This is a genomic window from Streptomyces sp. NPDC042364, assembly GCF_056437585.1.
The window spans coordinates 113,496-228,838 of the sequence record NZ_JBWKAJ010000008.1 but is presented as its reverse complement, the minus strand read 5'-3'; the positions used below and the strand labels follow the sequence as shown (position 1 = coordinate 228,838).

Here is a 115,343-nt window from a genome sequence, read left to right as displayed (position 1 = left end):
CAGCGTCGATGAGCTTCTGATCGCCGTCACCGAGGCGGACGGTCATCGCGCGCTGACCGGGAACCAGGGCGGCGGATCGGGAGCCCGTCCGCCGCCCTGCTCATCGGGGAGACTCGCCCTGTCAGCGGCCCTTGAAGACGGGCGCCCGCTTCTCCGTGAACGCGCTCATGCCCTCCCGCTGGTCCTCTGTCGCGAAGAGTGCGTGGAACACGCGCCGTTCGAAGAGGAGTCCGTCGCGCAGGCCGGTCTCCAGGGCCCGGTCGACCGACTCGCGGGCGGCCGTGACGGCCGGGCGGCCGTAGGAGGCGACGGTCGCGGCGGCTTCCGTGGCCTCGGTGAGGACACGGTCGTCCGGGACCACCCGCGAGACGAGGCCCGAGGCCTCCGCCTCGCGGGCGTTCATCGTGCGGCCGGTGAGGATCAGGTCCATGGCCTTGGCACGGCCGACCAGGCGGGTGAGCCGCTGGGTGCCGCCGATGCCGGGGATCACACCGAGCTTGATCTCCGGCTGGCCGAAGACCGCCGACTCGCCCGCGATGATCAGGTCGCACATCATCGCGAGTTCGCAACCGCCGCCCAGCGCATAGCCGTTGACGGCCGCGATCTTCGGCGTGCGGAATCCGGCGAACTCCTCCCAGCCCGCGAAGTAGTCCTCCGCGGCCATGTCCACGGCCGACCTCCCGGCCATCTCCTTGATGTCCGCGCCGGCCGCGAAGACCTTCTCCGAACCGGTGACCACGAAGCAGCCGACGTCCGGATCGCGGTCCAACGGGCGGAGCGCGTCCAGGAGTTCGGCCAGCAGCTCGCTGCTGAGGGCGTTCAGTACGTGCGGCCTGTGGAGTCGTACCGTGACGACGCGGTCATGACGTTCGATCTTGAGGGTGTTCATCGACTCTGCCTCTGTCCCTCTCTCCTGACGGTCCGCTACGAGTCCCAGATCGCGCCGTACGCGGGGATCCCGCGCCGTTCGAGACCGTGAACGACCTGCCAGGTCAGCTTCTTGTTGGAGATGCAGATGACGGCTTCGGCCCCGAAGTCGCGGTACGCGGTGTAGGCGAGCCGCACCATGTCCGGTTTGCCGTGCTGAGAGGTGTCCCAGACCAGCGCGTTCGGCTGGACGGCGAGGATCTCGTCGACCAGGTCGTCCCCGTAGGTCCTGCGGGGGGCACGCGTCGCCCACACCAGCCGTGAGGGCACCTCGGCGGCCAGCAGATGCGGCAGACAGGGGCCGATCCCGCTCCCGGTGGCCACATAGATCACCTTGCTGAACAGCGTCTCGATATTGGCGACCCCGGCCGTGGTGATGCCCTTGACCCAGACCTTCGAGGGCAGGTCGTCGATGAACGAGCCCGTCCAGTCGCCCGCACGGGAGATGGTCAGCCGGAAGCCGGGTTCGCCGGGTGAGGGCACGTTGGCGAAGGAGTGCCACTCGGTGAGCGGGCTGCGGCTGATGGCGGTGGAGGACCCCGCGAAAGGGGTCACGCCGTGGTCGAAACGGGCCAGCACGACGTGCGCGGACGGCTTCTCGATCCGTACGTCCACCCTGCGCAGCCGCAGCCAGGGCAGGGCGACACTGAAGGTGACCACGGCCAGCACCCCGAGGGCGGCCGGCCCCTGCCCGCCCAGCAGCGTATGCGTCCAGAACAGTGCGAGGGCGCTCCAGCCGCCGAAGCGGTGGATCTTCTCGAAGTGGTCGTGGAAGCGGGAGCGGAAGGGTGGCAGGGCGGTGGCGACGATGACGACGAGCAGGGCGACGAGGACCCAACTCACGGTGATGAGCGGCAGGTTGGCGCCCTCGGTGGTCGCCATGACCGTCCCGGCGAGGAACCACACCGCCCCGGCCAGTGCCCCGCCCACGTGCAGTCCACCGAAGTGGTACACCTTTCCGAGCGTCCACCGCGCCTTCAGCGGCCAGCTCGTCGGAGCCCGGGTCGCCAGCCGGAAGAAGAGGTTGATGACGTACTGCTGCCGTACGACCACGGCGAGCGCGAGGTTCCCGAGGGCCGCGTAGCCGATGGTTTCGGCGTCCGGTATCCCACCCACCGCCAATCCGATGTTGGCCAGTATCACCAGGGCCGCCAGGCGGTTGTAGTGCATCAGGCGCGGGTGCTTGAGGAGGCGACGGGGCGCGGACGTGAGCGGGGGGAGTTCGGCGAGAGCGGCGGGAGGCGCGGGGGGTGCGGTGTCCGCCGACGTGGTCTCGATGGACGACGTCATCGGGCCGCCCCCTCTCGCACCGCCGCCACCGGCAGCAGGGGTGCTCCCTCATCGGGGACGGTCGCCGCCCGCGCGGCCTCCTCCCGCTCCGCCGCCAGCCGCAGCAGTGCGCCCCGGTCGACCTTGCCCCGGTCCGTCTCCGGCAGCGCGGCCACCGGGAGGACCGTGGCCGGCACGCAGTAGTACGGCAGTGCGTCGGCCACCGCGCGCCGGGCCGTTTCCGGGTCGACGTCGGCCGGGCAGACGAAGGAGATCAGGCTGCGGGCGTCCCGCTTGAGTGTGACGGCGCGGGAGCAGCCCGCCACCGACTCCAGCACCGAGGAGACGGAGTCGAGTTCCACGCGGAAACCTCGGACCTTGACCTGGTCGTCGGTACGGCCCAGATGCTCCAGTTCGCCGTCCGGTGTCCAGCGGCCGAGGTCGCGGGTGCGGAACATACGGCGTCCGCCGCCGAGGAAGGGGTCGGGGGCGTACCGCTCTGCGTTCAGGGCCTCGTTGTTCAGGTAGCCCGCCGATACGCAGTCGCCGCCGGCCCACATCTCGCCGACCTCCCCGATGGGCAGCGCACGCCGGTGCTCGTCGAGGACGTACACCGTGTTGTTGGGGGTGGGGCGGCCGATCGTGAGCAGTGCGTCGTCCACGCGGTGGCGGCGCATCGTGTTGACGATCGTCGTCTCCGTGGGCCCGCAGGAGTTGTGGAAGGCGGACCGCCGGGCCCAGGCGTCGGCGAGCGGGCGGGGGCACGGTTCGCCCGCGACGGCCACCGTCCGCACGCGGGGGCAGTCCGCCGGGTCGATCCCGGACAGTACCGTCGGTGTCGCGATCAGCACGTCCGCCGTACGGGCCGCAGCCGCGACGTCCTTGCCTCGGACGACGAGTGTGCCGCCGTGGGCGAGGCAGCCGAGGATCTCCCAGGCGGCCATGTCGAAGGCGATGTTGAGGAGCTGGGCGACCCGGTCACCGGAGCGGATGCCCAGGTCACCGGGGGCGGTGAGGAGGATGTTCGCGACGTTGCGGTGGGTGACCTTCACCCCGTTGGGCTTGCCGGTCGTGCCGGAGGTGAACAGGACGTAGCACCCGTCGTCGGGGCGTACGGGCCGTTCGAGGCGGACCGGCCCTTCCGGACGGACCCGCCCTTCCGTACGGACCCGCCCTTCCGTGGAGCGGCCGGTGAGATCGTCGTCGAGCGTGATCAGGCGCTGTCCCGCGCCGGCCGGAGGCACCCGCAGCGTGTGCTCCGACTGAGTGAGGACGACCCGGATCCCGGCGGTGCGGATGACGTGCCGCAGCTGGGCGGCGGGGGTGAGGCCGATGTCCTGCGGGACGTACGCGGCGCCGGCCTTCAGCGTGCCGAGCAGTCCGACGAGCATCGGGATGGAGCGGCGTACGAAGAGGCCGACGTGATCGCCGGGCCGTACGCCCTCCCGTACGAGTCTGGCCGCGAGCCGGTCGGCACGACGGTTCAGCTCGCCGTACGTGATCGTCGTGCCCTGGTGCTCGGCGGCGACCGCGTGCGGTGCGGCGGTGGCCCACCGTTCGACGGCCTGGTGGACGAGGGGGTCGGGGACGAGGACTTCAGGGCCTTGGCCGAACTGCCGGAACAGGACCCTGTCTCGGGGGGACAGATGGCTCAGGGGCATGCTTCACAGACCTCCTGGCTGTGTGGGGAGAAGATGCCTCGGGCTACTGAACGCTGACGTGCCTCGATCATGTGGAAATGTCGAGCATCGTGCGGAGGTGCAGAGCGGCAACACCGGAATGCGGTGGCGGCTCCAGTATCTTCAACGTTCAACGTGGTCTGCGTCACTGACAAAACAAGTCACATGGCTGGACTGGCGGCACATGGACAGCTTCCGTTACAGGCAGGCGACAGCAGCCTCACATACCGCGCGTGCAACGCCACGCACAGACGGGGATGCCGGCGCCTCGAGGAGAGCGCCGGCATCCCTGTCGAGGTCGGGTCAGTTCGTCACGCGGAAGGTGGCGTCTGCGCGTCCTGTCGCGGTGGTGATCGGGTCGAGCTTCAGGTAGTAGGCGTAGTGGCGGATGTAGCGGTCGGGGTGGTTGTAGGACTGGAAGGAGGACCAGGTGGGGTCGGCGAGGCCGGCGACCTGGCGGAAGGTGGCGTCCGCGGCGAACTGGGCGGTGCCGTCGTTGCGGACGAGCTGGAAGTCGTTGTTGGCGTGCCGCAGGAAGTATCCGCGGTAGTTCACCGACTCGAACGAGACGGTGCCGGAACCCGCCAGGCCGGGCCGGATCCGGAACTGGGCGTCAGGGCCGGTGATGTTCTGGTCGATGCGCACGTCGAAGTTGCTGTGCCGGACGTAGCGGTCCTGGAAGTTGAACGACTGGAGCCGCTTGGCCGGGATGTCGGACCAGCGGGCGAGGACGCGGGTTTCCTCGGCGGCGGTGAGGTTCAGGATCGAGCCGTGCCGCTTCTTGTTGACGCCCATGTTGTAGCTGCCTGATGCCGGGAGCCGGTAGGTGCCGGGGGCAGAGGGGTTGGTCGAGGTGACCGGCATGTAACCGCGACCGGAGGAGTACTGGTCGAGGTAGAGCGCCCACTCGTTGCGGTCGCGGAACTTCATCCACATCGGGCCCTCGACCTGGGCGCCGGTCAGGCCGATGCCGGAGAGGTTGCCGAGGTTGGTCCAGGTGCCGAGGATCGAGTTGCTGCCTTCGAGGGTGATCTGGCCGTCACCTGAGGCGCGTACGTAGCGGTAGTCGCCGACGCCGGCCGGCATCTCGACGATCTGGGTGTCGATGAGTTCCTGGGTGCCGGGGCGGTCGATGTAGATCTGCGGGGTGGTGATGGTGCGGAAGTCGCTGGTGCGGGCGTAGTAGATGCGGTGCTTCGCCTTGCCGCTGAGGGGCACGTTCGTCGCCCAGTACAGGACGTAGTCGTTGGTCTGGGGGTCCCAGATCGCCTCGGGCGCCCAGGCGTTGCGTCCGTCGGGGATCGTGGCTGCGACGTTCAGCAGCCACGGCTCCGACCAGTTGATCAGGTCCGTCGACTCCCACACGACGAGGCTGCGGCTGCCGTTGAACACGGCGGCCTCCCAGTTCTGCCCGCAGCTGATGCACAGGTCGGTCGCGATGATCCAGTACTTGCTGCCGTCGGGGGATCTGACCAGTGCGGGGTCACGCACCCCCTTGGTGCCGATCGTGGACCGCAGGATCGGCGCTCCTCCGTTGAGGTCGTTCCAGTGCAGGCCGTCCGCGCTGTGCGAGAGGTACATCTGCTGACCGTTCGACCCCTCCCCGGTGAAGTGCAGCATGAGGTAGCCCGGGTCGGCGGCGGCCGCCCGCTCGGGTGCGGCCAGGGATTGGGAGGTGAAGAGCAGGCAGGCGGCGACCAGTATCGCCGCCAGCCGCGAGAGAAGCATGCGCATGTATGTTTCCTGTCCCTCTGCGGGTGCATGGATTTGCTGTGGTGCTGTGGTGCTGTGGTGCTGTGGTGCTGTGGTGCTGTGGTGCTGTGGTGCTGTGGTGCTGTGGTGCTGTGGTGCTGTGGTGCTGTGGTGCTGTGGCCGGGCTGGGCCCGGATCGTCGGCCCAGACCGGCCCAGACCTGCCCAGACCGGCAGAGCCCCGCCTGGTGGTCTGCGGCGGCCGTGGGCGAGGGCTCACCCTGGCCGTCGCTACCGACTCGGACTGCGCCGGGGCGATGCCGTGCCGCGGGACGCGGGCATCCCTGCCGGTGGCGTGTCAGTTCGTCACGCGGAAGGTGGCGTCGGCGCGTCCTGTCGCGGTGGTGATGGGGTCGAGGCGGAGTTGGTAGGCGTAGTGGCGGATGTAGCGGTCGGGGTGGTTGTAGGACTGGAAGGAGGACCAGGTGGGGTCGGCGAGGCCGGCGACCTGGCGGAAGGTGGCGTCCGCGGCGAACTGGGCGGTGCCGTCGTTGCGCACCAGTTGGAAGTCGTAGTTGGCGTGGCGCAGGAAGTAGCCGGGGTTGTTCACCGACTCGATGGAGACGGTGCCGGTGCCGGCCAGGCCGGGCCGGATCCGGAACTGGGCGTCAGGGCCGGTGATGTTCTGGTCGATGCGCACGTCGAAGTTGCTGTGCCGGACGTAGCGGTCCTGGAAGTTGAACGACTGGAGCCGCTTGGCGGGGGTGTTGGGCCAGCGGGCGAGGACGCGGGTTTCCTCGGCGGCGGTGAGGTTCAGGATCGAGCCGTGCCGCTTCTTGTTGACGCCCATGTTGTAGCTGCCTGATGCCGGGAGCCGGTAGGTGCCGGGGGCGGAGGGGTTGGTCGAGGTGACCGGCATGTAACCGCGACCGGAGGAGTACTGGTCGAGGTACAGGGTCCACTCGTTGCGGTCGCGGAACTTCATCCACATCGGGCCCTCGACCTGGGCGCCGGTCAGGCCGATGCCGGAGAGGTTGCCGAGGTTGGTCCAGGTGCCGAGGATCGAGTTGCTGCCTTCGAGGGTGATCTGGCCGTCACCTGAGGCGCGTACGTAGCGGTAGTCGCCGACGCCGGCCGGGACCTCGACGATCTGGGTGTCGATGAGTTCCTGGGTGCCGGGGCGGTCGATGTAGATCTGCGGGGCGGTGATGGTGCGGAAGTCGCTGGTGCGGGCGTAGAAGATGCGGTGCTTGGTCTTGCCGTCGAGAGGCACGTTCGTCGCCCAGTACAGGACGTAGTCGTTGGTCTGGGGGTCCCAGATCGCCTCGGGCGCCCAGGCGTTGCGTCCGTCGGGGATCGCGCCGGCGACGTTCAACAGCCACGGCTCCGACCAGGTCACCAGGTCCGTCGACTCCCACACCACGATGCTGCGGCTGCCGTTGTTGATGGAGCCGTCCACCGTCGACCCGCAGCCCCAGCACAGGTCGGTCGCGATGATCCAGTACTTGCCGCCGTCGGGGGATCTCACCAGTGCGGGGTCACGCACCCCCTTGGTGCCGATCGTGGGCCGCAGGATCGGCGCTCCTCCGTTGAGGTCGTTCCAGTGCAGGCCGTCCGCGCTGTGCGAGAGGTACATCTGCTGACCGTTCGACCCCTCCCCGGTGAAGTGCAGCATGAGGTAGCCCGGGTCGGCGGCGGCCGCCCGCTGAGGTACGGCCAGGGATTGGGAGGTGAAGAAGAGACCGACGGCGAGGAATATCGCCGCGAGCCGGGTGAGCAGCCTTGCCATGTGTGTGTCCTGTCTTCGTTACAGGTGCCGGGACGGGGTGGGAGCGGGGTGTCGGACGAGAGACCACGGGAAGCCCGTGGCTGTGCCGCAGTGGCGTTGTCCGAGCAGGGCCGGGCACGCGGTCGAGGCGCCGGTGACGTGGACGCACTTGCCGCTGCGGCGGACTCCGAACCGGTGACTGCCGACGGTTGCGACCCTCGTGAACTGCCGGTCGTGCCGAAGGGGCAGCGGTGCCGACGTGATGCCGGTGTCATCGGCGCATCGCATGGTGCCGTCGCGCCGTGGGCGAGAACGGCGAGCGCCGTCGCTTGTGGAGAAACGCCGGGGGACGATCTGTTCCATGCCGGCAGAGGCGGAAGCAGCGCTCATGACAGAGACATCCTTGTTTCACGTCGCGGAGCGGAAGCGAGGGCGAGCTGGGCGGGTCTGGCGAACGCCGCTTGTTCGGAATATCGGACATCGTTCGTGAATTCGGCCAAAAGTTAGAGCCGGGTAAAAGCGGGTGTCAAGAGGAGTGAAGACAGCGAAACAGCGTTGCTCCCGCCGCCCCTCCGTCCCTCCGTCCCTCCGTCCCTCCGTCCCTCCGTCCCTCCGTCCCTCCGTCCCGCCGTCCCGCCGTCTCTTCGTCCCTCCGTCCTCCGTCCTCGGATGGGGTCGTACTACAGGAGACGCACCGGCGCGTCGCCCATAACGGAAACCTGCGACGGGCGAAGGCGTGCGGCGGAACCGGAGGAGCGGCACGAAGCCCCGGGAATCGCTCCTGGCACACTGTCGCCCTCGACACATCGGCAAGGCGACGGGACGGTGGGGCGGGGTGCGCTCCCAGAACAGGCAGGAACGGCCGGACATCGCCGTCGTCATGGCGGCGCGGGCCGGGGACCGGCATGCCTCGGAACAGTTGGTACGGGACTTTCTGCCGTTGGTCTACAACATCGTCGGGCGGGCCCTGGACGGGCACGGCGACGTCGACGACGTGGTCCAGGAGACGATGGTGCGGGTCCTGGACGGGTTGCCCGGACTGGAGCAACCGGATCGTTTCCGGTCGTGGCTCGTCGCCATCACCGTGCGACAGATCCGTGACCGGTGGCGCAGAGAGCGCACCTGGCTCACCGCGGAACCCCTGGAGGACAACGCCCACGAAGCAGACCCGCAGGCCGACTTCTCCGACCTGACGATTCTTCGGCTCGCACTGTCGGGCCAGCGGCGTGAGGCGGTGGAGGCGACCCGCTGGCTGGAGGACGAGGAACGTGAGGTGCTCTCGCTGTGGTGGATGGAGAGCGCCGGTCAACTGACCCGCGGCGAGCTCTCGGCAGCCTGCGGCCTCACACCGCAGCATGCCGCGGTCCGGATCCAGCGGGTCAAGGAACGGCTGGAGACCGCGCGTACCGTCGTACGAGCCATGGGGGCCTCACCACGCTGCCCGGACCTGGCGGCCGTACTCGCCCCGTGGGACGGGCGGCCGTCCGGGCTGTGGCGCAAGCGACTGGCACGGCACGTCCGCGACTGTCCGACGTGCCTGGTGAGCGCGTCCGACCTGATACCGGCGGAGGGGCTGCTGGCCGGCCTGGCGCTGGTGCCGGTGCCCGTCGGCCTGACCGGCCTGGTGCTCGCCAGGACGCTGGGGGCGGAGTCGGCCGGGGGGACCGTCAGCGCGGGCGCGGCCACACGTACGGCGAGCGGTACGAGCCGTACGGCGCGGACGATCGGGAGGCTGGCCGCCAAACCCGCGGCTACGGCAGCCGCAGGCGCCGTCACCCTCGCGGTCGCCGCAGCGGCCTGGTACACCGCCGCCAGATCGCACGAGCCGGCCCCGCGGCCCGCCGTCGCGGCCCCGTTGCCGTCCGCCGCCTCGTCACCGCCGTCCTCCTCGGAAACGTCCGCCTCCCGGACACCGACACCGACCACGACACCCTCGCCGACGCCGAGCCGGGCCCCGACGGCCGAAGCGCGGATCTCGGGGCCGCATGCCCTGCGGTCGGTCGACAACCCCGGCGACTACGTGAGTCAGTCCGGCCTCCTGGGCGTCCTGGGCCCGGTCGGCGCCAACAGCTCCGCGACCACCCGGCAGGCGGCCACCTTCACCTTCGTCACCGGCCTGGCCGACCCCCGCTGCTACTCACTCAGGGATGCATCGGGCAGGTATCTGCGGCACTACGCCTTCCGTGTGCGGCTGGACACCGACGACGGATCCGCCCTTTTCCAAAAGGACGCCACCTTCTGCGCCCGTTCCGGTTCCACGGCCGGTTCGGTCTCCCTGGAGTCGTACAACTACCCCGGCCGTTACCTCCGCCACCGGGACAACCTCCAGCTGTGGCTCGACCCTTCGGAGAACACGGCCTCGTACCGGGCCAGTCGTTCCTTCGTCCTCGAGGCGCCCTGGACCTGACCCTGAACGGCCTTGCCCTGAAGAAAGTTGTTCGACGTATCGGACATTGTTCGTAAAGTGTTGACGCTGACTCGCCGTTCACTTCACACTCACGCAGCGCGATGTCATACGGGCGGCACGTCAGCACCTCTGCCGAGGTCTCGAGGTCCCCCTCCTCAGGCATGTCTTCATCACGGGATGTGAACCCATGCACAGCGTGAGACCTCACGGACGCCGGAGATTCCGGCCCGCCGCTCTGGCGGCCGTGGCCGCCGCCGTATCGTTTCTGGTCGGCGTCACCGGCCCGGCGGCCCCGGCCCAGGCGGCGGAGATCACCGACGGTCTGGCCCTCTGGTACAAACTCGACGCCACCTCGGGCACCGTGGCGGAGGACGCCTCGGGCAACGGCCGCGACGGAACCGTCAACGGCGCCGCGGGCTGGTCGGGTGCCGGGGAGGGGCTGACGTTCAACGGCTCCGACACCTTCATCGAGGTGCCGGACAACATCATGAGCGGCATGAACTCGATCACCGTCTCGATGGACGTGCGGATCGACTCCGCCCAGGCCACGCCGTACTTCCTCTACGGCTTCGGCAACACCGCCAACGGAACCGGCAACGGGTACCTGTTCACCACCGGCGACTCGTTCCGGACCGCCATCGCGTCCGGGAGCTTCTCCACCGAGCAGAACACCAGGACCTCCGGTGCGTTGCCGCGCTCCGTCTGGAAGCACGTCACCTACACCCAGACCGGCACCACGGGCGTCCTCTACCAGGACGGCGTGGAGGTGGCCCGCAACACGTCGGTCACCGTCACCCCCGGTTCCATCGGGTCCGGCATCACCACGGCCAACTACATCGGCAGGTCGCTCTACAGCGGTGACAAGCTCTTCAAGGGCAGGATGCGTGACTTCCGGGTCTACGACCGCGCGCTGGCGCCCGACGAAGTCCTCGAACTGAGCGGGAACACCACGGGCATCTCCACGGCCACCCACCCCGCGCTGAAGATCGGCGCCCTCGTCGACGACGCCGACAGCAGGATCACGCTGCCGATGAAGGAGGGCACGGACCTCACCGCGCTCGCCCCGCAGTTCACCCTCGTCCAGGGCGCGTCCATCAGCCCGGCCTCCGGTACCCCGCGCGACTTCACCCGACCGGTGACGTACGAGGTGACCGGCTCCGACGGCGCCAAGCGCACCTGGACGGTCGAGGCGCTGGAGATGAGGAGCCCGGTCCTTCCGGGGTTCACCGCCGACCCGAACATCGTCCGCTTCGGCGACACTTACTACATCTACCCGACCACCGACGGCTTCGCGAACTGGAGCGGTACGCAGTTCAAGGCCTACTCGTCCAAGGACCTGGTCCACTGGACGGACCACGGCGTCATCCTCGACCTCGGTCCCGACATCGGCTGGACCAACAGCCGGGCCTGGGCCCCGACGATGACCGCGAAGAACGGGAAGTACTACTTCTACTTCTCCGCCGACGGGAACATCGGTGTCGCGGTCTCCGACTCGCCCACCGGCCCGTTCAAGGACCCGCTGGGCAAGCCGCTGATCGCCCGCGGCGCCTACGCGGGCCAGATGATCGACCCGGCGGTCTTCACCGACGACGACGGTCGGTCGTACCTCTACTGGGCCAACGGCCAGGCGTACGTCGTCCCCCTGAACGACGACATGGTCTCCTTCGACGCCTCCAAGGTCACCGACATCACCCCCGGTGGCTACCGCGAGGGCTCCTTCGTCATCAAGCGCAAGGGCACCTACTACTTCATGTGGTCGGAGAACGACACCCGGGACGAGAACTACCGGGTCGCCTACGCCACCGGCTCCTCGCCCACCGGCCCCTGGACCAAGCGGGGTGTGATCCTGGAGAAGGACCTCTCGCTCGGCATCAAGGGCCCCGGCCACCACTCCGTGGTGCAGGTGCCGGGCACCGACGACTGGTACATCGCCTACCACCGCTTCGCCATCCCCGGCGGCGACGGCACCCACCGCGAAACCACCATCGACAGGATGGAGTTCGACGCCGACGGCCTGATCAAGAAGGTCGTCCCCACCCTGAGCGGCATCGACCCGGTCTCCGGCGGGACCGCCCTGCCGGTGAACACCACCCGCTCGCTCAGGTCCGTCAACTTCCCCGGCCGCTACGCCGCCGTGCGGCCGGACGGCCTCGGCCACCTCGACCCGGTGTCGTCCTCCAGCACCACGGCGGTCAAGCAGAGCGCCACCTTCACCGTCGTCCCCGGCCTGGCCGACGGCAGTTGCTACTCGTTCCGTGACACGTCCGGCCGCTACCTGCGCCACAAGGACCTCCGGATCCGCTTCGACGCGAGCAACGGCACGACGCTGTTCAACAAGGACGCCACCTACTGCGCCCGGCAGGGCTCGGTCACCGGCTCGGTCGGCCTGGAGTCGTACAACTACCCCGGCCGCCACCTCCGCCACTACAACTACGAGCTGCGCATCGACCCCTTCCAGGACAACGCCACCTTCCGCGCCGACAGTTCCTTCACGGCGGTCGGCCCCTGGGCCTGACGGCGTTCGCCGCACGGCCGGGCCACAACGAGCGCCGGCCGCGACCTGCTGCGAGGTTGCGGCCGACCGCGCCTTCCCCGGGGGGCATGGCCCCCCGGTGCCGGGCCCAGGGAGATCCGCCCGGCAGCGGTCGCTTAGGCTGGTTTCCCAGTCGCCGACAAGGAGGCGAAGGCTGCGGCAGCGTGTGCTCGCCGTCCGTCCGAGGGAGGCGTTCGCGTGGCAGCTGCCGGTGGCCGGTCGACGAAGCGGCTCCAGCGGGGGACTCTCTCCCAGGGGCTCATCGTGGCGACCGCGCTGCGGATCCTCGACGAGGACGGCCCGGACGCGCTGACCTTCCAGCGGCTCGGCAAGGAGCTGTCCTCCTCCGCGACCGCGGTCTACCGGTACTTCGCGAGTCGCGACCACATCATGATCGCCGTCGCGGACGAGCTCGACAGGATCTCCCTGGAGGGGTACGAGCCGCACGAGTCATGGACCGAGTCGCTGCGGGACCTGGCGGTCCGTGCCTGGGTCACCGCGCTGGACCACCCGGCCGCCGCCGCGCTCTGCATGGGGAGAGTCACCCGGGGCGTGAACGAGCTGCGTGCCGTCGACGCCTGCCTGGAGGCGTTCCACCGCGGCGGCTGGCGCGGCCGGGCGGCCGTCCTGCACTACCAGGCGTTCTCGACCTTCCTCCTCGCCGTCGCGAGCAACAACGCCTGGCGACTCGTCAACCAGCGGTTCGGCGCCGAGGTGAACTGGGTGCAGGAGTACCAGCCGGCGGACCCTGACGCGTACCCCTACGCCGAGGCGGCGAAGGACCACCTGCGCAGCATCGACATGACCGACGTCTTCCACCGGCAGGTCGACACTCTCCTCGCGGCCCTCGAGGCCGAGGCGGCGACACTCCCGCGCGACTGACACGCGTCAGTCTCAGGGGCACCCACCCCGCAGCGTTTCCGCGGCCGGAACAGGCGCCGGAAAAGGCACGCGCAAAGATAGTTAACGCTATTGACTACGCCGTTCACTCGGCTGCATCCTCTCCACACCGAGTGCTCCGCGGTCCGCTCCCGAGCGGCGCCCACCGAGCGCCGCGCGCACCGCCTCCACCCCGAACTGCTCGCGCTCGTCCCGCCCGATCCCGTGCGACCTGCGCAGAGCGCGACATCCCTCTCCAGGAGCACCCATGCGCCAGACCCGTACCCGCGTGGTCCCCGTGACCGCGGCCGTCGCCGTGACGGCCGTCCTCGCCGGCTGCACGACCACCGGATCGACGTCCGCGGACCCGGCCGGCGGCGACGCCGCCAAGACGACGAGGATCCGGACGACGATCGACGTGCCGGCCGGCTTCGACCCGGCCAAGGCGCTGTCCCTGCCCGACTACCAGCTCGCCCGGAACAGCTACGACACCCTCGTGCGCAAGGACGACGGCGGGCTCGTGGGCGGGCTCGCCACCCAGTGGAAGAACACGCCGACCTCGGCCACCTTCACCCTGCGTTCCGGCGCGACCTGCGCCGACGGGACGCCGATCACGCCGACGATCGTCAAGGCGTCCCTCGACCGGTACGCCGACCCCAAGACGGCGGCGCCCGATCTCCCCACGGTCTTCGGCCCCGGCAACAAGGTGAAAGTGACCGCCGACGACGCGGCGCGAACCGTGAAGATCACGCTCGCCAGGCCGTGGGGCGACATGGTCACCGGCCTGTCGGTCGCGAGCACGGGCATCGTCTGCCCGGCGGGACTCAAGGACCTCAAGGCACTTGCCGCCGGCACGGCCAAGGGCTCCCAGTCCGGCCCGTACCTTCTGGAGAAGTCCCAGGCCGGCGTCTCGTACTCCTACACGCTCCGCCCGGATTACAAGGCATGGCCGGCCTGGCGTACGAAGATCCCCGGCAAGGTCGCCGCGAAGCTGGAGTACCTGGTCTCACCCGACCCGACCGCGACGGGCAACCTCGTGACGAGCGGCCAGCTCGACATCGGCAAGATCGATGCCTCGGGCATCCCGCGCTTCGACGGCGTAGGCGGCCACAGCGTGAGCATCAGCCGGTTCTCCGACTTCTACCTGCTCTTCAACGAACGGCCCGGCACGGTCTTCGCGGACGTCGCCACCCGCCGGGCCGTCGCCCAGGCCGTCGACCGCGCCGCCTTCACCAAGGTCGTCTCGAAGGACACGGGTGAGCCGTCGACGATGTTCGTGCAGAAGGGCATCCCCTGCAACGACCCCGGCTCCTCCTTCCTCGTCCGCAAGGACAAGGCCGCGGCGGCCGACGTGCTCAAGGGCAAGAAGATCCGTCTCGTCGGCCCCCAGGTCGTCGGCCCGGCCGGCGCCGGCAACCAGTACATCCAGGAAGCGCTGCGGGCCGCGGGCGCGGACGTCACCCTCGCCAACGTCGACGTCGGGGCCTGGGTCGGGACCGTGTTCGGCAAGCCCGACGCCTGGGACCTCACGGTCTTCGCCGACCTCAACTTCCTCGGCAGCCTCGCCAACCCGCTCGCCCACTTCGTGGGCCCGACCGTCCCCGAAGGCGGCGGCAACCTCGGCGCGGTGAAGAACCCCGTGGTCGACAAGGCCTTCGCCCAGGGCGCCGAGGCGACGACCGACAAGGCCCGCTGCGCCGCCTACCAGAAGGCCGCCAAGGCCCTGATCTCGCAGGTCGACGCCGTGCCGCTGGTCAACGACCCGTTCATCTACGCACTGCGCGAGGGATTCAGCGCACAGATGCTCGGCGGCTCCCTCGACGACCCCATCCTGCGCATCACCGGCTGACGGACAGGCCGCCGCACGCGGCGCTGACCCCGCGTGCCGGGCCGGCCGTCCGGCACACGGAAGCCCCCCGCCGTCCCGGCGCCCCCACCGATACCCCCCGCGTCTTCCGACAGGAGCCTCCTGGTGATCGACCCTTTCAGCACCGCCCAGCAGATCGCCGACCTCATCCGCACGAAAGAGGTCAGCCCGGTGGAGGTGGCCGAGACCTACCTCGACCGCATCGAGCGGATCAACCCCGCCGTCAACGCCGTCGTCTGGCTCGACGCCGACGCCGTGCGCGCGGCGGCCGTCCGGGCCGAACGGGCGGTGCTGAGCGGCGAGCCGCTCGGCCCGCTGCACGGCGTCCCCGTCCCCATCAAGGACCTCAGCTCCGTCGCGGGACAGCCCAACACGATGTCCTCGCTGGCGATCCGCGACACCCCGCAGACGCTCACGGACCCCGACGTCCAGCTCCTCCTCGACGCCGGGGCGATCCCCCTCGGCCGTACGAACTCGCCGGAGTTCGGCGCCCTGACCGTCTCCGAGAACGCCCGGCACGGCAAGACGCGCAACCCGTGGAACCCGGCGCACACCTCCGGCGGGTCGAGCGGCGGCGCGTCGGCGGCCGTCGCGGCCGGGCTCGCCCCGGTGGCGCACGCCGGCGACGGCGGCGGATCGATCCGGGTACCGGCGTCCGTCACCGGCCTCGTCGGCCTCAAGCCGAGCCGGGGACGCGTGCCCTCGTTCGTCCGGGCCTGGGAACACTCGACCACCGAAGGCGCGATCACCCGCACGGTGCGCGACACGGCCCTCATGCTCGACGTCATGGGCCGTGCCGACCGGCTCTCCTGGTACAGCGCGCCCGAACCGGAGCGCCCGTACATCGAGGAGGTCGGCGCCGACCCCGGACGGCTGCGGATCGGCCTCCTCCTCGACGCGCCGACCGGGCTGCCGGTCGACGAGGAGTGCCGCAAGGCAGCGCTGACGGCCGCACAGGCACTGCGCGACCTGGGACACGACGTCGTCGAGGCCCGCCCGAAGATGTTCTCGTACGAGGCGATCATGGGCTTCACCTGGACGATCATCAGTGCCTCCACCTACGCCATCGAGCTCGACGATCCCGAAGCGGTGGACCCCTACATCCGGCGCCGCCGGGAAACCGCCCTCGAGGTCACCGCGGGCGACTACGCCCGGACGGCGGCGCTCCTGCAGGCCGAGTCGCGTGATGTGGTCGCGCAGTGGGGCCGGGAGTTCGACGTTCTCCTCACCCCGACCACGGCGGTCGTGGCGCCACCGGTCGGCCCCGTGTACGACGAGGCGAACTCCGACCCGGACGGACCGCGGGCCACCGAGACCCGGATGGTCTCGTTCACCGCGTTCGTCAACATCGCCGGGCTGCCCGCCATCTCGCTGCCCGTCCACACGACCCCGGACGGACTGCCCGTCGGTGCGCAACTCGTCGGTGCGCCCTACGACGAGGCGACGCTGCTGCGTCTGTCGGCCCAGCTCGAACCGCTGTTCCGCTGGCACGAGCGGCACCCGGACGACGCGGCACTCGCGGGGGCGCTGTGAGTGCCGGGTCAGCGGTCCCGACCGGACCGCTGCCTGCCGCACCCGTCCGGCGCGTACCCCGGCTGCGGCTGGGCGGCGGCTGGGCCGGGTTCGCCGTCCGCCGGGCGGGCGGCCTGCTGATGTCCATGCTGCTGCTCGTCCTCGTGACGTTCCTCATCGTGCCCCTGCTGCCGGGGGATCCGGCCCGCGCGATCGCCGGCACCAACTCGTCCCCGGCCACGCTCGCGGCGATACGCGAACGGCTGGGCCTCGACGAGCCGCCGGCGACCCGCTTCGTCCACTACCTCGGCGACATCGCGTCCGGACGGCTCGGCACCTCGTTCCGGTTCGACACTCCCGTCTCGGACATCGTCGCGACCCGGCTGCCGTACACCGTCCAGCTCGTCATCCCGGCCGTCCTGCTCTCCCTGCTCATCGCCGTCCCGCTGGGCATGGCCGTCGGTGTCCTCACCCGTGACGGACGCCGCCGCCGGCTCGGCGTCGGATTCGGCACGGTCGCCGGGCTCCTCGCGTCGGCGCCGGTCTACGTCGTCGCGACCCTGCTCATCGTGCTGTTCTCGATCAGCCTCGGGCTGCTGCCGTCCGGCGGCGCCACCACACCGAGCGCGCTCGTCCTGCCGATCGCCGCGCTCTGCATCGGACCTGCCTTCGCCATCGCCCGGGTCGTCCGGCAGGAGACGGCCTCGGTGCTCGCCCAGGACTACATGAGGACCGCCCGCGGCCACCGCCTGGGATCCGTGCGGCTCCACCTGCGCCACGCGCTGCCCAACCTCGTGACCAGTGTGCTCACCCTGAGCGGTCTCGTCCTCACCTCCCTGCTCGGCGGGACGATCATCCTGGAGAACGTCTTCACCTACCCCGGGCTCGGCACCGAGGTCGTCCAGGCGATCATCTACAAGGACTATCCGGTGATCCAGGGCATCATCCTCGTCGTCGGCATGCTCGCCCTGCTCGTCAACCTCCTCGTCGACGTCGTCCTCGGCATCGTCGACCCCCGCACTCTCGAGGGAGGTCGTCGTGGCCACTGAACCGACCGCACGCCGATGGCGCCGGAACCCGTCGCTGACGGCCGGTGCCCTGATCCTCGGGCTGCTCCTCGTCGTCGCCCTCGTGGCCCCGCCGCTGCTGAGCGGCTCCGCCGAGACCCTCACCGACGACGCCCGGCTGGGGCCCGGTGCCGAACATCTCCTCGGCACCGACGCCTTCGGCCGTGACGTCCTCGCCCGGGCGCTCGTCGCGACCCGGCTCACCCTGCTCATGGCCGCCGCCGCCACCGCCGTCTCGTTCGTCGTCGGCGTCGCGATCGGCGCGCTCGTCCACCTGGCACCCGGGTGGCTGCGCGAGACCTGTCTGCGGCTCATCGACTCGGCGGTGGCCTTCCCCTCGCTCGTGCTCGCCCTCGTCATCGCGGCGGTGCTCGGGCCGGGCACGGTGTCCGCGATCGTCGCGATCGCCGTCGCCGGTGTCCCCGGGTTCGCGCGGCTGACGGCGAATCTCGCCGCGACCGTCGCGGACAAGGACTACGTGCTCACCGCGCGCCTGCTCGGCGTTCCCGGCCCGCGCATCCTGGGCCGGCACGTCCTGCCGAACATCAGCGGGCCGCTGCTGGTGCTCCTCAGTTCGAGCTTCACGCTGTCCCTGCTCGACATCAGCAGTCTGTCGTTCGTCGGCCTCGGTGTGCAGAGCCCGCAGTACGACTGGGGCCGGCTGCTCAACGAGGCGCTGCCGTCGATCTTCGCCCAGCCGTCGGTCGTCCTCGCACCGTCGATCATGCTCATCGTCACGGGTGTGGGCGCCATGCTCCTCGGCGACGGCGTGGCCTCGCTCGTCGACCCGCGGACCCGCGGCACGGCGCCCGCGCCGACCGGGACGGCGGACGCGGCGGCCGGCACGGAGCCGGGCGATGCGGGGGCGGCGGCCGCCGCGGAGCCGGACGGTCTGCTGACCGTCGCCGGGCTGACCGTGCGGGCCGGTGACCGGACACTCGTCGACGACGTGTCGTTCACCATCGGGGCCGGCCGGATCGTCGGCCTCGTCGGGGAGTCGGGCTCGGGCAAGTCCACCATCGCCATGGCGGTCGCGGGCCTGCTCCCCGAGGGGGTGCGGGCGAACGCGTCGCGCCTCGCCCTCGGCGACCTCGACCTGCTCGGCACACCGCCGGAGCGGCGCCTCGCGACCGAGATCGGCATCGTCTACCAGGACCCGATCGGCACGTTCAACCCCGCCCTGAGGCTCGGCACCCAGCTCACCGAGGTGGCCAGGGTGCACCAGGGCACGCCCCGGCGGCAGGCCGCGCGGGACATGGTCCGCGCCCTGTCCGACATCCATGTCACCGAGCCGGAGCGGCGGCTGCGCCAGCACCCGCACGAGCTCAGCGGCGGCATGCTCCAGCGCGCGTCGATCGCCTCCGCGATGACGACGAACCCGCGGCTGCTCATCGCCGACGAGCCGACGACGGCACTCGACGTCACCGTCCAGGCGGAGGTGCTGCGGCAGTTCCGGCGCATCAACCGCGAGCACGGTACGGCGATGCTGTTCATCTCGCACGACATCGGTGTGGTCGGCGTGCTCTGCGACACCGTCCTGGTGCTCCACGGCGGCCGGGTCGTCGACCGGACCACGGGCGCGGACCTGCGCCGGGGCACGGTCACCCACCCCTACACCCGCGCGCTGCTCGCGGCGACGCCCGCCGCGGTCGAGGCCGGTGGAACCCTCAGCGCGGTCCGGTGGACCGCCGACGCGCCGTCGGCGCAGCCGGTAGGGGGGCCGTCGGGCGACCTTTCCGACCAAGCCGCGGACCGGCCTCCGGCCGCCGAAGGGAGCCGCTGATGTCCGCCACAGCCACCGCACCGGACCCGCGGACGCCCGACCCGCTGCTGCGTGTCGAGGATCTTTCGGTCGAGCTCGGCCACGGCGTCGCGGCCCGCAAGGTGCTCAAGGGGGTCTCGTTCGACATCCCCCGGGGCAGCACCCTCGCACTCGTCGGGGAGTCCGGGTCGGGCAAGACGACGCTCGCGCGGACCCTCGTCGGCGTCCACCGCCCGTCGAGCGGTCGCATCCTCGTGGACGGCGCCCCGCTGCGCGCCTCGCGCGGTCGGGCGGGAGCCGCGACGGTCCAGATGATCCCGCAGGACCCGTACTCCTCGTTCGACCCGCGGCGCACCGTCGCGCAGTCGCTCGCCGAGGCTCTCGACCCGATCCGGGCCAAGGTCAAACCGGCTCGGGCCAGGATCGCGGAACTCCTCGGCCAGGTGAGCCTCGACCCGGACGGCATGGACCGCTACCCGCACGAGTTCTCCGGTGGTCAGCGGCAGCGGCTGGCGATCGCACGGGCCCTCGCACCGCGTCCCCGGTTCGTCATCGCCGACGAGATCACCTCGGCCCTCGACCTGACGACCCAGGCCGAGATCCTCAACCTGCTCGCCGATCTGCGCCACCGGCTCTCGCTGACGATGCTGTTCATCTCCCACGACCTGGCCGTCGTCCGGCATGTGAGCGACTCGGTCGCGGTCCTGCTGCACGGGGACCTCGTCGAACTCGGCCCGACCGCGGAGACCTTCGCCGCGCCGGAGCATCCGTACACCGCCCGCCTCCTCGCGTCCGTCCCGGGCGACCCGAGGTTCAGCCTCGACGACGAGCCCGCCCTGATGTGAGCCGACCGGACGCGCGCGGCTTCCGGCCCGCCGACCGGCACGCGCCGTGCGGCGGGCCGTGCCGTGCGGCGGGCCGTGCCGTGCGGCGGGCCGTGCGGCGCCGCGGGGGCTGCCTGCTCCGCCCCCACCCCGGCCGGCGCCGGACGGATCACCGGCTGCACGTCCCGCACCACTACGGAGGAGTGAACCCTGCGGACCACCCGCGAGGCGGTGACCGTGCCGACGCCGGCCAGGACCGGGCCGGCGGGCGGTGACGGGCCGGCGGACGCGTGGCCGGGTGCGCGAGCGGGCAGGATCCGCCCGCCACCTGCGGCTTCAGCGGCGCGCCGGCGACCCGCCGCATACTGCGTTGTCCGATCGCTCGTGACGTACGGCCGGGCCGGTCCCCACGGCCGATCCGGCCGTACGCCTCGACACCGAGGAGAAAGACATGGTGATGACCGAGTCCACCGGCGCCACGAGGAGTTCCACCCCCTTACCGCTGCGTGTCGCCTGGGGCGCGCTGGCGGCCTTCCTGCTGCTCTGGGACGTCTTCGAGGTGCTCAAGCACATGGGCTGGGTGATCCCGGGGGCCGCCCTCGGCGCCGCCCTGCCCTTCCTTCCCCGGCTCGCCGGGCTGGGCCGGGCCCACGAGCCGGGTCAGCCGGCTCCCCGGGCCGTACCGCTGCACAACCTGCTGAACCGTGCCCCGATCCCGTTCGCGATCATGGTCGTCTTCTCGTTCCTCGGGGACGCACCCGAGGACATCGCGGCCCCCTTCACCTTCGGAATGAGCTGGCTCACCTCCATCGCGTTCGCCCGTGCCCTGGGCTTCGGCCTGCGGGCACCGGACGGCCGGCAGCGCTGAACCGGCGAACGCCGCCCCAGGCCGCAGGCCCGCAGCCCGTCTCCCGGGGCCGCGGGCCTCGCCACGTTGATCGCGTTCCCGCAGCCCAACCTGCGGTCCATGGGACCGGCCGGCGTCATCACCGTGGTGTCCGCGGCCCTGTCCGCCCTCCTCGGACTGCCCCCGCCGCTCGCCCTGCCGGGCCGGCGGGTCAACTCCCTCGCCCCGCGCCGCCGGCAGCGCGACTCCGGTGCCGCGCGGGCCACCGAGGGGCGCTGGTACCGCGTGGCGCGGACCGTGATGCGCCGCCCCGCCGTGTTCGCCCTCGCCGCCACGGCCGTGCTGCTGGTGATCGCCTCGCCGCCGCCGGGTGTGCGCTTCACCGGCGTCGACCCCGCCATCCTGCCCGAGGAGACCGGCGGTGGGCGTGAGCCGGCCGCCCGGCCTCGTTCCCCCGGCCTCGTTCCCCCGGCCTCGTTCCCCCGGCCTCGTTCCCCCGGCCCGCCCGCGGCCGGGCGGCGGGGCGGGGCCCGGCTGCCGTGGGCGCGGCTCGGCCCCGTTGGGTCAGCCGGCCCGGGCGGGCGTCAGCCCCAGGTCCACCGCCGCCTTCCGCAGGGCGTCCCTCACCGCTGAGACCAGGGGTTCCGGGCCCGAGCGGGACGCCCGGTGGACCGCGGAGATACGGCGGTGGCCCGCGACGGGGGCCGACGGAAGCGCGATCGTCTCGGCGGGAGCCCCGGCCAGGGCCAGCGTCGGGACGACGGCGGCGCCGAGGCCCGCCCGCACCAGCGAGAGGACGGTCGGGAACTCCCGGCCGACATGGGCGCGGCGCGGGGTGAAGCCGTACTGGGCGGAGATGCGCTCCAGGGCACGGCCGCACGCGGTGTCGGGCGGGGCCGCCACCCAGGGGCGCTCGGCGAGGTCGCGCACCGAGCGGGGCGGCGGCGACCAGTCCGCCGGGGTGATCACCCGGTACTCGTCGTCCGCGACGGGCGTGGACGCCAGGTCGCGCCACTGCTCGTCGGGATCGGGATCCGCGCCGTCGTACTCGACGACCAGCACGTCCAGGCCACCGGTCCGCAGCTCCCGCAGGGCCTCGGGGCCCTCCGCCTCGATGACCCGGGGTTCCAGACCCGGGTGGGTGCGGGCGAGGGCGGCGAGGGCCGGTACCACGAGGTGGCACACCGCCGAGGAGAACGCGGCGACCGCCACCGGGCCGGTCGCGCGGCCGGTCAGTTCGGCGAGTTCGCGGCGCGCCTCGGCGAGCTCCTGCTCGATGCGTTCGGCGCGCGCCGCCAACAGCCGTCCCGCCGGGGTCAGCCCGGCCCGGCGGCGCGAGCGGTCCACCAGCGGACGGCCCACCTCCCGCTCCAGCTGAGCGAGATGCTGCGAGACGGCCGACGGCGTCAGATGCAGCACCTTCGCGGCGTCCACCACTCCGCCGCGCAGGGCCACGGCGCGCAGGACGCGCAGTCGGCGCGGGTCGAGTTCCATAAGCGGCACTGTAGCTCTGCTTCAGTAATCCTTGCTTGTGGTGAAGTGTGACTGCATGGATGATCGGGCCATGAACGAGATGGGCGAGCAGTGGCGGGTCCGGTTCGACGCCGAGGTGACCTTCGGCAACGGCGGCGGACTGCAGACGCAGGGCTTCATGCTGGACGTGCCGGGGCCGGAGACCGGTGACGGGGAGCTGGCCGAGCTGTTCGTCCGGCACCTCGGACTGCTCATGGTGGACAAGGTGCACATCAGCGGCCGGGAGACGGTGCGGGAGCCGCACAAGGGGTCGCGCGGCACGAGCGGCGAGGGCCGGCGAACCGCGTCCGGGGTGGATGGCGCACGCGAGGCGGGCGGCCGCCGGATCGTCGACCTCAGCCACACCATCCGGCACGGGATGACCACCTACCCCGGACTGCCCGGCCCCGAGATCGGCGAGCACCTCACGCGGGACGCGTCCCGCGAGCACTACGCGCCCGGAACCGAGTTCGCCATCGGCCGTATCGCGATGGTCTCCAACACCGGAACCTACCTGGACAGCCCCTTCCACCGGTTCAGCGGCGGACACGACCTCGCCGGGCTCCCGATCGGCACCTTCGCCGACCTCGACGGCGTCGTCGTCCGCGTCCACGACGCCGGACGCCGGGCCGTGGACCGGGCGGCGCTGCTGCCGTACGACGTCACGGGGCGGGCCGTGCTGATCCACACCGGGTGGGACCGGCACTTCGGCACCGAGCGGTACGGCCACGGCCACCCCTACCTGACGGCGGACGCCGTGGCATGGCTGGTCGAACAGCGGGTGGCCCTGGTCGGCATCGACTCCCTCAACATCGACGACACCGACGACGGCACCCGCCCCGCCCACACCGGTCTCCTCGCCGCGGGCATCCCCGTCGTGGAGCACCTCCGCGGCCTGGAGCAACTGCCCCCACAGGGCTTCCGCTTCCACGCGGCGCCCCCGTCCGTCGAGGGGATGGGCACGTTCCCCGTACGGGCGTACGCGCTCCTGGACGAGGCGGGCGAGGCGCACTGACCGGAGTCCCGGCGGTGCCCGTGGACGGTGGGGCGTGCGGGCCGGCGCGGTCAGGCGGTGCGTCGCGGCGGTGGAAGGCGAGGGGGGCGCGGGGTGTGAGGGTGGGTCAAAGCCTTGTGGCCGTGCGGATCAGCCCGGCGAGGGCGAGGGAGCGGCTGTGTGCCGGCCAGGCGATGTGGGTGACGACGGGGGGCGCGTCGGTCAGCGGGACGGCGGTGTGCTCGGCCCACAGCCAGGCGCGGGCCGAGTCGGGGAAGACGGCCACGGTACGTCCGAGGGCGATCAGCTGGGCCAGCTGTGTCAGGTCGTGGATCTCCGGGCCCGGGCCGGGTGGGTACGTGCCGTGGCGGGGCCAGCGGGCGAGCGGAAGGTCGGGGATGTCGCCGACGTCGGCCAGGGTCAGGGTCCTGTGCGCGGCGAGGGGGTGCCCGGCGGGCAGGACGGCGATCTGTCCCTCCGTCATCAGTTCCTCGCTGTCGAACCCGGCAAGGGAGTTGAACGGGGCGTGCATGAGCGCCACGTCAGCGCGGCCGTCGCGCAGCATCCCCTCCTGCTCGCACGTGCCGCTGGGCAGCACCTCGATCTCGGCGGCGTCGGGCTCGGCCGCGTAGGCGTCGAGGAGCTTGTGCAGCAGCTCGTGAGACGCGCCGGCCTTCACCGCGAGCACCAGGCGATTGCGGGGGCCGCCCGGACTGTCGGCGCCACCGGCGCGACGGGTGCGGCGAGCGGCAGCGGCGGTCGCGTCGAGGGCTGCGCGGCCCTCGTGCAGCAGCATCTCTCCGGCCTCGGTCAGACAGACGCCGCGGCGGTTGCGTACCAGCAGGCAGACGCCGAGGCGCCGCTCGAGCTGCTGGATCGCCCGGGACAGCGGTGGCTGGGCCATGCCCAGGCGCTCGGCGGCGCGACCGAAGTGCAGTTCCTCGGCGACGGCCATGAAGTACCTCAGCTCACGGGTCTCCAAGATCTCCATGCTCACAGCGTACTTCGGTGATACCTACCGGGTATGACAGCGCACTGCATCGGTATTGGATGCACCGCTCGTCCGCGAGCGAGCATCGACCGCATGAGCGAAACCATCAACGCACCTTCCACGTCGCTGCCCGGCGGCACCTGGACCATGGGCGATCTGACCGTCACCCGCTTCGGCTACGGCGCCATGCAGCTCGCCGGCCCGGGGGTCATGGGCCCGCCCGCCGACCGCGACGGCGCGCTCGCCGTCCTGCGCGAGGCCGTCGGCCTCGGCATCACCCATGTCGACACCGCCGGCGCATACGGCCCGCGTGTCACCAACCGGCTGATCCGTGAAGCGCTGCACCCCTATTCCGAATCGCTGCACATCGTGACCAAGGTCGGTGCGGTCCGCGATCGGCAGGGCGGCTGGCCCCCGGCCCGGCAGCCCGAGGACCTGCGCCGCGCCGTCCACGAGAACCTCGAGGACCTCGGCCTCGCTTCGCTCGACGTGGTCAATCTCCGGCTCGGCAACGCTCAGGGTCCCCGGCCGGGCTCGCTCGCCGAGCCCTTCGAGACCCTCGTCGAACTCCAGCAGCAGGGCCTGATCAGGCACCTCGGAGTGAGTAACGCGACGCCGGAACAGGTCGCCGAGGCGCAGACGATCGCGCCGATCGTCTGCGTGCAGAACATGTACAACCTCGCTCACCGTCAGGATGACGAGCTGATCGACGACCTCGCCGACAAGGGCATCGCCTACGTGCCCTTCTTCCCGCTCGGCGGCTTCTCCCCGCTGCAGTCCACGGCGCTTTCGGCCGTGGCCACCCGGCTGGACGCGACGCCGATGTCGGTCGCCCTGGCCTGGCTGCTGCGGCGGTCGCCGAACATCCTGCTCATCGCCGGCACCTCGTCGGTGGCGCACCTGCGCGAGAACGTCGTCGGCGCAGGGCTCTCGCTCTCCGACGAGGACCTCGCAGAGTTGGACGAGATCGGCCACCAGTAGGACGCAGCCCGGCCCCAAGCAGGACGAAGGGGCGGCGACCCCGGGAAACCGCCGTGTGGTGCGGGCCTCGTCGGTGGTGACCAAAGGGCCTGTTCACCCTTTCCGCTGCGCGGTGGTGCCGTCGTCCGCCGCATGCCGACCACCTGGTCGAGTGCTCAGCGACGCGCTGCCGCCGGGCGCCCGCCCGGCGGCGAGGGCCGTGCGGGGTGGCGGACGCGCGAGACGCCACCCCTCGGCGGGCGGCCGGTCATGTGGAGGAGCCGTCTGATGCGGGGTTGCCGCTGTCGGCGCGCCGGTTGTCGCGCTGGTGGCCGCGGCGGGCGTCGCGGTCGAAGATGCCCAGGATCTCGCAGGGGCCGCCCTCCGCGCCGATGGCGTGCGGCAGCATCGTGGGGAACTCGGCGGCCTGGTTCGTCTCGACGCGGAAGCGCCGGTTGCCGAGCAGGAGGACCGCGGTGCCGGACAGGACCACCAGCCACTCACGGCCCGGGTGGGCGCGCATGCGTGAGGGACTGTCGGGGGGCGGTTCGGTCATCCGCTGGCGCACGACGCTCATACCGGGGTCGCCCTTGACGGGCCAGCGCATCAGCCCGTGCGTACCGTCGATCATGGGGCTGATGACGATGTCGTCGGAGGCGGTCTCCACCAACTGGTCCAGAGAGGTGTCCAGAGCGCGGGCCAGGGCGACCAACTGGTCCAGTGCGAGACGTCGTTGGCCGTTCTCGATGCGGGAGAGCGTCGACTGACTGAACCTGGCGCGGTCGGCCAGTTCCTCCAGGGACCAGCCCTGCGCCACCCGCAGAGCACGGATGCGTTTGCGTACGAGGCTGTCCAGCTCGCCATCACCTTGCGTCATAGGCAACATCGTATGCCTTCTCCGCAAGGCGGGGTTAGCGTCCTGTGCAGGGGACCACGCCGCCACCGCCTGACACCGGCCGGCGTGCGACCACCGACCTCCAGCCCGATCCCGGCGCCCGGACATGGGTCCGCTGTTGCCCCCGCGTGTCTCCGTGAGAGGAATCCATGAGTACGATCCAGCCCGCACCAGCGGCAGCCGACGGCGCCGCCCACGCCGGCGGTACGCCGGATGCGCGCCAGCTGCGCACCATCCTGATCGCCGTCTGTGTCGCATTGATGGCGGTCATCGCCTCGGTGTCCGGACTGAACGTCGCACAGCCCGACCTGGCCGTCGAGTTCGGCGCCTCGCAGACCACCATCCTGTGGATCATCAACATCTACACGCTCACCCTGGCCGCCCTGCTGCTGCCGCTCGGCGCCGTGGGTGACCGGCTGGGTCGCAAGCCCATGCTGATCGCCGGCCTGATCGTCTTCGGCGTCGCCGGAGCGGTGGCCGGGCTCGCCCCGTCGGCTGAGGTGATGCTCGGCGCGCGCCTGCTCAGCGGCATCGGCGCGGCGATGATCATGCCCATCACCCTCGCCGTGATCACGTCCACCTTCCCGGAGGAAGAGCGCGGCAGGGCCATCGGCGTGTGGACCGGCGTCGCCGGAGGCGGCGGCATCCTGGGCATGTTCCTCTCCGCCGCACTCGTGGACGTCGCCAACTGGCGCTACCTGTTCGTCCTGCCCGTCGCCCTGGTCGTCGTCGCACTCGCCATGGCTGTGCGCTCGGTGCCCGACTCCCGCGAGCACTCGGGCCACTCCTTCGACACCGTCGGCGCTCTGACCTCCGCCGTGACCGTCGTCGGCCTCATCTTCGTCCTCCAGGAAGGCCCCGAGCACGGCTGGAGTGCCCCCGCCACCCTGATCGGCCTCGCCGTCGGTCTCCTCGCCGCTGTCTTCTTCGTGGTCTGGGAGCTGCGCCGCCGGGACGCCTCTCTGCTGGACGTTCGCCTGTTCCGCGAGCGCGGCCTGGCCGGCGGATCGATCACGCTGCTGACCCTCTTCGGTGTCCAGGCGGGCATCTTCGTCGTCCTCTTCCCGTTCTTCCAGGCCGTCCTGGGCTGGTCGGGCCTGCTGTCCACGCTCGCGCTGATGCCCATGGCCGCGGCGATGATGGCGACCTCGGGGCTGGCCCCCCGACTGTCCGCGCGGATCGGCTCCCGCTCCACCATGGCCATGGGGATCGCGCTGGCCGGTGCCGGCCTGGCACTGATGGCCCTCATCGTCTCCGTCGACGGCGGATACCGGTCGATCCTGCCCGGCATGCTCGCCATGGGCATCGGCATGGGCCTGTCCATGACCCCGTCCACCGAGGCCATCACCAGTTCCCTGCCGCGCGAGAGGCAGGGCGTCGCCTCCGCCCTCAACGACGTCACCCGTGAGTTCGGCACCGCCCTGGGTGTCGCCCTGCTCGGCGCACTGCTGTCCGCCGGATACCGCAGCGCCATCGACGGCAAGCTCGACGGTGTTCCCCGGGACGCCGCGGACACCGCACGCGAAGGTGTCGCGAACGCCGTCGAGGCGGCGGGCGGTGCGGGCCCCCACGCGCAGGAACTCGTGCAGGCCGCGCGGCAGTCCTTCGTCGACGGCTGGCAGCAGGCCATGTGGGCAGGCGTGGTGGTCATGGGCGGCCTGTTCCTCTACATCCTCGTCCGCGGCCCGAGGAACGCCGTCCCCGCAGCCGGAACCGAAGGGGAAGTCGTCGAGGCCCTGTCCTCCCGGTGACCCTGCTGAACTGCCGTCGAGAGGTGAGAGCGTGCCGACGGCCGACCGGCACCCTGACCATCAGAGGGGGCGCGGCCCGAAGCCCACGGCGGATGGGGCCGCGCCTGCCTACCCGGTGGATGCGGGCCGGAGGGAGTGTCTAGGCTGAGCCGGTGACCGCCCTCGACATCCAGCGCGTGGACGGTGCCGCAGGCGACGAGCAGCTCGAAGCCTGGCGGTACGTCCACAACACGATCATCCCGGCGCACCTCCTCACCCTGGACGACGTCCGCGAGCGCGCCGCCCGCAACCACCTCGAACTGGCCTATGAGGGCGGCGTGTTGGTGGGCAACTCCACGGTCCGCCCGCCCGCCGGGGACGACGCCGCGGCCATGGTCATCGCCCGGGTGCTCGCCGGGCACCGGGGACGCGGGCTCGGCGGGCGGCTGTACGAGCGGGCGCTGCGGCGGGCGCGGGAGCTGGGGGCGCGGGTGATCGAGACCTGCGTACTGGAGTCGAACGAGGACGGCCTCCGGTTCGCCGGGAAGCACGGGTTCGTGGAGATCGAGCGCTATCGGCTGGACGGCGACACGGCCGTCTGGATCGATCTGCGGCTGGCCGGGTAGCGAGGGCCGCGACCCGGCCGCCGCCGGGTCACAGGGCGCCCGCGAGGTCCAGCGCCGCCACGTAGCCGAAGGTCATCGCGGGACCGATCGTCGAGCCCGCCCCCGCGTAACTGCGGCCCATCACCGCGGCGCTGGCGTTGCCCGCCGCGTACAGGCCGCGGATCACCGAGCCGTCGGGGCGCAGTACCCGGGCGCGGGCGTCGGTGAGGAGACCGCCCTTGGTGCCGAGGTCGCCCGGGACGATGCGCAGGGCGTAGAACGGCGGCAGCCACAGCGGCGCCAGACAGGAGTTGGGCCGCACCGACGGGTCCGTGTAGTAGTGGTCGTAGGCGCTGTCGCCGCGCCCGAAGTCGGTGTCGTCGCCCTGCCGGGCCAGGGTGTTGAACCGGTCGACGGTGGCGCGCAGGGCGGCCGCGGGGACGCCGGTCGCGGAGGCGAGCGCGTCCAGCGACCACGCCTTGTGGACGGCCCCCGCGTCGTACCACTCCTCGGGGAACGGGAACGTCGGCACGATGTCCTTGAACAGGTACCGGTTGCGGTAGTTCTGGTCGACGATCAGCCAGCACGGGATGTGCCGGGCGGACGGGGTGTCGCGCTCGTACATCGTGTGGACGACATCGCTGTACGGACCGGCCTCGTTGACGAACCTGGCGCCCGCCGCGTTGACCAACAGGCCGCCGGGAAGGGTGCGTTCGGCGAGGCAGAACCACGGCTGCCCCGGCGTGGCGATGGCCGGCCCCCACCATGCGTCGTCCATCAGCGCCACGTCGGCGCCCGCGCGCTGCCCGGCGCGGATGCCGTCGCCGGTGTTCTCCCTGGCGCCCACGGACCAGTGGGCGACGGGCTGCTCCTGGTACTGCTCACGCATGGCCGCGTTGTGCTCGAAGCCGCCGGAGCCGACGATGACCCCGCGCCGGGCGCGCAGCAGCCCGGGGGCGCCGTCGCGGGTGACGACGGCCCCGGTGACCGCCCCGTTCTCCATGTGCAGGTCGGTCAGAGGCGTGTCGAGCCACACCGGTACGCCGGCGGAGAGGAGCCCGGCGCGCAGTCCGCCCGCCAGGGCCTGGCCCATGGTGAGCGGCTTCTGCCCGAGCAGCGCGGCCTTGGTGCCCCGTGCGAGGCACTCGGTGGCGACGGCGGCCCCCTTGGCGCTCACGGCGGCCAGGGCGAGCCACTTGTAGTCGGCGCTGAAGACGACCATGCCGGCCGGAGTGGCCAGGTAGGGCGGGTTCAGACGGGCGAGTTCGGCGCCCAGCACGTTCCCGTCGAGCTGGTCGGGCTCGATGGAGCGGCCGTTCGGCAGACCGCCGGGCAGCTCCGGGTAGTAGTCGCTGTACCCCTCCATCCAGCGGAACCTGAGCGGGCTGTTCGCCATGACGAAGGAGAGCATGGCGGGGCCGTGGTCCAGGAACGCCTTCTGCCGGTCGGCCGGGACGTCGTCGCCGACCACGGCCGCGAGGTACCGGGCGGCCTTCGCCGGGGTGTCCGGTACCCCGGCGGCCTTGATGACGCTGTTGTTGGGCAGCCAGATCCCCGCGCCGGAGCGGGCCGCCGAACCCCCGAAGGTCGGCGCCTTCTCCACGACGACACAGCTCAGCCCCTTCCTGGCCGCCGTCAGCGCGGCGGTCATCCCGGCGGCGCCGGAACCGATCACGACGACGTCGTAGGTGCCGAGCAGGGGAGGGGCGGCAGCCGGTTCCGCCGCGACGGCCGTGGCGCCGAGCCCCCCGGCCGCCACCACGGCACCCGCCCCGGCGGCGGCACCGAGCACCCGCCGCCGCGAGGGGGCGGTGGGTACGGTCGTACGTCTGTCGGGGTCCGCGCTCCTGGGCATGCAGGTCGCTCCAGCCTGGTCAGGGTGTGGGAGGGCCTTGCTGTTCCCCGGGACGGCGGGAAGCCGTGCCCCGGGTGTGGTGCGGAGCCTCGAATCTGGCGTGCCGGAGTGGTGAAGTCAAGGCCGTTGCTGACGTTCACTCAACTCGCGTCTGTGCGCGGCCTGGTACCGGCTTTCGCCGCATGTCGATCAGGAGCGGTGTCCCGACATCAGTCGCAGTCCCGTGTCGACGGCGTCGCGCATCCCGAGCAGGTACGTCGGTTTGCCCGCGAACTCCCGCTCGGTGAACAGGTCATGCGGCAGGAGCGCCCCGATGTCCCCGAAGTCGCCGTCGTCGAGGGAGAGATCCTCGTACTCGATCCAGTTTCCCCTGTCCTTCACCACGCACCGGTAGGTCCGGGTCGGGGGCGGCGGTGTCATCCGGTACTCGGCGAGGTGGAACGCGGTGCACACCTCGAAGCCGACGCGCAGGAGCAGGACGTGGGCGTCGGCCGCGTACAGCGAGGCCATGGGTGACCGCTCTCCGAGGTGGCAGTGCGGATCGTGGCCGGCGAGCAGTTCCTCGGCCCGTGCGCCCAGGGCGGCGAAGGAGGTCTGCGGATGGGCGCTGCGGACCGCGCCCGGTGTGGTGCGTACGCACTCGGCCAGGGCCCCCATCGCCGGGCAGGGGGTGGTGCTCGGCTCGAACGGCGGCATCGTCGCCCGGAACCCGGCCCTCTCCCCGTCGGTCATCCCTGCGGTGAGGCGGCGGTAGGCGGGCGAGGTGTCGGAGTTCTCGGGGGTGAAGGCGGGCACGACCAGGGTGCCGCCGGGACCGAGCACCGCTCGCAGGGCGTCCCGTACCTCGGCCGGGCTCCAGCCGGTGCCGCTCAGCGACGAGTGCACCATCAGCACACCGCCGGGCCTGACCCCCAACTCGCGCAGCGCGTAAGGAAGTTCCGTGACGTCCCTCATGCGGCACCGCCGGGTCGTACCAGTCGCTGGATCGCGGGGTCGCTCACTCCGCGCAGTGTACGCCGAGTGCCGCCGTGCCACGCCGGGCACGGTGTCAGGGAGGCGGGGTGGCGCATTCCCATGATTGACGAGAGCATGACCGTCCCGTTGGCTCCCTGCTTCCGTGTGAGGTCTCCATGGCTGCCGCGCCCGGCCCGAGCACCACGGTGAGTGATCGTGATCTGCCCCCTTTGTTCCATGTGTGCGACAAGCTGGCGCAGGTCCATCAGGGGGAGTCGTTACGGATCGTGCGGACCCAGCTGTTCGCGCTGCTGCTCGCCACGGCGACCGCCTCGCTCGCCGAGCGGATGGGCAGCCGGATACCGTCGGCGGTCGCGGCCGTGCTGTACGCCGCGACCATCGTGCTCGGTATCCACGCCTCCCGGCGCCGGGCCCGCGCGCACTGGCAGGCGCACCGGGCCGCCGCCGAGGTGATCAAGTCGCTGGCCTGGCAGTACATGGTGCACGGAGGTCCCTTCCACTCACGGCTCGTCAGCCCCGAGGCGCTGTTCGCCGAGCGGCTGGAGGAGCGGCTGAGCGAGCTGCGGAAGGTCGGGTGGGAGGACCCCCGGGAGAGTTCCGCCGAACTCGGCCTCGGGCAGATCACCCCGAGGATGCGGATGGTGCGCGCCAAGCGGTTCGCCGCGCGGCGGGACATCTACCTCCGGGACCGTGTGCTGGAACAGCTGGCCTGGTACGGCGGCAAGGCCGGGCAGACCCACCAGGCCTCCGTGCGCTGGTCGGGCGTCACCACCACGCTGACCGCGCTGGCCCTGCTCACCGCCGTGCTGCGCGCCGTCGGGGCGATCGGCAGCCGCTGGGACCCGACCGGTGTGCTCAGCGCCGCCGCCGCGGCCGGTGTGGCCTGGCAGGAGGTCCGCCGGCACCGCCCGCTCACCTACGCCCACAAGCTGGTCGAACAGGACCTGGACACCCACCGCGTCGCCATGGGCACCACGGTCACGGAGGACGGCTGGGCCGACGCCGTCGCCGAGGCGGAGCGGCTGGTCTCGCCCCAGCACACGGACTGGCTGGTGCGGTTCGGGTCCTGAGGAGGGCCGAGCCGCCGGGCGTCAGGCGCGGCGCACCCCCGGGCTCCAGAGCACCGTCACCGGGACACCCGTCCGTCGCGCGTAGGCGACGATGTCGGCCGTGCCGCCGAGGCCACGGGCAGGCGCGCCGTCCCACACCGCCACCATGCGGTCCGCGTGGTCGACGATGTAGCGGCCGGCCGCGTAGTACGCCTCCTCGTGCGTACGCTCGTACGGCAACTCCACCTGCTCGGCACATGACTTGAGCAGCCGCCGGTACGCCGCCCGCACCTCGTCGCCGCCGAGGTGGGTCTCGTAGTCCATGCCGGGGATCACGGCCGTCAGCGGGACACCGCAGTCCAGGGCGATCTCCGCGAACAACTGGTCGGCCCCGGCGGCGAGGCTGCTGAGGGCCCGGACCGCCGGACGGCTCCGCAGCTCCGTCCGGATGCCGCACCGTACGGCGGACAGGGCGATGTCCGGGATCTGCCGGTGTCCGGTGATACCGATCCGGGTCACGGGCCCTGGCATCCGTGCGCTCACCTCCGTGGCCGCGGTCGTCCGGACAACCCTGGGGCGTGTGTCGAAAGCCTCGCCGGCGCCGCGGGACTTTCGACACACACCCTAGCGGCGCGGGACCTCGCGGAGAACGACGCATCCAGGTGTCCGGTGGGGCGGCGCGGGCGCACGACGGCGACGGCCGGGTGACCGGTCCGGTGCCACCACCCCCGCGTGCTCCGGAGACCGCCGCCGCGCCCCGGGAACGCCGTAGGGCGGGTGACCAAGAGCTCCGAACAAGAGTGGAGTCCGATCGGCTCGCGGCGTCTGGTGCGTGCGATCGCAAGGAGCCGGAAGCTCCTTGCAGCGGGGCTACCAGGGGCCTTCGGCAAAGGCGGCGAGCGTGCGTGCCAGGCGTCGCGAGCCGGGCTCCACTTCTGTTCGGAGCTCTGAGCCCCTCCTGCCCCGCGGTGTCCGGCACACACGCTCGCGGCCCTGCCGAAACACGCCCCGCGCCGCGCGGAGGCTCAGTCGCTCACCGGGTCCAGGGACAGGGGTTGGAGACGCCCCTCCAGCATCGCGCCGACGCCGAGTGCCGCGCAGACGTCGGGGCGTTCGGCGATGGTGACCGGCATGTTCGTCGCCTGCCGGAGCATCTGGTCGAAACCGGGGAGCAGGGCGCTGCCGCCGACCATCATGATGCCGCGGTCGGCGAGGTCGGCCACCAGATCGGGCGGGCAGTCGCGCAGCACCTTGCCGATGCCGTCGACGACGGCCGTCAGGGGGGTCTGGATGGCGTCCCGCACCGCCGCCGTGTCCACCTGGACGGAACGGGCCAGACCGGTCGCCACGTCCAGACCGTGGATCTCGGTGGAGGCGGGACCGTGCGGGGTGAGGCCGTTGCCGGAGAGGGCCAGCTGGAGCGGCCGTACCGACTGGCTGGGCAGGGTCAGCTCGTGCCGCAGCCGCAGGTGCTGCACGATCGCCTGGTCGATGGCCTCGCCGCCGACCGGGATACGAACGGCGTTCACCACCGATCCCAGGGACAGCACCGCGAGCTGGGTGGCCGCCGCGCCACAGACCATGATCATCGTCGCCTCGGGCTGCTCCACGGGCAGACCGCAGCCGACCGCCGCCGCGATCAGCGTGTCCACCAGCTCCACCCGGCGGGCACCCAGGCCCACCAGCGTCTCGATCGTGGCGCGCTGCGCGAGGGGGTCCGCGTCGTGCGGTGCGCAGGCCGCCGCCCGGAGGACGGGCTTGCGGCGCAGCGTGCGGCGGACCTTGTCACCGAGCAGCTGGCGCAGCATCCGCTGGGCCATGTCGATGTCCACCACCGTGCCGCCGGAGACGGGCCGTGCGACCCGGATGTAGTGGGGCGTACGGCCCGTCATCCGCTCCGCGAACTCGCCGACCGCGATCAGCGCGCCCGTTCTCGTGTTCACGGCGGCCACGCTCGGCTGGTCCACCACCAGGCCCGCGCCCTTCACGTACACGCGGGTGCGCGCCGCCCCCAGATCGACGGCGAAGTGGCAGCGGCGCAGCTGCTCCAGACTGGCGGTCATGGTCGTCATGGCGGCGGGTCCTCCCGAGAGCACGGGCTGTGCGGGCCGCCGGGCGGCGGTTCCCTGGTTCCCTTGCATCGTGCGGGGACTGCGGGCCGGACGCCTGTTGGGGTGGGCCGGCCGGGGTGCGGCCGGACGGGTGGTCCTGTGACGCCGGGGCACCTCGGTCACCCGCCGGGCGCCGGGTCTGTGATAGCCCGTACCACCCCCAGGTCCACCAGATCCTGCGGACGGATGCGCAGTTCGTCGGCCGTGGTCCTGATCCGGCTCTCCGGGCGTTTGAGGATTGCCGCGGCCGACTCGGGGGCGATCACCGAGAAGTAGCTGTCGGGAGTGGCCCAGGTGTTGCCGGGAGCGGCGAGCGCCAGGGCGCCGCCCGATCCGCCCTCGCCGATGACGACGCTGGTGACGGGGGTGCGGGCGGTGGCGACGGCCGTGAACAGGTCGGCGATGGCGGCGCCGGCGCCCTGACGTTCCGCCTCGGCGTCGTTCGCGGCGCCGGGAGTGTCGATCAGGGTCAGCACGGGGATGCCGAGCCGGCCGGCCAGGCGGATCAGGCGGGCTGCGGTGCGGTAGCCGGCCGGGCGGGTGGCGGTGCCGCGCTGGGCCGCGTAGGCGATCGTCCGGCCCTCGTGCTCCCCGAAGCCGCACAGCATGCCGGGGTCGGTGCCGCCGGCGCGGTCACCGCTGATGCTCGCGCGGTGCGTGAAGTAGGCGTCCAGGTAGGCGTCGGCACGGGGGCGGTGGGGGGAGCGGGCGCGTTCCACGGCTTCCCAGCCGGTGCTCGGGAGGGGCCGCGGAGGGCTCGCGGCCGGGAGCGGGGGCGGCATCGGCAGATGGGGTGGGGGCGGGGCCGGGGCCGTCGACGGGGCGGTCAGGAGGCTGAGCCAGCGGGCGAGGGTTTCGCGGAGGTCCGCGGGGCACACGACCGCGTCCACCGAGCCCGCCGCCAGCTGGGACTCGGCCGTGTAGGCGGCGGGGTCCGCGTCGGGCGGGCGGACCCGGGAGCCGGCGAAGCCGATCTGGGCGGCGGGGAGGGCCAGGATCACATCGGCACCGGCGCCCAGGGTGGCCCAGCCGCCGCCCGTCGTGGGGTCGCGGAGCACCGCGATCTGCGGGAGGCCCGCCTCCCGGGTGAGCGCCGACTGGCGCGCCACTCTCTGGAGTTGGGTGAGCGCGAGCATGCCCTCCTGCATACGGCTGCCGCCGGTCGCCACCAGGGAGACGACCGGCAGACGGTGCTCGCGGGCGTAGGTGTACGCCGACTCCAGCCGGTCGCCGGTGCGTTCGCCGAGGGAGCCGCCGAGGAAGCCGAACTCGAAGGCGATCAGGACGGCCCGGAGCGGGCGGGCGGTGCCGGCCGGGTCGGGGGCGGGGTGTTCCGGGAGTGCCGGCGGGCGGATCGTCGCCACACCGCACACCACCGACTCCTCCTCGCCGGTGCGCTCGGCGGCGCGGGCGCGGGCCGCGTCGTAGCCCTGCCAGGCGAGGGGGCCGTCGGGGGCGTACTCCTTCGGCGGGGTGGGCAGGCGGGTGAGGTCGTCGGTGAGGAAGGCGATGGCCTCACGGGCCGAGAAGCGGTGGTCAGTCATCCGTCTTCAGCGCCCGCTTCATGATCTTCCCCATGTCGTTGCGGGGGAGGGAACCCAGGTAGTGGACGGTTCGGGGCCGCTTGTGGGGAGCCAGCCGGGCGGCCACGTGCGCGGCCAGCTCCTCCGGTGCCGGGCGGGCGCCGGGGTCCGCGGGGACGATCCAGGCGACCACGCGTTCGCCCAGGTCGGGGTCGGGTTCACCGGTGACCGCGGCCTCCTTCACCGCCGGGTGTTCGAGGAGCGCGTTCTCGATCTCGCCCGCGCCGATCTTGTAGCCGCCGCTCTTGATGAGGTCGGTGGCCTTGCGGCCGACGATGCGGACGTAGCCGTCGGGGTCGCGGACCGCCATGTCACCGGTACGGAACCAGCCGTCCGCGGTGAACGCGGCGGTGGTCGCCTCGGGGCGGTTGAGGTACTCGGTGAAGAGGTTCGGACCGCGGACCTGGATCTCGCCGACCGACTCCCCGTCGTACCCGGTGAGGGGTGTGCCGTCCTCCTCCACCAGCCGCAACTCCACGCCGGGCAGCGGGACTCCGACCGTCCCGGCGCGCGGTTCGCCGTCGGCGCGGACGCTGGTGTTCATCAGGGTCTCCGTCATGCCGTACCGCTCGATCACCCGGCGACCGGTCGCCGCCGCGATCCGCTCGTGGTCGTGCACGGGCAGCGCGGCCGAGCCGGACACGAGGAGACGGGCCCCGGCGAGGGCCTTCGCCAGTTCCGGGTCGTCGGGCAGGGCCTCGGCGATGCGGTGGTACATCGTCGGCACGCCGAACAGCATGGTCGCGCCCGAGTTCAGCTCCCGGGCCACGCCCTCGGTGCCGAACCGGCCCAGATGGCGGACCGAGCCGCCGCGGCGCAGCGGGCCCAGGATGCCGAGGATCAGGCCGTGCACATGGAACAGGGGCAGGGCGTGGACCAGTACGTCGTCGCCGGTCCACCGCCAGGCGTCGGCCAGGGCGTCCAGGGTGGCCGCCACGGCACGGCGGGGGATGACGGCGCCCTTGGGCGGGCCGGTGGTGCCGGAGGTGTAGACGACGAGGGCGGGGGCGGTGTCCGGGACGTCCTCGAAGGCGTACGGGGCTCCGGGGCCCGGGGCGACGTCGATCTCCACGCGTGCCAAGCCGCGCAGGGCGGCGGGGAGTTCGGTGCCCGGTGCGGTCAGGATCAGGGCGGGGGCGCTGTCCTTGACGATGTGCCCCAGCTCGCCGTCGCCCGACTTCGGGTTGAGCGGTACGGCGGCGGTCCCGGCGAGGAGCGCGGCGACGACACCGACCGCCGTCTCCAGCGTCGGGGTCGCCCACACGGCCACGCGGCCGGCGTCACGCAGACGGGGGGCGAGGGCGCCGGCCGCGGCGGCGAGCCCGGCGTACGTCAGGGAACGGTCGCCGAAGCGAAGGGCGGGGCGCTCGGACGGGGTCGTGCCGGTGAGGTCCGGGAAGAGGGGGGACACGCGTCGTACTCCTTGGTCGGTGCCGAGGGGGCGGGGGCCGGTCGGCCGGGGGGCGGCCGGGCTGGTCGGTGGTGGTGGCCGGGCTGGTCGGTGGTGCCCTACCCGCATCCCGGTACGCCCAGTACCCGCCGGGGCCTCCCGGACCTCGTACACCACCACGGATCACCACCGCGGGGCCAGGGCCGGGGCCGGCACCGGCCCTGGCCCTGGCCCCGCTCTCGGTCGCTACCGGTCCACCACATCCGCCACCACACAGCTGACATTGTCCGGTCCGCCCGCCCCGTTCGCCTCGGCGACCAGGGTCTCCACGGCGGTCCCGGGGCTCTCGGCCGAGGCAAGGATCCGCCGGATGTCCGGGTCGGCGACGACCGCGGGGAGGCCGTCGGAGCAGAGGAGGTAGCGGTCGCCGGGGTGGGCGTCCCGGAGGGCCAGGTCGGGGGTGGGGGTCTCCTCGCGGATCGTCAACGCCTTGAGCAGCAGCGCCGGTTGAGGATGGGTCGCCGCCTCCTCGGGGGTCAGCCGGCCCTCGTCGATCAGCGACTGCACCACGGTGTGGTCGTGGGTGATCAGGAACAGCTCGCCGTCGCGCAGGAGGTACGCGCGGGAGTCCCCGATGTGGACGAGGGCGAGCCGGGAGCCGGTCCAGAGCATGGCGGTCAGGGTGGTGCCGTCGTCCTCGGTCGCCGAGCCGGCGCGCACGGCGCTCATGGCGTCCCGTACCGCGTCCTCCAGCAGGTTCAGCACGTCGCTCGCGGGGAGGGGCTCGCGGTCCAGGGTCTTCAGCGCCTCCACGGCGGCCGTGCTCACGTGGGCCCCGCCGGGTCCGAAGCCGTCGGCCACGGCGAGGAGACGGGCACCGGCGTACGCGGTGTCCTGGTTGGCGGCGCGCACGAGTCCGGTGTCGGAGAGAGCGGCGTAACGGAGTTCCAGCACGGTGGTGTCCTTCCCCGGGGTGTCGGTGAGGTGGTCCACGAGGAACGCCGCCAGCTCGCGCCGGGCGGCCGTGTCGGCCTCGACCCCGGCCCAGTACGCCCGGATCTCCCGGGCCGGGCGGCAGCGCGCACACCGTACGGATACGGGCGAGCGGCATGCCGAGGCGGCGCAGCCATGCCACCAGCCGGGCCTGTTCCAACTGCCCGGTGGCGTAGTAGCGGTAGCCGGTGCCGGGGTCGACCCGGGCGGGGCGCAGGAGGTCCAACTCGTCGTAGAGCCGCAGGGCCTTGGGCGACAGCCGGCATGCCTTCGCGAAGGCCCCGATCGTCAGCATGGCTCCGGTTTCGGCCACAACTCCCCCTTTGCGCGCGCCGGTTCACCTGGTCCCGGCTGTTCCTCGTTCCGCTCCCGATGCTGGGGCTTCACCGAAGGTGAAGGTCAACCGCCGATTCGAAACAGCGCCGATCATCCGTTATCGTTTCGTGATCGATCGGGTCTCATCCGATCACAACCTGATCACACTCTGAAGGAATATGACCGAGCGCAGAGCAACGTCTTCCCGTGACCGTCGCCGCCGGAGCGGCTCCGCGGAGCCCTCCGGGCGCCGGGCCAAGGGCGGCGGGCGTCGCCGCAGGACTCCCGCCCGCGCGGGCCGGGGCCGCCCTGCCGAGGACGGCGCGGACACGGGCCGTGAGGGCGCGGGTCGTGAGGGCAGGGCTCGCACGGGCCGGGGCCGCCGGGGGAAGGCGCGTCCCGGCAAGGGGCTTACGGGGTCGGGTCGTCTGTGGGGCGGGCTGGGGGCGATCGCCGTCCTCGGCGCCGCCGGGTTCGCGGCGGTGGGCTGGGCGCCCGCCGACCGGGACGAGTCCGTCCGGGTCCGGCCCACCGGCTCCGCCGAGTCCGAACCGGAGCGGTCCCGGCGCACGTCGGGCCCCGGTGCAAGCCGCGCCCCGTCCGCCTCGCCCGGTACGTCGCCGAGCGGCTCGGCCGACGACTCGGCCGGGGGTTCGTCCCGCGGTCCGGCCGGCGACTCGGACCGCGACTCGGCCGGCGGTTCGTCCCGCGGTTCGTCCCGCGGTCCGTCCCGGGGTTCGGCGGGCGGCTCGCCCTCGCCGTCCGGGCGCACCATCCCCGAGTCCGGGCCGGGCACCTTCACCAAGGCTCCCGGCACCGGGCCCAAGGTGGGCGAGGGCAAGGCCCTGCGCTACCGGGTCGAGGTCGAGAAGGGGCTGTCCCTGTCCGCCGCCGATGTCGCGGAGGAGGTGGAGCGCATCCTGGCCGATCCCCGCGGCTGGACGGCGGACGGCGACTCGGCGTTCCAGCGGGTCTCCGGCGGCGCCACCGACTTCGTGGTGAAGGTCGCCACCCCGGGCACCGTCGACGACATCTGCGGCGCGTTCGGCCTCGACACCGGCGGCGAGGTCAACTGCAACGTCGACGACAACGTCATGGTCAACCTCAAGCGCTGGGAACTGGCGACCCCCGTCTACGCCGACGACGTCACGGCCTACCGCGCCCTCATCATCAACCACGAGGTCGGCCACTTCCTCGGCCACGGCCATGTCGGCTGCCCCGGCGAGGGCGAGCCGGCCCCCGCCATGATGCAGCAGATCAAGGGCATGAAGGGCTGCGTCCCCAATGTCTGGCCGTACGACGCGAAGGGCCGGCTCATCACAGGGCCCGCCGTGCCGTGACGGGCGGCCGGCCCGGCGGGGCGTGCGTGTCCCCGGTCGAGGGCTCGACCGGCCCCCGGCCCGGCGTCCGCGGTTGTCAGCCTGCGCCGGAGAGCGGACGCACGGGCAGCCGTCCAGGCGTGCACGCACGGACGAGCCGCCGTGAGAACCCCGTACGAGCCGTTCACGAGCCGCCGTGAGAACCCCGTACGAGCCGTTCACGAGCCGCCGTGAGAACCCCGTACGAGCCGTTCACGAGCCGCCCTGAGAACCCCGTACGAGCCGCCGTAGGGACCCCCCGTACGGCCCGCGCACGAGACCACGTGAGAATCCACGTACGAGCCCATGTACACGCCCACGTCCGAGAACGGAGTCCCCGTGCCCCGCACCGCCTCCCCCCGTATCGCCCTCGCGACCTACGACCCCGGCGCGGAGGCCGGCGCCGACCGGGATCTGCCGGTGCTGGTGGGCGCGCTGCGGGAGGCCGGGGCCGAGGCGGAGGCCGTGCACTGGGACGACGCGGACGCGGACTGGTCCGCCCACGATCTCGTCGTGATCCGCTCCACCTGGGACTACAGCTGGCGCGCGGCCGAGTTCACGGCGTGGGTGGAGAGGTGCGGCAGAGTGACGCGGCTCGCCAACCCGGCCGACGTCGTCCACTGGAACACCGACAAGCGGTACATCGGCGACCTCGCGCGGGCCGGGGTGCCCGTCGTGCCGACCGCCTATCTCGCGCCGGGCGACCCGGTGGAACTGCCGGACGCGCACGAGTACGTGGTCAAGCCGACCTCCGGGGCCGGGGCCCGGTTCGCCGCCCGGTACGGGGCCGGCGCGGAGCAGCGGGAGATCGCCGCACGGCATGTCGAGCGGATGCACGCCGAGGGGCTCACCGCGATGGTGCAGCCGTTCGTGACCAGCATCGACACCGAGGGGGAGCGGGCGCTGCAGTTCTTCGGCGGCCGGCTGCTGCACGCCAGCCGCAAGGGCGCGGTGCTGTCGCCGGGCACGGCGTACGACGCGGACAAGGTGGCCCACCCCGATCTGGGGCGCTGGACGCCGACCGAGGAGGAACTCTCCGTGGCCGGGCGGGCGTTGGCGGCGGTACCGGGCAAGCCGGAGCTGCTGTACGCGCGGGTGGACCTCGTCACCGGGCAGGACGGGCGGCCGTGCGTCATGGAGGTGGAACTCGTCGAGCCGAACCTGTTCCTGTGGCTGCACCCGGAGTCGGTGGGTCGGGTCGTCGAGGCGGTGCTGGCGGCCGCCGCGGGGTGACCTCGCGGCCCGGGGCCCGCCCGCGTCCCCGTCGGGGCCGGACCCTGCCCGGACGGTCCGGGACGCTCACCCGAACCGGCGGCAAATCCGGGTCCGCGGCGGATCGGCCGTGCCCGGTGGCTGGTCTTCTCGGTTACAACAACCTGTACGGGAACCACAAGTGAGGGCGTGACCGGGGTCGTGGGCGGATCGGAGTCGCGGCGCACCTCCGGCTTCCCGGCGGAGCTGACGAGCTTCGTGGGGCGGCGGGACGAGGCGGCGGAAGTCAGACGGTTGCTGTCGGCGGGGAGACTGCTGACGCTGACGGGGCCCGGCGGGGTGGGCAAGACCCGGCTCGCCGGACATGTCGCGGAACAGGTCGCGCGGTCCTTCCCGGACGGTGTGTGGCTCGTGCCGCTGGCCGCGCTGCGCGACGAGGCGTTCGTCCCGCACGCCGTGAACGACGCGCTCGGGGTGCGCAACGAGACCGTACGGCCGCCGCTGGACGTCCTCGTCGAGTACCTGCGAAACCGGCGGTCGCTGATCGTGCTCGACAACTGCGAGCATGTGCCGCGCAGTTGCGCCACGCTCGCCGGGACCGTGCTGGCGGCCACCGAGGACGTACGGATCCTCGCCACCAGCAGGCACCGGCTCGGGCTGGTCGGGGAGCGGCTCTTCGAGGTGCCGCCGCTGCCCGCGCCCGAGGCGGAGGAGCTGGGCCCGGCGGCGGTCGAGACGTTCCCGGCGCTGCGGCTGTTCGCGGACCGGGCGGCGGCGGTGGTCCCCGGCTTCACGGTCGGCACGGCCAACCAGCGGGCCGTGGCCCGCCTCTGCCGGCGCCTCGACGGGCTGCCGCTCGCCATCGAACTCGCGGCCGTCCGGGTCCGTGCCCTCGGGGTGGAGCAGCTCGTCGAACGCCTCGACGACCGCTACCGGCTGCTCACCTGCGGCAGCCCCACCTCCGCTCCCCGCCACCGCACCCTGCGCTCCGCCGTCGACTGGAGCCACGAACTGTGCACCCCCGAGGAACAGACGGTGTGGGCGCGGCTGTCGGTGTTCGTCGGCGGCTTCGACCTGGCCGCGGCCGAGGCCGTCTGCGGCGAGGTCGGAACAGGCGGGCACGGAACAGGCGGGCACGGAACCGGCGGAACCGGGGCCGGCGGGGGCGGAACCGGTGCGGGTGCGACCGGCGGGGCCGACGTGCTCGACGCGGTCGCCGGGCTCGTCGACAAGTCGGTGCTCGTCCGGGAGGAGCACGACGGCCGGGTGCGCTACCGGCTGCTGGTCTCCCTGCGCGACTACGGCCTGGAGAAGCTGAACGACCTGGGGGAGACGGTCGCCACCCGGCGACGGCACCGCGACCACTTCGCCCGGCTGGGCGCCGAGTACGAGCGGGCCTGGTTCGGCCCCGACCAGGTCGACATCACCGAACGGCTGCGCATCGACCAGGACGACTTCCGGGCCGCGCTGGACTTCTGCCTCACCACCCCCGGTGAGGCGCAGCACGGGCTGCGGCTCGCCTCCACCCTGTGGTTCCACTGGGTGGCGTACGGCGCCTGGGGCGAGGGCCGGCACTGGATGGACGGCGCGCTGCTGGCGGGGGCCCGGCCGGACGAGTCACTGACCCGCGCCCTGTGGACGGGCGCCCTCACCTCACTGGTCCACAGCCGCTCGGCCGCCGTCCTGGCCGGACTCGACCCCGAACGGCACGCACCCGCCGACGACCGGGAGCTCCCGGTGCCCGCGCCGCCGCCCCTCACCCTCGGCCCCGACCGTGCCCGGACCTCCAGCGCCTCCTTCGTGGTCCTCACCCGGGTCGAGCTGGCCTGCACCCTCGTCAGCCGGGGCCGCGCCGCCGACGCGATCCCGCTGTGCGCCGAGGCCGTCGCCCTGTGCGAGGCGCACGGCGAACAGTGGGCCCGCTCCTGGGCGCTGCGCACGCTCGCCCTCGCCCACTGGTCGGCCGGGGAGTACGAGCGGGCCGCCGAGCACGCGCGGGCCTGCCTGCGGCTGCCGTACACCGCGCGCCAGCACCAGAGCCTCGCCCGGACCCTCGATCTGCTCGCCGCCGCCGAGGCCCTGGCGGGGCGGGCCGAGCGGGCCGCGGTCCTGCACGGTGCCGTCGACCGCATCCGGCACGCCATCGGCGGCGACTGCACGACCGCCCGGCGAGCGGGCCGGCCGGGCGTCGCCGAACACCGTGCCCGTCAGGTCCTCGGCGACCCCGCCTACGAACGGGCCCGCCGGCGCGGCGCCGGCCTGTCGCCCGAGGAGAGCGTCGCGTACGCCCTCGCCGAGGGCGGGGAGCGGGCGGGGACGGCGGCCTTGCGCGAGGATGCCGTCGTGCACGGGAGCCCCGTCCCGAGCGCGCCGAGGGGCGCCGCCCCCGCCGCACACGCAGGCCCCGCCCCCGTCGGCCGTACGGGCCCCGCCCCCGCCGTCCCGATGGAGCCCGCCCCCGACTTACGCGTGGGCCGGTACCCGGCCGGGAATCCCGCCCCCGGCAGCGCCGCGACCGCCGGACCGCCCGCCGACCCCGTGCCGCTCACCCGGCGGGAACTCCAGGTCGCGGCCCTCGTCGCCCAGGGCCGCACCAACAAGCAGATCGCCGACCATCTCGTCATCGCCCGCCGCACCGCCGAGGGCCATGTCGAACGGATCCTGGCCAAGCTGGGCTTCCGCAACCGCAGCCAGGTGGCGGCCTGGTTCAGCGCGCGGTCGTGGTCCTAGGCGCGAAGGGGCACCCGCCGGGTCACCCGGCCGCCGCCTCCTCGCCCTCCACCCTGACCACCAGCTGCGGCACCTCCGCGGCGCCCAGCTGCTCCAGCACCAGCGCGAGCAGTTCCCCGCAGCGCACGGTCACATCGCTGCCGGGAGGAAGGGACGCGGCGAGACTGATCAGCTGCCAGGCGCAGTGCGCCTCCATGAAGCACAGGTCCCGCAGATCGAGGACGAAGTGACCGGGCCCGGAGTCGTCCCCGCGGTCCAGGGCCTCCCGCAGGGCCTCCACGAAGTCCGTGCGCGTGCCCGCCGCCGCGGTTCCGGCGGTCCGGCCGGCCACCGGGGTCCCGGTGGGGGCCGGCGAGTCGAGCCGTTCCACGACCCGCAGCGGGTGCGCCTGGGCGACACGGGCCGTCAGGTCGTCGTCGAACCGCCGCCGGTCGTACCAGCAGATCGCGGTGAACAACGGGTCCGCGAACAGCGGCGCCACCGACGCCTCGTAGTCCAGCAGCCGCTCGTGGTCGAGACGCACCCGGGGCGCCCAGCTCATGTCGGCGGCGATCCGCAGCCCCGACCAGCCCTCCGCGTGGGAGCGGCCGGTTTCGGTGCCGTAGGCGTCGATCGTGCGCTGCTCCTCGAAGCGGCCGTCGGGGACGTAGATCTCCGTGTTCCGCCTCACCGCCAGCTGCCCGCGGTCCCGCGCCGCCACCGCCTGGCCACTGCCCCCGTCCAGCAGCGTGACCACCTCGTCGTCCGTCAGGTCGTCCGGGTCCAGCACCAGCAGCACCTTCTCCCGGCGCGCCAGACTGGTCCGGGTGTACGCGGTGAACACCTTCCACGGAGACTCACCGGCCACGTCCGCCGTCGTCATGCACGCGTGATCCCCCAGCCGCAGCCCGTCGACGGACACGGTGCGACGCTCCGGGGAACGTTCGGACGACATCGGGTGCCTCCCTGGCGACATGTGACTCTGCGCGGAGGGTAAGCCCTTGCGGGCCGGCATCGACGTGATGATCGCGACTGGCCGACTTGGGCTCGGGGGAGAGCGAATGGTGGACGGGGATGAACGGTCACGTCCGCAACCAGGGCCCGCTGCCGCATACCGGGGGCGCCGCCGCCGACGTGCCCGGCCGCGAACCGCCCGGCCGCCGCCACGGCGCGCGGACCACGCGGGTCAGGGGGCGCTCACCCGCTGCAACAATCCCCACGTGAACTCGGCCACGGCCTCCCGCCGCACCCCCCGCGCGTCCGGCGCGACGAACGCCAGCCCCCACCGCGTCGGTGCCGACCCCTCCAGCGGACGGGCGGGGGCGAACGCGCGGGCCACCTCGTCGACCGTGCACGACCACGGGGTGAGGTCCTCCAGCGTGACCGGTGCGGGGCCGGAGGCCCCCGGCGCCCGGACGAGCCACTCGTTCCACACCGCACCGTCCGGCCCGACCAGCACCTCGAACCGCAGGTCCGCCCAGAGCGGCACCGGCCACCGCCGGGCCTCGCAGTCCAGGTCGCCGATGCGCCGCGGGACCACGGCCTCCGGCGCTCCGAGGACGGACCGGTACCGCGCGGCGGCGCCCCGCGCCCGGGGTGAGCGGACCATCGCCTGCCACCGCCTGTTCGCCTCGCGCATCTCGGCGATCGACACCCCCAGCGCCCGCCGGGCCTCCTCGACGAGCCCCGGATTGTGGTCGGCCATGCGCCGCAGCAGGACCAGCTGGAAGTCGAGCGGGGTGAACGGCCCCGAGGGGCTACCGGGGCGCTTCGCGGAGGGCATGGGAGCCATGCTCCCGCACGGGCCGCGCGCCCGGGCGGCGCCCGTCCGGGAGGAACAGCACCGAGTTGACGTAGCGCGGCCCCCCGAACGGCAGCACGCGGCGCAGCAGACCGTGCGACGCCACGTACGAGGTTCGCGCCTGGTGGGCCTCCAGTACGGCCGGGTTCAGCCGGTGCCAGGTCCCGGCGGGCAGCACCCAGCCGGTGTAGCCGAGGCCGGCGAGGAGGTCGACGACCGGGGTGATCGGCTGGATACGGGACTCCAGCTCGACGAAGAGCGCCGGCCGATCACGGGCGAGGATTTCGGAGGCACCGCGCAGCACCGCCGGCTCGTTGCCGTCCACGTCGATCTTCATGAAGCCGACCTCGGTCAGTCCGAGACCGTCGAGGGTGACGCACGGTACGTCGAGGGCGCGGGCGTGGATGTCCCTGCGGACCAGGGAGGACACGCCCCGGCCGCCGTCGTCGCCCGGCGGCAGCCACAGCCGGGCGGTGCCCGGCCGGTCGGAGGCGGCGGCCTGGACGACGCGCACGTTGCCGGGGGCGCCCGCGACGAGCAGCCGGGCCAGCCGGGGCACCGGCTCGACGGTCACCACCCGTGCGGCACGTCTGGCGAGACGGTGCGTCCACGGGCCGTACCAGCCGCCGACGTCCACGGCCGTGCCGCAGTCCGGTGGGCACAACTCGTCGAGCCGGGCAAGCTCGGGCTCGAAGCGGGGGTAGACGAACCGGGCGGTCGCGGCGACCGCCCGGTCGGGCAGGAGCGGCGCGAACCGGGCGGCGAGCGTGGTCATGAACACATCCTCCTCAGCAGTTCCTCGTGTTCGTCCTCCGTGACCTGCTCGCCCGAGGACGGCAGCAGCTGCGGGATGCCGTCGACGATCGGGTAACGGCGGTGCAGCCGCGGGTTGTAGAGCGACTCCGGCGCCCGCGGGGCCTCCTCCGGCCCCTCTTCGGGGACCACCAGATGCAGCGGGCCCTTGTCGAGCGGGCACGCGAGGATCTGCAGCAACGGGTCGTCGGGGTTCATGGCGGAGTCAACTCCTTGGCGGGGGAGGGGGGTCGGGGCACCGGCGGAGGCGCGTCGTGCCTGGGCATGCTCAGCAGCACGCCGACCGCCAGCACCGTGCCGGACAGCCGCAGCGCCAGCCGCGGCGGATCGTCGGGCAGCGACTCGCCGAACGACAGCGTGCCGAGCACGGCCGTGAACAGGGAGGTCACCGTCGTGCACACCGGCACGATCAGCGAGGCGCGGCAGCGCTGCAGCGCCGCCTGCGACATGACCAGGCCGAACGCGCCGGTGAACAGCAGGAGATACGGGTACGGGGAGCGCAGCACACCGACCACCGCGTCCCCGATCCCACCGGCGGTGAGGTAGCCGGACACGCCCTTGATCGCGAGGGAGCTGACGCCGTACAGCAGGCCCACGGCCACGCCGTACTCGACCCCCGTCGTGGGCAGCCGGTGCCGGTGCCGGGCCCGCCGCTCCGCGGACCGGTACAGCCACACGCCCAGCGCCAGCGACGGCAGACAGACCGTCAGGACCAGCGCGTACGGGGCCTCGCGGCTGACCGTGTCGGAACCCTCGTCCAGCGACAGCACCACCATCAGCAGCGCGGCCAGGATGGCGGCCAGCGCGTACCGTTCCCGGCCCGTCGTCTCCTCGCCGAGCAGCCGCGCCGACAGCAGGACCAGCAGCACGAGCCCGGAGACGAAGATGCCCTGGGCGGCGGCGATCGGCAGCGTCCGGTACACCGCGAGCTGCGCCGCGAACCCGGCGGCCAGCGCCAGCGAACCCCCGATCCACAGCGGGCTGCCGAGGACCAGCCGCAGCAGCCTCACCGGCTGCCGCACCGACACCTGGGGCAGTGCGCCGAGCGCCCGTTTCTCCAGCACGAACCCGGTGCTGTACAGCGCGTTCGCCAGCAGCGCCGCGGCCACTCCCCACCACATCGTCAGGCCCCCCGGGCCGACGGCCTGCGCGCGTGCAGCAGCAGGATCGACGCGGCCGACGGGGCCGCGCACGCCAGCCGGTCCAGCGGGCGCATCGGCCGCGGTACGCCGTGGAAGGGCGCGCCCCGCAGCCGTACGACCTCGAAGCCCGACGCGGCCACGAACTCCCTCAGCGCGCGGGCCGTGTAGAGCCGCAGATGGCCCACCACCTCGGTGCCCGGGCGGCCGTGGATGCCGCGCAGGCTGACCTCCGAGAACACCGGCTGGACACCCGCGAGCAGCAGGGCCCGGTTGTACCAGGCGGCGAGGTTCGGGGTGGAGAGCATCAGATGGCCCCCGGGGCGCAGCACACGGCGGATCTCGTCGAGGGCCGCGTCCGGGTCGACGAGGTGCTCGATCACCTCGCTGAACAGCACGGCGTCGGCGGACTCGGACCTGAACGGCAGTCCCCCGTCGGTGAGTTCGCCGCGGACGGCGTGGGGCAGACGGGCTCGGGCCCGGCGGAGGGCGTCCTGGGACCAGTCGACGCCGACGAGGCGGTGGCCGGGCAGCAGGGGCGCGGCGGTCGCGGCGGCGGTGCCGTCGCCGCAGCCGATGTCGAGGATGGTGCGGGCGCCGTGGGCGGCGGCCGGGCCGAGCGCCTCCGCCAGCATGCGGGCCTGGCGGAGGCTGCGGGGGGTGCCGGAGGCGACGGGGACGGCCGGGTCCTCGTAGAAGCCGCGCAGCCCGGGGGCGGCGTCCGTGGCGCCGGTCGTGTTCGCGGTGTGGGCCGGGTTCGCGGTGTCGGTCGTGTCGGTCGTGCCGGTCGTGATGTTCGTCCTGGGTGTCTGCGTGGACATCACCGGGTGTCCTCTGCCGTCGCGTGCAGATAGTGCTCGAAGAGGTCGCGGAGGTGGGCGCCGTCGCCGTGGCCGAGCAGGGCACGGGACCAGCGCAGGGCCAGGTGGAGACGGCCGGCCGTGGAGGCGGTCGTGACCGTGAGGCCGCGCGGCATACGGGCGGGCGCCGAGAACCACACGGCGTGGGCGCGGCCGGCCTCCTCGCCGAAGTCCAGGGGGTACGGGATGCGGCCGATGTTGCTGAGCAGGGTGGTCGACGTCCAGGGGGCGGCCATCCGGCGCAGACCCCGGGTGAGGGCCGCGCGCCAGGAGACGGGGACGACCGGGGCGGTCAGCAGTGAGGCGCCGTGGCCCAGTTGGGGTCTGCTGAGCGACTTCAGGGCGCGGGTGCGGTCGGCCGTGCGCCGCAGGAGCACGGCCATGGGAGTGCGGCTCTGGTCCAACTCCTGGGGGAGGAAGGCGACTTCCACCAGACGGGTGCCGTTGCCGATGGGCATGCCCGCGTCCCGGGGCCGGTCGTCCACGGGCATGGTGATGCGCACGGGGCGGGGGTGGGCGCCGTGTTCCCGGTTCCAGTGCGCGAGCATCAGGGCCGTGGCGACCATGAGCTGGTCGTTCACGGTGTACGGGGCGGACCTGGGGCGGCGGGGCACGGGGAGTTCGGTGACGAGCAGCCCGTTGCCCGGGGAGGGCTCGGGGGTGCCGGGGGCCACCCGGGCGGGCGGGGCCCAGGTGGACGGGGTCTCGGGACCGGCCAGGGACAGGTCGGGGGTCGTGGCGCGGACGGGGGGCGCGGCGGGGGCGTTGTCCGCGCCGCCGTACAGCTCCGCCGCGGTGGCGAGGATGCGGAGGCAGGCGGGGCCGTCCAGGGCGGTGTGGTTGATGGTGAGGAAGAGGACGGTGCCGGCGCGTTCCGGGCCTGCGGGGGCGGGGGCGGGGGCGGGGGCGGGGGCGGGGGTGCTCCCGGACGCACGTGGGCCCTCTGTCACGCCGACCGCGTCGGACGCCTCGCTGCCCACCGCCGGCCCCGCGGCCGCCACCACCTCCAGGCGGATCGGCGGGGACAGGGTCAGCGGCGGGGCCTGTGTCAGGGACCTGGTGCGGGCGTCCCGGAGGGCGTGCGGGCCCGGGGGAGGGAACGTCACGACCTCCACCTCCGGCTCCTCGGTCAGCTCCCACTCGTAGCGGCGGCTGTACCAGCGCGCGGCTGCCTCGCGCATGAGGATGCGGGGGTGGCGGTGGAGGGCCTCGGCGAACGCCGCGCGCAGACGGCCGGGGTCGAGTCGGCCCGGGAGGTGGACCTCGATGTGGACGGTCTCGGGTTCCTCCTCCTGGAGGCAGTGGCGGGAGACCTCGTCGACGACCGGGAACGGGATGCGGACGGGGCTTCGGGCCGCGTCGTCGCGGGCCGGACGGTCCAGTGCGGTCATGTCGGCTCCCTCCCGGTGACGCCGTCGTTGTCGTCCACGCCGCCCGCGCCGGGCTCCTGCCCGGCGGCCCCCGGCTTCGGCTTGGTGAGCGGGATCCGGCGGGTCGGGGTGTCCGGCTCCCGGTACGGCACGCCGGGGCCGCGCGCGGAGATCGTCTGGCTCGCGGCGGGCCCGCCGGTCCGAGTCCGCCGCGGCAACGGCTCGGTCGGCTCCTCCGCGCCCGGCGGGACCTGGAACTCCCGCGTGGAGCCGGGCCGGTCCGGGGACGACCCCGCCCCGGACCCCACGCTCACCAGTGCCGCGAACAGGCCGAGCAGGGCCAGGAGTTGGGCCACCGGCCCGAACGCTCCCCGGTCCGCGGCCACCGGCTCGCCCGCCCCGACCGCCGCCGCGATCCCCGCCCCGGCGAGCGCGAGGAACGCGATCGGCACCAGCAGGGCGTGCCGCTTCCGGGCGAGCAGCGCCAGGAGCGGGACGAGGAGGGCGAGGAATCCCGCGATCACGATGCCGACGAGGGTGAGGGCGACGGTGCCGAGCCACAACCCGGGACCCGGCGGTGCCGGCTGCGGCGCGTCCGGGTTGGGTTCCCGGCGCCGCCACAGCGCCAGCCCGACGAGGGCCGCGAGGCCCGTACCGGCGCCGATCAGCCCGGCCTCGTACGTCACGGACGGCTCGTACGACAGCTTGACCGCGCCGCCCGCCCCGCCGGGAACGCGCCAGCCCTGCTGCCAGCCGTCCAGCCGCACGGGGGTGAGCTCACGGCCGTTCAGCGTGGCCTTCCAGCCGTCGTTGTGGTTCTCGTACGTGGTGAGGTACGAGGCCGCGCCGTCGCCGACGGTCACCTCGCGGCGGTCGCCCAGCCAGTCCCGTACGCGCAGGTCGCGGCCGGTGGCGGCGGGTGCGGTGACCGTGCCGCGGGTGAGCGTGACCTCGGTGACGGCGAGGGCCCCCGAGTCGTCGGAGTCGACGGTGTGCCGCTCGTCGGCGGCCAGCTCCAACGCGGCCTCGGGACGGTCGTTCTGGCAGAGTGTCAGCTCCAACGGGCGGCGCTCGGTGAGGTCCCGCACGGTCCCCTTCGCGCTCGTCTCGTACCGCTTGCCGTCCACCTCGACGACCGGTCCCTCGCCGCACGGGAGGTCGAAGTCGCGGGTCGGTGCGGGCTGCGGGGTGCGGTACGGGGCGAGCGCCGGGACGTACGCCTCGACCAGGCCGGCCGGCAGGCGCAGGTCGTCGCCGGCGACGGGGTTGTGGACGGTCAGCCGGGCCGTCTCGGTGATGGTGATGTCGAGGCGGTCGGTGGTGATGGGATCGAAGCGGACCCAGCCGTTCTCGTCGACGGCGGCGATCGCCGCGCCGTCCGGCGAGCTGATCGCGACCTCGGCCGCCCGGGCCGACAGGCCGCCCGCGGGGGCCAGCACGAGCGAGCCGACGGGCTGCTTGCCCTCCCAGCGCAGATGGATCGTCGGGTCGTCGCCCGCGATCCAGGCGGTGGTGAGGTCCCCGTCGGTCAGGTTGCGCGGCGACAGCCCGGCCCCGAGGGAGGCCGTGGAGTCGGCGGTCACCGTGATCCGGTTCTCCTGCTCCGGCGCGACCTCGTACAGCAGCTTGTCCAGCTCCCGGCCCGGCACGGGCACGGCGCTCGCCCTCACCTGGAACGTCCCCGCCGTGGTGGTGCCGAAGACGCGGTGCAGGCCCGGTTCGGTGCCCGTGGGGGAGAGCCCGGTGGGGTCGGCGGCGCGCCGCAGGGAGACAACCTCGGCGGCGGCGCCCGGGCTGTCGGGGCCCTGGGAGTCCGTCGGCAGCCGCAGGGTCCGGGTCACCCGGACGCCGGGGATGTCGATCTCGGAGAAGCCCGCGCCGACCAGTCCGGCGTGCCGTTCCGCCGAGTCCAGGACGGTGATCCTCAGCCAGTCCGACTCGCCCGGCGGGGCGTTGACCGTCTGCGTGGAGCCGTCGGCCCGGAGGTTCGTGGACCGTGAGCCCCGCTCGGTCTCGACCTTGATCCTGGTGGGCGCCGACCGGACCCCGTCCTGCGGGAGCGGGGTGACCTCGAACGTCGAGGGAAGGTCCTGGGAGCCCTCGAAGCCGATCCGCAGCCACTGCCCGTTCGCCGAGCCCGGCGCGCCCTCCGCCCAGGCCGTCTCCGGGTCGCCGTCGAAGGCGTTCACCGGATCGAACTGCGGGAGGTGGAACAGCCAGTTGCCGGACGTCGAGGCGGTGACGGACTTCGCGCCGCGCAGCTCCGCCACCGTCTGATGGGCGAGGCCCTTCATGGGCAGGATCTGCCGCGGTTTCGCGCCCGCGTCCTGCACGCTGCCGCTCGGGTTCCGCTCGTCCGCCGTGTAGGTGTACGACGTGTTGGCGTTGACCAGGCCGAAACGGGTGTCCGCGAGCCGCAGCCCGTCGCCGACCACCTGCACGGCCGGGGTGCCGAGACCGGGGTGGTTGTCGCCGGCCAGCACGGTGGCGCGGTCCCGCATCGACGGGTCGGCGGCCAGCGGCAGCAGCGACTCCGGCCCGCCGGACACGACGGCGGTGTGCGCGATGGCCTTCAGCCCGGCCTGCCCGGGACGCGGCACGTCCTCGGCCGGCCGGTAGATCTCCACCGCCCGCTGCCGCGCGTACAACCCCTCCACCTGCAACGGGGTGTTCTCGGCGATCACCCCGCCGGTCATCACCGGCCCGAGCCCCTTCACCCGCTCGTACCCGGACTGCTCCAGGGTCCGCTTCACGGTCGTCGTGGGCACGGAGCCGATCTGGTCGGGGTCCAGGTCGTTGCGGACGACGACGTAGTACAGGCCCGCCCGGCTCAGGAAGTCCGCGAGCCCCGGCACCTCGGCGCCGGTCAGCAGCGCCTGCTCCACGGCGTCCATCGCGCGCCGGTTGCCGGGCGTGCCGAACGGGACGTAGTCGCGCTGCGCCCAGCGGGACTCGGCGAGCACGTCCAGCGGCTGGTCGATGGTGGAGCCCCAGGTGTGGATGCCGTGCGCGGTGGCGGGGACCACCAGGGCCCGGGAGTCGGGCGAGTACTTCTCCAGCCAGTCGGCCGTGGCCTGCCAGTACCTCGGCAGCTCCCGGAACGAACCGGGCTGCAGCACCGACCCGTTGAGGTACGGCCACAGCAGCCCGGGAAGGACGACCACCGCCGCGGCGAGCGGCGCGAACCGCCGCCCCCGCACCCGCCGGGCGCCCCGCTCCCGCGCGGCCACGCCCACGGCGTGCGCCAGACCGAGGACCAGGGCGAGCGCCAGCCCCGTCTGGAACTTGTAGATGTTCCGGAAGGGCACGAGGGCCCCGTTCAGCAGGTCCTGGACCACCCCGTGGAAGGGCGCGCCGAACGACCCCGCGTACCCGGCGAGGGTGACGAGCGCGACCGTCAGCACGGTCAGCACCAGCCACCGCCGCTCCGGCATGTCCCGCCGGGCCAGCCCGGCCAGCCCGAGTCCCGCGGCGAGCGCCGACGACAGGATCACCAGCGCCGACGCGGCCACGGACCAGCCGGCCGGCAGCCATGCCTCGCCGAAGTGCAGATATCCGACCCAGTTCCCGGCGCCCCTGAGCGCCTCGGTGGCGGACATGGTGGCCGTGGTGGTCTGCGAGGTCTCCACATAGGGGAGGAAGTTCTCCCCGTAGAGGCCGAGCAGCAGCAGCGGCACCACCCACCACAGGGTCGCCAGGACCACCCCCGGCACCCACCACGCGATCAGTCTCCGCCGCCGTGGCCCCGGCGGCCGGCTGAGCAGGTACAGGCCCACGGGCAGCAGGGAGGCCAGGGTGGAGGCGGCGTTGACCCCTCCCATGAACGGGATGAACAGCGCCGACCGCAGCGCGGCCACCCGCGCGCCGTACCGCTCGTCCGTCAGCGGCAGCAGCACCCACGGCAGGAAGGCCCCCGGCAGCGCGGCCGCGGACGTCGACCCGACGACGGTGGTGAACACCGGCCACAGCCCGTAGGCGGCCGCGGCCACCAGCCGCGACGCGGGGCTCCCGATCCTCAGCCGCTCGGCCAGCCGCAGCGCGCCCCAGAAGGCCACCGACACGATCAGCGACATCCACAGCCGCTCCGCGAGCCACACCGGCAGCCCGACCAGATCGGTCACCCCGTAATACGGCAGCATCGGCCACAGATAGCCGACGTACTGGTCCTGGATCCCGCCGAAGCCGCCCCGGTCGTGCCACAGCTGCCCGAGGTCGGAGACGAACTGCCAGGGGTCGGTCGTCACCCCGAGCTTGGTGTCGAACGTCTGCCGCCCCGGTTGCGCGGCGACCAGCAGCACGAACACCACGGCCCAGAACCCCAGGAGCCAGCGGCGCGACCGATGCCCCTCGGGGGGCCGCCCGGCCGTGCCCGGCGGCCGTACCGGCGCGGGAGGTGGAGCCTGGACCGTGCTCGTCATGGTGGACACCGCCGGAGGATGAGAAGGAGGTTCCAGGTGGCGAACTCGCGCAGCACCGGCGCCTTCACGACGGTCTCCGCGAGAAACGGCCAGTAGCGGGAGCGCGCCGACACGACCGTCACGTCGTCCCGTTCGCGCACCTGCCGCAGAGTGCGTCCGATGTGCACGGCGAAGAGGTTCTCGCCGAGGGTGTGCTTGGCGTCCTTCCCGGTGCGGCGCCGATAGCGGGCCCGCGCCCGCTCCGCCCCCAGGTAGTGCCACGGCGCCCACTCGTGCCCGCCCCACGGGGACAGCCAGTTGGTGAACGACACATAGATCAGCCCGTCGGGCCGGGTGACCCGCACCAGTTCGCTGATGAACGTCGGCGGATCGGCGACGTGCTCCAGCACGTTGGAGGAGAACGTGACGTCCGCGACCCCGTCGGCCAGCGGCAGCAGATACCCGTCGGCGACCACGGCCCCGTCGGGCGGCTTGGCCCCCAGCTCGGCGAGATCCGGCTCGAAGAGATACGCGTGCGCCCCTCGCCGTCGGAACTCCTCGGTGAAGTACCCGCTGCCCCCGCCGACATCGACGACGGTGCGGCCTTCCACGCCCCCGCCGTACGCCTCGACCTGGTCGACGGCGTCCCGGGCCAGCAGCGAGTAGCAGTACCCGGGATCGTCCTGTTCCCGCATGAAGGCCCGGAAGAGGGCCACGGACCGCCGCAGCGAAGGGTCCTTGAACCCGCCGCTCGCCACGGCTCGCGGGGCCGTGAAGCGAGCCGCTCCGCCGTGTGGGCGCGACCGGCCACGACGCATCCGCAGCCGCCAACGCGCGGTCGAGGCACCGCGTTTCGCGCTCAAGAGCCCCAGCCCCGCACCGCTTCCGCGGCCACCGCCCGGAACTGCCGGACGGTGTGCTCCCACCGGTAGCGGGCCGCCCGCTCCTGCGCCGCCTTCCCCATCAGCCCCCGCCGGTCGGAGGACAGCGCGAGCGTGCACCAGGCCGCGGCGAACGACGACTCCCCCCGGGCCAGCACCCCGGTCTCCCCGTCCACGACGGAGTCCCGCAGCCCCGGCACGTCGAAGGCGACCGACGGTGTCCGACGTACCGCCGCCTCGGTGACGACGAGCCCCCACCCCTCCACGGCCGACGGATGCAGCAGCAGCCAGGCCGCGCACAGCAGCCGGTGCTTCTCGGCCTCGGAGACATGCCCGGTGAACTCGACCCCGGGCCCGGCCGCCGCTTCCAGCCGCCGCCGCTCGGGACCGTCGCCCACGATGACCAACCGCCCGCCCGTGACCGGCCTGACCCGTTCCCACAGCCGCAGCAGCAGATCGATCCGCTTGTACTCGACCAGCCGTCCGACGGCCACGAACAGCGGCTCGGGCGACCGCTCGGCACGCGGCCCCGGCTCCTCGACCCCGTTGTGGACGACCCGGATCCGGTCACGCTCCACACCGATCGCGCGGAGCGCCGTCGCCGTGGAGGAGGAGACGGCGACCACGAGGTTGCCGCGCTGCGCGCCGGTCAGCGCCCAGTGTTCGAGTCTTCTGCCGAGCCGGGCCGCGGGCGCCAGCGGCCCGCCGAACCGCATCTGCCACAGATCGGTGTGCACATGGTTGACGAGGCACAGCGTCGGCCCGCGGTGCCACAGCGGCGTCAGATAGGGCATGCCGTTGCACACCTCGACGAGCAGATCGCAGTCGCCGACCTGACGGGCGAGCGTGGATCTGGCCCTGAGGTGATGGCTCAGGTCGCCGCCCGCCGACACGACCCGGTAGTCGCGCAGGGCGGCCGGGCCCCCGCAGAGCAGGGTGACCTGGTGGCCGAGTCTCGTGAGGCCCTCGGCGAGCCGGTGGACGAGGAGCTCGGAGCCCCCCGCCGCCGGATTACCGAGGTCACGGCGGGCGAGGAAAACGATCCGGCGGGGCGGTGGGGCGCCCGCCGGGGAGTGCCGGACGCCGCGCGCAAACGCGTCGACCAGCGAGAACGGCACGTGCTGGGGCATGGGTGCTCCAACTCGTCTCGGGGTGCGGAACTCAGCGGGGGAGAAGGAGGTTCGCTGCGAGGGTTGTTCCGGTGGGGCGGGTGTGGGGGGACGGTCCGGTCGCGGTGCGCCCGGTCGTGGTGCGTCGGGCCGTGGTGCGTCGGGTCGTGGATGGGTTCCGGTCGTGGTGCGTCCGGTGGAGGCGGCTCGGTCGGTTCTCGTCGGTGTGCGTGGGCGAGGTGTGCGTGAGCGAGGTGTGGGTGGGCTGTGCCCGGGTGGGGTGGATAGTTTTCGCCGAGAGTTTCGAAGCTGCTACTCACCGACGTGACAATTTCCGGGGTTTGTTGAACTGACGTTCTGTCACATCGTGATCGGGTCCTGGGGCGACTCGGACCTTTCGGGGCGCTGCCTGCCGCGCACCACCAAAACGGCACCGGTCGCGGCGAGCACGAACCCCGCCACAGCGGCACCGAACGGCAACGTCCGCCCCACCAGCCGCAGCAGCCCGCTGTCCCGCTCGGCCTGCTCCACCGCGGACTTCTGGGTCGCCGTGGTGAACGCCAGCTTCTCGCTGTCGAGCAGCACGGCCGCGTCCTCGGTGCCGCCCGGCGCCCGCAGGGTCCGGCGCGGCCCGGTCTGCGCGTAGAGCACACGCCCCGTGGCCTGGTCGATGACGAGTTCGATGCCGTGGTTGGCGTACCACTCCTCGGCCAGCACCTGCGGCCGGTCCGGCTCGTCGACGAGGGCGCCGGGGACGAGCCGGGTGCCGGTCTTCGCGGCCGGCACCTTCGCCGTGAAGCGCAACCCCTCGTAGCCCTGGATCTTCGTGCGGCCCTCGTAGTGGAGCGTGACCGTCGCGCCGAGCGTGTTGTCCCACCAGCGGTAGGAGCGTTCCCGCACGTCGAAGGGGAACTTCAGGTACGCCTCGCCCTCGATGTACGGCTTCTCCTCGCAGCAGTGCACCGGCCGGTTGGTCCTCCGGTCGCTGACCCAGCGGTGCGGGGTGAAGTCCAGCGCGTCGTGCGGGTCGGCGGCCGGCAGCGACGTGTCCGTGTCGACGCTGGTGATCACGTCCCACACGGCCGCGCCGCTGCGCTCGCTTTCGGCCACATCGCCGCGTACCCGCTGGGTCACGGTGATCTTCTGGTCCGGCACGGTCCTGACCTGCCCGACGTCGAAGACGCTGCCCGTGCCGGTGTAGACGGCGGTGGTGTCGATGTCGATCGGGTTCACCGCGGCCCGTGGCTCCACGTACCAGGTCAGCAGGGGTGCGAGAACCAGCAGGAAGGTGCCGAGGCCCAGCAGGACCAGGGAGAGGGGTGAGGCTGTACGGCGCATCCGGGCACTCCAGGGGCGTTGGAAGGTGCGACTCGGGCAGGCGTGCGGAAGGGCCGACGCCAGGGGGGAATGTGCGCGTGACGTATGGGCCGGGAACCGTAGGCGGAGTCTTGACGCAGTGTCAATGCATTGCTGACACTGGGCCGGAGCCGACGTCCGCGACGGACGGCGGGCTGAGGGGCCGTCGGAAGGCCCCGGCGAGGTGGACGAGGTGCCGGGACCGTCGAGCGGTCCCGAGGTGCGGGGTGCCCTGGGTGGGGCCGACCTTTCGACCGAGAGGCTGACCCTGCGATGTCCAGACTGCTCGCCGCCGCACTCACCATGGTGGCCGCCGCCGCGCTCGCCGCGGGAGCCGCGTTCGGTGTCGTCGCGCTGCTGGAGGCGACCCCGGACCAGCCGAACACCCCGCTCATCACGTACGAGAACACCGGCCGGGAGCGCTGAGGGGTGACCGGGCGCCCGGGAACCGTCTCAGTCCGCTCCGCCTGGCACGACGTACCGCGCGACCAGGTGCGCGAGTTCGCCGCGATCGCCATGGCCGAGGCGCCCGCCCTCGCCGAGGAGATCCTGGGCGAGATCCGCCGCGAGTACCCCCATCTGCCGGTCGTCCTCGACGACTCCGGCGAGCCGATGGCCCTCATCGGCATCCGCCGCGCCATCGAGGTCTTCGTCCAGCACCTTCAGACCGCGGAGGGCCGCCCGCGGGTGCCTCCCGGCGTCTTCCAGGAGTTCGGCCGCGGCGAGGGCCTGCACGGCCGCAGCCTGGACTCCCTCCAGGCGATCTACCGTCTCGGCGTGCGCCTCGCCTGGCGCCGCTTCGCCGAGATCGGCCAGCGCGTGGAGATCCCGCCGCCCGCGATGTACGAGCTGGTCGACGCCGGATACGAGTACCTGGACGGCCTCGTGGACCAGTCGGTGCGCGGCTACGCCGAGGCGGCGGCCCGGCAGGCCGGCGAACGGCTCCGGCTCCAGCGGCGCCTCATGGAACTCCTCCTCGTCGAGCACCACCGGGGCGACCCCGCGGACGCGCTCACCGAACGTGCCGCCCGGATCGGCTGGCCCCTGCCCGAGAAGGTCGCCGTCGGCGTCCTGCTGCGGCCCGCCCGCGAGGCCATGGCCCCGGCCGTCGGCCAGGGCGTCCTGCTCGACATGGAGTACGAGCAGCCCCGCATGGTGGTGCCCGAACCGGACGCCGCCGGTCGCCCCGAACTCCTCCACCGGGCCCTCGCCGGATGGTCCGGCGCGATCGGGCCGCCGGTGCCGCTCGCGGAGGCGGCGAAGTCGCTGCGCTGGGCGGAGGCCGCGGTGCGCCTGATGGAGCGCCGGCTGCTGCCCGCCGGGGAGGTGCTGCACTGCACCGAGCACACGGAGGCCCTGGTCCTCCTCCAGCCCGAGGAACTCATCGACGACCTGGCGTTACGCTGCCTGGCGCCCCTCGCCCACTGCGGCCCCACCCACGGGCGCCGCCTCGCCGAGACGCTCCTCGCCTGGCTGGAGACACGGGGCGGCGCCCCCGAGGTCGCCACCCGGCTCGGCGTCCACCCGCAGACCGTCCGCTACCGCCTGCGCCAGATCAGGGAACTCTGGGGCGACGAGATAGACGACCCCGACCGCCGCTTCGAGCTGGAGCTGGTCCTCAGAGCGCAGCGGCTCCGAGGGGAACTGGGCGACCCGCGCGGCAGACGGTGACGACCCGTGCGCAGGGCCGCCTCGTGCTGATGGACGATCCCGGCCCGGCGTCGTCGGCACCGAGGGCCCCGCGCCCCGTCGCCCGGCCCCCCGCCGCACGGGGGGCCACCGCGCCCACGTGATCCGTGATCGGGCCCCCCGCGCCCGCGTGATCCGTGATCGGGCCGCCCGCGCCCGCGTGATCCGTGATCGGGCCGCCCCGCCGACGAGCCCCGTCCCGGGCGCCCCGCCGAGCGGGCCGCCGCAGAGGAATTCCGCCGCCAGGCCGGCGCCGGCACCGCCCTCACCCGCCCCCTCGGTGGGGAAAGACGCCGTGCGGCCGCACACCCCGGGGAAACACGGAGTGTTCTCGGCCATTGCCCGCCCGCACCCCGTTGACTAGCCTGTGTTCGTCATGCCGATCGACTGTTGAAATTTCGAACACAGCGGTTATTGAGAACGAAGAAACAAGGGAGGGGGCCGACCGTGGGACGCCTAGTACCTGCCGTGACCCGGGCGCTCGACATATTGGAGCTCTTCCTGGACGGGGACGGAACACTCTCCGCACCCGACATCGTGCGCAAGCTCCAGCTGCCACGCACCACCGTGCACGAACTGGTCACCACGCTCGCCGCCCGTGGCTACATCGTGCCCGTGCAGGGCCAGCCGGGACGCTACCGCCTCGGTGTCCGTCCGTACCAGCTCGGCAGCCGTTACGCCGAGCAGCTGGACCTGGCGGCCGAGGGCCAGCAGGTCGCCCGCACCGTCGCCGAGACCTGCGACGAGACCGTGCACGTGGCGATCCTGGAGGGCACCGACGTCATCTACATCGCCAAGGTCGACTCCACGCACGCCGTCCGGATGGTCTCCGCCGCGGGCCGCCGGCTCCCGGCGCACTGCACCTCCGTCGGCAAGATGCTCCTCGCCTCCCTTCCCGAGGTCGAGCTGAACGCCCGGATCCCGGACGACGCCGACCTGGTCGCCATGACGCCCAACAGCATCACCGACCCGGCCGCGCTGCGCGAGACCCTGGCCCGGATTCGTGAGCGGGGTCTCGCCGTGGAGAACCGCGAGTCCAACCCCGACGTCTCCTGTGTGGCCGCCCCGGTCCGCGACCGCGCCGGCAAGGTCGTGGCGGCGCTCTCCATCTCGGTCCCGATGATCCGCTGGAGCGAGGACCGGCGCGCCGAGCTGGAGCAGCTCGCCGCCAAGGGCGCGGCCGAACTCTCCGAGCGCCTCGGACACCGGAGCGTGGTATGAGCGCCTACGACGTCGCCGTACGCGAGTACGCGACCCTCGGCGAGGGGCCGACCTGGGACGCCGACGCCCAGCGGCTGATCTGGATCGACATCCTCCGCTCCCGGGTCTACACCTTCGACCCGGCGTCCGGCCGCCGCACCATCCTCGTCACCGAGCAGCACGTCGGCGCGGCCAAGCCCCGCGCCGGCGGCGGCCTCGTGCTGAACCTGCGGGACGGCGTCGGGCTGCGGGACGCCGACGGCGGCTTCCGCTGGCTGCACCACGAACCGGTGCCCGGCCGCCGCGCCAACGACGCCGCCGTCGCCCCCGACGGCTCCCTCTTCGCCGGCACCATGCGCTACGACGAGGCCCCGGGCGGCGGCACCCTCGCCCGGTTCACCGCCGACGGGCTCACCCGGACCGTCCTCGACGACGTCGCCGTCAGCAACGGCACCGGCTGGAGCCCGGACGGCCGGCTGATGTACTACATCGACTCGCCGACCCGCCGCATCGACGTCTTCGACTACGCGGAGACCGACGGCGTCCGGCTCCCCGTCGACCGGCGGCCGTTCGTCACCGTCGAGGAGGGCGACGGCTTCCCGGACGGTCTCACCGTCGACGCCGAGGGCTGTGTCTGGGTCGCCCTGTGGGAGGGCGGCGCCGTCCGCCGCTACACCCCGTCCGGCGAACTGGACCGGGTCGTCGAGCTGCCCACGCCCCGCCCCACGGCCTGCGCCTTCGGCGGCGCCGACCTGACCGACCTGTACATCACCACGGCCCGGGTCGGCACCGAGAACCCGCATCCGCTGTCGGGTTCGCTGCTGGTGGTGCCGGGCGCGGGCAAGGGCCTGGCTCAGCCCGCCTTCGCGGGCTGAGCCCCCGCCCGCCGCACCTGCGTCGACGGCCCGTCGGCCACCCTCACCCGGCGGGCCGGTGGGCCGGTGGGCCGGTGGGCCGGCGGGCCGGCGGGCCGTCACTCGTGTGCGGACACGCTGTTCTCCGCGGCGGCGGCGGAGGCTGCCGGGTCCGCCGGGTCCGCCGGGCCGGTCGCCAGGGCGCGGACCGCCTCGATCTCCGCGGGGCGGCGGAGCGCCCGGGAGACCGCGTCGATGTCCTGGAGCAGGCCGGTGAGGTCGGAGGACACGGTGCGCTCGGGGCAGGCCGTGTGCCCCTGAGCGGCCGTGAGGCCGGGGAAGACCAACGGGCCGGAGGTCAGGGAGACGGCCGGTGGTCCGGTGTCGGGCGAGGTCCTCCGCGCGGCCAGCGCGTCCTGGATCGTCACCGCGGCGGCCAGTGCCCGTGCCCGGGCGGGGTCATGGCCGAGGGCGAGGGCCCCGGCGTGGGCGCGGCGGTGCAGATCGTCGTCGAAGTGGCGGGCGAGCTGGAGCAGGGCGTCCCGGATGAAGGTCTCGCGGCGGGTGAGGCGCAGCTCCGCCGTGGCACGCAGGGCGAAGGGCACCCCGGAGCCGTTGACGGTCCGCGTGAACAGGTACAGGGGCCGCAGCCGCCAGTGGCTCACCCGCACCCGCCAGCGCTCGTGCAGATACTGGCCGCCGTGCGGCAGGATGAAGCCGACCGCGATGAAGATCGCCGCCACGGCCACCACCGGCGGCGCCACATGGGTGCTCAGCCAGTCCAGGTCGTGCCCCGTCCAGCGGGCGACCAGCGCCGTGAGCTTCGAGGCGTCGTACACCAGGTTGAGCGCATAGCCGATCCCGAGGGCCTTCAGACCGCCGCGCAGCCACAGGTCCAGGCCGTCGGCGCGGACCCAGCTGCGGATCAGATGACAGGTGATCAGGCAGGCGGCGGTGTGCGCGGCGAGATAGAGGAGGATCTCCTCGCGCATGAAGGGCGTGGTGGCGTAGTAGGTGTCCAGGTCGCGCAGCCGTTCCCGGGGGACGTCCGCCAGCGCGAACAGCACCCACAGGACGACGATCACCGTCGCGTACACGGCCACGACCCAGCGCATGGCGCGGCGGGTCGTCCGGGAGCGGTCGGCCGGGCCGTTGCGCCAGGCGACGATCAGCAGCAGACAGGCCGCGCAGTACGCGGTGATCAGGGAGTACACCCAGGGCGCGGCGATGTTCGGCACCCCTGCGACCCGGTTGGTCCAGGCGATGACCGACGGCACCGCGAACAGGAACACACTGCACGCGAGCAGCAGCAGACCGCCGACCGCCCGCAGCAGCGGGTCCCTCCACAGCTTCACGATGCTGGGCAGTTTGATCACCAACGCGGCCGTCAGGACGGCCGTGGGGATCCAGAACGAGATGTAGAGCCCGCCGAAGAAGTCGGCGGGACTCACGGCACCGGTCGTCGTCGCGGACACGGTGACCCCCCTCATCCGCGCGGCCCGCGGTAGCCGAGGGAGGCCTGGAGGGCCTGCCGTACCGAGTCCGCCCGGTCGGCCGGACCGGCGGGGCCGCCCCGGCCGGTGTCCACCCAGGGGCGGAGCGCGGTGGCGAGCCGGTGTCCGAAGTCCTCTGCCTCCTGTTCGGCCGAGGCATGGGAGCCGTTGCGGGCGGCGACCGTGAGGGCGGACCCGGGCCAGCCCGGCTCACCGGACAGCGCGAACGCGGCGGCGTCCCCGCCCGGCACCCGGTGATGGCTGTGCCCCGCGTGCAGATGCCACAACTCATGTCCCAGGATCACCAGTTGCTGCACCGGAGCGGCCCGCTCCTCGACGATCACCAGGTCGAAGCCGGGGAACTCCATCCACAGCCCCGTCACCTCGATCTCGTCCGGGAACCGCTCGAACCGCAGCTCGATCGGCCGCCCGCCGCGTCGCGCGCTCATCTCCGCGCACAGCGCCGCCCCCAACTCCCTCACGTCCACGGGGGCGTCCAGCCGTGCCCGGACCGCCCTGGCGAGCCCGGCGCTCAGCCTGCGCCTCCCGGCGGCGGGCCGGGCGGGCAGCAACGCGGCCCGCATCCGGCCGAGGGCGCCGGCCGCCGCGACGGCGGTCCCGTGCGACCTGCGCGGCCGCGCGCCGCCCGGTTCACGACGGCTCATATCCCGGGCTCCTCCTCGTCGACGCCGAGCAGCCCCTCCAGCATCACCGCGAGGGCCTCCTGCTTGCGGCGGGTCAGGTTCATCCGCCCACCGCGCAGCGCGAGGGTGACGACCCCGTGCCGGGTGGCGAACTCGACGAGCGGGCCGTCGCCGCCGTCCCCCTCCGGGCCCGCCAGTACGCGGCGCAGTTCCCGGTCCAGGACGGCGGCGGCCGGGTCGGTGAAGAACCGGACGCCCTCCTCGACCCCGAAGAACGCCGCGAGTTCGGTGAGGTCGGGCACGTTCGGCATCTTCTTGCCGAGCAGCAGCTGCCGGGCCCACTCCGGGCTGATCGACAGCCGCTCGGCGACCTCCTTGCACACGTCGGCGGTGCGTTTCCCGCTCCGCGCCAGATGCGCGGTGTGCAGCGCCCGCACGCGCCCGCGCACCCGGTCGTCGATCCGGTCGCCCGGCGGTTCACCCCCCTCGAGCAGCGTCCGCACCACCTCCTCGCCGAGCGCGGTGCGCTCCGACAGGGCGGTCACGTCGAGGAGTTGCCCCAGATCGACCCCGGTCCGGGCGGCCAGGGCGTCGAGGCGGGCGAGGGTCCGGGGGAGCGGTTCGGGGAGGTCGGGCACGGCCAGACCCTACGTGCCCGACGGCGCGAACACCACGGAAATCCAACGATCGTTGAGAACAGACCAACGATCGTTCGACCAACGATCGTTCGACGGGCGACGGGCGACGGGCGACGGGCGACGGGCGAGGGGCGAGGGGCGACGGGCGTCAGGCGTCAGGCGACGGGCGTCAGGCGATTGGCGGCGTGAGACGTGCGACGGGCGTCAGGCGTCAGGCGACGGACGTCGGGCGATTGGCGGCGTGAGACGTGCGACGGGCGTCAGGCGTCAGGCGACGGACGTCGGGCGATCGGCGGCGTGAGACGTGCGACGGGCGTCAGGCGTCAGGCGACGGACGTCGGGCGATCGGCGGCGTGAGACGTGCGACGGGCGATCGAGAGCCCTGGCGACTGGGAGCCCGGCCGCCGCCGTCGGTCGTTCCCGGCCGCCCGCACCCACCCCATTGACTCTCCCCACGGCCGAACATAGCGTCCCGTTCGACTGAACGAGCAGCATCCGTAATGTCGAACGCGAAGGACGTCCATGGCCCGCACAGCCCGCTTCTCCCTCGACCCCGCCTTCCAGGTCGGCGAGGTCAGTCCCCGGCTCTTCGGCTCCTTCGTCGAGCATCTCGGCCGCTGCGTCTACACCGGGATCTTCGAGCCGGACCACCCGGCGGCCGACGAGGCGGGCCTGCGCACCGATGTCCTGGAGCTGGTCCGCGAGTTGGGCGTCACCACGATCCGCTACCCGGGCGGCAACTTCGTCTCCGGCTACAAGTGGGAGGACTCCGTCGGGCCCGTCGAGGACCGCCCCCGCCGCCTCGACCTCGCCTGGCGCTCCACCGAGACCAACCGCTTCGGCCTCTCCGAGTACATCGCCTTCCTGAAGAGGATCGGCCCCCGGGCCGAGCCCATGATGGCCCTCAACCTCGGCACCCGCGGCGTCGCCGAGGCCCTCGAACTCCAGGAGTACGCCAACCACCCCGCCGGCACCGCCCTGTCGGACCTCCGCGTCGCCCACGGCGACGAGGCCCCCTTCGGCATCAGGCTCTGGTGCCTCGGCAACGAGATGGACGGCCCCTGGCAGACCGGCCACAAGACGGCGACGGAGTACGGCCGGATCGCCGCCGAGACCGCCCGCGCGATGCGCCAGATCGACCCGGGCGTCGAACTCGTCGCCTGCGGCTCCTCCAGCCGGTCCATGCCGACGTTCGCCGCCTGGGAGGCGACGGTCCTGGAGGAGACGTACGACCTCGTCGACTACATCTCCCTGCACGCCTACTACCAGCCCGAGGACGGTGACGTCGACTCCTTCCTGGCCTCCGCCGTCGACATGGAGTCCTTCATCGAGAACGTGATCGCCACCGCCGACCACGTGGGCGCGAAGCTCAAGTCCAAGAAGAAGATCAATCTCTCCTTCGACGAGTGGAACGTCTGGTACATCTCGAAGTGGCACGAGATCGAGAACTCCGGCGCCCGGGACTGGGCGGAGGCCCCCCGGCTCCTGGAGGACAACTACTCCGTCACCGACGCGGTCGTCTTCGGCTCCCTGCTCATCGCGCTGCTCCGGCACGCCGACCGCGTCACCGTCGCCTGCCTCGCCCAGCTCGTCAACGTCATCGCCCCGATCATGACCGAGCCCGGCGGCCCCGCCTGGCGGCAGACGACCTTCTTCCCCTTCGCCCAGGCCGCGCGCTACGGCCGCGGCCGGGTCCTCGACGTACGGGTGGACTCGCCGGCGTACGAGACGAAGAAGTACGGAGCGGTGGACCTGCTGCACGCGACGGCCGTGCGGGCCGAGGACGGATCGGTGACCGTGTTCGCGGTCAACCGGAGCCGTACGGAGGCGCTGCCGCTCGAGGCCGCCCTCAACGGGCTGGAGTTGAGCCGGGTGGTGGAGCACAGCGTGCTGGCCGACGCCGACCCCGACGCCCGGAACACGCTCGCCGAACCCGAGCGGGTCGTTCCGCGCGCGGGCGGCGGCACCTCGGTCGAGGACGGCGTCCTGAAGGCCGTCCTCGAACCGCTGTCCTGGAACGTGATCCGCCTCGGCTGAGGGCTCGGCGGCGGTCACCCGCTCCCCCCCGAGTGGCCGAGAATGTGGGCCATGAGGATCTCTGCACGGGCGGACTACGCCGTACGCGCGGTACTGGAACTCGCCGTACGGCAGGACGGCGGCCCGGTGAAGGCCGAGGTCATCGCGACCGTGCAGGAGATCCCGCACAAGTTCCTGGAGGGCATCCTCGGGGACCTGCGGCGCGGGGGCGTCGTCACGAGCCGCCGCGGCGGCAGCGGCGGGTACCGGCTCGCCCGGGACCCCGCCGCGATCACCGTCGCCGACGTCATCCGGGCCGTGGACGGGCCGATCGTGTCCGTACGGGGCGAACGCCCCACCAACCTGACCTACACCGGCTCCGCCGAGCCCTTGCTGCCCCTGTGGATCGCGCTGCGTGCCAACGTCCGCCGCATCCTGGAGGGCGTCACCGTCGCCGACATCGCGGCCGGCGCGCTGCCCGGACCGGTGCGGGAACTGGCGGCGGAACCGGCGGCCTGGGAGAACCCGTAGACCGGCCGGGACGCCCGGCCACCCGGACCGTCACCTCGTCCCATGGTCCGCCGACTCGACCGGACCGGGCCACGTACCCCCTTGACCTCACGCCACCAGGGGAGGAGGGTGTACGTATACGCCATAAACATACTGGGTACGCTCTCCGGTGGAGGGCGTGTCGATGCGCGGCCGTACAGGGCGGTGGCCGGGATCCGCGACTGCCCGGTCACCTTCCGTCGAGATCTGCCCCGTGGTCGGTTTTCGCTTGTGTCTGGCCGGCGCAAGAGGGACATTGTCATATGTATGCACCGTAAGTGTACGCCGTAAGGGGCACAGGTCCATGAGCGCTCCATCCACAGTCCTGGTCACCGGTGGAGCCGGCTTCATCGGAAGTCACGCCTGCGTCGACCTGCTCGACCACGGTTACGAGGTGATCGTCGTCGACGACTACTCCAACAGCACGCCGCAGGTCTTCGCCCGGGTGGAAAGGATCGCCGGCCGCTTCGTGGGCGCCGTCTACGAGCTGGACATCCGTGACCGGCAGGCGTTGTCCGCGGTCTTCGACCGGCACACGGTGGACGCGGTGGTGCACTTCGCGGCACTCAAGTCGGTGGACCGCTCCATACGCATGCCCGTCGAGTACTACGACACCAACGTGGGCGGCACGGCGGCGCTGTTGCGGACCATGCACGAACACGGAGTGCACCAGCTGGTGTTCTCCTCCTCCTGCTCCATCTACGGGGAGGCCGGCTCCGGACCGCTCGACGAGTCCACACCGGCCCGGCCCGGCAATCCGTACGCCGCCTCGAAGTGGGCGTGCGAGCAGGGGCTCGCCGACATCTGCCGTCGGCGTCCCGAGTGGACCGTGCTGTGCCTGCGGCACTGCAACCCGGTCGGCGGCCACCCCAGCGGGCTGCTGGGCGAGGACCCGCGGGGCACGCCGGACAATCTGATGCCCTCCGTGGCGCAGGTGGCCGTCGGCCTGCGAGGCCGGCTCCCGGTGTACGGGGACGACTACCCCACCCGTGACGGGACCGTGATCCGCGACTACGTCCATGTCATGGACACCGTCGAGGCGCACCGTGTCGCGCTCGACCGCCTCTCCGGCACGTCGGGTATGCACGTCTACAACCTCGGTCTCGGTCACGGCAGTTCGGTCCTCGAAGTCGTCGACGCGTTCTCCCAGGTCTCCGGCAGGGACATTCCGTACGAGATCGCCCCGCGCCGCCCGGGCGATGTGGCCGAACTCGTCGCCGACGCCGGCGCCGTGACGCGCGCCTGGGGGTGGCGCCCCCTGCGGGACCTCGACGACATGTGCCGGGACGCCTGGCGCTTCCAGCAGCACAACCCCCACGGCTACGCGGGATCTCCCAGGCGGCCCAGGTCGAAGGAGCGCTGACATCTCCGGTGCCCATCATCGAGCGGACAGCCGCGGAGACACACGTCACGGCCCGAACTCCCCGATCCCGGGGAGGCGCTTCACGAGCGCTGCCGGCCCACGGGCTGATGGCCGTTCATGTCTGCCTGGCCGTGTTCGCCGCCTGCATCTTCTGGACCGTTCCCGGCCTGCGCACGCCCATGGTGGTTCTCATGGGTCTGGCAGGCGCCGCAGCGGTTCTCACCGGGGTCTGTCTCAACCGCCCGGCGCACCGTTGGCCGTGGTCGGTCCTCGCCGCCGGGCTGCCGGCCCTGGCTGCGGGCACCCTCCAACACCCGGCGCGAGAGCAGTACACCCACGCTTCCAACCTGCCCTTCTGGCCGGCGGACGCGTTCCCTCTCGCCCTGTACCCGCTCGTCCTGGCCGGGCTGCTCGGCTTCGTCCGGTACCGCCGGGTGGACCGTGATCTGCCCGGCCTGCTGGACGCGTTGATCGTCACTGCCGGTTCGGCGGTGCCGCTCTGGGCCTGGGTGGTACGTCCGGCCTCCGTGCAGCAGGGCCTGACAGGGGAGCAACGCGTGCTCGGCGTCGCCCACCCGTTGGGCGACGTGCTGGTGCTGGCGGTTCTCGTCCTGCTCGCCGTCCGCAGTCCCGTCCTCGGCCGCGAACGCTCGCTGCAGTTGCTCGGCCTCGGCACCGTGACCCTGCTCGGCCTCGACATCGCCCACGGCGTCGCGCTGCTCGACGGAACGGGGCAGACCGGCACGCTGCTGGACTCCGGCCGGATCGTCCTCGCCGCGACCTGGGGCCTGGCCGCGCTGCACCCCTCGATGAGGAGGCTCACCGACCCGGAGACCGCGCCGCGGTCCGTCCGCCCGCCCTGGCACCGGATCGCGCTGCTCGCCGTCGCCGCCCTGGTCGCTCCCTCGGTCCTGCTCCTCGGGCAGCGGCCGGCCGGGGACGGTGACACGACGGCCCTCGCCGCCTTCGCCGGCCTGGTGTTCCTGCTGGTGATCCTCCGTATCGCGCACCTGACCGTGGTGGTTCACCGCACGTCCGTGGCGCGTGAGCGGACACTGCGCGCGGCGACCGCCTCACTCGGCACGGCGACGGGAGCCCGGGAGATCGAGCAGTCCTGCGTCACGGCGGTCACGGCGCTGTTCGGACCGCGGGTCCCGCACGCGACCGTGCTGTTGTCGGCCCAGCGGGCCCGACAGCTGTGCCCGGCGCCGACGCGAACCCCCGCCCCGCTCGATGCGAACCCGACCGGAGACCCGCGGTGTGAGCCGGCCCCTGCCGTGACCGACGGCGCCCTCGTCCTCACCGCCGCAGAACTCGGGCCCGACCTGGCCACCCGGCTCGGCGATCCGCCGGCCGCCCTGCTGTGCCCCCTGGTCCGGGCCGACCGTCCGACCGGCGACGGACTCCCGGGCGCGCTGCTGGTCGCCGGCCCCGATCGGCAGCTCACCGAGATACGCGGCACGCTGGAGATCCTGGCCGCGCACGCGGGGCTCGCGGCAGAGCGTGCGGAACTCCGGCAGGAGATCGCCGGGAAGGAGAGCGAGGCGTACTTCCAGGCGCTGCTGCACAATCCCTCGGACGTCATCATCGTCCTCGACGACGACACGATCATCCGCTACGCCACCCCGTCCGCGGGAGCCGTCTTCGGCAGCGCCTCGCTGACGGGCAGGGCACTGCGGGAACTGGTGGATCCCCGGGACCGCGACCGGGTGCACCGGACGCTGTCGGTCCTGCGCGGCGGCGAACAGGACGAGGCCCAGGACCACTGGTGGGTGCTCAAGGACAGCGGCCGCATCGAGGTGGAGGTGCGGTGCCGCGACCTGCGGGCGGACAGAACGGTACAGGGGCTGGTGATCACCCTCCGGGACGTGACCGAGCAGCGTCAGCTGGAGCACGAACTCACCCAGCGGGCCTTCCACGACTCACTGACCGGCCTGCCCAACCGGACACTGCTGCTGGAGCGGACCGAGCGCGCCCTGCTGCGCGGTCGCCGAGAAGCGGCACTCACCTGCCTGCTCTTCATCGACCTGGACGACTTCAAGACCGTCAACGACACACTGGGCCACTCGGTCGGCGACCAGCTGCTCGCCGCGGTGGGAGAGCGCCTGACCAAGACATTGCGCCGCACCGACACCGCGGCGCGTCTGGGCGGGGACGAGTTCGCGGTCCTGATGGAGGGCGCGAGACAGCCCGTCGACGCCGAACTGCTGGCCGCACAGGTGATCCAGAGCCTCAACCGGCCCTTCCAGCTGGCCGGTGACGCGGTGAACGTCACCGCCAGCGTGGGCGTGGCCACGGCCCGGGACAGCACGGATACCGAGGAGCTGCTTGCCCTCGCCGATCTCGCCCTGTACGCGGCGAAGAGCACGGGCAAACGTCAATGGCGCCGCTTCCAACCCGAGTTGCGCGAGAAGCGGGCGAAGCGCCAGGACCTCCGCGTGCGCCTGGGCCAGGCGATAGAGGAAGAGGAGTTCAGCCTGCTCTACCAGCCGGTGGTGGACCTCACCGCGGGCGAGATCGTGGGCTTCGAGGCACTGGCCCGGTGGCCGGACCACCGACGCGGTCTCGTCCCACCGCTCCAGTTCATCCCGCTCGCCGAGGAGACCGGGCAGATCACGCCGTTGGGCGCCTGGGTGCTGCGCAACGCCGCGGCCGACCTCGCCTGGCTGCACGACCGCACACCACGGCAGGTGCGGCCGTACGTCAGTGTCAACGTCTCCGCCCGCCAGTGGCGGGACACCGGCTTCCTGACCGAGGTGCGCAGGTCCCTGGACACCGCCGGCCTCCGGCCGGAATCGCTGCAACTGGAGCTGACCGAGTCCGTGCTCGTGCGGCGGGACGACCACATCGACGGACTCCTTCGAACGCTGAAGGACATGGGGGTCAGCATCGCCGTCGACGACTTCGGAACGGGGTTCTCCTCCCTGCGATATCTGAGGGACTTCCCCATCGACGTGCTCAAGATCGACAAGACGTTCATCGACGACATCCCCGGGGACCCCCGGCAGGTCGCGCTCGTCGAGGGCATCCTCCACCTGGCCGACACGCTCGGCCTGCAGGTGATCGCCGAGGGGATCGAGGGGCGGGCACAGCGTGAACTGCTCGCCGGCATGGGCTGCCGGTTCGGGCAGGGATTCCTCTTCGCCCCGCCGATGAACCTGGAGGAGAGCGAGGCCGCGCTCCTCCGGCACGACGACCCGATCGACCCGATCGACCCGATGTCCCGCTGACGACCGGACCGGCAGGGCCCCGGGCACCGCCGAGCCCGGCTCGGCAGCCCGTCCCGGGTGGCCCGCCGGGCCCGCGCGCCCGGCCGAGTGCGGTGGTGGCCGGTGTCGTCCCGGCCGGCCGAGTGCCGTGGTGGCCCGCGTCGTCCCGCCCCGCCGGACCGGCGGGCGGTCACTCCTTCCGGGCCGCCCCAGGGCGCGGTTGCGGGCCCGACGACGCCGGGCCGCGCCGTCGGGGGAGGGGAAGGCCGGAGGAAGGGAGAGGGAAGCGGTCGCGCCGCCTCGGCGACGCTCACGATACGAAGGTGCCGACACCCAGGGGCGATGACCGGCTGGTGCCCCACACGGGCAACGTTCGCCCCGTCACGGCCCCCGGCACTCCTCCGAGCTTCGAGCACGGCCCCCACGCCCCACTCGCCGCACCGCGCGAAAGCCCCGTAGCGCCGCTACGAGGACTTCCACACGGCACAGCGAGAGCGCGCACCGGACGCCACGGGCCCGCCCTCCGGGCGGACGACGGGACTCCTGAAACGCACCCTAGCCCCGTGGAGTCGGCCGACCCGACGGGGCCAGGGCGTCGCGGGGTGCCGCCGCCGACAGGGCGAAGGCCGTCTGGGCCAGTGCGATGTGGCTGAACGCCTCGGGGGTGTTGCCGAGTTGACGCACGGCGTTCGGATCCCACTGCTCCGACAGCAGGCCGACGTCGTTGCGGACGGCGAGGACCCGTTCGAACGCCTCGCGGGCCTGTCCGGTGTGGCCGGTCGCGGCGAGGGCGTCGGCGTACCACAGGGTGCACGCCACGAACGTGCTTTCCCTGCCGGACATGCCGTCCACGCCGTGCGCACCGGCCCCGCCCGGTGCGTACCGGTGCAGAAAGCCGCCGTTCTCCAGCCTCCGCATCGCCCGCACGGTGCCCCGCACCCTCGGGTCCCGGGCCGGGAGGAAACCGAGCCGGGGGATGAGCAGGGCCGAGGCGTCCACTTCGTTGGAGCCGTAGGACTGCACGAAGGACTGCTGTCGCGCGTCCCAGCCCTCCCGGCAGACCTGCCGGTGCACCTCCTGCCGCATGGCCCGCCACTCGGCGGAGGAGCCGTTGCGGCCGAGCAACCGCCCCATGCGCAGGGCGCGGTCGGCGGCCACCCAGGTCATGATCTTGGAGTGGACGAAGTGCCGGCGCGGCCCCCGCACCTGCCACAGCCCTCTGTCGGGCTCGCGCCAGTGCCGCTGCAGAAAGCCCATCAGCGCCTCGACGAGGTCCCAGACATGGGCCGGCAGGGGGATGCCCGCGCGCACCGACAGGTACAGCGCGTCCAGCACCTCTCCGTACACGTCCAGCTGGAACTGGCCGACGGCGGAGCTGCCGAACCGCACCGGCTGCGAACCCTCGTAGCCCGGCAGCCAGTCGGCCTCGGTCTCCGGCAGCAGCCGCTGGCCGCCGAGGCCGTACACGGTCTGCAGATCGGTGGGGTCGGCGGCGACGGCCCGCACCAGCCAGCCGAGCCAGGCCGTGGCCTCCTCCAGATAGCCGCCGCGCAGCAGGCAGGACAGGGCGAGAGAGGAGTCCCGCAGCCAGCAGTACCGGTGGTCCCAGTTGCGCTCGCCGCCGATGCAGCCCGGCAGTGACGTGGTCGGAGCGGCGATGATGCCGCCGGTGGGAGCGTAGGTGAGCGCCTTCAGGGTGATCAGGGAACGCACCACGGCGTCCCGCCAGGGTCCCCGGTAGCGGCAGCGGCCTGCCCATCGCCGCCAGAAGTCGGTGGTCTCCTTCAGGAGCGTCTCCGCGGGGACGCCGAGCGGATCGGGCGGCCCGGAATGATGCGAGGGAGTCCAGGCCAGTGTCAGGGTCAGCCGCCGGCCGGCGGAAACGGTGAAGTCGGCGACGGAGGAACCGTCCTGACCGAGCGCGTGCAGGGGGCCGTCGGCACCCAGCCATACGGCGTCCGGGCCGGCGACGGCGACGGTGCAGTCGTCGCTCACCCGGATCCAGGGCACCACACGGCCGTGATGGAAGCGCAGCCGCAGTTCGCTGCGCATGGGCACGGTTCCGGTCACTCCCTCCACCACCCGTACCACGCAAGGGAGTTGCGCGCGAGGCGGCATGAAGTCCGTGACCCGCACCGTGCCCGTCGAGGTCTCCCACCAGGTGTCCAGAACCAGCGTGTCCGACCGGTAGGCGCGGCGCGTGCAGGTGCCGGGCGCGGAGACGGGGGCCACCCGCCAGAAGCCGTTGTCCTCGGCACCGAGCAGCGCGGCCATGCAGGCCGGCGAGTCGAAACGGGGCAGGCACAGCCAGTCGACCGATCCGTTCCGGCCGACCATGGCTGCGGTCTCGAGGTCGCTGAGGAGGGCGTAGTCCTCGATGGGTGCGCTCATGAGAACTCTCCATTCTCACGGCTGCTGTGCCCGGCCGTGAGGGGGGTCCGCCCCCCTGGTGCGCGGATACCAGTCGCTGTTCGAGGTCGGCGTCACTGGTGCCGGCGAACCGGCGTATCCGTATATTTACGGTGTATATGTACATATTCTCCCCTCGGTGGGGTGGCGTCAACACGCCGCGTGGTGTGTACGCGGTGGCGGGCCTCCGGACCCCCGGTGGGGGCGCGCGCTCCGGCGGGGGCGGCGCTTGACAGGCGACCGAAATGGGGCAATATGTACGTATACGACGTAAATATATGGCGTTGGGAATGCCACCCAGCCCCCGGGCCCCGCAGGTGCCCACAGGACGGACGAGGCCGCTGCGGAACGACCGGCCCGCCCGCTCCCGACCAGCGCACGGTCCCCGGCCGTATCACGGCTCATCGGGGCGCCCGCCGGATCGACCACCGGAGACACCAGCATCATGGACAACGTTTCTGAACTGACCGAACAGCGTGTCGTCACCCGTCAGCCCGCAGGCGGCGGAACCGCGGTACACCCGGCCCGCCGAGCCACGGACCGGCCGGACCACCCTCAGCGCAGGGCGGACGACCGCCCGCGGCGCCGCAGGGAGGACCGTCCCGCGCCCCGCGCCACCGTGAGTCTCGTCGTGCCGGCCCGCAACGAGGCCCGCAACATCCCCTGGGTCTTCGAACAGATCCCGGACTGCGTCGACGAGATCATCCTGGTCGACGGTGATTCCAGCGATGCCACGGTGCACATGGCCCGGCATTGTCTGCCCACGGTCCGCAGCGTCCCGCAGGACGGCCCCGGCAAGGGGAACGCCCTGCGCACGGGCTTCCTCGCCGCGACCGGCGACTACATCGTGATGATGGACGCGGACGGCAGCATGGCCCCCGGAGAGATCCCGCACTTCCTGCATTTCCTGGACAACGGCTACGACTTCGTGAAGGGATCCCGCTTCATCGCGGGCGGCGGCTCACTCGACATCACGCGCTTCCGGCGGCTGGGCAACCAGGTCCTGCTGGCCGCGGTGAACCACCTGTACCACACGTCGCTGACGGATCTGTGCTACGGGTTCTGCGCCTTCCGGCGGAGCTTCCTCGACGATCTCGACCTGCATTCCACCGGCTTCGAGATCGAGACCGAGATGGTCGCGCACGCTCTGTGCACCGGCCTGCGCATCGCCGAGGTGCCGAGTCTGGAGCTTCCCCGTCGCAGCGGCCGCTCGAACCTGCACGCCATATCCGACGGCCGCCGGGTGCTCCGCAAACTGATCTCCGAGCGGCCCAGCGCATGGTCCGCCGCCCGGAGCGCGCGGTGAGCACCGTCGCCCACCGCCTGCTGGGCCGGGGCCGCCGTGCCACGGGCCACGATCCTCATGACGCTTCCCCCAGCACCATGGGTGTCGTCGACATGGATCTGGCCCGGCCGTGGGAGTTCCGTTCCCCCGACGGCGACGGGCAGAGCCACCCGGCCCTGCCGTTCCTCGCTCTCGTGCGGATGCACGGCCACCCCCTGGGCCTGGTCGTGGCCGACGGTGAGAGGTGCGCGAGCGGCGGCCCCGGTCAGCTGTGGCGGTCCGTGGCCGACATGGCCTGCCAGCGGTTCGCCGTCCCGCTCGCCCGGCACCTGGCGGCCGACGGCGCCCCCGAGGACGGGCCTCCGACCGCCCCCGGGGCCCGGCGTGCCAGGCCCCTCTGCCCGTCCGGAGCCGCACGGCAGCGGGCTCTCGGCAGCGCTCCCCCCGTAAGCGTGATCGTGGCCACGCGCGGCCGGTCCGAGCCGGTGCGGCGATGCCTGACGTCGCTGCTGCGCATGGACTACTCCCGGTTCGAGGTGATCGTGGTCGACAGTGCGCCCGCCGACGCGACGGAGAGGCTGGTCAAGAAGGGCTACGGACGACGCGTCCGCTACCTCCGGGAGCCGGGGGCCGGCCCCGGCCGCGCGCACCACGGCGGTCTGGCCGCCGCGCACGGCCGCATCGCCGCGCTCATCGACGACGACACGCTCGTCGATCCCGGGTGGCTGTCCGCGATCGCCGAGTCCTTCGCCCAGGACCCCTCCGTCACCTGTGTCGCCGGTCTCATCATCCCGACCGAGGTGACGATTTCGAACCGGGCGGCCCTGGAACACCGCGGTCCGCTCGGCTCGGGCTTCGCACCCCACACCTGGTCGCTGGAGGACCCGGTCGCCGATCCGGCGAGCCCCTTCACCGCCGGACACCTCGGCTCCGACAGGAACATCGCCTTTCGCGTCGACGACCTGCTCCTTCCCGGCGGACTCCCCCGGTCGGCCCGCCCGCGCGGTCCGTCCGGCCATCGGTGTGACCCGATCGCCTCCCTGCGACGGCTCACCACCGGCCGAAGCCTCACCTACCAGCCCGATGCGGTGGTCTGGCACCGCCGGGGCATCCCGGGCCCGGTGGACGACAGGTGAGATCTCCTTGGTCCGTGCCGGTCGGGAGACAGCGGGAAGAGCCGTCCGACATCCACGGAACGACGCCACAGCGCATCGATCCGACATCTGGAGACACCATGACCGTCCATTCCACACCGACCCTGATCAGCGGCCCGACGCAGGCCCCCCTCGTGCGCCGAGACACCGCTCCGCCGCACGCGGAGCTGTCCGTCGGGCGGTCGGAGCCGGGACGGAGCAGCAGGTGAACACCATCGAACGACTCGTGGACCCGAACGCGGCGCTCTCGCCCCCCGCCGTCCCGGCGGGCACGCCGTTGCAGGTCGTCGACATCGACCTGGCCGAACCCGGCAGGTTCAGTCCGCCGGGAAGCCGTGAGGGGATTCGTCCGCGAAGCCGGGTGCTGGCGCTCGTACGACTCCACGGGCACCCGCTGGGCATGCTCGACGCCCGTGGTGACGAACCCCTGGATCTGTGGTGGAGCCTGGCCGACCGGGCCGAGCGCGAGTTCGGTGTGCGGACGGCCGACGGGCCGACGGCCCGCGCGGCCCGCCGCACAGCCCCGGGCCGCGGTCCTGCCCTTCCGGCGGTGGACGGGGTGGCCGGCCGGCCCGACGTCAGCGTCATCGTCGCCACCCACAACCGCCCGGAACTGCTGCGCCAGTGCCTGGACTCCCTCCTGCGGACGGACTACCCGCCCTCCCGTTTCGAAGTGCTCGTGGTGGACAACGCCCCCTCGGACGGGGCGACCGAGCAGATGATCGCCGAACGATACGGGCGACGCGTCCGCTATGTACGGGAACCCGTCGCCGGTCTGGCCCGCGCGCACAACCGGGGACTCGCCGCCGCGCGGGGCCCGATCGCGGCCTTCACCGACGACGACACCCTCGTCGACGCGCACTGGCTGTCCGCGCTCGTCGAGGCGTTCTCCGAGGACCGCCGGATCGGCTGCGTCACCGGGCTGATCGTCCCGGCCGAGCTGGAGACGGAGGCCCAGGCCGCGCTGGAGCGCCACGGCGGATTCGCCAAGGGCTACGTACCCCGCTCCTGGTCCCTGCACGACCCTCCCGAGGACCCCCTGTTCCCGTTCACCGCCGGGCACTTCGGCTCCGGCGCCAACATGGCCTTCCGCACCGAACTGCTGGAGACCCTCGGCGGATTCGACCCGGCCACCGGTACCGGAACCCCGGCGTTCGGCGGGGACGACCTGCTGGCCTTCTTCCGGGTCATCGTCGGTGGCAGCACCCTCGCCTATCAGCCGGACGCCATCGTGTGGCATCGCCACCGGCGCACCGCGGAAGCGCTCTCGGCCCAGGCGTTCGGGTACGGCGCCGGGTTCGGGGCGTACCTCACCGGAGCGGTCGCCCACGAGCCCGGCATGCTGCCCGCGCTGCTGCGCAGGCTTCCCGGCGGCATCCGGTACGCGGCTGCCAGAGCTCGCGGCCGGAGGAGCAACCGGGACTCCGGATGGTCGCGGCGGCTCGCTCTGCTGGAGATGCGGGGCATGGTGTACGGACCGCTGGGCTATCTGCGCAGCCGCAGCCGCAGCCGCTGCCTCGGACAGGGACACGGCGATGTCCACCACGACGGACACTGAGGAGAGGCCCGTGCAAGCGACAAGCGCCCTCCGGTCCCCGGAGCGTGCCCCAACGGCACCCGCCCGCCCGGCCCGCGTCCCACGGCGCCCGGTCACCGAGGTGATCAGGGCGGGGATCGCGACCGCGCTGCCGCGCGAGCCGCTGCTGCGCAACGGACATCTCCTCGCCATGAGTTCGCTGATCAACGCCGCGCTGGGGGCGGTGTTCTGGGTGTGCGCCACACGGTGGTACGACGACGAGGTGGTCGGCCTGAGCTACTCGGCCCTCTCCGCCGCCACGCTGCTCGCCGCCGTCGGCCAGCTGAACCTCAACGACTTCCTGGTCCGCTTCGTGCCGTCCGCGGGACGGAACACCCGCAGACTGATCATCGCCTGCTACCTCATCAGCGCCCTCTGCACGGTGCTGGCCGCGGTCGGGTTTCTGCTCCTGGTGCCCCGGATCACGCCCGGCCTCGACTTCCTGCTCAGTCCGGCGACCGCCCTCTGCTTCGTGGTGGCCACGGCGGGTTACGCGATCTTCGTCCTGCAGGACGGCGCCCTGACCGCCGTGAGCCGCCCGGTGTGGGTCGTCACGGAGAACATGATCTTCGCCGTGGTGAAGATCGTGCTCCTTGCCGTGGGGGCCGTTCTCGCGCTCTTCACGGGCATCCTGGCGTCCTGGGCCGGGGCCCTCCTGCTCGCCGTCGTCGTGACCAACTTCCTCCTGCTGCGGCGCGCCGTGCCCCGGCACGAACAGGCGGCCACGGCCCGGGCCGAGCGCCCGCCGCGCATGATCGGGTACGCGGCCGCCGACTACGCCGGCTCGATGTTCCGGATGGCCGCCTACACCTTCGTCCCCCTTCTGGTACTCAACAGCCTCGGTGCGGAACAGAGCGCCTACTTCTCGTTGGCGTGGATCGTCGGCTACATGCTGTACCTCGTGGTCACCAACATGGGCAGTTCCATGATGGTGGAGGCCGCGCACGACCCCGAACGACTGACCGAGCACGCGTACCGGGTGCTGCGTCACTCCGCGCTGCTCATGGCCGCGGCAGCGGGCGCGACCTTCCTCCTCGCACCCCAGATCCTCTCCGTGTTCGGCCCCGAGTACGCCGAACACGGCACCACGCTGCTGCGCCTGGTGGCCCTCTCCGCCCTGCCCAACCTCCTGGTGAGCCTGGCCGTGGACGTGGCGCGCATGCGCCGCCGGATGCGCGCGGTCGTGGGGCTGCAACTGGCGCTGTTCGTCCTGGTGCTCGGCCTCTCGGCACTCCTGCTGCCGGTGATGGGCCTGAGCGGAGCGGGCATCGCCTGGCTCACGGCCCAGTCCCTGCTCGCCCTGTACCTACTGATCCGGCGGTCGCACTGGTTGCCGACCCCGGTGTCCGGAGCACCCGCCATGAACACCGAACCCGAACGGACCAGCGGAACCGACCTGAGCCGTACGGACATCTCCGTGGTGATCTGCGTCTACACCGAGGACCGCTGGGAGGACATCCTGGCGGCGGTGGAATCGGTGCGGGCGCAGTCGCGCCCGGCGCTGGAGACACTGCTGGTGGTCGACCACAATCCGGTACTGCGCGCCCGGCTGGCCGCGGCCTACGGGCCGGCCGGCGAAGCGGTGCGGGTTCTGGCCAACACCGGCCCCCGGGGACTGTCCGCGGGCCGCAACACCGGCATTCGCTCCGCACGGGGCTCGGTCGTCGCCTTCCTCGACGACGACGCCGTGGCGGAAGAGGACTGGCTGCGGCACTTCGCCGCCGGATACGCCGACCCCCGGGTGATGGCGGTCGGAGGCCGCACCGTCCCGGCCTGGGCCTCCGGACGGAGGCCGGCCTGGTTCCCCGCCGAGTTCGACTGGGTGGTCGGCTGCACCTACCGAGGGCTGCCCGAGGGCACGGTCCGGGTGCGCAACGTCTTCGGGGGCAACGCCTCCTTCCGCCGCAGCGTCTTCGACACCGCGGGCGGCTTCGCCACCGGGATCGGCAGGGACGGCGACAAACGCCCCCTGGGGTGCGAGGAGACGGAGCTGTGCATCCGGCTGACCCGCGCCGACCCCGACGCGATACTGCTGATCGACGACCGGGCGGTGATCCATCACAAGGTCCCCGCATCCCGGGAACGCCTCGCCTACTTCACCACCCGGACGTTCGCCGAGGGCCTCTCCAAGGCGCTCGTGACCCGTAGCGTCGGCGCGGACGAGGGCCTGGCGTCCGAGCGGCGCTACACCACCCGGGTACTTCCCTCCGGTGTCGTGCGCGGACTGCGCGACACGCTGGCCGGGCGCCCCGGCGGCGCGGGCCGGGCCGGCGCGATCGTGGTCGGCCTCGTCACCACCACCTGTGGATACCTCGTCGGCAGCGTCCGCGCGCGCCGAGGCGGCGATGCCGTCACCCTGGTGGAGACACCCCTTCGCGGGGACCAGCCGCCCGGTGAGAGAGAGGTCGCATGAAGGCAGTGCCTCCGCCCGGTCGTGTGGCAGAGCAGCCCGTGCCCATCCTCATGTACCACGCGGTCGCGCCCGTGCCCCGGCGCTCCACCCATGCCCTGTCCGTCTCACCGGAGGCGTTCGCCGGGCAGATGCGGATGGTGGCCGACTCCGGTTTCACTCCGCTCACCACAGCGCAGCTCGCCAGGGCGTGGCGCCACGCCTGTTCGTTGCCGGCCCGTCCGGTACTGATCACGTTCGACGACGGTTACGAGGGCGTGCACCGTCACGCCCTGCCCGTCCTCGCTCGCCACGACTTCCCTGCCACGGTCTTCGTCACCACCGGCTGGCTGCGAGGACCGCACGAGATCCCCGGCGCCGCTCCCGACATCATGCTGAGCTGGCCGCAGGTGCGTGAACTCGCCGCACAAGGCTGCGAGATCGGCGGCCACAGCCACACCCATCCGCAGCTCGACCAGCTGTCCGACGGGCCGCTGCGCCTCGAACTGGAGCGCTGCCGCGACATCATCGGCGAGCAACTCGGTGTCCCCCCGGTCTCCTTCGCCTACCCGTTCGGCTACTCCAGCCGACGTGTCCGCCGGGCCGTGCGCGAAGCCGGCTACGCCCAGTCCCTCGTGGTCGGCAACGCGCTGGCCACACCTCGCCCGGGACCCTACGCGCTGCAACGGGTGACCGTACGGCGCGGCACCGGGCCCAGGGAGTTCCAGCGGATGCTGGAGGGGCGTCTGATCGCCGTCGACTTCGCCGGCGACCGCGTACTGACCAAGGGCTACGCGGTGGTCCGCAGATCGCGTCGGCTGCTGCGCAAGGCCGCGCCGCGCCGTGCGTGACACTGCCGCGTCCACCGTCGGCCGGGGGCGGGGACGGCTCCTCGGTCTGGCCCTGGCGGCCACGACGGTGTGCGCCGCCACCAGTTGCGCCGGTCAGGACAGTTCGGCCGGGCCGCCGGTGGCGGCGGAGGAGGAGGCGACGCCGCACGGAATCCCCGGGGCCTGGCGTGCGGTGTTCACGGACGACTTCGACGGAACGGCTCTCGACGAGGACAAATGGTCCACCGGGAATCCCGACGAGGACGGGGAGTCCGACATCACGGGCCCCGTCAACACGGACGAGGCGAACTGCTACGACTCCGGTCTGGTCGACGTCTCCGAGGGCTCCCTCCGTATCACGGCGGTCGAAAAGCGGGTGAGCTGCGCGGGCCGGACCTTCCCGTACGCAACCGGCATGATCAACTCCCGGTCGCAGTTCACCTATGTCCACGGCGCCCTTGAAGCACGCATCCATCTGCCGGCCGCGACGCCCGGCGTCATCGCCAACTGGCCGGCGTTCTGGCAGGTGGGCGCCGACTGGCCGGCCGACGGCGAGATCGACGTCATGGAAGGGCTCTCCGGCAAGGCCTGTTTCCACTTCCACTCGGAGGACGGAGAGCAGGGCGGATGCGCGCCCGGTGACTACACCGGTTGGCACACCTTCGGCGCCACATGGGAACCGGGCCGTATCGACTACTACTACGACGGAGCGCTGGTCGGCTCGGTGACGCGGGACGTCACATCGGCGCCGCAGTGGCTGGTGCTCAACTACTCGGTCCAGCCGTCTGTCGGAGGACCCACGAGGGTGCCCTCCGACATGCGGGTGGACTACGTACGGGTCTGGCAGCGGAACTGACGTCAGCGGGCCTCGCCGGGGTGCCCCCGAAGAGGGCTGTCGGCGCCCGGGGCCGCTCTTCCGCGCCGCACCGGGACCAGGACGGACGCACTGGTCAGCAAGGCCAGGGCCACCAGGGCCCGTCCCGAGTCGAAGGCGTCGGCCAGCACGAGCGCCTGGCTGACCAGGATCGTGCAGGCGAGACTCACGGCTCCCGTCAGCACCGCCATCCGCAGCAGCCTCCGCCGGGGCGAGTTCTCCCACGGCCGGTGTGGCCGGTCGGACACCCGCAGTACCAGCGGAAGCCCCGGGAACAGCAGCCAGGAGGCGGTGAGGAGGGTGACGCGCAGGGCGTCCCCGGGTGGCAGGAGCGTCGCCGCGGGCGCGGCCCAGGCTGCGACGAGAATCAGTACACGCGTGGAGGCTCTCATGGCGGTCTCAGTTCTTGGGCGGGGTGAAGACGTACACCACGGCGTCGCTGTTTCGGTAAGCGGCCTTGAAGTCCGGGTCCGAGGCGAGGGTCCGGTCGATGCTGCGCAGGCTTGTCGGTAGCCATCCGGTGGCGTGGATTCTCGCCTCCTGGGCTCTGTTGAGCATCAGATAGACGGGTTTTCCCGTGTCGGCGGAGATCTTCTCGATCACGCCGGCGGGGTCGGCCGCCAGCCGCTTCGGCATCTGCGGGCCCTCCATGGTGATCCACACCCTGTCGTACCGGTCGTAGTCCGTGTATCCGGCGGGGAAGTCCTCGGTGATGCCGGCGACCACCGCTCCCGGGGGCGCGTTGTCGAACATCCATTGGCTGGCCGCTGTCTCCGCGCGGGTGAAGTAGAGGGCGTACTCCTTTCCGTAGTAGCTGATGGTGAAGCCCACGAAGAGCACGAGGAGGAGGAGAGGCGTTCCCAGTGCACGGACCCAGCGGCGTGGGCGGATTCCGGCCGGCAGGGCCGCCGCCGCGAACGCGATGGCGGGCAGGGCGAACATATAGGCCCGGAAGAGCATCTCCCCGTCGTAGCTGTTGAGGAGCAGCAACGGCAGCGGGGCGGCGGCGAGCAGCGGCAGGGGGGTTCGCCGCAGTGTGGGGCGGAGCACCAGGGCCGCGATCGCCAGCAGCCAGACGCCGCCTGACAGCGCGCGGTCCGTCCAGGAGACCAGCACCTGTGCCGAGGACGCGTCGGACAGGTCCAGAAGACCGGAACTGGCATTCGCTCCGGGTTGAGTGAGCCCTTCGACCGTCTCCCGCACGTTCTGCGAGATGAACGAGCGGGCCACGGTGAGGTTCCATGTCACGGTCAGGGCGAGGGACCCCAGCAGAACCGGCAGTACGACCCGTCTGTTGCGTCGCGGCAGGGCCAGCGCGATCAGGGTGCAGATCAGCATCACCGGTGTCAGCGGATGTGAGCACACGATGGCGGACACGATCAGGAGCACCAGCAGGATCCAGCCGAACGACGGCCCTTTGGCGGCTTCCTTCGCCACCGGAAGGTTCTCCGGAAGGTTCTCGGGAGCCACGGGCTTGGAGGGCTGCCGGTCCGGAGGGCGGCCGGTCGCGGCGTCGGCCCCGTCCTTTCGCCTGGCGGCGCGCAGGGACCGGGGCAGACGACGGACGACGAGGGCCAGCACACAGATGTAGAGCAGGAAGGTGAGTGTCTGCGGGGCGAAGTAGTCCTGAGTGACCCAGTAGCAGGTGTAGAAGACCCAGGCAGCAGCCCAGGGCAGCCGCTTGCTTCGGGTGAAGGAGCGGTAGAGCATGATGAGCGGCCCGAGCATCAGCGCGTCGGCCACGGGCGGGGCCCAGGCGGCATAGGACAGCGCGGAGCCGATACCGGTGGCATCGACCACCAAGGCGTTGAACGCGAAGAAGCCCGGCCACTGGGTGTAGACGTCCAGACCGTGGTCGTCGGCGATGGGCAACTCACCCAGCCGAAGGAACACATCGACCATGGACACGTGCTTCCAGGCCCAGGCATTGCTCAGTTGGGAGTAGAGAAGCGGAGCCGTGGCGTGCAGCATGGCGATCAGTGCCAGCACATAGCCCGCGAAGAGCCGGCCCGGGGTGTGCCGGTCGAACAGCGCGGCGGCGAATCCGACGGTCAGGACGACGGCCGCCGCCCAGTACATGACGGGCAGTACCTCCACCAGGCCGAGATCGCCCATTCCTGCCACGTTCACGTTCCGCAGGGACAGCAGCCACATGGCCAGTGCGACGGGGAGTGCGACGCGGGCCAGCAGACGTGCAGCGCGGCGGACACGTGATGACGTCGCCGAAGCCGGTGATGCCGCGGCCGGACTCTCTTGCTCGGGGTCAAGAAGCATCGGGCCGTCCTCGGATTTGATGCGTGGGGTGGATGTCATGGCAATGCCGTCTTCTTCTCGTCGGTGAGATCCCCCCTGGACCCGCGTGGCCACTTCCGGTGACGGCTCATGTCGACTGCCGAAGCGCCCCCGGGATGATCGACCCGCGGGGTCACATGCAGTTCTCCGTGAGCCGACCGCGGGTGGGCTGGGCATCGGGGGACGGTACGCGGTCATGGGGTGACGGCGTCACGACAGGTCCCGCCCAGCGTGTCCGTACCGCGCCCAGGCCGTTCAGCGTCTGCCGGGCCGCCCGCCGCAGCAGCGGCCTTTCCAGTACGGCGTTGTAGGCGAACCGCACCGGGGTCCGGCCCATCCAGTGGGCCACGGCACCGGCGGACGGCAGGGACGCCCAGCCCTCCGCGACCGTCAGATCGCGCGTCTTGAGGTATTCCTTGTGGTCGCTCGCCCCGCGCCCCAGATCCAGGTGGTCCATTCCCGCCTCGGCGGCACCCTCGGCCATCCTCAGGTGGAGCATGACCCCCGGCGAGTACTTGTGGAAGCGGGGGTCGTACGCGGGGAACCAGCAGGCCAGCACCCTGTCCGAACGCGGCCCGAAATGGGCGGCGATGGGCTGCCCTCCGGCGTAGAGCACGGACAGGAGCCCGCTCAGCGGTCCGGTCCGGGTGGCGTGCAGTCGCGTCACCAACTCGGCGATCCACGGCTGGGCGAAGCGGTCCTTCCGGCCTGTTCGCCGGTACTGGGCGGACTTCCAGTCCATCAGGGTGCGCAACCGGTCGGGGTCCCTCTCGTCGAACACGAAGTGGACGTCACCGACATCCCGTTGGAGGCGGCGGGTCTTCTTCGCCAGGGTGCGCACGAGCCGCGGCGCGTGATCCGCTATTCGCTCCTGGTATCGGGCAAAGCCCTCACCCACGTCCATTACCGGCGAGGCATGGAGGGCACGCGTGTGGGTGGAGAAGGGCGGTGTCCCCACCAGCAGGCTGTCGAACTGCCACACCGAGAGGCCACACGCCTGCAGGAGCGGTTCCGCCTCGGTCACCGCTCCCGGCCGCTGCACCACGCCCTGGCAGTCGGAGACCCCCAGACCCACGGCGCGGCCGATGCCCAGGGGCCCGTGCTCGAAGGGAAAGAACGCCACAGGCTCCCGGTCCTCCGTGGCGACCGCCACCCCCACCTTCGGCTTCACGGCGGAGACGGCGCGGGTGAAGCCGGGGCCGAGGAACGGATTGGCGTACTCGGGGTGGTCCTCCTGGATGGCGTACCAGGCGGCCACCTCCTCGGGGCGCAGATCGTTGGCTGCCACTACCTTGATCTTCATGGTGCCGTCCTTTGTCTCTCAGTGGTTCAGCCCCGGTGAGGACGGGGGGCCGCCGACGGGGCTGCCCAGCCGGCCGCGGGTACGGCGGTAGAGGCGCCACGCCGTCGTCTGCGGAAGCTCGTGGAAAGGAGCCCTGCGGGCGCCGCGGCCGTCGAGCCAGTCCTGGAAGACCTCGGGCGGCGTGTCGGCGCGGACCGTCAGGCGGGCGATCCGGAGCGGATCGTCGTGCGCACAACTGAACGCGTTGGCGACCGCGCAGGCCGATGTCCAGCCGGCCTCACGCACACATCGCCGCACCCGCTGGTCGGAGTACCCGTGCGGATAGGCGTACGAGTGGACCGCGTGGCCCAGTTCGTCCTCCAGCGTTCTCCGGCAGCCGTCGATCTCGTCGCTCAGCATCTGGCGCGGGAGCGCGTCGAGTTGCGGGTGGGTGCGCGAATGGCCGCCGATCTCCACACCGGCCTCGTCAAGGGACCTGATCTGGTTCCAGGTCAGCATGTCGGAAGGGGGGAGCAGACTCTCCTGTGCTGCTCCGGGCGTGCGTACCGCGCCGGTGGTGATGTACAGGACGGCCGGAAGGCCGCGCCCGACGAGCTCGGGAAACACCGTGTCGGCGAAGTCGGCGAAGCCGTCGTCGAACGTCAGGACCGCGGGACGCGGCGGCAGTGGGGCGGCCCCGTGGAGGATCGCGTCGACGAGTCGTGACAGGGGGATCACGACGCGACCGCTGTCCACGAGCCGGGTGAGCTGCTCCGCGAACGCGGCCGGAGTGACGGTGAACGGCGCTATCCAGGACGGTGGGTCGTCGGAAACCGCGTGGTACAGAAAGACGGGTACGGGGGCCATTGGGCTCTGTCTCCCGTTCGGCTCGCAGAATTGGTGATCACACCACATCGAATGCGTACATTTACGATGTATACGTACAGGCTGCACGAAGTGGGGGACAAGGTCAAGCGGAGGTAAGAATCAGGCAATGCGGTCGAAGGGGCCCCCGGTTCGCGGTCGCCGTCGGGCGGCGGTCCGTCATCCGGGCGTACCGGGTCGGCGCAGTCGCCCCCGGTCTGCCCCCAGAGGTGTACATTTACGTTGTATAGAAGTGTTGCCGCTGCGGCTCTGCAGGGCAGCGAGGCCGACGAGGAGGCGCGGTATGGCCGAGAGTCCCGACGCTGATCCCGCGCGTCGCGCCAGCGATCGAGGGCGCTACGGCCGGCTCAGCAGGGAGCGCGTACTGACCGCCGCCCTGGAACTGGTGGACGGCGAGGGTCTCTCCGCGCTGAGCATGCGCCGCCTCGGAGCCCAGCTGGGCGTGGAGGCGATGGCGCTCTACCGGTACGCGGCGAGCAAGGACGCCCTTCTCGACGGCCTGGTCGAAGCCCTCTACATGGAGCTGGAGGAACGCCTGGCCGTGGAGCCCGAAGCCGCCCCCGCGCCCCAGGGCTCATGGCGTGCCCAGCTCCACCGCATCGCCCGGGCGACCTACGACGTCTGCCTCGCCCATCCGCAGGCCGTGCCGCTGCTCGCGACGCGCATGCTGGCGGTCCCGCTGGCCCGGCGCCCGCTCGCCGTACTCCGCGACCACGAGCGGGTGCTCGCACTGCTGCGGAAGGCGGGGCTCGACGAGGCCCGGTCCTCCGCGGTCTTCCGGGCGTACACCGCCTGGCTCCTCGGGTACCTCTCCGTGGAACTGCGCCCCATGGTGGACAACCCGGACGAGACGGATCCCGCCTTCCGCCTGGGGCTGCACCGACTGTCGCCCCAGGAGCTGCCCACGCTGCGGGAGACCGCCGAGGCGCTCGCCGAGCGGGGCGGGCCGGAGGGCCTGGCCGCCGGGCTGGACGCACTGCTCGACCGGCTGGTGCGGGACGGAGGGTAGCGGACCCCCGTCCGTCGCCCCGGGGCCCACGGCGCCCGAGGGTCCGTCGTCCGAACGGCAGACCCGAGCGGGCGCGGCCCGGTGTGCCCGGCCGCGCCCGCTCGGGCTGACGAACGCCCTGCTCGACGGCGGTGCCCCTCGCGGGGCGGCTCCCCGAGGCGCCGACCCCGCACCGGCCCCCCACCCGCCCCGCGTCGGCCCCGAGATGCGCACCGGACCCTCTGCGCCTAGTCTCGAAACGGAGACGCGCGACAACTCCCTGTAGCGCACGGGTAGTTCTCGGCGAGCGCGGACCTCGTCCGCCGTACACGGTCCCGACCACCCCGAATCGGGGTGCACGACGTCCGCATGCCGGTCCCGCCGGGGTGAGGAGGCGGTTCACTTGACGCGGCTCCACCGGTTGACGGCCTGCTACCTCGCCGTCGTGCTTCCCCTCACGGTCCTGTACCTGACCTACCCGAGCCGTCGCACGATCTGGTGGGCCCTCATCGGGCTCACCGGCGTCGCCGCCATCCTGGTGGGCCTGCACCTCAACCGGCCGGCCCACCGCTGGCCCTGGCTGGCGCTGGCCGCCGCGAACCTCGCCTTCACCGCCGGCGACACCGCGTACAACATCCTCAACAGCTTCTTCGACCAGAACAACCCGTTCCCGTCGGTGGCGGACGCCTTCTACCTGTCCACCTACCCGCTGTTCGCGGCGGGGCTCTTCGGTCTCATCCACTACCGCTGGCCGGGAAGGGACCTGCCGAGCCTGCTGGACGCGCTGATCCTCACCGCCGGTCTGGCCGTCCTCCTGTGGGTCAACCTGATCGGGCCGCTGAGCCAGGCGGAGGGGATGACCTGGCTGCAGCGCGCGATCTCGATCGCCTATCCGCTCGGTGACGTGCTGATGCTGGCCATGCTCGCCCGGCTGCTCTCCACGGGCATCGCCATCACGCCCAGTGTCGTCCTGCTCACCCTCGGCACCCTGGGCATCCTCGTCTCCGACGTGCTGTACGGGCTGCTGCAGCTGAAGGGCACGTGGCAGGTCGGCACCCCCATGGACCTCGGCTGGGTGGTCTTCTTCACCGCGTGGGGGCTGGCCGCGCTCCATCCGTCCATGCACGCGCTGACCGAGCAGTTGCCCCAGCGCGGTTCGCAGGAGTCCCCGCCCTGGCACCGGCTCGCGCTGCTCGCGGCCGCCTCGCTCATCGCGCCCGGCGTCCTGCTCTACCAGGCCGTCCGCGGCGATGTCACGGACGCGGGCGTCATCGCCGTGTTCTCCACCGCCCTGTTCCTCCTCGTCATCCTGCGGCTCGCGGGCGCGGTGAGCGTCCACCGGCAGGCCGTGGCCAGGGAGCGCGGACTGCGGGTGGCCGGCGCCTCGCTGCTGACGGCGCTCAGACCGCGGGAGGTGGCCAACTCCGTCGAGAGGGCGGTGGGCACGCTGTTCGGGCCCGGCGTACCGCACCGGACCGTACTGCTGGCCGCGGAGGGGGACGGCGGTCTGTACGCCGTGCGCACCCAGTCCCACGACTGGAACTGGAGGATCAGCCCCAACGACGACACGGGCGCCGAACTGGTCGCCGCCCTCAGTGGCCACAAGGCCCGGCTGGTGCCCCTCACCGAACTCGACCGGCGCGTGGTGGAGGGCCTGCAGGATGTGCCCAGCGCCCTGCTGTGCCCGCTCGCCCTCCCGGACCGGCTGACCGGGGAACCGCTCGTCGGCGCCCTGGCCGTGGCGGGCCCCGAGCCCGCGCTGATGGAGCTGTGGAGTTCGCTCGAGATCCTGGCCTCCCAGGCGGCGCTGGCGCTGGAGCGGGTCCAGCTGAGCCAGGAGGTCAACCGCCGCAACGGCGAGGCGTACTTCCGCACGCTGGTCCACAACGCCTCGGACGTGATCCTCATCCTGGACGACGACAACGCCGTCCGGTACGCGAGCCCGTCGGCGGACAGCATGTTCGGCCACGACAGCCTCATCGGCAAGAGGGTCACCACGCTGATCGACCCGCAGGACCGGGAGCGGGCGTGCCGGGCGCTGGCGGAGATGCGGGCCCACGGCAACCTCGACATGCACGAGGACTGGCGGGTCGTCAGTCCCTCAGGACGACGCATGGACGTCGAGGCCCGGTGCAGCAATCTCCGTGAGGAGCAGACGGTCCACGGACTCGTCCTCACCCTGCGGGACGTCACCGAGCAGCGTCAGCTGGAGCGGGAACTGACCCGCCACGCCTTCCACGACTCACTGACCGGTCTGCCCAATCGCATGCTCCTCATGGAGCGCATCGAACGGGCACTGGCGCGTGACCGCCGGGAGTCGACCATCGCCGGCGTGCTCTTCATCGACCTGGACGACTTCAAGGTCGTCAACGACACCATGGGCCACTCGGTGGGGGACGAACTCCTGGCCGCGGCGGGAGCACGGCTGTCCGCGACGCTGCGGCGCAGCGACACCGCGGCCCGGCTCGGCGGCGACGAGTTCGCGGTGCTGATGGAGGGGGCGAAGACACCGCTCGACGCCGAGGTACTGGCCGGCCAGGTCGTACAGGCGCTCAACCAGCCGTTCCGGCTCTCCGGCGGCGTCGTCAGCGTGTCCGCCAGCGTGGGCATCGCCACCGCCGCCGACAGCGCGGACGCGGAGGAACTGCTCGGGCACGCCGACCTCGCCCTGTACGCGGCCAAGTCCGCCGGGAAGCGGCAGTGGCGCAGGTACCAGCCCGCCCTCCACACCGCCATGCTGCAACGCTCCGAACTCCAGGCCGGCCTGGACACCGCCGTCGCGCAGCAGAACTTCTCCCTGCGCTACCAGCCCATCGTGGAACTCTCCGACGGCGAGATCATCGGCTTCGAGGCGCTGGCCCGTTGGCCGCACCCGCGGCGGGGCCTGGTGCCACCGGAGGAGTTCATCACGCTCGCCGAGGAGACCGGGCACATCATGCCGCTCGGCGCCTGGGTGCTGGAGCGAGCCGCGGAGGACGTCACCCGCTGGCAGCGGACGGCCCCGCGACAGGTCCCGCTCTGCGTCAACGTCAACGTCTCGGCACGCCAGTTCCGGGACCCGGGGTTCCTCGACGAGGTGCGCCGGGTCCTGGACGGCGCCGGACTGGCGCCGGGGTCGCTGGTGCTGGAACTGACCGAGAGCGTCCTGATGCGCCGGGACGAACAGATCCAGGACGTCATGAGGATCCTGAAAGAACTCGGCGTCGGCATTGCGATCGACGACTTCGGCACGGGATTCTCGTCATTGAGCTACCTCAGGGAATTCCCGATCGACGTACTCAAGATCGACAAATCCTTCATCGACGACATCTGTGTGGACAGCCAGCAGGTGGCACTCGTCGACGGGATCGTCCGCATCGCCGACACGCTCGGCCTCCAGGTCATCGCCGAAGGCATCGAGGACGCGGAGCAGCGTGAGGTGCTGGCCGGTATGGGCTGCCGCCTCGGACAGGGCTTTCTGTTCGCCCGTCCGCTGACGGCGGACCAGACGGACACACTGCTGCGCGGCGAGCGGCAGCACCAGATCGCCGGACTGACCGGGAAGACCAGCGGATCGGCACCGCAGCGGCCGAGCGGCCCCCAGCTCCCGATCCGGGCCGCGGGCCCGGCATCCGGGCAGACAGGCCCCAGCGGAACCGGGAATGAGGAAGAGATGCGCAAAGCGCCCCCCGAAGGACGAGGCGTACGGCACGACCCCCGATGGGGCGACCTCGAACGCCTGCGCCAGGCAAGCCCCATGAGCGACGCGGTCCTCGACGAGGTCGACGGACGGCGGATCCGCTGCGGCGACCACTGGCTGACCGATTTCGCCTCCTGCAACTACCTCGGCTTCGACTTCGACCCGGAGATCGTGGCGTCCATCGAACCGCACGTGAGGAAGTGGGGCACCCACCCCAGCTGGTCACGGATGATCGGCAACCCGCAGCTCTACCCCCGGATCGAGGAGCGGCTCACCGAACTCCTCGGCGCCCAGGACACCTTGCTCCTCCCCACGATCACCCTGATCCACGCGTCGGTGATCCCCGCTCTGAGCGGGGAGGGCGGGCACGTCTTCGTCGAGGCGGAGGCACACCGGACGGTGTACGACGGCTGCCTGGTCGCCCGGGCACAGGGCGCGACCGTGCGGCGGTTCAGTGCCGGCCGGCTCGACGAGCTCAAGGACCTGCTGCGGGCCGTGCCGCCGGCGGCCGCCCGGCTGGTCTGCCTGGACGGCGTCAACAGCATGACGGGGAACATGCCCGACCTGGGCGAGCTCGCCGCCATGTGCAGGGACTTCGGCGCCATGCTGTACGTCGACGACGCGCACGGATTCGGGATCGTCGGTGAGCGCGGCGAGGAGGAGTCGTCCCCCTACGGATCCCGCGGAAACGGCATCGTGCGCCATCTCGGTGAGACCTACGACGGCATCCTGCTCGTCGGCGGCTTCTCCAAGGCGTACTCCTCGCTCCTCGCCTTCATCGCGCTGCCGACCTGGCTGAAGGAGCACCTCAAGGTCGCCGCCGCGCCCTATCTCTATTCCGGGCCCTCACCGACCGCCTCGCTCGCCACGGTGCTGGCCGGGTTCGACGTCAACGAGACCCGCGGGGACGCCATTCGCGCCGATCTGCACCGCAAGACGGCCCGGGTCCTGGACCATGTGCGCCGGCTGGGCATCGCCACCCCCAACGTCTCCGGCCTGCCCATCATCGAACTCCCGCTCGCCGACGCCTCCGACATCGACGCGGCGGCGCTCTTCCTGTGGGAGAGGGGCATCTACGTCACGCTGGCGGCCTATCCTCTCGTTCCCCGCAACCGCGTCGGCTTCCGCGTCCAGGTGACCGCGCTGAACACCGACGAGGAGATCGACCAGCTCAACGACGCGCTGACCGCCCTGACCGAGCGGTTCGCCTTCCAGGCCGGGCAGTGAGGCACACATGAGCGACACGCTCTTCGGGCGCCGGCAGCCGACGCGCAGCCGGGACGTCGACTGGGACACCTGGCCGGTCGAGGAGTACCTGGCCGAGAACTACCGGGAACTCCATCCCTGCGACGCCGCGGTGATCAGACACCACTCGGCCTTCTACCGGCAGTTCGCCCCCGGGGCCGTGGAGCGCTCCCTCGAATTCGGGGCCGGGCCGAACCTGTACCCGCTGATGCTGGCCGCCGCCGCGAGCCGCCGTATCGAAGCGGTCGAAGTGGGTGCCGGGAACGTCGCCTACCTGACCCGTCAGCTCGGCGCCGGACCCGACGAGAGCTGGCAGGCGTTCTACGCGCTGTGCCGCCGACTGGACCCCGCGCTGCCCCCCACCCTGACCGAGGCGCTGTCCCGGGTGCGCGTCGTGCACGGCGACGCCCGGTCGGTCACGCCCGGCACCTACGGCCTCGCGTCCATGAACTTCGTGGCCGAGAGCGTCACCGAGGACCCCGACGAGTTCGCCGGGTTCTGCCGCGCCTTCGCCATGTCCGTGCGCCCGGGCGGCCATCTCGTCGCGTCCTTCATGGAGAACATGCCGACCTACCGCATCGGGGTCGCGTCACGCTGGCCGGGCTGCCCGGTGGACCGTGCGATCGTGCACCGGGCCTTCGCCCCGTACACCGAGCGGCTCACGGTCACCCGTATCGACGCCGACCCCACCCTGCCCGACTACGGGGACACCGGCATGGTCCTGATGAGAGCCGTCAGAACTCGGCAGTGACCCCCCACGGATCGCGGTACCGAGCCCTGACCGCCGCGCCCCCGGGGGAATTGGGCGACTTCCAGCCCGAAGGCGGTGTCCACGAGGGCGATATGAGGGAACGCCTGGGGGCGTTGCCGAGGGGACCCTCGCTCACGCCGTGTCCGGCGCCCGCCCGCCGGTCCGGTCGCGCTCCACGGCACGGACTCCGGGCAGATACAGGAAGGCCAGGGTGACCACCGCGCCGATCAGGCCGGCGCCGAAGAAGGTCGCGCGTACCCCGACCGCGGCGGCGACGGGAGCGGCGAGGGCGTAGGAGAGCGGCAGGAGCGCGAGGGAGACGAACCAGTCGACGCTGGAGACCCGGCCCAGCAGCGCGGCGGGCACCAGTCGCTGCTTCGCCGTCGCCCAGGCGATGATCCCGGCCGTCTCCAGCCCGTTGACCACGGCGCAGGTGAGCGCGAGTTGCCAGCTGCTGGTGGCGAGGCCGTACCCGGCGACCCCCAGCGTGGCGAAGGCCCAGGTCCAGTACATGAAGGTGATGAACCGGCGGGGCAGTCCGACCTGCCCCACGATCAGCGCCGCGAGGACCGCGCTCAGGCCGCCGCTGGTCAGCACCAGCCCCAGGTCCGTCGCCGACCCGTGCAAGACGTGTTTGACCATGTAGGGCAGCAGGACCTCGGTCGGACCGAGGAAGAGCAGGTAGGCGAAGGTGGCCGACAGGAAGGTGCCCCAGAGCCAGACGTTGGCCCGCACATAGCCCAGACCCGCGCGCAGGTCCTTCCACATCGTGTCCCGGTCCTGGGCGGCGTCGGGCGGCAGGGGACGGAGGAGGGCCAGGCAGGCGGCGGAGAAGACGAAGGTGAGGGCGTCGAACGCGAAGGCCCAGCCGGGCCCGACCCCCGCGACGAGCCCGCCGCCGAGGGCGGTTCCGCCGATCTGCACGGCCGTCGGCCGGACGAACTGGTCGAGGGCGTTGGCCCCGACCAGCTCCGACGGGGGGACGAGCGTGGGCACGGTGGCGTCGAACGCCGGCGGGAAGAACCCGGATGCCGCGCCGTACACCGCGACCACGCAGATCACGTGCCACAGCCGCAGGGTTCCGGTCAGCGCGAGGACCGCCAGTGCCGCCAGGCACACCCCGCGGACCAGGTCGCTGCAGAGCATCACCCTGCGCCGGTCGAAGCGGTCACTGACGACACCGCCGACCAGGACGAGCGCGATCTGCGGGGCCGCCAGGGCCACCCCGACGACGGACATCGCGCCGGGGTTGCCGGAGAGCGTGTAGACCTGCCAGGCGAGCGCGACGAGCAGCACTCCGTCGCCCAGCAGCGAGATACTCATCCCGGTCCAGAGGATGCGGAAGTCGCGATGTGCCAGGGGCTCCAGCAGGCGGACCCGACGGGCACGCCCCCCGGTGTCGAGGATCTTCATCGGGGCCCTCGGGCCGGAGGGAGATCGCGACTGTCGGTGCGGGCCACGGACTCCTCCTTCCTCGCGCCGGGCTCACCGGACGTCGCGCTGGTCGCAGACCGCGCCGATCACAGGCCGAGCCGATCGGAGGCGAGCCGCCGGCCGCGCACCACTTCCGCGGTAATGCGATTTATAGGTCATCGCCGTGCATGTCGCCATCCGCGCACGCGAGCGGCGGGCCCGCCCGGGGGTGGCCGCCGGCCTCATCCCAGCCGCATGGCCAGCGTCACCTCGGTCCCCGTGCCGGTGGCGTCCGTCGTGACCGCCAGCCGGTCGGTGACCAGATGGGCGAGCCAGAGGCCGCGGCCGCGGCAGCCCTCGGTGAGGCCGGGGAGCAGCTCGGGGATGGCGGGGACGAAACCGGGGCCCTCGTCGGTGATACGGCACTCCAGCTCGTCCGGGAGGCGGCGCAGCTCCAGATGGCCGCGGCCGCCCGCGTGCTCGACCGCGTTGCCGGCGATCTCGCTGACGGCGAGCGTGAACTCGCCGAGGCGTACACCGCCGAGGCCCGCCGCGGCCGCCGTGTCCTCGACCTGGGCCCGTAACCGGGGCAGGTTCTCCCCGGTGAAGTGCCGTTTCAGCAGGAGCGTCCCGGGACCGCCCGCGGCGGTGCCGGCGGTGGCGCCGCGTGGACCGCCCGTTCCGCCGCTTCCCTGGTCCCTCTCCCCGCCCGGCATCGCTGCCGCCTCCTCTCGATGGGTGTCGATGGGCCCGGGCACGGGGCGCTGGGCGTCAAAGGCGAACTGCCGCACACCGCCCACGCCAGCCGTGCTCGCCCGATGAGTACCCAGGAGATCGAGAGGACATCGCGCCTGGTCGGAACCGTACGTAACCGATCGAACTGTGATCGTTTCCGCTCGACATCGGCTGATCGGTCGACGTCCGTCGATCACAGCACCGCCGGCCCGTGCGGAACGGGCCGGCGGTGCCGGGAGAGCCGCGCAACCGACGGCAACGCCGCAGCTGTGCGTGCCACGCCCCGCGGCCCAGGCATGATCCAAACGACAGGCCCCACGGGACAACCCTCGGAGCTCTTATGACGACGATCCGGTCACCCGGCTGATTTCGTGACGTCGGCTATCGACTCCAGCACGGTCCGAGGACTGCCGTCGGGGCCCACCGCGGCGCCCACGCGCTTGCGGATCGCGGCGGCCACCTCGGACCAGTCGGTCTCGGCGACGGGGTAGAGCCGCAGGTTCTGCAGGGTGTCGAGGCCGTTCCACAGGGCCCGGTGATCCTTGTCGGCGCGCATCGCGTCGGCGGCGGACGTGGTGACGGGGAGCAGCTCGTACTCGGCGGCCTGCTCGGTCACGTACTTGTCGTCGTAGAGGAAGTCGAGGAATTGCCCCATGGCGTCGCGGTGGTCCTCGTTCTTGAAGGCGACGACCCAGTCGGCGGTGCCCATGGTGGGTGTGGCCCGGCCGTCGTGGCTGGGCAGCGGGACGGAGCCGTAGGACACGGAGTCGGAGGAGTCCTCGATCTGCCGCATCAGCGACAGCGGGCCGTTGACCATGGCCGCGTCACCGCGCAGGAAGGCCCGCACGGCGTCCTCGCGGTTCAGCTCGCCGGGCGCGACGGGGCCGGTGAGGCCCTCCCCGACCAGCTTCTCCTTCAGCCAGGTCAGCGTCCGCACATTGGCCGGGGAGGCGATGTCGTAGCTGTTGGCGTTGTCCGTGTAGCCGCCGCCGCCGGCCAGCAGCCACATCAGGGTCTCCGCCTCCGCCTCCTCGGGGCCGAGCGGCACGGCGATCGGGTATTCGACGCCCAGCGCCTTCAACGCCCTCGCGGCGACGAGGAGCTCGTCCCACGACCGAGGGGGCTCCAGGTCGGCCCGCCTGAACAGGTCCTTGTTGTAGTACAGCAGCCGGGTGCTCGCGGTGAACGGCAGCCCGTACTGCACCCGGTCCAGTTCCCCGGCGTTCGCGAGGCTCGGTATGAAGGACGCCTGCACCGGCACCGAGAGCAGTTCGTCGGCGCTGTAGAGGAGTCCCTCGGCGGCGTACTGCGAGTAGCCGCCGGTCTGCACGATGTCGGGCGCCTCGCCCCGCTCGATCAGCTCCGCGACCTTCTCGTCGACCTCGTCCGGCTCGTAGACCTCGACGTTCACGTCGATGTCCGGGTGCTCCGCGTTGAAGGCCAGCACCACCCGGTCCCAGTAACCCTCGGAGTTCTTGTGGACGTCGTCGCCGTAGTTGGTCGCGACCACGGTCAGGGAGGCCTGCCCCGCCTCCGCGTCCCCGCCACAGCCGGACGACCCGGCCGCGAGTCCCAGCGCGGCCGCGGCCGCCACGATCATCCGGGCCCTGTGGCGCACGGTTCCCCCACTTCCAGCACTTCCGGCACTTCCGGCACTTCCGGTACTTCCTGCACCTCGGCCTTCTCGGCCGAGCCTGAGTCGCGTCCGCACGTGTGTACGAGTCTCGCCCGTGTGTGCTCGCGACGGGCTTGATCGTAAGGCGCGCGCCGGAGCGGTACGGGGCCGTGGGCGTTGCGTTTTGATTCCAGGGATGTGACGGAAGTGACCCGACACGCCCCACAGACGACAGGAAGTACGGAATGGGCGTCCCGGTCGTTCAGCTGCCCGTGCGGGCCGGGGTCGTCTCCTCGTGTCGCCGTCCGCGCGGTGGCCGTGGGGTGGACTCCGGGAGGCTCGTGGGCGGACCCCCGGGAAAGGGCGTCGCCCCCGGCGGGGCCGTGGAAGGCCTGCCGGGGGCGACGCCCCATGGGGTTCTGTGCCGGCGGGGGTCAGCCCACCTGGTTGTAGACGGCCCCCGCCGCCGGCCAGCCCAAGGGCTCCGGCTGCTCCTCGGGGGCGGTGCGGCCGCGCACCTGGGCGGCGGTGAGGCCCTGGGCCGCGCCCATCGCCCGGCGGTTGGCCGCCGCGGCGGCCATGCCGGGCATCCCGGTCTGGGCGACCGGCTCCAGCCCGGTGGCGGGAGCGGGTGCCATGCCGGGCATCGAGGCCACGCTGGGCATGGAGGGGATCGACGGTCCCTGGGGCATGGGGGCCGCGGCGGCCGGAACGGGCGCCGGCATGGGGGCCGGTATGGGTGCCGGTATGGGTGCCGGCATCGGGGCCGGCATGGGCGCCGGGGCCGGAGCGGGCGCCGGGGCGGGGACCGGGGTCGGCATGGGGGCGGGCGCCGGGGCCGGGGCCATGCCCGGCATGCCGGCCGAGCCGGTGGCCTGCGCGGCGAGCCCCGCCATACCGGCGCCGTTGGTCTCGCTCATCAGCCGGTCCACGGCCGCCGTACCCGAGCTGTAGCTGGTCCCGGTGCCCAGCTCGGGTACGGCGGCTCCCCTCCTGGACCCGTAGAGAACCGACTCCAGGCCTGACACCAGGCGACGCACGTCGACCTGGGGCCGGACCACGAGTCGCAGGAAGCGACTGGACGAGCCGACCTTGTTGCCGCACTCGCGGACGAGGATCCGGTGCTCGGTGAGCAGCCGGTCGCGGACCACGGTGCCCTCGGCGCCCACGGGCAGGCGCACGAAGAGGAAGTTCCCCTGCGACGGGTAGACCGTCAGACCGGGGAGGGCGGAGAGCTGACGGGCCATGTCCAGGCGGTCCCGCCGCACCTGGTGCAGGCTCTCCATGTACTCGGGGCCGTGGTTCTTCAGCATGAACACCACGTGCTCCGCGAAGGAGTTGAGGTTCCACTTCGGCAGCATCGAGCGGATCTTCCCGGCGAGCGCCGGGTTGGCGACCAGATAGCCGAAGCGGATGCCGTGCAGCCCGAAGTTCTTGCCGAGCGAGCGCAGCACGACGACGTTGGGCCGCATCACCGCGTCCTGGACGGTGCTCGGCTCGGACTCGGCGTCGGCGAACTCCAGGAACGACTCGTCGATGACGATCAGGTCCAGGTCGGCCATCGCGTCCATGAACTGCACCAGCGCGTGCCGGTGCAGGAAGCCCCCGTCGGGGTTGTTCGGGTTGCAGATGACGGCGACCCGTGTGCCGCGCGCCCGGATGAACTCGGCGTACTGCGCGAGGTCCAGGGCGAAGCCGCTGGACTCCTGGAGCGGGAACATGTCGACGCGCTTGCCGGTCTCCATCGGCTGGTCGGTCCAGCGGCCGAAGGTGGGGACGGGGACGGCGAGGGACTCCCGGACCAGCAGATGGTCGATCCATGTGATGAGTTCGGTCGAGCCGTTGCCCATCGCCACGCACTGCGGCGGCAGTTGGAGCAGATTGCACAGCTCCGCCGTGATGGTGTCGGCGCTGCTCGGGTAGTACGTGATGATGTCCCGCAGCTTGCTCGCCATCTCGTCGAACATGGCCGGGGTGGGGAAGTAGGGGTTGCACGGTATGCAGAAGTCCACCGGGCCGACCCCCTCGCCGCCCTCACGAGTCAGCGCCGCCATCGAGGGGCTGTGCGCCGTCGTGCTGCGGAACAACGAGGTGACGTTGTCGGCCATGGAACCTCCGTAGGGGGCGGACCCGTTGGGGACGACCGGGCCCGACGACTAAGGGCGGCCCGTGCGGGGGAGCACGGGCCGCCCCTACATACGGAGACGAAGGTGACGCCGTTCAACCACGGGGAGGTTGGCCGGAAATCGTGAAGAACCTGTGCGCCACCGCGTTCACACCCCGAACGAGTGGACCGTCGTCGAACGGTACGTCTGCCCCGGCCGGAGCACCGTCGACGGGTACGACGGCTTGTTCGGCGAGTCCGGGAAGTGCTGGGTCTCCAGGCACACGGCGTCGCCCTGCCGGTAGATCCGCCCCGACGGTCCGGCGAGCGTGCCGTCCAGGAAGTTCCCGGAGTAGAACTGGAGGCCCGGCTCGGTGGTGGAGACGGTCAGCGTGCGGCCGGAGGACGGGTCGCGCAGCGTCGCGGCCCACTCGGGCTCGGCCGTCTTCCCCTTGTCCAGCACCCAGTTGTGGTCGAACCCCTTGGCGTACAGAAGCTGCTGGTCACGCGTGCGCACATCGGCGCCGATCGGCTTGGCCCGGCGGAAGTCGAAGGGCGTGCCCGCCACCTCGGCCGGCTCGCCGGTGGGGATGAGGCCGGCGTCGACGGGCGTGTACCGGGAGGCCGGGATCTCCAGCTCGTGGTCGTGGGCGGAGCCGCTGCCCTCGCCCGCGAGGTTCCAGTAGACGTGACTGGTGAGGTTGACGACGGTCGGCTTGTCGGTGGTGGCCTCGTAGTCGATCCGCCAGTCGCCCGTCTCGGTGAGGGTGTAGGTGACCCCGGTCCGCAGCGTGCCGGGGAAGCCCATCTCGCCGTCGGGGCTGGTGCGGGTCAGGCGCAGGCCCACGTTCGAGTCCTGAACGAACGGCTCGACGTCCCACACCGACTTGTCGAAGCCGCCGGCGCCGCCGTGCAGGCTGTTGCCGCCGTCGTTGACGGACAGCTCGTACGCCGTGTCGTCGAGGGTGAACCGGCCCCGGCCGACGCGGTTTCCGTACCGGCCGATCAGGGCGCCGAAGTAGGGGGAGTCGGCGACGTACTCCTCGACGGTGCCGAAGCCCAGGGAGACGTTCGCGTACCGGCCCGCGCGGTCCGGGACCTCCAGGGACTGCACGATCCCGCCGTACGACAGGACCCGCAGCCGGGTGCCGCCGTTCTCCAGGGACCAGCGGTGGATCTCGGTGCCGTCGGCGAGCTTGCCGAAGACTTCCTTCACCAGGTGCTCCTCTCACAGGAAGAAGGGGGCCCCGCCCGCAGGCGAGGCCCCCTTCCGGGTTTCCGTCAGGAACCGCCCTTGCGCTTGTTCCACACGTCGAAGCCGACGGCGGCCAGCAGGGCCAGGCCCTTGATGACCTGCTGCCAGTCGGTGCCGACGCTGAGGAGGTTCATGCCGTTGTTCAGCACACCGAGGACGAGACCGCCGATGATCGCGCCGAGGACGGTGCCGACGCCGCCGCTCATCGAGGCGCCGCCGATGAACGCCGAGGCGATCGCCTCGAGTTCATAGCTCAGACCGGCCTTCGGCGAGGCCGCGTTGAGACGGGCGGCGATCGCCAGCCCCGCGAGGGCCGCGAGCACACCCATGTTGACGAAGACCAGGAAGGTGACCTTCTTGTCCTTCACACCGGAGAGCTTCGCGGCCGGCAGGTTGCCGCCGATCGCGTAGATGTGCCGGCCGAAGACCGAGTTGCGCATCAGGTAGCCGTAGCCGACGACCAGCGCGCCCAGGACCAGCAGGATGATCGGCGCGCCCTTGTAGCTGGCCAGCAGCATGGTGACCGAGAGCAGCGCGGCGGAGATGGCGACCAGCTTGAGCAGGAAGATGTTGCGCGGCACCACGTCCAGGGCGAACTCCTTCTGCCGCCCCCGGTCACGCATCTCCTGGATGACCACGAAGGCGATCATGGTGAAGCCCAGCAGCAGCGTGATGTTGTGGTAGTTCGTGGTGGGGCCGACCTCGGGCAGGAAGCCGTTGCCCATCTTCTGCAGACCGTCGGGGAACGGGCCGAGGGTCTGGCCCTCCAGGAGGATCTCCGTCACACCGCGGAAGACCAGCATGCCGGCCAGGGTGACGATGAACGACGGTATGCCGAGATACGCGATGAAGAACCCCTGTGCCGCGCCCGCCACGGCGCCCGCCAGCAGACAGAGCACCACGGCGACCGGCCACGACACGTCGTGCTGGACCGTCAGCACGGCCGCGAACGCGCCCACGAAGGCCGTGAGCGAACCGACCGACAGGTCGATGTGGCCCGCGACGATCACCAGCATCATGCCGATCGCGAGGATCAGGATGTAGCTGTTCTGCAGGACCAGGTTGGAGACGTTGCGCGGCAGCAGCAGGTCGCCGTCGGTCAGGATCGCGAAGAAGGCGACGATCAGGCCGAGGGCGATCAGCATGCCGTACTGCCGCATGTTGCGGCGCATGCCGTCCAGCATCAGCTGCAGCAGTCCGCCGCCGGTGGCCGATCCGGTCCCGCCCGGCGGCGCCGGGGCCGGGCTCTTGGCGGTCACTTCCGTGCTCATCGGGTTACCTCTTTGTCCTTCGTCATCTGGCGCATCAGCGATTCCTGCGTGGCCTCGGCACGCGAGAACTCGCCGGTCAGCCGCCCCGCGGCCATGGTGTAGACGCGGTCGCACATCCCCAGCAGCTCCGGCAGCTCGGAGGAGATGAAGACGACCGCCTTGCCCTCGGCGGCCAGCTTGTCGATCACGGTGTAGATCTCGTACTTGGCGCCGACGTCGATACCGCGCGTCGGCTCGTCCAGGATCAGCACATCCGGCCCCGCGAAGATCCACTTGCTGAGGACGACCTTCTGCTGGTTGCCGCCGGACAGCTTGCCCACCGGCTCGAACACCGTCGGAGCCTTGATGTTCATGGTCTTGCGGTAGCGCTCGGCGACCTGGCGTTCCTCGTGCTCGTCGACGACGCCCCGCTTGGCGACCTTCTTCAGGGCGGTCAGCGAGATGTTCCGGTTGATCGTGTCGATCAGGTTCAGACCGTAGTGCTTGCGGTCCTCCGTCACGTACGCGATGCCGTGCTTGACCGCCTCGGCCACCGACTTGGTACGGATCTCGGTGCCGTCCTTGAGGACCGTGCCGCTCGAGTAGCGGCCGTAGGACCGGCCGAAGACGCTCATCGCGAGCTCGGTGCGGCCGGCGCCCATGAGGCCCGCGATACCGACGATCTCCCCGCGCCGTGCGTGGATCGACACGTTGTCGACCACCTTGCGCTGCGGGTCGATCGGGTGGAACACGGTCCAGTCGCGGATCTCCAGGGCCGGAGCCGCGCCCACCTCCGCCTCGTGCGGCGTGCGCTCGGGGAAGCGGTGGTCGAGGTCGCGGCCCACCATCCCGCTGATGATCCGGTCCTCCGTGGTCTCCGGCGCCTTCACATCGAGGGTCTCGATGGACCTGCCGTCACGGATGATCGTCACCGAGTCGGCGACCTTGCGGATCTCGTTCAGCTTGTGGGAGATGATGATCGAGGTGATGCCCTGCTTCTTCAACTCCAGGATGAGGTCCAGGAGTTTGCCGCTGTCCTCGTCGTTCAGGGCGGCGGTCGGCTCATCCAGGATGAGCAGCTTCACCTTCTTCGACAGGGCCTTGGCGATCTCCACCAGCTGCTGCTTGCCGACACCGATGTCGGCGACCCGGGTCTCCGGGTGGTCGTCGAGACCCACCCGGCGCAGCAGTTCGGACGCGTGCCGAAGAGTCTCCCGCCAGTCGATGAACCCGCCCTTGGCGTGTTCGTTGCCGAGGAAGATGTTCTCCGCGAGGGAGAGGTACGGGGAGAGCGCCAGCTCCTGGTGGATGATGACGATGCCGCGCTGCTCGCTGGCCCTGATGTCCTTGAAGCGGCACTCCTCTCCCTCGAAGAGGATCTCGCCCTCGTAACTGCCGTGCGGATGGACGCCGGAGAGCACCTTCATCAGGGTGGACTTGCCGGCGCCGTTCTCACCGCAGATGGCGTGGACCTCGCCCTGGCGGACGGTCAGGGTGACGTCCGACAGCGCTTTCACACCGGGAAAGGTCTTGACGATCGAGCGCATTTCCAGGACGGGTCCCGCCATGGTCGTGCCTTCCAATCAGTGGTGGTCGGGAATCCGGCTTACTTGAGGTCTCCCGCCTTGATGTAGCCGGAGTCGACGACGACCTTCTGGTAGTTCTCCTTGTCGACGGCGACCGGCTCCAGCAGGTAGGCCGGCACGACCTTCGCCTGGTTGTCGTAGGTCTCGGTGTCGTTGGTCTCCGGCTTCTTGCCGTTCAGCAGCGCGTCGACCATGTTCGAGGCCACCTTGGCGAGTTCGCGGGTGTCCTTGTAGACGGTCATCGCCTGCTCGTCCGCGATGATCGACTTCACCGAGGCGACCTCGGCGTCCTGCCCGGTGACGACCGGCAGCGGCTTGTCCTTGGAGCCGTAGCCGTCCGACTTCAGCGCGGAGAGGATGCCGATGGAGATGCCGTCGTACGGCGAGAGCACGGCGTCGACCTTGCCGCTCTTGTACGACTTGGTGAGGATGTCGTCCATGCGCCGCTGGGCGGTGGCGCCGTCCCAGCGCAGCGTGGTGACCTTGGTCAGCTCGGTCTGGCCGGACTTGACGACGAGCTGCTTCTTGTCGATGTAGGGCTGCAGCACGTTCATGGCGCCCTGGAAGAAGTAGCGGGTGTTGTTGTCGTCGTTGGAGCCGGCGAAGAGCTCGATGTTGAACGGGCCCTTCTTGCCGTTCTTCAGGCCGAGCTTGTCGACGATGTAGTTGCCCTGGAGCTCGCCGACCTTCTCGTTGTCGAAGGAGGCGTAGTAGTCGACGTTCTCCGTGCCGAGGATCAGACGGTCGTAGGAGATGACCGGGATCTTGGCGTCCTTGGCCTGCTGGAGCACGTTGTTCATCGACTTGTTGTCGATCGCCGCGACGATCAGGGCCTTCACGCCCTGCGTGATCATGTTCTCGATCTGGGAGACCTGCTTGGCGGGGTCGTCCTCACCGTAGACCAGCTGGGTCTTGTAGCCCTTGGACTCCAGGTCCTTGACGACGTTGTTGCCGTCGGCGATCCACCGCTCGGAGGACTTGGTCGGCATCGAGATGCCGATGGTGGCGCCCTTGGTGCTGCCGCCCTCGTCCTTGCTGCCGCCCTCGCTGCTCTGGCCGCAGGCGGACAGCGTCAGGGCGAGGGAGGCGGCGGAGGCTATGGCGGCGAGAGCGGCTCGGCGAGTGCGCATGATCATCATCCTTGATGTTTCGGTGCCTGGAACGTTCTGGCGGTGAGGACGGCGCTTCGCGAGCGAGGGAGGAGCCGAAGGACGCCAGAAGAAGATGTGGGGGATTCTGTGGGACCGCGTCTTCTTCTGTGAAGACAGTTGGCCGGTTCGTTATGCGGGATTACAAAAACGCTTCAGGTCTCCCGGCAGGCGCGAACCGAGCGGCGCCATGTCGCCGTCCGCCCCGTGCCGCGCGAGCAGGTCCAGGGCGAGCCGGCCGCGCCGCACCCGCTCCTTGGCGGTGGACAGGGTCAGGTCGCGCATGTGGTGCCCGTAGGGGTAGATCCCGGGTGCCTTCGACAGGCCGAACTTCAGGTAGATCGGCGCGCCGCGCCGGATCAGCTCGGCGACCTCGTACATCCGCACATAGCCGCCGAGGTCGTCGGGTGCCTCGATGTACATGTCCATCGGAGCGCCGGACACCCGCCGGATCTCGGTGAGGTGATCGAGCGTCAGGTCGCTCGGCACGTTGATCGAGTCGCCGCCGAGGTTCTCGTACACGGCGTACGCTGCCGGGTTCACCGGGCCGATCAGCGCCGAGACCTTGAAGGTGGTGTCGGCCGGCAGGATGCCCGCGACCCGGGCGCGGTGCAGCGCCCAGAGCACGCCCTCGTCGGCGACGAGCAGGCACTTCACGCCCAGCTCGGTCGCGCGCACGGCGTCCTCGACACAGCCGGCGACCGCGTCGTGTCCCCGGGCGCGCAACCCGGCGCCCCTGGAGTCGGTACGGGTGGAGCCGCCGATGTCCCAGGTGCCGCGCGGGCCGGTGAACAGGCAGAGCTCGATGTCCCGCTCGGCCGTCGCCTCCACCATCTCGGTGATCTCGGCGTCGGTGAGCATCCAGACACCGCTGCCCTGGCTGATCCGGTGGATCGGCACATCGAGCCGCGAGGCCTCCTTGAGGACCACGGCGAGCGCCTCGGGCCCTTCCACGGAAGGGACCTCGGTGCGCCAGCGGCCGCCGCCCGGGAAGGTGTGCGGAGAGGCGTCGGCGGGATCGAGAGCGGGCGCGCTCAGGCCGAGCGCGGCAAGCGCGGGCTCGCCGGGTCGGCGCGGCGCCGGAGCAGTGGTGTCGGTCACAAGCTGTCCTTCAGGTTCGATATTTCAGACAAGGTTCGCGGCTCTTTGCGCAGAAAACTATGGGTGTACGCCGGTACGCAGTCGTCAGGTACCCCGTACCGGCGTACGGCTCAGGGGTGTGTCACGGCCGCAGGAGGACCTTTCCGACCTTGGGGTCGCCGGACCCCACCAGCTCGATGGCCTCCGGGAACTCGTGCAGCGGCAGCTCGTGCGTGACGAGCGGCAGCGGATCGAGGAGCCCGGCCCCGAAGACCCGTACCGTGTGCGCCCAGGCGTCCGGGGGCGCACCGAACACGGTGTGCACCTCCAGCTGCCGTACGACGAGATCCGTCGGGTCGAGTCCGTCCGCGCCCGGTGCCGGGATGCCCGTCAGGACCAGCCGTCCGCCGCGCCGCAGCAGGGCGGCGGCGGTGACCGCCGCGTCCGCGGAACCGGCGGTCTCGATGACGACGTCGAAGTCGCCGGGCAGTTCCTCGTCCTTCGTGCGGAAGTCCGAGGCGCCGAACCGCCTGGACAGCTCCGCCCGGTCCGGGCGGGTGCCCACGACGAGCAGCTCGGCCGGGGAGGCCGCCTTCAGGAACTGAACGGCGAACATTCCGAGGGTGCCGGTGCCCACGACGGCCACCCGCTCCCCGGGGACCGCGTTCGCCTTGAGCGCGGCCGCCGCGATACAGGCGGCCGGCTCCAGCAGCGCCGCCGCCGTCAGATCGCAGTCGTCCGGCAGAACGTGCAGCAGGCGGGCGGGAAGCGTCAGCGTGGTGGCCATGGCGCCCGGCTGGGTGAAGCCGGTCTCCTCGTACCCCGCCGAGCAGAGTGTGGTCTCGCCCGCGTGGCAGCGGTCGCACACCTGGCAGTTCCGGAAGCCCTCGCCCACGACCTTGCGGCCTACAAGACCTGAAGGCACGCCGTCGCCGACGGAGACCACCGTCCCGGACCACTCATGACCCGGGACGAGGGGGTAACGGACGTACCCCTCGGGCCTGTTGCCCTGGTAGACCTCGCGGTCGCTGCCGCAGATCCCGGAGGCGTGGACACGGACCAGTGCCTCGCCCGCCGCGGGCTGCCGGGGCTCGTGCGGGACGAGCCGGTGCTCGCCCGGAGCCTCGATGACGACGGCGGTGGCCGCGTCGGGCGAGGCCGTCACTTGTTCCCCTTGGGCTTGCGCTGCTCCCAGCCCTCGGCCCACAGGTCGAAGCGGGCCTGCTGCTGCGGGAACTCCGCCGCCGCGTCCACGTCCAGTTCGACGCCGAGGCCCGGCTCGTGGGACAGATGGAAGCAGCCGTCCTCGGGGTTGACCTGGGGGGCGCCCTTGACGACCTTCTTGATGTCCGCGTCCGCGAAGTCGTTGAAGTGCTCCAGGATCTTGAAGTTCGGCGCGGTGAAGCCGACCTGGAGCGAGGCGGCGGTCAGCACCGGGCCGCCCACGTTGTGCGGCGCGACCAGCATGTAGTGGGTCTCGGCGGTCGCGGCCAGCTTGCGGGTCTCCCAGATGCCGCCGATGTGACCGACGTCGGGCTGGATGATGTCGACCGCCTGGCTCTCGAAGAGCTCGCGGAACTCGATCCGGTCGTGGATGCGCTCACCCGTGGCGATCGGCATGTCCACCTTGGCGGCGACCTTCTCCAGGGCCTTCAGGTTCTCCGGCGGCACGGGCTCCTCCAGCCACGCCGGCTTGAAGGGGGCCAGCTCCATGGCCAGCCGGACGGCGGTGGACGGGGAGAACCGGCCGTGCATCTCCAGCATCAGCTCGGCGTCGGGCCCGATGGCGTCCCGCACGGCCTCGATCAGCGAGACGGCGTACAGGCTCTGCTCGTGGTCCAGCTCGAAGTGGCCGGTGCCGAAGGGGTCGATCTTGAGCGCCCGGTAACCGCGCTCCATCACGCCCCGCGCCGCCTTGTGGTACGCCTCGGGCGTGCGCTCCGTGGTGTACCAACCGTTGGCGTACGCCTTGACCTTGTCGGTGACCTTGCCGCCGAGCAACTGCCAGACCGGAACGCCGAGGGCCTTGCCCTTGATGTCCCAGCAGGCCATCTCGATCACGGCGATGCCGGACATCACGATCTCGCCGGCCCGGCCGTAGTCGCCGTACTTCATCCGCTTGACGAGATCCTCGACAGCGAACGGGTCGGACCCGAGAATGTGGTTGGCCTCTGCCTCGCGCAAGTAGCCGAGCAGGGCGTCGGTGTGGCCCAGCATGCGGGTCTCGCCGACGCCGGTGAGTCCCTCGTCGGTGTGCACCTGGACGTAGGTCAGGTTCCGCCACGGCGTTCCGACCACGTGTGTGCTGATTCCCGTGATGCGCACGGTGCTCCCTGTCCTTCATCGGTGTCTGTTCGAAATTTCGAAGCTCGTTCGAAATGCTGGCGCGACAGTAAGGACGACCCGGTCCGAGTGTCAATGGGTCAGGCGTACAACGGTCTCGGGGCGACGGCCCGGCGGGCGGGCGGTGATCAGCGCGGTCGCCGTCCTGACACGCCAGTACACGAGGTTCCCACACAACTTTCACGGGGCCGTCTGGGAACGTCACCGGCGCGCCAAATAATCTTCCGGCGTCATGGACTACTGCCACCCGTGCCAACGGCACCTCAATGGCGCCCTGGCCTGTCCCGGGTGCGGCGCACCGGCCGAAGAGGGCCGGGCTTACGCGGACATGTCGCCCGAACCGGACGACGTCGCCGCGAACGAAAGCGACGAAACGTACCAGGGCGGTGACGAGGCGAGCGCCGAGGGCGGGCGCCGGGCCGCCCGGTCACGGGGCGGCGGGCGCGGTGAGCGGGCGGCCCGGCGGGACCGGCGGGCGGCGGCGCACCGCCGCCGGCGCAAGCGGGTGCTGCTGGCCGGGGCGGGGCTGATCCTCGCCGCGGGCGGGCTGAGCCTCGCCGAACTCGGCATGGAGGCACCGCCGTCGCACCCGAACGCGGCGTCCGTGGACGACGCCGCCACGCCGTCGCCGGCCGACTCGGGGGACGACGGCTCGGGCGGCGGTGAAGCGGCGGGGACGGACGGCGGGGACGGGAAGTCGCCGGACGACTCCCCGTCGCCCTCCGCCGCCGAGTCCGAGAAGCCCGAGGACGACGAGGACACCGAGGACACCGAGGGCGAGGACAAGGCGAAGGATCGTTCCGCCTCGGACGCCTCGGCCCGCCCCAGCGCCGCGCCCCCCGCCGAGGCCGAGGCCCCCGAGACCCCCGACGCCCCGGACCCCACCCCGGACAAGCCCACCCCGGCCCCCTCCCCGTCGGAGACCTGCACCCGCATCCTGTGGTGGTGCTCGTAGGCGCAGGGTGCGTGTCCGGCGGCTCCCCGCAGGGCGCGGATCTCCTGCCGATCGGCGCCCGGGGCACCGGGATTGCGCGCCGCTGGGGCGTCTGTTCCGGGAGGTGGGCGCAGCCCTTGTCGAGCGCCGGGTGGTGGTGCCGGTCGGACCGGCGCGCGCCGAGGAGGCACGTCGCTGCGGGCTGCGGGCTGCGGGCGGTGGGCGGTGAAGCCGGTGCTGCCGCGTGTCCGCGTCCGAGGCGGTGCGGTCCGAGCGGTCCGGTCGCCGCCCCGGCGGCCGTTCCGCCGGTCCCGTACGTCACCCGTCGCGGCCCCTTGCGCGCCGCTCGTCGCGCCTCCGTGAACGCCGTCCGCCCGGTGCCCGATCCGATGTCCGCAGGGACCGTCGGAGCTCTCTCGAGGCCCCCGCGATGGTGCCGATGGTGCCGCGAACACCTTCGTGATGTTCGTCCAAGGCGTGGGCCCGAGCCGGGGGCGCAGGGGCCACCCGGAGTGGGGGCCGGTGATGTCAACACCGCAGGACCTGGGCCTTTTTCACGCCCGTAACGCGTGTCCCGGAGGGGCCTCGCGGCGCCCCCGGCGGGAGGGCGCGTTATTCAACCGTGACGACTTCCCTGACGCAGCCCTCTTGACCGCCATGAATTGTTAGCGCTCACAATGACCTCCGCATTCACCAGTCGGTTCCCGACGGCACCCGAGGAGGTACGAGCGTCGTGCCGGCAGTGCTCCAACCCGCTTTCCCCGTCGGTGCCATGGGAACGTCCGGAACCCCGGCGTGAAGCCGACGACGCGGAGCTCCCCGCCCGCAGCAGAGGTCTTATCCGCAGACGACCGCCAAGGAGGTGCGGCCGTGACCCACTCACCGCCCCGGCCGCCCACCATGGCCGACGTCGCCCGCCTGGCCGGCGTGTCCCACCAGACCGTCTCCCGGGTCCTGGGGGACCACCCCAACGTGCGGGACGAGACCCGCGCCAGGGTGCAGCGCGCGATCGAGGAGATGGGCTACCGTCGCAACTCCTCCGCGAGAGCCCTGGCGACCCGCCGCACCCGGACCCTGGGCGTGGTGGCCTCCAACACCACGCTCTACGGACCGGCCAGCACCCTGTTCGCGCTGGAGGAGGCGGCCCGGGCCGAGGGGTACCTGGTCTCGACGGTCAGTGTGCGCGAGCTGACCGTGGAGACGCTCTCCGAGGCCCTGGACCACCTCAGCGACGGCGGGGTGGAGGGCGTGATCGCCATCGCCCCCCAGCGGTCGGCGGTCGAGGCCCTCGCCGAACTCCGCCGTCCCTTCCCGGTGGTGGCCGTGGGCACGGGGTCCGCCTCCACGGTCCCCGGTGCCAACGTCGACCAGTACCTCGGCGCCCGGCTCGCCACCGGCCATCTGCTGGCCGCCGGCCACCGCACGGTCTGGCACCTCGCCGGACCCGAGGACTGGCAGGAGGCCGCCGACCGGGTCGCCGGCTGGCGGGCGACCCTCGAAGAGGCGGGCGTGGAACCGCCGATGCCCCTGAGGGGTGACTGGAGCCCGCTCTCGGGCTACCGTGCGGGCCAGGAACTGGCCGGCTGGGTGGGCCGCGGTCTGACCGCCGTCTTCGTCGCCAACGACCAGATGGCACTGGGGGTGTTGCGGGCCCTGCGCGAGGCCGGCGTACGCACTCCCCAGGACGTCGCGGTGGTCGGCTACGACGACATCCCGGAGTCGGAGTTCTTCGCCCCGCCGCTCACCACGGTCCGCCAGGACTTCTCCGCGGTGGGCCAACGGAGCATCGCCCTGCTCCTGGACCTGATCGAGGGCCGGACCCCCTCCGGGCCGACCCGGATCGCCATCGAACCCCAACTCGTCGTCCGGGCCAGCACCTACCCGTACGCATCCACCCCGGGCACCGCTCCCGGCTGACCCGGCACCTCCCGATCGACCCCATCCCTCAAAAAGCCATCAGCGTGGCCGACATTTCGAACAATGATCGACAGGCTGGACATAGTGCGGCCGGTCCATCGAGTACCAGCAGGTCCGTCCCCGGACCGGCTCTTCAAAGGAGAAGACACATGCTCAACAGACGGAACTTCCTCACCGCGGCGGTCGGCGTGGCAGCGGCGGCGGGCCTGTCCGCCTGCGCCAAGGAGGACGAGGGCGGCTCCGGCGGTTCCTCCGGCGGCGGCAGCAAGAAGATCACCCTCGGCTTCTCCCAGGTCGGCTCCGAGAGCGGCTGGCGCAGCGCCAACACCGACTCCATCAAGGCGGCGGCCAAGGAGGCGGGCTACAACCTGAAGTTCTCCGACGCGCAGCAGAAGCAGGAGAACCAGATCTCCGCGATCCGCAGCTTCATCGCGCAGAAGGTGGACGTCATCGCCTTCTCGCCGGTGAAGGTCACCGGCTGGGACGCGGTGCTCCAGGAGGCCAAGGCTGCGAAGATCCCGGTGGTCCTCACCGACCGCTCCGTGGAGACCAAGGACGAGTCCCTGTTCGTGACCCTGGTGGGCTCCGACTTCACCGACGAGGGCCGGCGCGCGGCCAAGATCCTGGAGAAGGTCCTGGAGAAGGCCGGACACAAGGGGAAGGTGAAGATCGCGCAGCTGGAGGGCACCACCGGTTCCGCCCCCGCGATCGAGCGCGCCAAGGGCTTCAAGGAGGTCATGGACGCCGAGCACAAGGACGACTGGAAGATCGTCGTCACCCAGACCGGTGACTTCACCCGCGCCGGCGGCAAGCAGGTCATGGCGGCCTTCCTGCAGTCCAACCCGGACGTCAACGTCCTCTTCGCGCACAACGACGACATGGCCATCGGCGCCATCCAGTCCATCGAGGCGGCCGGCAAGAAGCCCGGCAAGGACATCCTGATCGTCTCGATCGACGGCGTGAAGGACGGCTTCGTGGCCATGTCCGAGGGCAAGATCAACGCCATCGTCGAGTGCAACCCGCTGCTCGGCCCCCAGCTCATGGAGGTCGTCCAGACGGTCAAGGACGGCGGCTCGGTCGAGCGCTGGATCAAGACCAAGGAGAGCGACTTCATGCAGGACCAGGCCAAGGACGCCCTCCCCACCCGCAAGTACTGACCCGCACGTTCCGGCAGGGAGTCTCCGGCCGACCGACCCCGTCGGTCCCGGGGCTCCCTGCGGGCCTGAACGAAATCCAAGAGGAGCGCTGCCATGGCAGAGCCACGGCCCGTCCTGGAGATGACGGGCATAGTCAAGGAGTTTCCGGGGGTACGGGCTCTGTCGGGCGTCGACTTCCGGCTCTTCCCCGGCGAGATCCACGCCCTCATGGGCGAGAACGGCGCCGGCAAGTCAACCCTGATCAAGGTGCTGACCGGGGTCTACTCCCTGGACGGCGGCACGATCACCCTCGACGGGACGCCGGTACGGTTCGCCAGCCCCCTCCAGGCGCAGCAGGCCGGGATCAACACGGTCTACCAGGAGGTCAACCTCTGCCCCAACCTGTCGGTGGCGGAGAACATCTTCATCGGCCGTGAGCCCACCCGCTTCGGCCGCATCCAGTGGAAGCGGATGCGCAGGGAGGCCGCGGAACTCGTCGACCGGCTCGGCCTCGACATCGACGTCACCGCCCCGCTGTCCGCGTACCCGCTGGCCGTGCAGCAACTGGTCGCGATCGTACGGTCGGTGAGCACCGGCGACGACGAGGGCCGGGGCACCAAGGTGCTCGTCCTCGACGAGCCGACGTCCAGCCTCGACCGGGACGAGGTCCTCGAACTCTTCCGCCTCATGCGGCAGTTGAAGGACGAGGGCGTGGCGATCCTGTTCGTCTCCCACTTCCTCGACCAGATCTACGAGATCTGCGACCGCATGACCGTCCTGCGCAACGGCACCCTCGTCGGCGAGCACATGGTGAGCGACCTCGACCAGGTCGGACTCATCCAGCTCATGATCGGCAAGGAGCTGGACAAGCTGGAGGAGCTGCACGAGCACCAGCTGCACGCGGACGTCGGCGAGACCCTGCTGCACGCCGAGGGCCTCGGCCGCACCGGCGGCATCGCCCCCTTCGACCTGGAGATCAAGAAGGGCGAGGTCGTGGGCCTCGCCGGACTGCTCGGCTCCGGCCGCACCGAACTCGCCCGGCTGCTCTTCGGCGCCGACCAGCCCGACAGCGGCAAGGTCACCGTGGGCGGCAAGCAGGTCCCGATGCACGCCCCCAACGACGCCATCGGCGCCGGGGTCGCCTTCTGCTCGGAGAACCGCAAGGCCGAGGGCCTGGTACCGGACCTGACGGTGCGGGAGAACATCATCCTCGCCCTCCAGGCGGCCCGCGGCTGGACCCGGCCCATCCCGGCCGCCCAGCGCGACGAACTCGTCGCCAAGTACATCAAGGCCCTCGACATCCGCCCCGCCAACCCCGAGGCCCGCGTCGGCCAGCTCAGCGGCGGCAACCAGCAGAAGGTACTGCTGGCCCGCTGGCTGATCACCCAACCCAGGCTGCTGATCCTCGACGAGCCCACGCGCGGCATCGACATCGGCGCCAAGGCGGAGATCCAGAAGCTCGTGGTGTCCCTCTCCGAGGACGGCATGTCGGTGCTCTACATCGCGGCCGAGCTGGAGGAGGTCCTCCGCCTCAGCCACACCATCGGCGTGCTGCGCGACCGCAAGCTGGTGGCGCGCCTGACCAACGGGCCGGAGATCACCACCAGCAGGATCCTGGAGACCATCGCGAGCGGAGAACACCAGTGAGCACCCCATCCGCAGCCACGACGTCCCGCTGGCGGGCGCTGACGCACCACCACCTGTTCTGGCCGGTCGCGGTCCTGGTGGCCCTGCTGCTCGTCAACGTGCCCTTCACGCCCGACTTCTTCTCGATCAAGATGACGGACGGCCACCTCTACGGCAGCCTCGTCTCGATCGTGCTGTTCGGCTCGCCCCTGATCCTGGTGGCGGTCGGTATGACCCTGGTGATCGCCACCGGCGGCATCGACCTCTCCGTGGGTGCGGTCGTCGCCATCACCGGCGCCCTGACCTGCTCGTACATCAGCGACCAGGCCGACCAGAACGCGCTGTCGGCGGTGTTCCTGGCCATGGGCGTCGGCCTGCTGGCGGCGGTGGTCTGCGGCCTGTGGAACGGCTTCCTGGTCGCCCGCATGGGCATCCAGCCCATCATCGCCACGCTGATCATCATGGTCGCCGGCCGCGGTGTCGCCCAGCTGATCACCGACGGCCAGATCATCACCATCAACAGCGAGCCGTACAAGCTGATCGGCGGCGGCTACTGGCTGACGCTGCCGTTCTCCATCTTCGTGGTGGCCGTCGTCGTCGCCGTCACCGTCCTGCTGACCCGCCGCACGGCGCTCGGTCTGCTCGTCGAGTCGGTCGGCGGCAACGCCGAGGCCAGCCGCCTGGTCGGCATCCGCTCCCGCCGCATCAAGATCATGGTGTACGTGTTCTGCGCCGTGTGCGCGGGCATCGCCGGCCTGATGATCAGCTCCAACACCTCGGCCGCGGACGGCAACAACGCGGGTCTGTGGATCGAGCTGGACGCCATCCTCGCGGTGGTCATCGGCGGCACGTCGCTGCTGGGCGGCCGGTTCTCCATCGGCGGCACGGTGATCGGCGCCCTGGTCATCCAGACCCTGACGACCACGATCTACACGATCGGCGTCCCGACCCAGACGAACCTGGTCTTCAAGGCCGTGGTCGTCATCATCGTCTGCCTGCTCCAGTCCCCGAAGTTCCGCGCGAAGGTCTTCGGCGCCAGGCTCGGGCCCAAGTCCGGTGCGGCGAGCGGCGGCAGCGCCGCCGCCGGGCCGGCGAAGACCGTCACGACCGCCGAGGCCGCCCCCAAGATGGAGGTGTCGTGATGAGCGCGACCACCCAGACCCCGACGGCTCCGGACAGCCGTACGACGCCGCCGTCCAGGCTCGCCACGCTGCTGGGCGACCGCCGGCTGCCGGTCCTGGTGACCGCCACGCTCTTCCTCGCGATGTACATCGCGGGCCTGAGCCGCTACCAGAACTACGGCTTCGGCGAACCGCAGGTCTTCCTGAACCTGTTCATCGACAACGGCTACCTGCTGGTCGCGGCGGTGGGCGCCACGTTCGTGATCCTGTCCGGCGGCATCGACCTGTCCGTGGGCTCCGTCATCGGCTTCACGACGATGTTCACGGCCTGGATGGTGGAGCGCCAGGGGGTGCCGCTGCCGCTCGCCGTCCTCCTCGCCCTGGGCGTCGGGGCGTTCGGCGGCTTCCTGATGGGCTATGTGATCGAGAACTTCGAGATCCAGCCGTTCATCGTGACGCTCGCCGGGCTCTTCCTCTTCCGCGGGCTGTGCCTGGTCATCACCGAGGAGTCGATCTCGATCAGCGACTCCTCGGTGAGCAGCCTGGCCCAGACGCGGGTGTCGCTCGGCCCGGGGGAGCTGTCGATCGGTGCGATCGCGGCCCTGGTGGTCGTCGGGATCGCGTTCTACGTGCTGCACTACACGCGCTTCGGACGCCGTGTGTACGCCATCGGCGGCAACGAGCAGTCCGCCATGCTGATGGGTCTCCCGCAGGGCCGCACCAAGATCGCCGTGTACACCGTGAGCGGTTTCTGCTCGGCCCTGGCCGGCCTGCTGTTCATGCTGTACATC

General features: G+C 71.9%; 84 protein-coding genes and 2 pseudogenes (1 of these 86 only partly in view). 41 read left to right on the top strand and 45 right to left on the bottom strand.

Annotation, left to right across the window (positions count from 1 at the left end; genetic code table 11):
• Positions 1–121 precede the first annotated feature (121 nt).
• The 5 genes from AC067N_RS18605 to AC067N_RS18585 form a co-directional block, all read right to left on the bottom strand.
• Complete coding sequence (locus AC067N_RS18605) at positions 122–889, bottom strand: enoyl-CoA hydratase-related protein (RefSeq protein WP_478679965.1); 768 nt, start codon at positions 887–889, stop codon at positions 122–124.
• 35 nt (positions 890–924) lie between these two features.
• On the bottom strand, positions 925–2,217 hold the full coding sequence (locus tag AC067N_RS18600; protein WP_478679964.1) for a ferredoxin reductase domain-containing protein: 1,293 nt from the start codon (positions 2,215–2,217) through the stop codon (positions 925–927).
• Entirely contained in the window at positions 2,214–3,857 is a 1,644-nt protein-coding gene (locus AC067N_RS18595; RefSeq protein ID WP_478679963.1) for an amino acid adenylation domain-containing protein, read from the bottom strand. Before AC067N_RS18595 ends, AC067N_RS18600 begins: the two co-directional genes overlap by 4 nt.
• Positions 3,858–4,178: 321 nt before the next feature.
• Positions 4,179–5,609: a glycoside hydrolase family 43 protein gene (locus AC067N_RS18590; RefSeq protein ID WP_478679962.1), complete on the bottom strand. Its 1,431-nt coding sequence runs from the start codon at positions 5,607–5,609 to the stop codon at positions 4,179–4,181.
• Between the two features lie 315 nt (positions 5,610–5,924).
• Complete coding sequence (locus tag AC067N_RS18585; protein ID WP_478679961.1) at positions 5,925–7,355, bottom strand: glycoside hydrolase family 43 protein; 1,431 nt, start codon at positions 7,353–7,355, stop codon at positions 5,925–5,927.
• A gap of 814 nt (positions 7,356–8,169) precedes the next feature.
• Between AC067N_RS18585 and AC067N_RS18580 the strand changes: the two genes are divergently transcribed.
• The 10 genes and pseudogenes from AC067N_RS18580 to AC067N_RS18535 all read left to right on the top strand — a co-directional run bounded on the left by AC067N_RS18580 (position 8,170) and on the right by AC067N_RS18535 (position 21,665).
• Complete coding sequence (locus AC067N_RS18580) at positions 8,170–9,741, top strand: sigma-70 family RNA polymerase sigma factor (RefSeq protein WP_478679960.1); 1,572 nt, start codon at positions 8,170–8,172, stop codon at positions 9,739–9,741.
• A gap of 244 nt (positions 9,742–9,985) precedes the next feature.
• Positions 9,986–12,256: pseudogene (locus AC067N_RS18575) on the top strand (family 43 glycosylhydrolase); the annotation flags it as partial.
• A 216-nt stretch (positions 12,257–12,472) separates the two neighbouring features.
• Complete coding sequence (locus tag AC067N_RS18570) at positions 12,473–13,156, top strand: TetR/AcrR family transcriptional regulator (protein WP_478679959.1); 684 nt, start codon at positions 12,473–12,475, stop codon at positions 13,154–13,156.
• Positions 13,157–13,421: 265 nt separating this feature from the next.
• Positions 13,422–15,002 carry an ABC transporter substrate-binding protein gene (locus AC067N_RS18565; RefSeq protein ID WP_478679958.1) on the top strand — a complete coding sequence of 527 codons (1,581 nt, stop codon included), beginning with the start codon at positions 13,422–13,424 and terminating at the stop codon, positions 15,000–15,002.
• 123 nt (positions 15,003–15,125) lie between these two features.
• Complete coding sequence (locus AC067N_RS18560; RefSeq protein ID WP_478679957.1) at positions 15,126–16,553, top strand: amidase; 1,428 nt, start codon at positions 15,126–15,128, stop codon at positions 16,551–16,553.
• Entirely contained in the window at positions 16,550–17,581 is a 1,032-nt protein-coding gene (locus AC067N_RS18555) for an ABC transporter permease (RefSeq protein WP_478679956.1), read from the top strand. Before AC067N_RS18560 ends, AC067N_RS18555 begins: the two co-directional genes overlap by 4 nt.
• Positions 17,571–19,382 (top strand): dipeptide/oligopeptide/nickel ABC transporter permease/ATP-binding protein, encoded by a 1,812-nt coding sequence (locus AC067N_RS18550; protein WP_478679955.1) that lies wholly within the window; start codon positions 17,571–17,573, stop codon positions 19,380–19,382. The genes AC067N_RS18555 and AC067N_RS18550 overlap by 11 nt, the downstream gene beginning before the upstream one ends.
• Positions 19,382–20,206: an ABC transporter ATP-binding protein gene (locus AC067N_RS18545; protein ID WP_478679954.1), complete on the top strand. Its 825-nt coding sequence runs from the start codon at positions 19,382–19,384 to the stop codon at positions 20,204–20,206. Before AC067N_RS18550 ends, AC067N_RS18545 begins: the two co-directional genes overlap by 1 nt.
• Before the next feature lie 430 nt (positions 20,207–20,636).
• Entirely contained in the window at positions 20,637–21,053 is a 417-nt protein-coding gene (locus AC067N_RS18540; protein ID WP_478679953.1) for a hypothetical protein, read from the top strand.
• 99 nt (positions 21,054–21,152) lie between these two features.
• The gene (locus tag AC067N_RS18535; protein WP_478679952.1) at positions 21,153–21,665 is read left to right on the top strand and encodes a hypothetical protein; all 513 of its coding nucleotides are present in this window, start codon (positions 21,153–21,155) and stop codon (positions 21,663–21,665) included.
• Here the strand turns inward: AC067N_RS18535 and AC067N_RS18530 are convergent.
• Complete coding sequence (locus AC067N_RS18530) at positions 21,597–22,526, bottom strand: LysR family transcriptional regulator (RefSeq protein ID WP_478679951.1); 930 nt, start codon at positions 22,524–22,526, stop codon at positions 21,597–21,599. The two genes, AC067N_RS18535 and AC067N_RS18530, sit on opposite strands and share 69 nt — an antisense overlap.
• Positions 22,527–22,596: 70 nt before the next feature.
• On the opposite strand from AC067N_RS18530, the gene AC067N_RS18525 reads away from it, so the two are divergent.
• On the top strand, positions 22,597–23,559 hold the full coding sequence (locus tag AC067N_RS18525) for a cyclase family protein (RefSeq protein WP_478679950.1): 963 nt from the start codon (positions 22,597–22,599) through the stop codon (positions 23,557–23,559).
• 106 nt (positions 23,560–23,665) lie between these two features.
• Here AC067N_RS18525 and AC067N_RS18520 read toward each other — a convergent pair whose 3' ends face one another.
• Positions 23,666–24,529, bottom strand: a complete 864-nt coding sequence (locus tag AC067N_RS18520) for a LysR family transcriptional regulator (protein ID WP_478679949.1) — start codon at positions 24,527–24,529, stop codon at positions 23,666–23,668.
• A 93-nt stretch (positions 24,530–24,622) separates the two neighbouring features.
• On the opposite strand from AC067N_RS18520, the gene AC067N_RS18515 reads away from it, so the two are divergent.
• Positions 24,623–25,510, top strand: coding sequence for an aldo/keto reductase family oxidoreductase (locus AC067N_RS18515; protein ID WP_478679948.1), 888 nt, complete (start codon positions 24,623–24,625; stop codon positions 25,508–25,510).
• A gap of 247 nt (positions 25,511–25,757) precedes the next feature.
• On the opposite strand, the gene AC067N_RS18510 is transcribed toward AC067N_RS18515, so the two are convergent.
• Complete coding sequence (locus AC067N_RS18510) at positions 25,758–26,366, bottom strand: helix-turn-helix domain-containing protein (protein ID WP_478679947.1); 609 nt, start codon at positions 26,364–26,366, stop codon at positions 25,758–25,760.
• A 167-nt stretch (positions 26,367–26,533) separates the two neighbouring features.
• On the opposite strand from AC067N_RS18510, the gene AC067N_RS18505 reads away from it, so the two are divergent.
• Both AC067N_RS18505 and AC067N_RS18500 read left to right on the top strand, forming a co-directional pair.
• A complete protein-coding gene (locus AC067N_RS18505) occupies positions 26,534–28,135 on the top strand; it encodes an MFS transporter (protein ID WP_478679946.1) in 1,602 nt (533 codons plus the stop codon).
• 152 nt (positions 28,136–28,287) lie between these two features.
• Complete coding sequence (locus tag AC067N_RS18500) at positions 28,288–28,740, top strand: GNAT family N-acetyltransferase (RefSeq protein WP_478679945.1); 453 nt, start codon at positions 28,288–28,290, stop codon at positions 28,738–28,740.
• Between the two features lie 28 nt (positions 28,741–28,768).
• Here AC067N_RS18500 and kstD read toward each other — a convergent pair whose 3' ends face one another.
• Both kstD and AC067N_RS18490 read right to left on the bottom strand, forming a co-directional pair.
• A complete protein-coding gene (gene kstD / locus AC067N_RS18495; protein ID WP_478679944.1) occupies positions 28,769–30,574 on the bottom strand; it encodes a 3-oxosteroid 1-dehydrogenase in 1,806 nt (601 codons plus the stop codon).
• A 189-nt stretch (positions 30,575–30,763) separates the two neighbouring features.
• A complete protein-coding gene (locus AC067N_RS18490) occupies positions 30,764–31,528 on the bottom strand; it encodes an AAC(3) family N-acetyltransferase (RefSeq protein WP_478679943.1) in 765 nt (254 codons plus the stop codon).
• 176 nt (positions 31,529–31,704) lie between these two features.
• Between AC067N_RS18490 and AC067N_RS18485 the strand changes: the two genes are divergently transcribed.
• Positions 31,705–32,619 carry a DUF4231 domain-containing protein gene (locus AC067N_RS18485; RefSeq protein WP_478679942.1) on the top strand — a complete coding sequence of 305 codons (915 nt, stop codon included), beginning with the start codon at positions 31,705–31,707 and terminating at the stop codon, positions 32,617–32,619.
• Between the two features lie 21 nt (positions 32,620–32,640).
• On the opposite strand, the gene AC067N_RS18480 is transcribed toward AC067N_RS18485, so the two are convergent.
• The 5 genes and pseudogenes from AC067N_RS18480 to AC067N_RS18460 form a co-directional block, all read right to left on the bottom strand.
• Positions 32,641–33,129, bottom strand: coding sequence for a hypothetical protein (locus tag AC067N_RS18480; RefSeq protein ID WP_478679941.1), 489 nt, complete (start codon positions 33,127–33,129; stop codon positions 32,641–32,643).
• Positions 33,130–33,623: 494 nt separating this feature from the next.
• The gene (locus tag AC067N_RS18475) at positions 33,624–34,661 is read right to left on the bottom strand and encodes a rod shape-determining protein (RefSeq protein WP_478680119.1); all 1,038 of its coding nucleotides are present in this window, start codon (positions 34,659–34,661) and stop codon (positions 33,624–33,626) included.
• 167 nt (positions 34,662–34,828) lie between these two features.
• A complete protein-coding gene (locus AC067N_RS18470; RefSeq protein WP_478679940.1) occupies positions 34,829–36,253 on the bottom strand; it encodes a carboxyl transferase domain-containing protein in 1,425 nt (474 codons plus the stop codon).
• Positions 36,246–37,703 (bottom strand): acyl-CoA synthetase, encoded by a 1,458-nt coding sequence (locus AC067N_RS18465; protein WP_478679939.1) that lies wholly within the window; start codon positions 37,701–37,703, stop codon positions 36,246–36,248. Before AC067N_RS18465 ends, AC067N_RS18470 begins: the two co-directional genes overlap by 8 nt.
• Positions 37,704–37,928: 225 nt before the next feature.
• Positions 37,929–38,970: pseudogene (locus tag AC067N_RS18460) on the bottom strand (MerR family transcriptional regulator).
• A 469-nt stretch (positions 38,971–39,439) separates the two neighbouring features.
• On the opposite strand from AC067N_RS18460, the gene AC067N_RS18455 reads away from it, so the two are divergent.
• From AC067N_RS18455 to AC067N_RS18445, 3 genes are all read left to right on the top strand, one after another.
• Positions 39,440–40,330, top strand: a complete 891-nt coding sequence (locus tag AC067N_RS18455) for a DUF3152 domain-containing protein (RefSeq protein WP_478680118.1) — start codon at positions 39,440–39,442, stop codon at positions 40,328–40,330.
• A 324-nt stretch (positions 40,331–40,654) separates the two neighbouring features.
• A complete protein-coding gene (locus AC067N_RS18450; protein WP_478679938.1) occupies positions 40,655–41,581 on the top strand; it encodes an ATP-grasp domain-containing protein in 927 nt (308 codons plus the stop codon).
• Between the two features lie 168 nt (positions 41,582–41,749).
• Positions 41,750–44,290, top strand: a complete 2,541-nt coding sequence (locus tag AC067N_RS18445; RefSeq protein WP_478679937.1) for an ATP-binding protein — start codon at positions 41,750–41,752, stop codon at positions 44,288–44,290.
• Between the two features lie 22 nt (positions 44,291–44,312).
• On the opposite strand, the gene AC067N_RS18440 is transcribed toward AC067N_RS18445, so the two are convergent.
• From AC067N_RS18440 to pgfA, 11 genes are all read right to left on the bottom strand, one after another.
• The gene (locus AC067N_RS18440; RefSeq protein WP_478679936.1) at positions 44,313–45,224 is read right to left on the bottom strand and encodes an MEDS domain-containing protein; all 912 of its coding nucleotides are present in this window, start codon (positions 45,222–45,224) and stop codon (positions 44,313–44,315) included.
• Between the two features lie 231 nt (positions 45,225–45,455).
• Positions 45,456–46,052, bottom strand: coding sequence for a hypothetical protein (locus tag AC067N_RS18435; protein WP_478679935.1), 597 nt, complete (start codon positions 46,050–46,052; stop codon positions 45,456–45,458).
• Complete coding sequence (locus AC067N_RS18430; protein ID WP_478679934.1) at positions 46,027–46,845, bottom strand: FkbM family methyltransferase; 819 nt, start codon at positions 46,843–46,845, stop codon at positions 46,027–46,029. The genes AC067N_RS18435 and AC067N_RS18430 overlap by 26 nt, the downstream gene beginning before the upstream one ends.
• Complete coding sequence (locus AC067N_RS18425; protein WP_478679933.1) at positions 46,842–47,081, bottom strand: Trm112 family protein; 240 nt, start codon at positions 47,079–47,081, stop codon at positions 46,842–46,844. Before AC067N_RS18425 ends, AC067N_RS18430 begins: the two co-directional genes overlap by 4 nt.
• Positions 47,078–48,004 carry a hypothetical protein gene (locus AC067N_RS18420; protein WP_478679932.1) on the bottom strand — a complete coding sequence of 309 codons (927 nt, stop codon included), beginning with the start codon at positions 48,002–48,004 and terminating at the stop codon, positions 47,078–47,080. The genes AC067N_RS18425 and AC067N_RS18420 overlap by 4 nt, the downstream gene beginning before the upstream one ends.
• 2 nt (positions 48,005–48,006) lie before the next feature.
• Positions 48,007–48,729 (bottom strand): class I SAM-dependent methyltransferase, encoded by a 723-nt coding sequence (locus AC067N_RS18415; protein ID WP_478680117.1) that lies wholly within the window; start codon positions 48,727–48,729, stop codon positions 48,007–48,009.
• A gap of 113 nt (positions 48,730–48,842) precedes the next feature.
• A complete protein-coding gene (locus AC067N_RS18410; protein WP_478679931.1) occupies positions 48,843–50,273 on the bottom strand; it encodes a condensation protein in 1,431 nt (476 codons plus the stop codon).
• A complete protein-coding gene (locus AC067N_RS18405) occupies positions 50,270–54,670 on the bottom strand; it encodes an alpha-(1->3)-arabinofuranosyltransferase domain-containing protein (protein WP_478680116.1) in 4,401 nt (1,466 codons plus the stop codon). Before AC067N_RS18405 ends, AC067N_RS18410 begins: the two co-directional genes overlap by 4 nt.
• Positions 54,667–55,467, bottom strand: coding sequence for a class I SAM-dependent methyltransferase (locus AC067N_RS18400; protein WP_478680115.1), 801 nt, complete (start codon positions 55,465–55,467; stop codon positions 54,667–54,669). Before AC067N_RS18400 ends, AC067N_RS18405 begins: the two co-directional genes overlap by 4 nt.
• 41 nt (positions 55,468–55,508) lie before the next feature.
• A complete protein-coding gene (locus tag AC067N_RS18395) occupies positions 55,509–56,660 on the bottom strand; it encodes a glycosyltransferase family 4 protein (protein WP_478679930.1) in 1,152 nt (383 codons plus the stop codon).
• Between the two features lie 339 nt (positions 56,661–56,999).
• A complete protein-coding gene (gene pgfA, locus AC067N_RS18390) occupies positions 57,000–57,977 on the bottom strand; it encodes a cell envelope lipid trafficking protein PgfA (RefSeq protein ID WP_478679929.1) in 978 nt (325 codons plus the stop codon).
• 291 nt (positions 57,978–58,268) lie between these two features.
• Between pgfA and AC067N_RS18385 the strand changes: the two genes are divergently transcribed.
• From AC067N_RS18385 to AC067N_RS18370, 4 genes are all read left to right on the top strand, one after another.
• Positions 58,269–58,421: a hypothetical protein gene (locus AC067N_RS18385; protein WP_478679928.1), complete on the top strand. Its 153-nt coding sequence runs from the start codon at positions 58,269–58,271 to the stop codon at positions 58,419–58,421.
• Between the two features lie 3 nt (positions 58,422–58,424).
• Entirely contained in the window at positions 58,425–59,666 is a 1,242-nt protein-coding gene (locus tag AC067N_RS18380; protein WP_478679927.1) for a PucR-like N-terminal domain-containing protein, read from the top strand.
• A gap of 465 nt (positions 59,667–60,131) precedes the next feature.
• Complete coding sequence (locus AC067N_RS18375) at positions 60,132–60,905, top strand: IclR family transcriptional regulator (RefSeq protein WP_478679926.1); 774 nt, start codon at positions 60,132–60,134, stop codon at positions 60,903–60,905.
• Entirely contained in the window at positions 60,902–61,759 is an 858-nt protein-coding gene (locus tag AC067N_RS18370) for an SMP-30/gluconolactonase/LRE family protein (RefSeq protein ID WP_478679925.1), read from the top strand. Before AC067N_RS18375 ends, AC067N_RS18370 begins: the two co-directional genes overlap by 4 nt.
• Before the next feature lie 98 nt (positions 61,760–61,857).
• On the opposite strand, the gene AC067N_RS18365 is transcribed toward AC067N_RS18370, so the two are convergent.
• The 3 genes from AC067N_RS18365 to AC067N_RS18355 are packed head-to-tail and all read right to left on the bottom strand — an operon-like array spanning position 61,858 to position 64,513.
• Positions 61,858–63,228: an MAB_1171c family putative transporter gene (locus AC067N_RS18365; RefSeq protein WP_478679924.1), complete on the bottom strand. Its 1,371-nt coding sequence runs from the start codon at positions 63,226–63,228 to the stop codon at positions 61,858–61,860.
• Positions 63,225–63,896, bottom strand: coding sequence for a toxin-antitoxin system, toxin component (locus AC067N_RS18360; protein WP_478679923.1), 672 nt, complete (start codon positions 63,894–63,896; stop codon positions 63,225–63,227). The genes AC067N_RS18365 and AC067N_RS18360 overlap by 4 nt, the downstream gene beginning before the upstream one ends.
• On the bottom strand, positions 63,893–64,513 hold the full coding sequence (locus tag AC067N_RS18355; RefSeq protein WP_478679922.1) for a transcriptional regulator: 621 nt from the start codon (positions 64,511–64,513) through the stop codon (positions 63,893–63,895). Before AC067N_RS18355 ends, AC067N_RS18360 begins: the two co-directional genes overlap by 4 nt.
• A gap of 522 nt (positions 64,514–65,035) precedes the next feature.
• On the opposite strand from AC067N_RS18355, the gene arfA reads away from it, so the two are divergent.
• The 4 genes from arfA (at position 65,036) to AC067N_RS18335 (ending at position 71,671) form a co-directional block, all read left to right on the top strand.
• Positions 65,036–66,550 carry an arabinosylfuranosidase ArfA gene (gene arfA / locus AC067N_RS18350; protein WP_478679921.1) on the top strand — a complete coding sequence of 505 codons (1,515 nt, stop codon included), beginning with the start codon at positions 65,036–65,038 and terminating at the stop codon, positions 66,548–66,550.
• 51 nt (positions 66,551–66,601) lie between these two features.
• On the top strand, positions 66,602–67,060 hold the full coding sequence (locus tag AC067N_RS18345; RefSeq protein WP_478679920.1) for an RrF2 family transcriptional regulator: 459 nt from the start codon (positions 66,602–66,604) through the stop codon (positions 67,058–67,060).
• A gap of 322 nt (positions 67,061–67,382) precedes the next feature.
• On the top strand, positions 67,383–68,441 hold the full coding sequence (galE, locus tag AC067N_RS18340; protein WP_478679919.1) for a UDP-glucose 4-epimerase GalE: 1,059 nt from the start codon (positions 67,383–67,385) through the stop codon (positions 68,439–68,441).
• A gap of 107 nt (positions 68,442–68,548) precedes the next feature.
• Positions 68,549–71,671: a putative bifunctional diguanylate cyclase/phosphodiesterase gene (locus AC067N_RS18335; RefSeq protein ID WP_478679918.1), complete on the top strand. Its 3,123-nt coding sequence runs from the start codon at positions 68,549–68,551 to the stop codon at positions 71,669–71,671.
• Between the two features lie 534 nt (positions 71,672–72,205).
• Here AC067N_RS18335 and AC067N_RS18330 read toward each other — a convergent pair.
• Positions 72,206–74,041, bottom strand: a complete 1,836-nt coding sequence (locus AC067N_RS18330) for a glycoside hydrolase family 15 protein (protein ID WP_478679917.1) — start codon at positions 74,039–74,041, stop codon at positions 72,206–72,208.
• A gap of 463 nt (positions 74,042–74,504) precedes the next feature.
• On the opposite strand from AC067N_RS18330, the gene AC067N_RS18325 reads away from it, so the two are divergent.
• From AC067N_RS18325 to AC067N_RS18300, 6 genes are all read left to right on the top strand, one after another.
• On the top strand, positions 74,505–75,365 hold the full coding sequence (locus AC067N_RS18325; protein ID WP_478679916.1) for a glycosyltransferase family 2 protein: 861 nt from the start codon (positions 74,505–74,507) through the stop codon (positions 75,363–75,365).
• The gene (locus AC067N_RS18320; RefSeq protein ID WP_478679915.1) at positions 75,362–76,480 is read left to right on the top strand and encodes a glycosyltransferase family 2 protein; all 1,119 of its coding nucleotides are present in this window, start codon (positions 75,362–75,364) and stop codon (positions 76,478–76,480) included. Before AC067N_RS18325 ends, AC067N_RS18320 begins: the two co-directional genes overlap by 4 nt.
• Before the next feature lie 223 nt (positions 76,481–76,703).
• Positions 76,704–78,056 carry a glycosyltransferase family 2 protein gene (locus AC067N_RS18315; protein ID WP_478679914.1) on the top strand — a complete coding sequence of 451 codons (1,353 nt, stop codon included), beginning with the start codon at positions 76,704–76,706 and terminating at the stop codon, positions 78,054–78,056.
• A 1,414-nt stretch (positions 78,057–79,470) separates the two neighbouring features.
• Positions 79,471–80,487, top strand: a complete 1,017-nt coding sequence (locus AC067N_RS18310) for a glycosyltransferase family 2 protein (protein ID WP_478680114.1) — start codon at positions 79,471–79,473, stop codon at positions 80,485–80,487.
• 50 nt (positions 80,488–80,537) lie between these two features.
• Positions 80,538–81,314, top strand: a complete 777-nt coding sequence (locus tag AC067N_RS18305) for a polysaccharide deacetylase family protein (protein WP_478680113.1) — start codon at positions 80,538–80,540, stop codon at positions 81,312–81,314.
• Positions 81,307–82,149 (top strand): glycoside hydrolase family 16 protein, encoded by an 843-nt coding sequence (locus tag AC067N_RS18300; protein ID WP_478679913.1) that lies wholly within the window; start codon positions 81,307–81,309, stop codon positions 82,147–82,149. Before AC067N_RS18305 ends, AC067N_RS18300 begins: the two co-directional genes overlap by 8 nt.
• 2 nt (positions 82,150–82,151) lie before the next feature.
• Here AC067N_RS18300 and AC067N_RS18295 read toward each other — a convergent pair whose 3' ends face one another.
• From AC067N_RS18295 to AC067N_RS18280, 4 genes are all read right to left on the bottom strand, one after another.
• The gene (locus tag AC067N_RS18295; RefSeq protein ID WP_478679912.1) at positions 82,152–82,559 is read right to left on the bottom strand and encodes a hypothetical protein; all 408 of its coding nucleotides are present in this window, start codon (positions 82,557–82,559) and stop codon (positions 82,152–82,154) included.
• A gap of 7 nt (positions 82,560–82,566) precedes the next feature.
• Positions 82,567–84,282, bottom strand: coding sequence for a glycosyltransferase (locus tag AC067N_RS18290; protein ID WP_478679911.1), 1,716 nt, complete (start codon positions 84,280–84,282; stop codon positions 82,567–82,569).
• 310 nt (positions 84,283–84,592) lie between these two features.
• A complete protein-coding gene (locus AC067N_RS18285; protein ID WP_478679910.1) occupies positions 84,593–85,762 on the bottom strand; it encodes a GNAT family N-acetyltransferase in 1,170 nt (389 codons plus the stop codon).
• Positions 85,763–85,780: 18 nt separating this feature from the next.
• Positions 85,781–86,608: a polysaccharide deacetylase family protein gene (locus AC067N_RS18280; protein ID WP_478679909.1), complete on the bottom strand. Its 828-nt coding sequence runs from the start codon at positions 86,606–86,608 to the stop codon at positions 85,781–85,783.
• Between the two features lie 301 nt (positions 86,609–86,909).
• Between AC067N_RS18280 and AC067N_RS18275 the strand changes: the two genes are divergently transcribed.
• From AC067N_RS18275 to AC067N_RS18265, 3 genes are all read left to right on the top strand, one after another.
• Complete coding sequence (locus AC067N_RS18275; protein WP_478679908.1) at positions 86,910–87,635, top strand: TetR/AcrR family transcriptional regulator; 726 nt, start codon at positions 86,910–86,912, stop codon at positions 87,633–87,635.
• Positions 87,636–88,017: 382 nt separating this feature from the next.
• On the top strand, positions 88,018–92,520 hold the full coding sequence (locus AC067N_RS18270; protein WP_478679907.1) for an aminotransferase class I/II-fold pyridoxal phosphate-dependent enzyme: 4,503 nt from the start codon (positions 88,018–88,020) through the stop codon (positions 92,518–92,520).
• A 7-nt stretch (positions 92,521–92,527) separates the two neighbouring features.
• Positions 92,528–93,289 (top strand): class I SAM-dependent methyltransferase, encoded by a 762-nt coding sequence (locus tag AC067N_RS18265; protein WP_478679906.1) that lies wholly within the window; start codon positions 92,528–92,530, stop codon positions 93,287–93,289.
• 132 nt (positions 93,290–93,421) lie between these two features.
• On the opposite strand, the gene AC067N_RS18260 is transcribed toward AC067N_RS18265, so the two are convergent.
• From AC067N_RS18260 to AC067N_RS18210, 11 genes are all read right to left on the bottom strand, one after another.
• Positions 93,422–94,702 carry an MFS transporter gene (locus AC067N_RS18260; RefSeq protein ID WP_478679905.1) on the bottom strand — a complete coding sequence of 427 codons (1,281 nt, stop codon included), beginning with the start codon at positions 94,700–94,702 and terminating at the stop codon, positions 93,422–93,424.
• A gap of 242 nt (positions 94,703–94,944) precedes the next feature.
• A complete protein-coding gene (locus tag AC067N_RS18255) occupies positions 94,945–95,418 on the bottom strand; it encodes an ATP-binding protein (RefSeq protein ID WP_478679904.1) in 474 nt (157 codons plus the stop codon).
• A 374-nt stretch (positions 95,419–95,792) separates the two neighbouring features.
• Positions 95,793–97,055 (bottom strand): extracellular solute-binding protein, encoded by a 1,263-nt coding sequence (locus AC067N_RS18250; protein WP_478679903.1) that lies wholly within the window; start codon positions 97,053–97,055, stop codon positions 95,793–95,795.
• Between the two features lie 431 nt (positions 97,056–97,486).
• Positions 97,487–99,160, bottom strand: a complete 1,674-nt coding sequence (locus tag AC067N_RS18245; RefSeq protein WP_478679902.1) for a pyridoxal phosphate-dependent aminotransferase — start codon at positions 99,158–99,160, stop codon at positions 97,487–97,489.
• A 165-nt stretch (positions 99,161–99,325) separates the two neighbouring features.
• Positions 99,326–100,372 (bottom strand): aldose epimerase family protein, encoded by a 1,047-nt coding sequence (locus tag AC067N_RS18240; RefSeq protein ID WP_478679901.1) that lies wholly within the window; start codon positions 100,370–100,372, stop codon positions 99,326–99,328.
• Between the two features lie 65 nt (positions 100,373–100,437).
• Positions 100,438–101,682: a multiple monosaccharide ABC transporter permease gene (gene mmsB / locus AC067N_RS18235; RefSeq protein ID WP_478679900.1), complete on the bottom strand. Its 1,245-nt coding sequence runs from the start codon at positions 101,680–101,682 to the stop codon at positions 100,438–100,440.
• Positions 101,679–103,229, bottom strand: a complete 1,551-nt coding sequence (gene mmsA / locus AC067N_RS18230; RefSeq protein ID WP_478679899.1) for a multiple monosaccharide ABC transporter ATP-binding protein — start codon at positions 103,227–103,229, stop codon at positions 101,679–101,681. The genes mmsB and mmsA overlap by 4 nt, the downstream gene beginning before the upstream one ends.
• A gap of 38 nt (positions 103,230–103,267) precedes the next feature.
• On the bottom strand, positions 103,268–104,383 hold the full coding sequence (gene chvE, locus AC067N_RS18225) for a multiple monosaccharide ABC transporter substrate-binding protein (RefSeq protein ID WP_478680112.1): 1,116 nt from the start codon (positions 104,381–104,383) through the stop codon (positions 103,268–103,270).
• A gap of 144 nt (positions 104,384–104,527) precedes the next feature.
• Complete coding sequence (locus AC067N_RS18220) at positions 104,528–105,496, bottom strand: hypothetical protein (protein ID WP_478679898.1); 969 nt, start codon at positions 105,494–105,496, stop codon at positions 104,528–104,530.
• Between the two features lie 121 nt (positions 105,497–105,617).
• The gene (locus AC067N_RS18215; protein WP_478679897.1) at positions 105,618–106,640 is read right to left on the bottom strand and encodes a zinc-dependent alcohol dehydrogenase; all 1,023 of its coding nucleotides are present in this window, start codon (positions 106,638–106,640) and stop codon (positions 105,618–105,620) included.
• Positions 106,637–107,800 carry a mandelate racemase/muconate lactonizing enzyme family protein gene (locus AC067N_RS18210; protein WP_478679896.1) on the bottom strand — a complete coding sequence of 388 codons (1,164 nt, stop codon included), beginning with the start codon at positions 107,798–107,800 and terminating at the stop codon, positions 106,637–106,639. The genes AC067N_RS18215 and AC067N_RS18210 overlap by 4 nt, the downstream gene beginning before the upstream one ends.
• 250 nt (positions 107,801–108,050) lie before the next feature.
• On the opposite strand from AC067N_RS18210, the gene AC067N_RS18205 reads away from it, so the two are divergent.
• From AC067N_RS18205 to yjfF, 6 genes are all read left to right on the top strand, one after another.
• Positions 108,051–108,773 carry an SCO2400 family protein gene (locus AC067N_RS18205; protein ID WP_478679895.1) on the top strand — a complete coding sequence of 241 codons (723 nt, stop codon included), beginning with the start codon at positions 108,051–108,053 and terminating at the stop codon, positions 108,771–108,773.
• 849 nt (positions 108,774–109,622) lie between these two features.
• On the top strand, positions 109,623–110,669 hold the full coding sequence (locus tag AC067N_RS18200) for a LacI family DNA-binding transcriptional regulator (RefSeq protein WP_478679894.1): 1,047 nt from the start codon (positions 109,623–109,625) through the stop codon (positions 110,667–110,669).
• Positions 110,670–110,818: 149 nt separating this feature from the next.
• Entirely contained in the window at positions 110,819–111,826 is a 1,008-nt protein-coding gene (locus tag AC067N_RS18195) for an ABC transporter substrate-binding protein (protein WP_478679893.1), read from the top strand.
• 93 nt (positions 111,827–111,919) lie between these two features.
• On the top strand, positions 111,920–113,452 hold the full coding sequence (locus tag AC067N_RS18190) for a sugar ABC transporter ATP-binding protein (protein ID WP_478679892.1): 1,533 nt from the start codon (positions 111,920–111,922) through the stop codon (positions 113,450–113,452).
• Positions 113,449–114,573, top strand: a complete 1,125-nt coding sequence (locus AC067N_RS18185) for an ABC transporter permease (RefSeq protein ID WP_478679891.1) — start codon at positions 113,449–113,451, stop codon at positions 114,571–114,573. Before AC067N_RS18190 ends, AC067N_RS18185 begins: the two co-directional genes overlap by 4 nt.
• Positions 114,573–115,343, top strand: the 5' portion of a protein-coding gene (gene yjfF, locus AC067N_RS18180; protein ID WP_478679890.1) for a galactofuranose ABC transporter, permease protein YjfF. It continues 258 nt past the right edge of the window; 771 of the gene's 1,029 nt are visible here — the first part of the coding sequence; its start codon is at positions 114,573–114,575; its stop codon lies off the right edge, out of view. The genes AC067N_RS18185 and yjfF overlap by 1 nt, the downstream gene beginning before the upstream one ends.

Coding starts and splice junctions, on each gene's coding strand:
- AC067N_RS18530 (WP_478679951.1), bottom strand. CDS start 22,526: ATGGAACTCGACCCGCGCCGACTGCGCGTCCTGCGCGCCGTGGCCCTG.
- AC067N_RS18605 (WP_478679965.1), bottom strand. CDS start 889: ATGAACACCCTCAAGATCGAACGTCATGACCGCGTCGTCACGGTACGA.
- AC067N_RS18190 (WP_478679892.1), top strand. CDS start 111,920: ATGGCAGAGCCACGGCCCGTCCTGGAGATGACGGGCATAGTCAAGGAG.
- AC067N_RS18245 (WP_478679902.1), bottom strand. CDS start 99,160: ATGGCCGACAACGTCACCTCGTTGTTCCGCAGCACGACGGCGCACAGC.
- AC067N_RS18535 (WP_478679952.1), top strand. CDS start 21,153: ATGGGACCGGCCGGCGTCATCACCGTGGTGTCCGCGGCCCTGTCCGCC.
- AC067N_RS18405 (WP_478680116.1), bottom strand. CDS start 54,670: ATGACGAGCACGGTCCAGGCTCCACCTCCCGCGCCGGTACGGCCGCCG.
- AC067N_RS18470 (WP_478679940.1), bottom strand. CDS start 36,253: ATGACTGACCACCGCTTCTCGGCCCGTGAGGCCATCGCCTTCCTCACC.
- AC067N_RS18255 (WP_478679904.1), bottom strand. CDS start 95,418: ATGCCGGGCGGGGAGAGGGACCAGGGAAGCGGCGGAACGGGCGGTCCA.
- AC067N_RS18330 (WP_478679917.1), bottom strand. CDS start 74,041: ATGAGCGCACCCATCGAGGACTACGCCCTCCTCAGCGACCTCGAGACC.
- AC067N_RS18370 (WP_478679925.1), top strand. CDS start 60,902: ATGAGCGCCTACGACGTCGCCGTACGCGAGTACGCGACCCTCGGCGAG.
- AC067N_RS18195 (WP_478679893.1), top strand. CDS start 110,819: ATGCTCAACAGACGGAACTTCCTCACCGCGGCGGTCGGCGTGGCAGCG.
- AC067N_RS18600 (WP_478679964.1), bottom strand. CDS start 2,217: ATGACGTCGTCCATCGAGACCACGTCGGCGGACACCGCACCCCCCGCG.
- AC067N_RS18360 (WP_478679923.1), bottom strand. CDS start 63,896: ATGAGCCGTCGTGAACCGGGCGGCGCGCGGCCGCGCAGGTCGCACGGG.
- AC067N_RS18420 (WP_478679932.1), bottom strand. CDS start 48,004: ATGTGGTGGGGAGTGGCCGCGGCGCTGCTGGCGAACGCGCTGTACAGC.
- AC067N_RS18450 (WP_478679938.1), top strand. CDS start 40,655: ATGTACACGCCCACGTCCGAGAACGGAGTCCCCGTGCCCCGCACCGCC.
- AC067N_RS18385 (WP_478679928.1), top strand. CDS start 58,269: ATGTCCAGACTGCTCGCCGCCGCACTCACCATGGTGGCCGCCGCCGCG.
- AC067N_RS18335 (WP_478679918.1), top strand. CDS start 68,549: ATGGCCGTTCATGTCTGCCTGGCCGTGTTCGCCGCCTGCATCTTCTGG.
- AC067N_RS18440 (WP_478679936.1), bottom strand. CDS start 45,224: ATGTCGTCCGAACGTTCCCCGGAGCGTCGCACCGTGTCCGTCGACGGG.
- AC067N_RS18490 (WP_478679943.1), bottom strand. CDS start 31,528: ATGAGGGACGTCACGGAACTTCCTTACGCGCTGCGCGAGTTGGGGGTC.
- AC067N_RS18585 (WP_478679961.1), bottom strand. CDS start 7,355: ATGGCAAGGCTGCTCACCCGGCTCGCGGCGATATTCCTCGCCGTCGGT.
- galE (WP_478679919.1), top strand. CDS start 67,383: ATGAGCGCTCCATCCACAGTCCTGGTCACCGGTGGAGCCGGCTTCATC.
- AC067N_RS18475 (WP_478680119.1), bottom strand. CDS start 34,661: ATGACCGCCAGTCTGGAGCAGCTGCGCCGCTGCCACTTCGCCGTCGAT.
- AC067N_RS18290 (WP_478679911.1), bottom strand. CDS start 84,282: ATGGGCGATCTCGGCCTGGTGGAGGTACTGCCCGTCATGTACTGGGCG.
- AC067N_RS18400 (WP_478680115.1), bottom strand. CDS start 55,467: ATGCGTCGTGGCCGGTCGCGCCCACACGGCGGAGCGGCTCGCTTCACG.
- AC067N_RS18510 (WP_478679947.1), bottom strand. CDS start 26,366: ATGACGCAAGGTGATGGCGAGCTGGACAGCCTCGTACGCAAACGCATC.
- AC067N_RS18260 (WP_478679905.1), bottom strand. CDS start 94,702: ATGAAGATCCTCGACACCGGGGGGCGTGCCCGTCGGGTCCGCCTGCTG.
- AC067N_RS18295 (WP_478679912.1), bottom strand. CDS start 82,559: ATGAGAGCCTCCACGCGTGTACTGATTCTCGTCGCAGCCTGGGCCGCG.
- AC067N_RS18545 (WP_478679954.1), top strand. CDS start 19,382: ATGTCCGCCACAGCCACCGCACCGGACCCGCGGACGCCCGACCCGCTG.
- AC067N_RS18410 (WP_478679931.1), bottom strand. CDS start 50,273: ATGACCGCACTGGACCGTCCGGCCCGCGACGACGCGGCCCGAAGCCCC.
- mmsA (WP_478679899.1), bottom strand. CDS start 103,229: ATGGCGGGACCCGTCCTGGAAATGCGCTCGATCGTCAAGACCTTTCCC.
- pgfA (WP_478679929.1), bottom strand. CDS start 57,977: ATGCGCCGTACAGCCTCACCCCTCTCCCTGGTCCTGCTGGGCCTCGGC.
- chvE (WP_478680112.1), bottom strand. CDS start 104,383: ATGATCATGCGCACTCGCCGAGCCGCTCTCGCCGCCATAGCCTCCGCC.
- AC067N_RS18365 (WP_478679924.1), bottom strand. CDS start 63,228: ATGAGGGGGGTCACCGTGTCCGCGACGACGACCGGTGCCGTGAGTCCC.
- AC067N_RS18305 (WP_478680113.1), top strand. CDS start 80,538: ATGTACCACGCGGTCGCGCCCGTGCCCCGGCGCTCCACCCATGCCCTG.
- AC067N_RS18485 (WP_478679942.1), top strand. CDS start 31,705: ATGGCTGCCGCGCCCGGCCCGAGCACCACGGTGAGTGATCGTGATCTG.
- mmsB (WP_478679900.1), bottom strand. CDS start 101,682: ATGAGCACGGAAGTGACCGCCAAGAGCCCGGCCCCGGCGCCGCCGGGC.
- AC067N_RS18265 (WP_478679906.1), top strand. CDS start 92,528: ATGAGCGACACGCTCTTCGGGCGCCGGCAGCCGACGCGCAGCCGGGAC.
- AC067N_RS18430 (WP_478679934.1), bottom strand. CDS start 46,845: ATGACCACGCTCGCCGCCCGGTTCGCGCCGCTCCTGCCCGACCGGGCG.
- AC067N_RS18595 (WP_478679963.1), bottom strand. CDS start 3,857: ATGCCCCTGAGCCATCTGTCCCCCCGAGACAGGGTCCTGTTCCGGCAG.
- AC067N_RS18435 (WP_478679935.1), bottom strand. CDS start 46,052: ATGCCCTCCGCGAAGCGCCCCGGTAGCCCCTCGGGGCCGTTCACCCCG.
- AC067N_RS18520 (WP_478679949.1), bottom strand. CDS start 24,529: ATGGAGATCTTGGAGACCCGTGAGCTGAGGTACTTCATGGCCGTCGCC.
- AC067N_RS18325 (WP_478679916.1), top strand. CDS start 74,505: ATGGACAACGTTTCTGAACTGACCGAACAGCGTGTCGTCACCCGTCAG.
- AC067N_RS18285 (WP_478679910.1), bottom strand. CDS start 85,762: ATGAAGATCAAGGTAGTGGCAGCCAACGATCTGCGCCCCGAGGAGGTG.
- AC067N_RS18275 (WP_478679908.1), top strand. CDS start 86,910: ATGGCCGAGAGTCCCGACGCTGATCCCGCGCGTCGCGCCAGCGATCGA.
- arfA (WP_478679921.1), top strand. CDS start 65,036: ATGGCCCGCACAGCCCGCTTCTCCCTCGACCCCGCCTTCCAGGTCGGC.
- AC067N_RS18540 (WP_478679953.1), top strand. CDS start 20,637: ATGGTGATGACCGAGTCCACCGGCGCCACGAGGAGTTCCACCCCCTTA.
- kstD (WP_478679944.1), bottom strand. CDS start 30,574: ATGCCCAGGAGCGCGGACCCCGACAGACGTACGACCGTACCCACCGCC.
- AC067N_RS18395 (WP_478679930.1), bottom strand. CDS start 56,660: ATGCCCCAGCACGTGCCGTTCTCGCTGGTCGACGCGTTTGCGCGCGGC.
- AC067N_RS18280 (WP_478679909.1), bottom strand. CDS start 86,608: ATGGCCCCCGTACCCGTCTTTCTGTACCACGCGGTTTCCGACGACCCA.
- AC067N_RS18505 (WP_478679946.1), top strand. CDS start 26,534: ATGAGTACGATCCAGCCCGCACCAGCGGCAGCCGACGGCGCCGCCCAC.
- AC067N_RS18565 (WP_478679958.1), top strand. CDS start 13,422: ATGCGCCAGACCCGTACCCGCGTGGTCCCCGTGACCGCGGCCGTCGCC.
- AC067N_RS18205 (WP_478679895.1), top strand. CDS start 108,051: ATGGACTACTGCCACCCGTGCCAACGGCACCTCAATGGCGCCCTGGCC.
- AC067N_RS18590 (WP_478679962.1), bottom strand. CDS start 5,609: ATGCGCATGCTTCTCTCGCGGCTGGCGGCGATACTGGTCGCCGCCTGC.
- AC067N_RS18425 (WP_478679933.1), bottom strand. CDS start 47,081: ATGAACCCCGACGACCCGTTGCTGCAGATCCTCGCGTGCCCGCTCGAC.
- AC067N_RS18480 (WP_478679941.1), bottom strand. CDS start 33,129: ATGCCAGGGCCCGTGACCCGGATCGGTATCACCGGACACCGGCAGATC.
- AC067N_RS18515 (WP_478679948.1), top strand. CDS start 24,623: ATGAGCGAAACCATCAACGCACCTTCCACGTCGCTGCCCGGCGGCACC.
- AC067N_RS18345 (WP_478679920.1), top strand. CDS start 66,602: ATGAGGATCTCTGCACGGGCGGACTACGCCGTACGCGCGGTACTGGAA.
- AC067N_RS18525 (WP_478679950.1), top strand. CDS start 22,597: ATGAACGAGATGGGCGAGCAGTGGCGGGTCCGGTTCGACGCCGAGGTG.